Origin of the sequence: Aeromonas sp., from assembly GCF_051657805.1 — a bacterium.
Classification (GTDB): Bacteria; Pseudomonadota; Gammaproteobacteria; order Enterobacterales; family Aeromonadaceae; genus Aeromonas.
This window is the reverse complement of the sequence record NZ_JBOFLJ010000059.1, coordinates 1-112,871: the sequence shown is the minus strand read 5'-3', so window position 1 is coordinate 112,871 and position 112,871 is coordinate 1. Positions and strand designations below refer to the sequence as shown.

Here is a 112,871-nt window from a genome sequence, read left to right as displayed (position 1 = left end):
AGACGGCCAGCGCTGGCCCCTGGATGCCAACCAGCCCCCACACTGCCTGCACGGCGGTCGGGACGGCTTTCACCGCCGCCGCTGGCAGCAGGTCGAGCAGGGTGCGGACAGCGTCCGGCTGAGCCTGCTCTCCCCGGCGGGGGATCAGGGCTTCCCCGGCCAGCTGCGGGTGACCCTGGAGTACCGGCTGGAGGGGCAGGATCTGGTGATCGACTTTGACGCCACCAGCGACGCCCCCACCCCGGTCAGCCTCACCAGCCACGCCTACTTCAACCTGGACGGTGATGGCCCCGAGGGGGATGTGCGTCAGCACGCCATTACCCTGCGGGCGGATCACTTCCTGCCCACGGATGCCAGCGGCCTGCCCCTCGCCATCAGCCCGGTGGAGGGACCCTTCGATCTGCGCGCCGAGCGCCTCATCGGCCAGGCCTGGCTGAGCCACTCCCAGCAGATGCAGGCCAAGGGCTATGACCACGCCTATCTGCTGCACGGGGCCGATCGATTTAGCAAGTTCGGGCAGGCCTGGGCGGCCCGCGTGCTCTCCGCCGATCGGCAACTGGCGATGGAGGTCTATACCAATCAGCCCTCCTTGCAGTTCTACAGCGGCAACTGGCTCGCCAACACGCCGGATCGCACCGGCAGGAGCCATCGGGATCACGCCGGCTTCTGTCTGGAGGCCCAGCAGCTACCGGACAGCCCGAATCGCCCCGAGCTGGGGGATCCCTGGCTGCTGCCGGGCCAGCGCTATCATCACCAGACCCGTTACCGCTTTATCCCCGCCCGCTGACGCCGGTGCCCGGGCCGGCTCTCCTCGCGGGAAGCGGCCCCGACCAGGCCGATGCCGAATCATCACAGGAGTCTTGATGGACATGGAAGCTCACTACCAGGCCGCCGCCGATCGCTATCAGCGTCAGCCCTACCGGCCCGCCGGCCGCCACGGCCTGCACCTGCCCGGCATAGGTCTCGGTCTCTGGCACAACTTCGGCGGGGGGAGCGATCCCGCCAGGGTGAAGGCCATGGTGCACCAGGCCTTCGATCTGGGGATCACCCACTTCGATCTCGCCAACAACTATGGTCCCCCGCCGGGCAGCGCCGAGACCACCTTCGGCGCCCTGCTCAAGGGCAGCCTGGCTCCCTATAGAGACGAGCTCATCATCGCCAGCAAGGCGGGTTATGTGATGTGGGACGGCCCCTACGGCGATGGCGGCAGCGCCAAGTACCTGTTTGCCAGCCTGCACCAGAGCCTGCGTCGGCTCGGCCTCGACTATGTGGATATCTTCTATCACCACAGGCCGGATCCCCGCACCCCGCTGGAGGAGACCTGCCAGGCCCTGGCGCTGATGGTGCGTCAGGGCAAGGCGCTCTACATAGGCCTCTCCAACTACCCAGCCGAGCTGGCCGCCAAGGCGGCGGCCCGGCTGGCCGAGCTCGGCACCCCCTGCCTGGTCAATCAGCTCAAATACTCCTTGTTCCAGCGGGAGATCGAGGCGCAGACGCTGCCGGTCTGCCGTGAGCAGGGGATGGGGGTGGTCGCCTTCTCTCCCCTGGCGGGCGGCTTGCTGAGCGATCGCTATCTGGCCGGAATCCCGAGCGATTCTCGCGCCGCCAGCGCCAGCCCCTTCCTGCAACCGGACCAGATCACCGAGGAGAAGCTTGCGAAGATCCGCGCCCTGCACGCCCTGGCGCGTCAGCGGGGACAAGCCCTATCACAACTCGCCCTGCAGTGGGTGCTGCGCGACCCCGTGGTGAGCTGCGCCCTGATCGGTGCCAGCAGTCCCCAACAGATTGTCAGCGCGGTGGACGCCCTGAGCCTGCCCCCCCTGGAGGATGAACTGCAGCAAAAGATCCTGTCCGTCATGAGCTGAGCAGAATGTTCGCGAGGTTAATTCTTCCTTAACTATCCCCATGCCATCATGGGGCCATGAATGGCAGCGAAAGACACCCGGCCGCACCAGCGAATGACGCCAAAATATTCTCTGGTTGCCCGCGTGCTTTTCCGCCATCATTGGCTGCCCCGACTCCGCTCGGGGCTGATTTTATCCGGCACCATCAACCAAGAGACTGACCCATGACCGATTCCTACGCCCTGTTTGTCGCCTTTGTGCTGGGCATAGTGGAAGGCCTGACCGAATTTTTACCCGTATCCTCCACCGGCCACATGATCATCGTCGGCCACCTGCTCGGATTCGAGGGCCCCAAGGCCGCCACCTTCGAGGTCGTGATCCAGCTGGGCTCCATCCTGGCGGTGGTCGCCGTGTTCTGGCGCCGCCTGTTCGGGCTGATCGGTATCCATTTTGGTCAGAAACCGGCGCCTGGCCATGCCACCCTCTCCCTGGTGCACATCCTCCTCGGCATGATGCCCGCCGTGATCATCGGCCTGGCCATCCACAGCTGGATCAAGGCCCATCTGTTCGGACCGGAAACCGTCATGTATGCCCTGGTGGCCGGCGGCATCCTGCTCATCATCGCCGAGAAGTGCCGCCCCGCCGTGCGCTCCGAGACCCTGGATGACATCAGCTACAAGCAGGCGCTCGGCATAGGCCTGTTCCAGTGTCTGGCGCTCTGGCCCGGCTTCTCCCGCTCCGGCGCCACCATCAGCGGCGGCATGCTGATGGGGATCAGCCGTCAGGCGGCGGCCGAGTTCTCCTTCATCCTGGCGGTGCCCATGATGGTGGCCGCGAGCGGCCTGGATCTCTACAAGAGCCGCGACTTCCTCTCCTGGGCGGACTTCCCCATGTTCGCGGTAGGCTTCGTCACCGCCTTCGTGGTGGCCATGATCGCCATCAAGACCTTCCTCGCGCTGATCCGCCGCCTCGACTTCATCCCGTTCGCCATCTACCGCTTCGTGGTGGCCTTCGCCGTCTATCTGGTGTTCGTCGCCTGATAGACCCACAACACGAAAAAAGGGACCGCACTGGTCCCTTTTTCATTGGCCCTATGATTCAGTAGAGTCGATGGCTGATGCGGTTGAGCAGCCGTGGCAACCCCTTGGTGAAGCGGATGGGGGCATCCTGCACCGTGTAGCAGAGGCAGCCATCCGGGGTATGGGGGCTGTGGTGGTGGCTGGCGTCCCGCCAGATGAAGTCCCCCGCCTGATAGCGCACCTCCCCTTCTTGCAAGTTGCCCGCCAGCAGCAGGGTCAGCTCGTAGCCCTGGTGGGTGTGATCCGGGATCTGCCCCCCCGCCTCCACGTGCAGCAGGCCGGCCCGTACCCCCTGCTCCGTCAGCGGCAGCCGGCAGTGGCGGATGCCACCGAGGCGACGCCAGTTGGCTTGATGATAGCGGGCGAGGGCTCTGGGCAAGGGGTAGCCGCGCTCCCCGACCCTCAGCTCGGTGGCCGGCTGGATCTGGGCCTCCTGATGGGAGACCGGCTGCTGCAAGATGGCCGCCAGCATGGCATCCAGTTCGGGAGCCTCCGCAGCCGCCGGCGCCCCCAGATGGCTGGCCGCCAGTTCCGCCTCCCAGGCGCTCAGACCGGCGCCACACTCGGCGCAGAGCTCGCAATGGGCGGCGATCCCGACCGTCAGCGGCAGCGGCAGTTCGTCGGCCGCGAAGGCACGCAACAGGGCCTGGGTGGGATGGGCTTTAATCATGGTCTTGCTCCACTTGTTCCTTGAGCTTCTGCAGTGCCAGCCGCAGCCGCGATTTGATGGTCCCGAGCGGGACGCCGAGCAGCGCCGCCAGCTCCTGCTGGGAGAGCTCCTGCAGATAGATGCCGCGCACCACCTGCTGCTGTGTCGGCGGCAGGGTGGCGAGGTGATGGGCCATCTGGCTCGTCAGCACGACTCCCTCCCCATCGCTCAGCTGCTCCTCCTGCGCCTTGAACTCCAGCAGGGGCCACAGCTCCTCGGCACAGAGATCCTCCTTGCTGGCACGACGGCGACGCAGCATGTCGAAGCACTGGTTGCGCATGACGGTGTAAATCCAGGTGGTGGGAGCCCCCTTGTCGGGACGATAGAGGCGCGCCTTCTGCCACACCAGCAACATGGTCTCCTGCACCAGTTCGAGGGCATTGGCCTCGCTGCCGAGGTGGCGCAGGCCATAGCCCCGGATGCGCGGCGCGAAGTGGTGGAACAGGCTGGCGAAGGCGGCCTTGTCGGCCCGCTCCGCCACCCGCAGCAACTGGGCGGTCAGATCACCATCGGGATTATCCATGGGGGACTCGGTCCTGAATGGAACATTTGATGGTTGGCTAGTATATGTCATCTCGCCCTACCTCGATGGTCACCCTCCCCTAGATGCAGAGAGATACGGCGCCCACCCGAAAAGGATCACCCTGGCCCGTATTCAGTGGCTCGCCACCAGCAGGCCGCTCAGCAGGGAGAGCGCCGGCTGGTTGTTCTCCGCCGCCACCAGCCACTGTTTGTGTTCCACCGGGATCGGCAGCACCTCGAGCCAGCGCTGCACCACCCAGCTGGCATCGTCCCAGTCTGGCTGGGTATAGAGGGCGGCGTACTCGGGGTAGTCGTTGAACACATCCTGCAGCGCCTTGGCCAGGGAGTGTTGATCGGCGTTGAGCCGACTGGTCTGCCAGGGCGGCAGGGGCTCCACCTCCCCCACTCGCAGGCCATCGGACTCCTGCCAGAGATCGGTGATCCGCACCCGGCTCACCCCGAGCACGGTGATGCCGAGCAGGCCCTCCGGCAGCAGATCGAAGTCGACGATCCGCACCCGGGTGGCGATGGGGTACATGTTGCGTAGCGCCTCGGGCTGGCGGGGATCCAGCATGCAGAGCGCGAACTCCCGGCGCTGGGCCTCGGCGACCATGCGCTGATAGCGGGGCTCGAAGATGCGCAGCGGCATCATGCCGCCGGGCAGCAGGTGAGCGGAGAGGGGGAACAGCGCCAGTTTCATCGAAATCATCCTCGGTCGATGTCACCTAATGATACGACCACAGGGCGCGGGGAGATCATTCAAAGTCGCGGCGGTCGAAAGACCCTTTAACAAACAGGGGAAAATAGCCTGGACAACGCGCTTCGATATGCAGTAGAAATGGATAACCACCAGTTATTCCACGCAATATTCTGGAATATGGTGGAAAAAGCAGTTAAATATCCGCCACCCCAAGAGGGGCGGGCCATTCCTGTAGTTTTCTCGGCCCGATGCGGGTAAAATTCACGCCCTTATCCAGTCAGTCATTTTTCGACGCGCAACCTCGGTGGTCAGTTATGAAAGAGCATATTCATCATCTACTTGAACAAACGGTAGCCAATCTCAAGTCCGCAGGCGTCCTGCCCGCCGACCTGGAAGCCCGGGTGCAAGTGGACCGATGCAAGGAAAAAGCTCACGGTGACCTGGCCACCAACCTGGCCATGCTGCTGGCCAAACCGGCCCGCAAGAACCCCCGCGAGCTGGCTGCCGCCATCATCGAACATCTGCCTGCCTCCGACCTCGTCGCCAAGGTGGAGATCGCCGGTCCCGGTTTCATCAACTTCTTCTTCGACACCAACTGGCTGGCCGGTCAGGTCGAGACCATGGTGCAGAGCGCCAACGCCAACGTGAAGCTGCCCGCGCCGCAGACAGTGGTGGTGGACTACTCCGCCCCCAACGTGGCGAAAGAGATGGCGGTGCACCACATCCGCTCCACCGTCCTCGGTGACGTGGCGGCCCGCGCCCTGGAGTTCCTCGGCCACAAGGTGGTGCGCGCCAACCACATCGGCGACTGGGGCACCCAGTTCGGCATGCTGATCGCCTATCTGGAGAAGATGGAGAACGAGCACGCCAGCGACATGCAGCTCAAGGATCTGGAGGCCTTCTACACCCAGGCCAAGCGCCTGTATGACGAAGACGAAGCCTTCGCCGAGCGTGCCCGCAACTACGTGGTCAAGCTGCAGGGCGGCGATGAGTACTGCCGCACCATGTGGAAGAAGCTGGTCGACATGACCATGGAGCAGAACCAGCGCAACTACGACCGCCTGAATGTCTCCCTGACCAGCAAGGACATCATGGGCGAGTCCATGTACAACGACATGCTGCCGGAGATAGTCGCCGACCTGAAGGCCCGTGGCCTGGCGGTCGAGAGCGAAGGCGCCACCGTCGTCTACCTGGACGAGTACAAGAACAAGGATGGGGAGCCCATGGGGGTCATCATCCAGAAGAGCGATGGCGGTTTCCTCTACACCACCACCGACATCGCCTGTGCCAAGTACCGTTACGAGACCCTCAAGGCGGATCGGGTGATGTACTTCATCGACTCCCGTCAGCACCAGCACCTGATGCAGGCCTGGACCATCACCCGCAAGGCAGGCTATGTGCCGGCATCCGTGCCCCTCGAGCACCACGCCTTCGGCATGATGCTGGGCAAGGATGGCCGTCCCTACAAGACCCGCTCCGGCGGCACCGTCAAGCTGGTCGAGCTGCTGAACGAGGCCGAGGATCGTGCCAAGGCCCTGCTGGAGAGCCGCAACAGCGACCTTTCTGCCGAGGAGAAGGCCAAGGTGGTGCACGCCATCGCCATGGGCGCGGTCAAGTATGCGGATCTCTCCAAGAACCGCACCACCGACTACATCTTCGACTGGGATCTGATGCTCTCCTTCGAAGGCAACACCGCACCGTATCTGCAGTACGCCTACACCCGTATCCAGTCCATCTTCCGCAAGGCCGGCGTCGATGAAGGCAGCCTGACCGGCAAGATAGTGCTGAACGAGGAAGCGGAAGAGACCCTGGCCCAGAAGCTGATCCAGTTCTCCGACGTGGTCAACGGCGTGGCGGACAAGGGCATGCCGCACCTGCTCTGTACCTATCTGTACGAGCTGTCCGGCAACTTCATGACCTTCTACGAAGCCTGCCCGATCAACAAGGATGGCGTCGACGAAGCCACCCGCAACAGCCGTCTGCTGCTGTGCGCCGCCACCGCCAAGGTCCTGAAACTCGGCCTGGGCGTGCTGGGCATCCACACCCTGGAGCGCATGTAATAGATGGCAACCCGGGATTACGTCGGCAACAGCCCGAGACGTCGGGCCGGTGGTCGTAACACCAAGAAAGCGGCGCCTCGCCGCTTTCCTGTTATCCCGGCACTGCTGGCCGGGGCCCTGGTGGTCGGCTTTGGCGCCTTCCTCTACCTGATCAACGGCAAGGGAGCGGACGCCCCCACCATCGAAGAGCAGGTGAAGGCGAACAAACCGAAGGCCCAGGGCAATGGCCTGCCCCAGGAGAAGTGGAGCTACATAGAACGGCTGGAGAACAAGCAGGTGGATGTCATCGAGCCGCCGCCCCAGCCGGGTGTGCTGCCACCGCCTCCAGCGGAGACCCTGACCCTGCAGCCCGAGAAGCTGCCCAAGCCGGTGGAGACCGCCATCCCGCAGCCGGGCACCCCCATAGGTCAGGTGAAGCCTTATCAGCCGCAACCTGTGCAGCCGACCAAGCCCGCCACCGGCGCCCCTGTGGCCAGCGCCCAGGAGCAGGTGATCGATCGCAAGGCCGAGCGTGACCGCATGGAGCGCGAGCTGCGCGCCGAGATGGAGCGGGAGCAGGCCGCCAAGGCCAAGGCTGCCTCCCAGACCGCGGCAGCCGCCGACGGTGGTCGCTACATGATGCAGTGCGCCGCCCTGCGCTCGCAGGATTCTGCCGAGTCGCTCAAGGCCCGCATCGCCTTCACCGCCGGGCTCTCCTCCAGCCTGCAGGTGGTGAATGGTGGCGGTGGCACCGTCTACAAGGTGATGGTCGGCCCCTTCAACGGCAAGGCCGCCGCCGATGGCGCCAACCGCAAGCTGCAAGGAGCCGGCATCAGCGGCTGTATCCCCAAGAAGGGTTGATCCCCTTCACCGGAAATCAGAAGGCAGGGCCGGCGCCCTGCCTTCTTTTTTATCTGTAAATGACGCTCAGTCCAAACGAGCCCCTTTTCTGCCCCTTGCGGCTCAGGGTTGAAAAGCCCGGATCCGACCCCCATCTTTCTTGCCATGCACAGTCAGGCCGTCTTTCGGCTCAAGCGAGGTAAGTAAAGTGACTACCATAGTTTCTGTCCGCCGCAACGGCCAGGTGGTGATCGGTGGCGATGGCCAGGTCTCCCTCGGCAACACCGTCATGAAGGGCAACGCCCGCAAGGTTCACCGTCTCTACAACGGCAAGGTACTGGCAGGCTTCGCCGGCGGTACCGCCGATGCCTTCACCCTGCTCGAGCGCTTCGAAGCCAAGCTGCAGGCCCACCAGGGCAACCTGGAACGCGCCGCCGTGGCACTGGCGAAAGACTGGCGCACCGATCGCGCCCTGCGCCGTCTCGAGGCCCTGCTGGCGGTCGCCGACGAGCACAAGTCCTTCATCATCACGGGCAACGGTGACGTGGTGCAGCCGGAGCACGATCTCATCGCCATCGGCTCGGGCGGCAACTTCGCCCAGTCCGCCGCCACCGCCCTGCTGGAGAACACGGATCTCGACGCCAAGAGCATCGTCGAGAAGGCCCTCAAGATCGCCGGTGACATCTGCGTCTTCACCAACCAGCACCACACGGTCGAAGTGTTGAATTACGATCCGAAAGAGGCCGAGCCCAAGTAAGGCCCTATTTTTCAAGGGGTGGGTCCTGCCCGCCCCGGATACAGGAATGCCATCATGTCCGAGATGACCCCGAGAGAAATCGTCCACGAGCTGGACAGGCACATCATTGGTCAGGCCGACGCCAAGCGCGCAGTGGCCGTGGCCCTGCGCAACCGCTGGCGCCGCATGCAGCTCTCTGAGGAGATGCGCCACGAGGTGACCCCCAAGAACATCCTGATGATAGGCCCGACCGGCGTCGGCAAGACCGAGATCGCCCGTCGTCTGGCCAAGCTGGCCAACGCCCCCTTCATCAAGGTAGAAGCCACCAAGTTCACCGAGGTGGGCTATGTGGGCAAGGAAGTGGACAGCATCATCCGTGACCTGACCGATGTCGCCATCAAGCTGGTGCGCGAGACCGAGATGGAGAAGATGAAATTCCGCGCCGAGGAAGCCGCCGAGGAGCGCATCCTCGACGCCTTGCTGCCGAACCCGCGCAACAGCTGGGGTGAAGAAGAAAAGGCCGACAACTCCAACACCCGCCAGATCTTCCGCAAGAAGTTGCGGGAGGGTCAGCTGGATGACAAGGAGATCGAGCTGGAACTCTCCGCCAGCCCCATGGGCGTCGACATCATGACTCCGCCGGGCATGGAAGAGATGGCGAACCAGCTGCAGGGCCTGTTCCAGAACCTGGGCCAGCAGCAGAAGAAGAAGCGCAAGATCAAGGTCAAAGAGGCCATGAAGGCGCTGATCGAAGAGGAAGCCGCCCGTCTGGTCAACCCGGAAGAGCTGAAGCAAAAAGCCATCCACGCGGTGGAGAACAACGGCATCGTCTTCCTCGACGAGATCGACAAGATCTGCAAACGCGGCGAGAGCTCGGGCCCCGACGTCTCCCGCGAGGGTGTGCAGCGTGATCTGCTGCCTTTGGTGGAAGGTTGCACCGTTAACACCAAGCACGGCATGGTGAAGACGGATCATATCCTGTTTGTCGCCTCCGGTGCCTTCCAGGTCGCACGTCCGTCCGACCTCATCCCAGAGCTGCAGGGTCGTTTGCCGATCCGGGTCGAGCTGACCGCGCTCACCACCGAAGACTTCGAGCGCATCCTGACCGAGCCGAACGCCTCCCTGACCGATCAGTACCAGGCGCTGATGGCCACCGAAGGGGTCAAGATCGAGTTCACCCAGGACGGTATCCGCCGTCTGGCCGAGGCCGCCTGGCAGGTCAACGAGCGCACCGAGAATATCGGTGCCCGTCGTCTGCATACCGTGATGGAACGGCTGATGGAAGACATCTCCTACGATGCCTCCGAGAAGTCCGGCGAGACCTTCGTGATCAATGCGGACTACGTCAACGCCCACCTCGGCAAGCTGATCGAGGACGAGGATCTGAGCCGCTTTATCCTGTAACAGGTTGATCGAAGACGAGGATCTGAGCTGTTTTATATCCTCTAAGCGCAGACGCTCTCATATCAAAACGCCTCCCTTGTGGAGGCGTTTGTCTATCTGCCGTTAATCCAGCGCCAGCGCGCGCCTTGCCTGCCCGCCAGCGACCCGGAGGCTCAATCCAGTCAGCAGCCCCGCCAGCGCGAAGCTGATCTGCATACCCGATCGCAGCGCAGCCGCACTGGCGTCCCCCAGGTTCTCAACCCCCACCAGCATGGCGAACAGGCCACCCAGCCCGGCCGCCCCCGTGAGTTGACCCAGGTTGCGGGCCAGGGTCAGCAGACCCGCCACGGCGCCCCTGTGCTGCCCGCTCGCGGCCCCCACCACGGCGCCGTTGTTGGCGGTCTGAAACAGGGCATAACCCGTCGTCAGCAGCAAGATGGGCAACAGATAACCAAGCGGTCCCCAGGAGATGGGGAAAGTCGCCAGCCCCAGAGTGGCGATCAGCATGGTCCCCAGACCGAGTCGCACCACGGCCCTTGCCCCCAAACGGTCCACCAGCCAACCGGCCGGCAGGCCTGTGCATGCCGCCAGCAGGGGGCCACCCGAGATCCAGAGCCCCACCTCGGTCAGGCCCAGACCAAACACCCCGCGCAGATAGAAGGGACCGATCAGCAGGGTCAACACCATCACGCTCGCCACCAGGGCGCTGCCGAGCAGGCCAACCCGCAGCGCAGGTTCATGCAGCAGCGTCAGTGGCAGCAAAGGGGCGCTGGCATGGCGTTCACTTCGCACCAACAGCCAGACGGCGAGCCCTACGGCAGGAACCAAGCCATACCAGTACTCACGCCCCACACTCAGCAGCACGCCATAGCAGAGCAGCATGCTCGTCAATGCCAGCAGACTGCCTGGGTTGGTGCCTTCTCCCTCCCGCTCTTGCTCATCCGCCGGCAAGCCAATCATGCCTGCGACCAGCGCCAGCAGGCCGAGAGGCACCAGCAACAGGAAGGGAGCCTGCCAGCCGAGGTTTTCCACCAGCAGGCCACCCATCGAGGGGCCGAGGGCCGTGCCGCAGGCCGACAGGGTGCCGAGCAGCCCCATGCCCCAGCCGCGCCGACCCGCCGGCACCAGCAGCCCCACCATGGCGAGCGCCAGGGAGAGCATGCAGGCAGCTCCCGCCCCTTGCAGGGCTCGCGCCGCGATAAGCCAACCCATACTCGGCGCCAGGGCACAGAGCAGGGAAGCCATCATAAACAGGGTCGTGCCTGCGAGCAGCAGACGGCGGCGACCCAGCCTGTCACCGAGCCGCCCTGCCACCAGGGTCAGGCAGGTGATCCCCAGCAGGTAAGCCACCAGCACCCATTGCAGGCTGGCGAAGGGCACGGCAAAGGCCGCTCCCAGCGCCGGCAGCACCAGGTTGGCCATGCTCCCCGCCAGCATGGCCAGCAGAGTGCAGAGCCCGAGCGCCAGCAGGCCGGTGCAGCGGGTCGTAGCGGCAGAGAGTGAGATGGGATGGAACATGGCATGTACTCGGCGAGGAAAGATGTCGACAAGGCTAGCCAGCGTGCCGAGCGGGCGGAAGACGCATGGCTTGCAGCTTATCCGTGCGCCTCACGCCATATACGGTGACACCGCATCCTGTATGCTAAGCACTGAGGGCCCGGAGATTCACTCGCAGGCTCCAACTCGGCGAAGGCACGCTCATGACAACACCGGACTTCAACCTGCTGTTAACCCTCGATGCCCTGCTCGAGGAGGGCAGCGTGGCCGGCGCCGCCAGACGACTGCGGCTCAGCCCCTCCGCCATGAGCCGGGCCCTGGCCCGGCTGCGCGACACCACGGGGGATCCCCTGCTGGTGCGAGCGGGCCGAGGCCTGGTCCCCACCCCGCGCGCACTGATGCTACGCGACCAGGTCGCCCGCCTGGTGCAGGAGGCAGAAGCCGTGTTGCGGCCCCAGCAGGAGATAGATCCGGCCCATCTGGTGCGCACCTTTCGCCTGCGCGCCAGCGACGGCTTCGTGGAGACGCTCGGCCCCACCCTGCTGGCCCGGCTCGCGATCGAGGCGCCCGGGGTTCGACTGCACTTCATGGCCAAGCCCGACAAGGAGAATGGCCCATTGCGCCGCGGTGAGCTGGATTTCGAAACAGGGGTGATTGGCGCCAATACGGCACCCGAGCTGCATACCCAGGCCCTGTTCCGGGATCGCTTCGTCGCCGTGGTGCGCCCCGGCCACTCCCTGTGTGAAGGGCCCCTGACCGCCGCCCGCTACGCCGCCGCCCACCACATACTGATATCGCGCCGTGGCCAGGAGCATGGCCCCATAGACCAGGCGCTGGCAGCCCTCAAGCTGGAGCGCCATGTCACGACTCTGGTGCCCGGCTTTGCCACGGCGCTGGCCCTGGTTCAACACAGCGCTCTGGTGGCGACCGTGCCCGAGCTGCACTGCGCCAGCCTGTATGGGGATCTGGTGCGACTCCCCCTGCCCTTCCCCCTGCCCGGCATCACCCTGGCCCTGCTCTGGCACCCCAGACTGGACGCAGATCCGGCCCATCGCTGGCTGCGCCACCTCATTCGCGAGATCTGTGCACAACCCCCTTATGCTTAAGCCCAGTGACGAAAGTTAACGACCAGGCGCTCAGGAATGAGTAGCAGCCCCCTAACCCCCTTCTTTCTTCCGGCCACTGACCCGTGACCCTGGCCCAGACCCGGCATTAGACCCCGCATTTCGATCTGGTCCCATCAGGGGCCTAATTACACCATCAAAATACCCATTTATAGATAGAGTTTAATTTCATCAACTTACCCCTGAGGGGATATATAAATAGACACTTGATTTGCATCAATTGCCCACCCCCTCCGACTGGGTAGCCTAACCCCAGAATGATGTTTTATTACTCCAATCCAGAGGCAATCATGAGCAAAGTCAGACTGGCCGTCATAGGTAACGGCATGGTGGGGCACCGCTTCATCGAAGAGTTGATCGAGCGGTCCGATCCCGGCCAGTTCGAGATCACCGTCTTCGGTGCAGAACCCCGTCCCGCCTACGATCGTGTCCATCTCTCTTCCTATTTCTCCCACCACACCAGCGAAGATCTCTCCCTCGTCAAACCCGGTTTCTACGAGAAGCACGGCATCCGCCTGCTGCTCGGCGAGGCGGTCAAGCTGATCGACCGCGCCAAGGGCGAAGTGCATTCCAACAAGGGTACTGTGGTCGCGTACGACAAGCTGGTGCTGGCAACCGGCTCCTACCCCTGGGTGCCGCCGATCAAGGGTAGCGAGCACCACGAGTGCTTCGTCTACCGCACCATCGAAGATCTGAAAGCTATCCGCAGCGCCGCCAAGAGTGGCAAGAGCGGAGTGGTGATAGGCGGCGGTCTGCTCGGCCTCGAAGCCGCTGGCGCCCTCAAGGCCCTGGGCCTCGAGACCCATGTGGTGGAATTTGCCCCGGTATTGATGGCGGAACAGCTCGACGGTCAGGGTGGCCAGCTGCTGCGCCGCAAGATCGAATCCATGGGCGTGCAGGTGCACACCAGCAAGAGCACCAGCGAGATCCTGATGCACGGCGGCAAGGAGGCCAAGCATCGCCTCGTCTTCGCCGACGGCAGCATGCTTGAAGTAGACGTGGTGGTCTTCTCCACCGGCATACGCCCGCAAGATACCCTGGGCCGTTACTCTGAGCTGGCCATCGCCGACCGTGGCGGTGTGCTGATCGACGACAGCTGCCTCACCTCGGATCCCGACATCTATGCCATCGGCGAGTGCGCCGCCTGGCAGGGTCGCTTCTTCGGCCTGGTGGCCCCTGGCTACAAGATGGCCCAGGTCACCGTCGATCACCTGCTCGGCGGCGACAGCCGCTTCGAAGGGGCGGACATGAGCGCCAAGCTCAAGCTGCTCGGCGTCTCCGTCGGCTCCATCGGCGATGCCCACGGCCGCACTCCCGGCAGCCACAGCTATGTGTTCCAGGACGACCAGGCCGGCGTCTACAAGAAAATCGTGGTGAGCGAAGACAACAGCCGATTGCTCGGTGCCGTGCTGGTGGGTGACGTGGACGACTACGGCAACCTGTTGCAGCTGATGCTCAACGCCATGCCGTTGCCCGCCCACCCGGATACCCTGATCCTGCCCGCCTACGCCGGTGCCAAACCGACCCTGGGGGTCGACGCCCTGCCCGCCAGCGCCCAGATCTGCTCCTGCTTCGACGTCTCCAAGGGCGACATCGCCCAGGCGGTCGCGGAGGGTCACACCACCCTGGCCGCCATCAAGCAGCACACCAAGGCCGGTACCGGCTGCGGCGGCTGTGTGCCCCTCATCAGCCAGGTGCTCAATGCCGAGTTGGTGAAGCAGGGCATCGAGGTCAACAACCACCTCTGCGGCCACTTCTCCTACTCCCGTCAGGAGCTGTTCCACCTGGTCAAGGTGGAAGGGATCAAGAGCTTCGACGAGCTGCTGCGCAAGCACGGTCAGGGCCGTGGCTGCGAGGTGTGCAAACCCACGGTCGGCTCCATCCTCGCCTCCTGCTGGAATGACTATGTGCTGACCCCGCAGAACACCCAACTGCAGGACACCAACGACATCTTCCTCGGCAACATGCAAAAGGACGGCACCTACTCCGTCATCCCGCGTATGGCCGGTGGTGAGGTGACCCCGGAAGGCCTGCTGGCGGTGGCCGAAGTAGCCCGCGACTACCGGCTCTACACCAAGATCACCGGCGCCCAGCGCATCGGCCTGTTCGGCGCCCAGAAAGACGATCTGCCCGCCATCTGGCGCAAGTTGCTGGCCGCCGGCTTTGAGACCGGCCAGGCCTACGCCAAGGCGCTGCGCATGGCCAAGACCTGTGTCGGCAGCACATGGTGCCGCTTCGGCGTGCAGGACAGCGTCGGCCTCGGGGTCTTCCTCGAGAACCGCTACAAGGGCATCCGCACCCCGCACAAGATGAAGTTCGGTGTCTCCGGCTGCACCCGCGAATGCGCGGAAGCCCAGGGCAAGGACGTCGGCATCATCGCCACGGACGCGGGCTGGAACCTCTATGTGGGCGGCAACGGCGGCATGAAGCCGCGCCACGCCGACCTGCTCGCCTCGGATCTGGACCGCGAAGAATTAGTCCGGTTGATAGACCGCTTTATGATGTTCTACGTCACCAGCGCCGACAAACTGCAGCGCACCTCGGTCTGGCTCGGCAACCTGGAAGGGGGCGTCGACTACCTGCGTGAGGTCATCGTCGACGACAAGCTGGGACTGAATGCCACCCTGGAGCACGACATCCAGGTGTTGATCGACAGCTACGAATGCGAGTGGTCCCGCACCCTGAATGAAGAGGAGCAGCTCAAGCGCTTCAGCCACTTCATCAACAGCGACAAGCGCGATCCGGACGTGCAGTTCGTCACCGAACGTGAGCAGCACAGACCGGCTACCCCGGCCGAGCGCATCCCCGTCTACCAGATCGAGGTGGAGACAAAATGATGAAATTAGCCTGCCAACTCAATGACATATTCCCTGGCACCGGCGTCTGCGCCCTGATCGAAGGACGTCAGGTAGCCCTGTTCCGCCCGAGCGAAGCGGCCGAGGTGTTCGCCATCGACAACCGGGACCCCTTCTTCGCCGCCAACGTGCTGTCGCGGGGCATCATCTGCGAACACGAGGGCGAGCTCTGGGTCGCCAGCCCGCTCAAGAAGCAGCACTTCCGGCTGAGCGACGGCCACTGCCTCGAAAACGCGGCCATGTCGGTGCAGGGCTACCCCGTCGAAGTACGTGACCAACAGGTCTGGGTCACCGTCTAACACCATGAATATCAGGGCTGCCCGCGGGGGGCCCCTCTAAAGAGAATCCATATGTATACCGACAGCATCAACAAGTGCGCCGCCAACGCGGCCCGCATCAACCGCTTCGAGCGCAGCGACAAGCTCGGCTTCTGGCTCAGCTCCGCCATGGCGGGGGCCTATGTGGGCCTCGGCATCATACTCATCTTCACCCTGGGCAACCTGGTGGATCCCAGCGTGCGTCCGCTGGTGATGGGGGCCACCTTCGGCATCGCCCTGACCCTGGTGATCATCGCCGGCTCCGAGCTGTTCACCGGCCACACCATGTTCCTCACCTTCGGGGTGAAGACCGGCAAGATCTCCATGGGGGATCTGCTGCGCATCCTGCCCCAGACCTGGGCCGGCAACCTGCTCGGCTCCATCGCGGTGGCGCTGATCTACTCCTACGGCGGCAGCCTGCTGCCGGACGCGGGCAGCCTGGCCCACAAGGTGGCGCTGGCCAAGACCCAGGCGCCAGCCCTGACCCTGTTCATGAAAGGGATCCTCTGCAACTGGCTGGTCTGCCTCGCCATCTGGATGGCGCTGCGCACCGAAGGCGCCGCCAAATTCATCGCCATCTGGTGGTGTCTGCTGGCCTTCATCGCCTCCGGCTACGAGCACTCGGTCGCCAACATGACCCTGTTCGCCCTCTCCTGGTTCGGCGCTCACTCAGACGCCTACACCCTGGGCGGCATCGGCCACAACCTGCTGTGGGTGACCCTGGGCAACACCGTCTCCGGCGCCCTCTTCATGGGGCTGGGCTACTGGTATGCCACCCCCAAGGCGGAACGCCCGGTTGCTGTGACCGAGCAAACCGCCAGCCAGACTCAAGCCGCCTGATCCGGAGGTCCCATGGACTACTTGCCCATCTTCTGTCGACTCGATAACAAACCCGTGCTGCTGGTCGGCGGCGGCGACGTGGCGGAGCGCAAGGCGCGCCTGCTGCTGGACGCCGGTGCCCACCTGACTGTGGTGGCCCCACAGCTTGATCCCGAGCTGGCGGCCCTGGCCGACAACGGAACAATCGACTGGTTGGCTGCTGAATTCGAGCCAAAACAACTGGTAGGCAAGTGGTTGGTGGTGGCTGCTACCAACAGGCGCGAGGTCAATGCGCTGGTGTACCAGAGCGCCAACCAGGCGGGGATCTTCGCCAACGTGGTTGATGACCCCAAGCGCTCCAGCTTCATCATGCCGTCGATCATCGACCGCTCGCCCCTGATGGTGGCCATCTCCTCCGGCGGCAAGGCCCCTGTGCTCGCCCGCTTGCTGCGCGAGAAGCTTGAGGCTCTGCTGCCCCAACATCTCGGCGCCGTGGCGGCCTTCGCCGGCGGCCTGCGGGATAGGGTCAAGGCCCGCTTCGCCACCATGGGGGAGCGGCGCCAGTTCTGGGAGCGGCTGCTCGGCGCCGATCGCCTCGGCCAGGCCCTGGCCCGGGGCGACAAGGCGGCCGCCAATCAGCTGGCCGACAACCTGTTTGCCGATGATGCCGTTGCCAAGGGGGAAGTGATCCTGGTGGGCGCCGGCCCCGGCGATCCCGGTCTGCTGACCCTGCACGCCCTGCGCCAGATGCAACAGGCGGACGTGGTGGTCTATGACCGACTGGTATCGGACGAGGTGATGGCACTGGTGCGCCGGGATGCCAAACGCATCTTCGTCGGCAAGCAGGCGGGCAACCACTGCGTGCCCCAGGAGGGCATCAACCAGCTGCTGCTGGATGAAGCGAAAAAGGGGCAGCGAGTGGTGCGGCTGAAGGGGGGCGACCCCTTCATCTTCGGTCGTGGCGGCGAGGAGCTGGAGACCCTGGTCGGCAGCGGCGTGGGCTTCCATGTGGTACCGGGCATCACGGCGGCGAGCGGCTGCGCCGCCTACGCGGGTATTCCGCTGACCCACCGGGATCACGCCCAGAGCGTGCGCTTCGTCACCGCCCACGGCAAGGGTGGCACCCAGGATCTCGACTGGCCCCTGCTGGCCAGAGACAAGCAGACACTGGTGTTCTATATGGGACTATCAAGCTGCGCCACCATCAGCGAGCGCCTGATGACCCACGGCAAGGCGGGCAGCACACCGGTAGCGCTGATCGAGCGCGGTACCCAGCCCTGCCAGCGGGTCATTCGCGGCACCCTGGATCGGCTGGCCGAACTGGCAATCGGCGTCGAGAGTCCGGCCCTCATCATGGTGGGATCCGTCGTCACCCTGGCCGATCAGCTCGCCTGGTTCGGTCAGGCTGATATGCCTGTACTGGCCAGCGCATAATCTCTGCTCCGATACGGCTGGCGGTTAAAGAGCCAGCCTCATTTCTCTGATGCCACTCCTATTCAGAGTCAAAAGCCACCCGAGTTTGTACTCATCCGTAACGGCCAATAGTGTTAAAAACCGAGATTGACTGTGACAGCCCTTCGGTTGGCTCCCCGATATCATTCCCATCATTGATGCGATATGCATTCACTCCTAGATGGGTAGAAATGATGAATATTACACAAGCCAGCCAACACATACCGGCTTCAACCCCTGCCCCCCAGGCCCCAGCCAAGCAGGTGAGGATAGCCAACAATGAAGGCCCGCTGGCAAAACATACATTGCAAAATGCCAGCCCGCGTCCGGGCCTGCTGCAGCGACTCTCCGCGGCGGTGCAACGCAACATGCCGGGCAACTCCTTGCTTGATCGCCAACTGACCAGCGATGGCAAGCCGAATCAGACCAGCCGTTTCAGTTTCAGCATGATCAAGGATCGATTGATCCATCTGGGTGTGCGTATGTTCTTGGGCACAGTACGTGACTCCGTGCCTCAACACGGTGGTTCAGTCACCTTCAAGTTTGCCCAGACCAAGGGGGCCTTTCTTGGGGAAATAATGAAACACAGCGAGACCTCAGGGGGGGTCTGCGAATCCATCTCGGCTCATTGGATCAGCGCCCACGCCAAGGGAGCGAGCATCTTCGACCAACTCTATACCGGGGGACAGAAGGGGCAGTTCCAAATCGACACCCTGGTTTCCATCAAACAACTGCAGATGGACGGTATCCAGGGGGATGATCAAGCCAGGGTAACCAGCAACTGGCTCAAAGAGAACAATGTTAAACCACGGATGGCGACGAATGATTACCCGGCGATGAGAGCATCTGGTGACACGGGCGCACAGGGCCCGGCCAGATTGATAGCAGCCATTCTGGATACCAATGGCGAGACCTCCGAGTACAAGAAAATAAGCTTTATGGGCAAGATGGCCGGGCACACTGTGGCCGCCCATGTGGATGAGCATCAAGGGGTCACCTTCTTTGACCCCAATTTCGGCGAGTTCCATTTCCCCGACAAGCAGAGTTTCGGAACCTGGTTCTCCGATGCATTCTGGCCGGGATCCAAATACAACATGGAGATCGGGTTGGGCCAGGAGTATGAGGTCTACAGCTTTAAAGGCGGTGCGGCATGAACGACAAAGCCTACCACGAGCTGCTCTCAGGGCTTTTCGAGCACTTGGGATTAGCCGCCATCAGCAGCGAAGAAGGTGTGTATACGCTGGAGGTCAATGGCCAGTTTCAAGTGCTGATAGGCTGCTATCAGAAAGAGTGGTTGCAGCTCTATTGTGAGCTGGGGCCGCAAGCGTCTCAAAGCGATAACCTTTTCGGGGCCCATTGGCCTGCCCATGTCCAAGGGAACCTGGATGGGCAATCCATCCTCTGGTCTCAACAGCCTTTGCAAGGCATCGACAGAAGCGCCTTGGAGGCCTGGCTTGAGCGCTTCATCGATGATGTGGAACAGAGACTGAAGCCCATCCCCAAGAACACCTCATTTGACCCGGCACCTAATTTGCTGAGGATCTAGATAGAACAGTCGCCACGGAGGACTCTCGTCGACGATCCATCCCGTGGCTCTTGTCTCGCGACAGGAAGGTCTGCTCAAGCAGGCCTTCCTGTTCATGCTATGGTCCCCTCCCATTGTCCAAATACCTCACTTTCCTTGCCTTGCCGTCATAACCTCTTGTTTTGAGTCTGGTATCCTATGGTGCATGGCCATAGGGTCCACCGTATTCGAATTCAGGAATCTTGTTGCATGTCTCTCCCCGCCAAGAACAACGCCAAACAGCGTGAACAAGACAGATCCCGCATCCTCACCCTGCTGCTGGCCGACGATGCGCTCACCGACAGCCTGCTGGACCCGCAAGGGGGGCAGGATCCCGAGCTGCGAGACCAGACCCGCGAGCTGACCCAACTGGTCAACAACCTGCCCGCCGCCGACGTTGCCGATGCCCTGGAGTCCCTGCCGCCGGACGAGCGCCACGTGCTCTGGCAGCAGGTGGACCCCGAACGCCACGGCCAGATCCTGGTGGAGGCGTCGGAGACGGTGTGGGACAGCCTCATCAGCGGCATGAGCGACAAGGAGCTGCTGCACGCCCTGCGCAGCCTCGACATCGACGACCAGATCTATCTCGGCCAATACTTGCCCCGCAACCTGATGGGACGGCTGCTCACCTCCATGGCCCCGGAGCAGCGCGACCGGGTGCGGGAGGTGATCCGTTACGGCAAGCACACGGTCGGCGCCATGATGGACTTCGAACTCATCACGGTGCGGGCCGAGATAAGCCTGGCGACGGTGCAGCGCTACCTGCGCCTGCGCGGCCAGATCCCCGCCAACACCGACAAGCTGTTCGTCACCGACCGCCGCAACCGGCTGCAGGGGGAGCTGCCGCTGACCACAGTGCTGCTGCACAAGCCGGAAACCCTGGTCAAAGAGGTGATGGAGAAGGACCCCGTCACCTTCGATCCGGAAGACAACGACGAGGCGGCGGCCCGTACCTTCGAGCGGGACGACCTGGTCTCCGCCGCCGTGGTGGATGCCAAGGGCAAGCTGATGGGCCGGCTCACCGTCGCCGAGGTGGTGGACCTGGTCTATGAGGAGAGCGACACCGATCTGCGTCGCATGGGGGGGATCAGCGAGGATGAAGACGTGTTCGCCCCCGTCACCAAGGCGGTGAAGACGCGCTGGGCCTGGCTCGCCATCAACCTCTGCACCGCCTTCATGGCCTCCCGGGTCATCGGTCTGTTCGAGCACAGCATCTCGCAACTGGTGGCCCTCGCGGCCCTGATGCCCATCGTCGCGGGCATAGGCGGCAACACGGGCAACCAGACCATCACCATGATAGTGCGGGCGCTGGCGCTGCAGCAGATCCAGACCGGCAACGTCTCCTTCCTGCTGTGGCGCGAACTGGGGGTAGCGCTGGTCAACGGCCTGGTGTGGGGGGGAACCATGGGGGTCGTCACCTACTTCCTCTATCAGGATGCGGCGCTCGGCGCCGTGATGACCCTCGCCATGGTGCTGAACCTGCTGGTGGCGGCCCTGATGGGGGTCATCATCCCCATGACCATGACCCGGCTGGGGCGGGATCCCGCCCTCGGTGCCAGCGTGATGATCACCGCCATCACCGACACCGGCGGCTTCTTCATCTTCCTTGGCCTCGCGACTCTGTTCCTGCTCTAGACCTCCTCGTCGCCCATGAAAAAGGGAGCCATTATGGCTCCCTTTTCAATTCCAGCAGTTCGCCGCCTCACACCCGGTATTGCTCCACCGCCCGGTTCAGCAGCCTGGCCTGTTCGCTCAGCCCCTGGCTGGAGTGGGCGTTGTCTTGTGCCATCAGGCTCGACGCTTGGGCGATGTCGCGGATGCTGCTGACGTTGCGGTTCACCTCGTTGGCCACCAGGCTCTGCTGTTCGATGGCGGCAGCGATCTGGGTGCTCATGTCCATGATGCGGGTGACATCCTCCGTGATCTGGCCGAGCAGTTCCCCTGCCTGAGCCGCCTGTTGCGAGCTGCTCTCCCCCTGCTCCCGGCAGAGTGCCATCCTCCCCACTATGTTGTCGGTCTGCTGCTGCAGGGAACCTATGATGACGGCAATCTCCTGGGTCGACTGCTGGGTGCGGATGGCGAGGCTGCGCACCTCGTCCGCCACCACGGCAAAACCACGGCCCTGCTCCCCCGCCCGCGCCGCCTCGATGGCCGCATTGAGGGCCAGCAAATTGGTCTGATCCGCTATGCCCCGGATCACCCCCAGCACTGAACCTATGGTCTCGCTCTCCTTCTGCAACTGGGCCACCTCATCGGAAGCCTGCTCCAGCTGAGTCGCCAGGCTGTGGATCCGGTTCACAGTCTGCTGCACCGCGCCGCGCCCCTCGCTGGCCTTGTGATTGGTCGCGGCGGCATCGCTGGCGGCCTGCTCGGTGCTGCGGGCTATCTCCTCTATGGTGGAGCCCATCTCGGTGGAAGCCGTCGCCACCTGATCCGTCTCCAGCAGTTGGCGCTGGGCCCCCTCGCTGGTTCGGCGCACGTTGTCCGAGAGGTGATCCGCCGCCCCGGTCAGGGTATTGACGCTCTGCTTCACATCCCCGATCAGATGACGGAAGCCATCCAGCATCACGTCCAGATTGCCCGCCAGCTGCGCCATCTCGTCATCCCCCTTCAAAGCGATGCGCAGGCGCAGATCGTTGTCCTGGCGGATGCGATTGACTGTGTCATTGACCCGAGCGATGGGCCTGTCGATGCTGCGACCCAGCAGCACGCTCATAAAGCCGATGACGAGGATGATCAGGGCACCGCAGATCAACATCAGGCGGTTGAAACTCGTGGTCTGGCGGGCCAGCTCGTCGGCGATCTGCCGGCTCACGGCATTGAGTCCCTGCTCGGCCTGCTGCACCAGGGTGTGCATCTGACCGCGCAGCCCGGATGTCTCGTTCAGCCCCAACACCTGCATGCCCTGCACCAAGGCGACGAAGCCCTGCCTGTACTGCTCGCTGGCCTGCTCAAGCCCGCTGCGCTGCTCCTCGGGCAAGCCGCCGAGCCCCTGCTGGAAGGCGTCATGCAGGGTCTGGAAACGGCCGAGGTACTGGATGTCCGAGCGCAGCATGAAATCCTTCTCCGCCCGCCTCAGTTGCAGCATGGTGATGAGCAACCCTTGCTGATCCTGCGCCTTGAGGGCCTCCTCCACCTTGTGTACCGCCCCCCTCAGCTGGCCGTAGAGGCCATCCTCCGGTCCCAACCCTATCTTCTGCTGCTGGGCGACCAGTTCGTTGAAGGCCTTGCCGTAGGCGCTGACCTGAGTATCCAGCCCCGCCAGGCCGGCCCGGACTGAGCCCAGGCTCTCATCGGTCTCTAGGGCCTCCTCGAGTACATGGGTTTCCGTCAGCACGGCGTTGAATCTGTCGATGACAGCCAGATCCTTGTGCAGCAAGAAGTCTTGCTCGGCCCGCCTCAGTTGCAACATGGAGAGCTCGAGTCCATCGACCCTGCGCTGTGCCTCCATCAGGTGGCCGCTCTCCTGGCTGGCGTAGAGGAAGAGCCCGCTCAGGGTCAGCATGGCCGTGGCAACCAGGGCGGTATTCAGTATCAATTTTTGGCGGATCAGCACGATAAACCTCTGGGGATCTGGGGTGGACTGCATCGATCGCGGGCAGAATACGATATCCAGATGTCCGTTCAAGGAATATTCATTGAAATGCCCCCCCCACTCCTTATACTGGTTCCACCTGTTTCCAGCGGTGGATCTGACACAATGGAATACAACACTTCAGAACTGTGCGACATCTATCAGGACATGGTGGATGTGCTCGAGCCCATGCTCTGCTCCTTCGGCGGCCGCGCCTCTTTCGGCGGCGTCATCACCACGGTCAAATGCTTCGAATCCAACGGCCTGATCCGTGAACTCGTGAAAGAGAACGGCGCCGGTCGCGTGCTGCTGATCGACGGCGGTGGCTCCATGCGTCGCGCCCTGATCGACAGCGAGATCGCCACCACGGCGGCGGAGAACGAGTGGGAAGGGATCGTCTGCTACGGCTGCGTGCGCGAGGTCGACATCCTCGAGGATCTCGACATCGGCATCCAGGCCCTGGCCGCCATCCCGGTCGGCGCCGACAGCAAGGAGGTCGGTGAGACGGATCTGCCGGTGAACTTCGGCGGCGTCACCTTCCTGCCTGACGATCACCTCTATGCCGACACCACAGGGGTGATCCTCTCCCCCGATGCCCTCGACATCGAATGAGCAGACACAGACCGAAGATGGGAGCCCTGGCTCCCATTTTTTATGGCCGACATTCGGGTGCAGGGGGCTGCAAAAAGACAAAAAAAGAGGGCCAGTAAACTACTGGCCCCTTAACTGGAAGCAATGTGAGCAATGTCGTGCCTTCACAAGAAGTCCATCACGTTGGAACAAATGAAGTCTTTCCCGGAAAACAAGTTAACAATAATCATTCTCATTTAACTGTGCAAGTTTTATTTGCAAGAAATGCGAAAAAAATGACCACCCTGGGGTGGTCATCTTCAATCAGGCCTGACGGGCCGCGGTTTGCAGGCCGTCCAGTCCGGCCTCCCCCACCAGCTTGCGGCTGAGGTAGCGCAGCAAGACGCCGTAGAGCGGCACGAACAATCCCAGGCTTATCAGCAGCTTGAACACATAGTCCACGGTCGCTATCTCGACCCAGTGCTCGGCCATGAAGGGATCCGTGCTGCGCCAGAAGGCGATGCTGAAGAAGGCGATGGTGTCCACCAGGTTGCCGAACAGGGTCGAGGCCGCCGGTGCCACCCACCAGGCCCTGAGCAGCCGCAGACGGTTGAACACCACCACGTCCATGAACTGGCCCACCAGGTAAGCCATAAAGCTGGCCAGGGCGATACGCGCCACGAACAGGTTGAACTCGGCCAGGTGGCTCACCCCCTGATAGCTGCCCTCGAAGAACAGCACGGAGAGCACGTAGGAGACCGCCAGCGCCGGCAGCATCACGGTCTGGATGATCTTGCGGGCCAGACCGGCGCCAAAGATCCGTACCGTCAGATCGGTGGCCAGGAAGATGAACGGGAAGCTGAAGGCACCCCAGGTGGTGTGGAAGCCGAGAATGGTGATCGGCAGCTGCACCAGATAGTTGCTGCTGGCGATGATCAGGATGTGGAACAAAGAGAGACGCACCAGCGCCGTCTGGTGCTGAGCAGGGGTCAGATTCATATTGTGACCTTTTTGGTTAATGGGGTTAGGGAACCCATACCGCCACCATGGCGATAATTGAGGGGCGAGATTATACGCCCCAACACCGATAGTTCAATCCTTATGCGATTGTTCCGGCTGGGGCAACAACCATCAAACGGCGAGCTAGCAGGCATCAGACCGCTAGCTCATGTCGGCGAGACTAGGCCTGGTGCTGGCGACCGAGCCAGAGCACCACCTCTCCATCGGCCGGATGCACCGCCTCCAGCCAGCAGCCGCTGTGATGCTCATACTCCAACCGCAGCGGGCTGCCTTCGAATGCCAACTGCCAACTGTGACGATCGGCCCCCCAGTCCCGCTCGACGAGTTCGAGCTCCCACTCCCGCAACAGGGCCTCGGCCAGCACCGGGAAGCTGTCCCAGTCCAGACCCGGGCAATCCAGCATCAGCACGGCTGATTCAGTGTCTATCTGCGTGATACGCCAATTCATCTTTTTTATCCCTCAACTGCTGCAAGAGAGCTCGCCGCCGCAATACCAGGCGGGAGCCGGGGTGGCGAGGTCCTCGTATTCCGGTTGCTCGTCATAGGGGCGCTGCAGGGCCGCAAACAGCCGCTCGAACGGTGCCATGTCGCCCCGTTCCGCCGCATCTATCACCTGCTGGGCCAGGGCGTTGCGCAGCACGTACTTGGGATTGACCGCATCCATCCGCCCCTTGCGGGCCGTATCGTCGCTGCCTTCCCGGGCCAACCGCTCCCGATACTGAGTCAGCCAATCCTGCCAGAGGGCGGGATCCGGCAGCAGGGCCAGCAGGGGGGCAGGCCAGTCGCCTTGGGCGGTCAGCTCACCGAGCCGGCGCAGGAAGAGGTGATAGTCCACTCGCTGGTTTGCCAGCAGCCGGAACAGCTCGCGGAACAGGGCCGGATCCTGATCTTCCCAAGTGCCCAGGCCGAGCTTTTCCCGCATCAACTCGGAGTAGTGCAACATCAGCTGGTGCTCATACTGGGCCAGCGCTCCGGCCAGCGCCTCGCCGTCCACCTGATCCGCCAGCGCCTGGGCGAGCTTCTGCAGGTTCCAGTAACCGACCGCCGACTGCTGATCCAGGGCGTAGCGACCGCCCGGGTCCGAGTGGTTGCAGACGAAGTCCGGCACATAGGCGTCGATGAAGCCGTAGGGGCCGTAATCCAGGGTCAGCCCGAGCAGGGACATATTGTCGGTGTTCATCACCCCGTGGCAGAAACCGGCCGCCTGCCACGTGGCGATGAGCCGCGCGGTGCGGCGCACCACCTCGGTGAACAGCTCGGCCCCGTCGGCGAGCTCCGGGAAGTGGTGGCGCAGCGCATAGTCTATGAGGGCGGGAATCTTCTCCCCCTGGCCGCTCCAGGCGAAGTATTCGAAGTGGCCGAAGCGCAGGTGGCTCGGTGCGGTGCGCAGCACAGTCGCCCCGCTCTCGGTCTGTTCCCGGTAGACGGGCTCATCGCTGCCCACCAGCACCAGGGCGCGGGTGGTGGGGATACCGAGGGCGTGCAGCGCCTCTGAGGCCAGATACTCGCGGATGCTGGAGCGCAGCACGGCGCGGCCGTCGCCGAAGCGGGAGAAGGGGGTCTTGCCCGCCCCCTTCAGGTGCAGGTCCCAGCGGCCGCCATCCGGGGCCGTCTGCTCCCCCAGCAGCATGGCGCGGCCATCGCCGAGGCGCGGGCTGTAGCCGCCGAACTGATGACCCGCATAGACCTGGGCCACCGGCTGCATGCCCGCCAGGGGCTGACCCAGGCCGCAGCAGGCGAGCCAGTCCGCCTCGCTCACCCCCTCCAGCCCCAGCTCGCGCAGCAAGCCGTGGTTGAGATGCAAGATCCTGGCCCCTTGCAGGGGCTGGGGGGCCACGGGTTCACAGGCCCAGGGCAGTTCAGTGGCGAAAGTGTTGATCAACTTCATGGTGATGGGGGTAGTCCCTGCGTATGCTCGTGTCTCTCTTTATACCGCCACCAGCCCCTCTCGGGCCAACGGTCGATACCGCTATTTCAATTCGAGGAAGTGAAGATGCAAAGATGGGTCTATGCCCTGCCCCTGCTGGCACTGATGTCCGGCCAACCCGCCAGCGCGGCCGATGTGGCGGCGGGCAAGGCGAAGGCCGTGCTGTGCGCCGCCTGTCACGGCCCTGAGGGCAAGGCCAGCGTGCCCGTCTATCCCAACCTGGCGGGCCAGAACGCCCCCTACCTCGTCAAGCAGTTGAAGGCGTTCAAGGAGGGGCAGCGCAAGGATCTCATGATGGCGCCCTTTATGGCGGCGCTCACCGAGGCGGACATGGAGAACCTGGCCGCCTACTACGCCAGCCTGCAGCAGTGAGAAATATCGTCTTGGCCGTGAATTGATCCACTGGATATAGACAAGGCAGCTCGTCATCCTGAGCGGCTCTGCTATCGGCGGCAATACTCGATGATCAGGTCCATAAAGGCCTCACCGAAGCGCTCCAGCTTGCGGTGGCCGACGCCGTTGACCGCCAGCAGCTCGTCCTCCGTCATGGGCATCAGCTGCGCCATCTCCACCAGGGTGCTGTCGTTGAACACCACATAGGGGGGCACCTCCTCCTCCTCGGCGATCTGCTTGCGCAGGGCGCGCAGCTCCTTGAACAGCCGCTTGTCGTAGTTGGCGCTGTCGAGCAGGCTGCTGCGCTTCTCCTTGCGACTGGAGATGGGCTGCAGCCGCGGCACCGCCAGGGTCAGGGGCAGCTCGCCGCGCAGCACCGGGCGGGCCGCCTCGGTCAGCTGCAGCACCAGGTTGCGGGTGATGTTCTGTGTCAGCAGCCCCTTGTGGATCAGCTGGCGGATGACGCTCATCCAGTATTCGTGGCTCTGATCCTTGCCGATGCCATAGGTCGACAGCTTGTCGTGGCCGTGATCCTTGATGCGCTGGTTCAGCGACCCGCGCAGCACCTCCACCACGTAGCCCACCCCGAAATTCTGCCCCACCCGCCAGACGCAGGAGAGCGCCTTCTGGGCGTCCTCGGTACCGTCGTAGCTCTTTGGGGGATCCAGGCAGATGTCACAGTTGCCACAGGGCTTGTCGTTGTACTCGCCGAAGTAGTTCAGCAGCACCTGGCGGCGGCAGGTCTGCGCCTCCGCAAAGGCCGCCATCACGTTCAGCTTGTACTGCTCTACCTGCAACTGCTGGGGGTTTTCGATGTTGTCGAGCAGCCGGCGCACCCGGCCGATGTCGGCGGGATCGTACAGCAGCAGCGCCTCCGCCGGGGTGCCGTCACGGCCGGCCCGGCCCGTCTCCTGGTAGTAGGACTCGATGTTCTTGGGGATGTCGTAGTGCACCACGAAGCGCACGTTCGGCTTGTCTATGCCCATGCCGAACGCCACCGTCGCCACCACTATCTCGATGTCGTCCTTGAGGAAGGCCTCCTGGGTCTGCTGACGCAGTTCCAGCGGCAGACCCGCATGATAGGGGGCCGCCTTGCAGCCGTGGCGGGAGAGACGCTCCGCCACCTCCTCCACCCGATTGCGGCTGGAGCAGTAGACAATGCCACAGTTGCCCTTCTGGCTCTGCACATAGCGCAGCAGTTGCTCCGCCGCCTTGAACTTCTCCACCAGGCTGTAGCGGATGTTGGGCCGGTCGAAGCTGGCGGTGTGGATGAAGGGATCCTGCAACTCGAGGCGATGTAGCATATCGCTGCGGGTCGCCTCGTCGGCGGTGGCGGTGAGCGCCACCACGGGCACCTGGGGGAACCACTGCTTGAGCCGCCCCAGCGCCGCGTACTCCGGCCGGAAATCGTGGCCCCACTGGGAGACGCAGTGCGCCTCGTCGATGGCGAACAAGCCCAGCGGCAGCTCCGCCAGCCGATCCATGAATTCGTGTTGCAGCAGCCGCTCGGGGGAGACGTAAACCAGTTTGATCTCGCCGCGGCGCATGGCGGCGAAGTTCTGGATCATCTCCTCCCGGCTCAGGGCCGAGTTGATGTAGACCGCCGCCACCCCGTTGGCACGCAGGCTGTCCACCTGATCCTTCATCAGGGAGATGAGGGGCGAGACCACCACCCCCAGTCCGGGCCGCAGCAGGGCCGGGATCTGGTAGCAGAGGGACTTGCCGCCACCGGTGGGCTTGAGCACCAGAGCATCGCGCCCCGCCACTATCTGCTCGATGATCTCCAGCTGGCCCGGCCGGAATTGCTGGTAGCCGAACACCGCCTGCAACAGGGCGAGCGGCGTCTCTGGCACAGCATCGGATTGGGAGTCAGGCTGAATGTCGGCAATGGCGGTCATGGGCACTCCTTTGGGGTCGCCATTCTAAAGCAGCCGCCGCTCACAATAAACCTGCCATTGCGACTGTTACGGAAGTGTTGCAGACTGGCTGGAGTTTTTACTCGGCTTGCCGCCAGGGATTGGGATCAGGGAATGAAACACATGCTGAAGAAGATGGCGCTCAGTGGCATCGCCAACCTGTTTGCCGAGAGGATGCCGTTCAACAAGCTGATCGGCATGCAGGTGACCCACTACGACTTCGACAAGGTGGAGCTGCGCATCAAGATGGAGGAGAAGCTCATCGGCAACCCCTTCCACAACATCCTGCACGGGGGCGTCACCGCCAGCCTGCTGGACGTGGCGGGGGGCATGATAGTGGCGGCCTCCTGCATCGACGAGCTGGAGGATTTCTCCCCCAGCTACCTCAAGGAGCGCTTCTCCCGCCTCGGCACCATAGATCTGCGGGTCGACTACCTGCGCCCCGGCCGTGGCAACGAGTTCATCGCCACCGCCCACATCATCCGCGCCGGCAGCAAGGTGGCCGTCGCCCGTATGGAGCTGCACAACGAGGAGGGGACTCACATCGCCTTCGGAACCGGTACTTATCTCGTCGGCTAAGGGCTTTATTGCATAAAAACTGCACTTCTAAGCCGATTTTAATCATTAGAATCCCTACCCCCTGCACCGGTTCGAGGTCCATACTGAAAGTCGGGATTGTGTGCAGAGGGAGGATTGCAGACCATGAGCGCGATACTGGCGACCAAACCATCCAGAGCCTTGCTGACACAGATCGAGTGCATGCTCGACGAGGTGCATACTCCCGAGTGTCGTCACTGGTTGGAACAGGAGCTAGAGGGGTATTCTCTGTGTTCACCCCTGCCTTGGTATCGCATCATCGCCTGTCGGCAACGCGGTCACTTCTTGGATCTGAAGACGGGGAAATATTTGACTTGCCATATCGGTAGTCAAACGCTTAGCCAACGCGACCTGGCCCAAGTTCAGTTCATCTATGCCCGTAAACCCGCCGCCCACTATTTACTGCGACATGATTCCGGTATCGAACCCTGGCCAGAACATCTGCTGGAAGCGTATCGAGAGCAGTTGATCCCCGGCCATCTCTGCCTGCAAGCCTGGCATGAGCCCGTGTCTTCGTTGCGCTCACAACTGATGGAGGGTCTCGACCACTTCATCAGCGAGTACCCCAAGCATGCGACTCTGCAGACTCAACGTGGCTTCAAGGCATTGTGCCATCAACACTGGCACATCTGAGCAAGCGCCCAAGGCGCAAGGAGGGCACCATAAAGCAGAACCACAACGAGATTGCCACAACTTAGAGTGCCGGAGTCAGGATCAGACTCCACCCATGGGCCACCGAGCGGTGGCCCTTTTATTGGCCGCAGCCTGTCCGGTATTCGTGGCCTAATCCCCCCAAAAAGTCCTTGTGTTCCACTCCGTCGCGGAGTGGCCAAATACCCGTCTGTGAATAAGCCGCCTGTTGCGCGGTTCTTCCATGTGGGGCAAGAACGTTGAAGCCGCCCCGGTAGAGAAACCGGCCCCTTGCCCACCCGGCCCCGCCTCTCACCGACCTCGGCCACACAGGCAGCATCTGTGATAACTCACCGCATCCACCCAATCCCATTCCGTATTCCACACCGCCAATACCGCCATGGGCCCGCTGCGGGATGGACGTGACATTACACAGCCGGCTTCTGACCACCCAAGAACACAGACCGACACGGCAGCCGCATCGAGCCATGCTGTGTCCTCCAAGACCTGTGGTTCACCGCAGCCTATGACGTGGCCATTGCCGGATGTTGCACATTCCGATGCAAGGTATCGAGTGGTACCGATATCGCTGTCGCTGGTATAGCGGGCTCGCAGGCCCATCCCCCTGGAATACGTATTGGGATGCCGGGGATGGGTGGATGTCAACGCGAACCTGAGAGCAGGGACACCATTGCCCTTGTCGGCAAAGGCGCGAGTGTCCCCGCCGGCAGACATTGAACAGAAAAGGGCCCGGCTTATGCCGGGCCCTCTGCTTGCATTCAACTCCCTTGCGCCGTTACGGTCCCGTGCACAGGTAGTTGTTGTTGTACCGATCCAGCGTCGTGGCGAGGTTGTTCGCCTCGGTCACGAATTGGCCCTTCTTCGGATAGTCCCCCGTCCCGGTGAAGTTCACCGCATAGCTCGGCGGGGGCCCGTCAAGGATGGCCTGGCCTGCAACCATCGCCGTGACTGCACTCGGGCATTGGCCGGCGCCGGCCTGCACGTTCAACTTGGCCGCAAGCAATTGTGCCGCCATGTTGAACGCCGCATCACTCGACTTCTGCTTGCCGCTCGCGACATCCTGCTTGCTCAGGATGCGTACGGCTTCCTGGCAGGTATCCACAAACAGCTTGCCGATGTAGACGCCACCACCGGCAAAGGATGCCAGCGTCTGGTCGAGCACGGGTTTCTGCTTGCCGTTGGAGTTGGCGCAGGATGCCCAGTTCCGCCAGTAGCCGATGGTCAACGCGCGGCCACCCGGTGGCGGTCTGTTGTCGATGTTGAACGCGTAGGTCTGACCCGGATTGACCGAGAAGTCGACGCAGAGAATGCTGTTGTCGACATTCGGGTTGGGGGCCACACCATCAGGCGGCATGAAGGCCGTGGGCACGAAGCTCCCAAGCGTGCTGAGCCACCCCGGCCCGACGATCTCGCACATCTGGTAGGTCTGGCCCGGGACGAGCAGCGTCGTGAACACGACAGTACCACCATTGCCGGCAGTGGCCGCCTTGGTCTCCAGGATCTGGCCGTTGGCCACTGTGGTGGCCCCTTGCCGCAGCTGGAAGTTGAAGGTGTAACTGCCCAGATCGGCGCTACCGCTCAGGGTCTTGAGGACCTGTGCCTTGCCGCGTTCGCGGTTCAGGAAGGAGCAGGAGAAGGTTTTGCCAAGATCCTCCGGATAGTCGACCACGAAGTCACAGACCTTGTTCTTCGGATCCGAATCCGGATCCGCCGAGATGAGGTCCCAACCCGTCTTGGTCGTTTCCACGACTGTGTAGGTCCCTTCGGCCAGTAGCAGCAGATCGCCGCCCCCATCCTGGAACTTACCATAGCCGGCACCCGCACCCACAACTTGCGTGCTCAGCAAGCCGCCACCCGGGCCGTACAGCCCGAAGCTCCAGTTGTAATCGGCGTCAGAGCTCTCCAGTGCGGGCTCCGTCGTCTTCTGCACCTGTGCCTTGGCATAGCCGGCAGCAGGCTCGTTCTGGAAGTCGATGGTTGCCGCACAACGGGTGGCAATCCCGTCTACCAGCCTCAGGTCCACCGGCCTGGGGTTCGGATACAAGGCGGGATCACGCAGGTCGACCAGGTTGACTGGCTCCCCTGTGCTGCTGCCGGCGGCGAAGAAGGTGTTGCCCTGCTCCTCGACGTAATAAAGGTCGGGAACCAGGCCCCAGGCCGTGACGGACTGCGCTACCGCGCCGCCCCCGGTGAAGGTGATGACCTTGGTCTTGCTGAAGCTCGGGTCACTCGCGCGGGTGATGTGGAAGGTCACCTCGAGTTTCTCGCCCGTATCCAGGAAGTTCGGAATGCTCTTCTGGATCGTCAGCTTGGCCTTGACCGAGGAAGCGATCGGGATCTGCAGCTCGTTGGTGCTGGCCTTGAATCCATCGGACGCGGACAGCGTGGCCGTATCCCGCAACACGCCAGTGGTGACGCGTTTCGGATTATCCAGATACACCACCTTGTCGAAGGTAATGGAGCCACCGTCCGTCTGACCCAGCGTCTCCCAGCCTACCTCGCCGGCCGTCTGCGTATCCGCGACATAGCCAGCCAGGAAGCTGCCAAACGACGGCGCCTTGACGGCATACTTCAGACCCTCACCATCGATATCCTCCAGATCCTTGACCGCCGTCGAGGCATTGGTGATGGCCCCCTGCTGGATCTGTGCGTTGGCGGTAGCCGTGGTCGTACCGGGAACAGGAATGCCGGTGGCTTTATCCGTATAGGTCCCTGATACCTCGTTGTGCAGCCAGTCACCGACCTTGCCCGCCGTCGCCGCGTCGAATTCGGCCGTGAATTCGGCGACCATGCCGTTGAAGCCGGCGGCGAGATCGAATGGCCCTTCCATATAGGTGTCGAGCAGGGTGCCAGCGTTGGTTGACCCCTTGTAGAGCTTGTCTGTCAGCTCGACGGTGATGGTACGCGCCGCCGGGTTCTTCGCGTTCAGCACTATGTTGACCGCAACCTTGCCGCCGATGACCTCCGCCTTGGTCCAGGTGACGGTGATCTGCACGGGGAGGGACGCAGGCGCGTCACTGCGGCAGACGTTGCCGAAGTCCAGAGTATCTTCGGTCCCCTTGGAAATGTTCCAGGTCTGCTCGGCCCCTTGATGAGCCGTCATCGTCTTGGAGATCTCCTGTGGCTCGATCTCCTTCACCGGGATGGAGACGTCCCGCGCACCGGATCCGGCGGTGCTGAGATCTTCATTCAGCAGGTTGGCGTGCAGGGATGACCCCGGGTACAGATGCGACCCCAGAGCCAGCCGGCCGTAGTAGTCGTACACGCAGGTCGTGTTCTTCAACTGCGTGACCGTGATGCTGCGGTAGATAGACACATCTGTGCCGCCAACCCCTGGCGATAGGGTCATCTGTGCCGACGAGCTAGCGGAACAGGACGCGCTGGACTTCGCCACGTTCAACACGGGGGCTGAGATGAGGTCGTAGCCCGGCTTGCCGGCATCTTCGCGATCCAGCGTCAGGGCCTGGGTATAGGTCTGGGTAGCCGGGGCGGCCTGGCCCGCCTCGAAGGTGATCCTGTACGGCACCAGGTCCAACTCATTCCAGGTCTTGCCGAGGTTGCCCGTCGTGTAGTCCGTGTCGGGGCAGATATAGGGCCCGCCGTCCGGGAAGGTGAACCCCGCGACCTTGCGACAACCCTCCAGGGTCTTCTGTATGTTGTTGGGATCGGCGGCCTGCGCCGATGTCATGCCGAGCAACCCCAGCGTTAGCAGGGCCCCCAGCACTCTTATCCATCGCTGACTGACTAACATGTCGATGCCTCCTCTGACGTTCATCCTTGTGTGGCCAGGTGGCGCCGATCGACGCGGGCACCTGCGACCGCCGGTCATCATGACGAGACCGATAGAGCAAGCCCTGTGCCAGCAGACATGACTTGTAAAAACAAGGAGTTAGGAAGAGGCCACGCCAGGAGTGTCACAGGCGTGAGACAGGTGCCTGAGAAGATGAACCTCAAGTCATTGATAACGGGGCAGATCGAGCCAGACGCACACTGTTTCGCGTCTGATACAGATCGGGGTGTCTGAGGCGGGCCCTTCGAACAGGTCCGGGTGCATGTCACTCGCCGGATGATCGAGCCGCAGCACCAGGCAGACTCGTCATGGTCTGAAGTGGTCATCGATGGAGATATTCCGTCGATAAAATAAGGGGAGGATAGGAACTGACGAAGATTCCGGGACAGACAAGGCATGAAGAGAGAATGCAGGGAAGGCGTCCCCATGCTCTCGGCACGGAAGCCTTCCAGACGCGAAAAGGCCGCTCATTGAGCGGCCTTTTCTAATGTGGTCGGTGTGAGAGGATTCGAACCTCCGACCCCTTCGTCCCGAACGAAGTGCGCTACCAAGCTGCGCTACACACCGATGTCTGCGGGGCGAGAATTTACCGAAAGCCCCGACATGACACAAGCCTTTTTTGCTGTTCAGCGGAAAAAAATGGCTTTTCGCTCAACAATTCAGCGATTTGCGCAAAGCTTGGCAAGACGCAGCTCCCCTCCTCTGCACCCAGGCTATTGCGGCGGCAACTGGAACTCTGCCGGCCCCAGCAGACGTCGCCGCCAATCGGCCACCACCCCGTGCTCCAGCCAATGGGCCGCATGCTGGCGCCAGTTCGGCGAGAGGGCCGGGTTGTCCAGCATCAGTTGCAGATCCGCTTCGTTGCGCACCTGGTTGAACAGGATGTCGGCGGCCCGTTTCACCGTCAGCTCGGGGTAGGGTCTGTCCGCCAGCTGCAGCTCCGCATCCGGCGCCACCTCCCCCTCCTCCAGTACCCGCAGCAGCCAGCCGCAGCGGCCGCTCACCTGCATCACCTGAGAGAAGTGGGGATAACCGAAGCGCTGATTGAGCTTGAAGCAGGGGGATCTCGGCTGGCTTATCTGCACCAGGGCCTCCCCGAGGCGGAACACATCGCCGATGCAGGCATCGGCTTCCGTCAGCCCAAGGCCGGAGAGGTTCTCGCCGAAGGCGGCCGGTTGCCAGGGCGTGCGCGGGGCCGGCAGGCCCATGGCGGTTTGCCAGGTCTGCCACCAGGGATAGTGATCGGCGGGGTAGTAATGGAGCGCCCGCTCCGGGCCGCCGTGGTGGCGCCGATCGCTCTGCTCATCCCCGGCCAGGCCGAGAAAACCGCACCACAGGGGGCTGTCGACGACTTGCTTGTGGATGGCACTGATCAGGCCGGGAGCCTGCTCGGGATTCAATTCGGCGCCCAGGCCGATAAAGAGGGAGATCCGCATTCTATCCTCCTGATGGATGGGAGAATGCGGATCTTATCATGGGCTGGGTCAGGCGACTGCCTGCATCTGGGTGGTCATGGCGATCTCGGCGCGGCGGCGTTTCTCCGCCTTGGCCATCAGATACCAGCTGCCGAAGGTGAACAGGGATACCGATAACAGGATCAGGCTGGCCACCGCGTTGATCTCGGGTTTCACGCCGAGGCGCACCGCCGAGAACACCTCCATCGGCAGGGTGGTGGAGCCAGGACCGGAGACGAAGCTCGCCAGCACCAGATCATCCAGCGACAGGGCGAACGACATCATGCCCCCCGCCGCCAGCGAGGGCGCGATCATGGGGATGGTGATCAGGAAGAACACCTTCCAGGGCTTGGCCCCGAGATCCATGGCCGCCTCCTCGATGGAGAGATCCAGCTCCCGCAACCGCGCCGACACCACGATCGCCACATAGGCGGTACAGAAGGTGGTGTGGGCGATCCAGATGGTCACCATGCCCCGCTCCGCCGGCCAACCCACCAGCTGGGCCATGGCCACGAACAGCAGCAGTAGGGAGAGACCGGTGATCACCTCCGGCATGACCAGGGGCGCCGTCACCAGGCCGCCGAACAGGGTGCGGCCGCGGAAGTGCGGGATCCGGGTCAGCACAAAGGCCGCCACCGTCCCCAGCGCCACCGCCGCGATGGCGGTGTAGAAGGCGATCTCGAGGGATCGCAGCACGGATCCTATCAGCTGCTTGTTGTCGAGCAGACCGAAGTACCACTTCAGGGACCAGCCACCCCACACCGTCACCAGCTTGGAGGCGTTGAAGGAGTAGATCACCATGATGACCATGGGAAGGTAGATGAACAGCAGCCCCAGCCACAGCATCAGGGTGGAAAAACTGAAACGCTTCATACCTTGCCCTCCAGTTCCTTCGCCTGGTTGCGGTTGAACAGAATGATCGGGACTATCAAGACCGCCAGCATCACCACCGCCAGGGCGGACGCCACCGGCCAGTCGCGGTTGTTGAAGAACTCCTGCCACAGCACCTTGCCGATCATCAGAGTCTCGGGGCCACCGAGCAGTTCCGGGATCACAAACTCACCGACCACGGGGATGAACACCAGCATGCAGCCGGCGATGATGCCGTTCTTGGAGAGCGGCACGGTTATCTGCCAGAACCGGGTCAGGTTGCGGGCGCCGAGGTCGGAGGCCGCCTCCAGCAGGCTCTGGTCGTGCTTCACCAGGTTGGCGTAGAGCGGCAGCACCATAAACGGCAGGTAGGAGTAGACGATGCCGATATAGACCGCCAGGTTGGTGTTGAGGATGGTCAGCGGCTCGTTGATCAGGCCTATGCCCATCAGCAGGCTGTTGAGCAGCCCGTTATTGCTGAGGATCCCCATCCAGGCGTAAACCCGGATCAGGATGGCCGTCCAGGTCGGCATCATGATGAGCAGCAGCAGGACGGTCTGGGTCTCCTTCTTCGCCCGGGCGATGGAGTAGGCCATGGGATAGCCGATCAGCAGACAGAGGATGGTGCTGACGAAGGCCATCTTGAGGGAGCCCAGGTAGGCGGCCAGATAGAGCTCATCCTCCTGCAACAGCAGGTAGTTGCCCATGTGCAGCAGGATGGTGAGCTGATCGTCCGCCCAGCTCACCACGTCGGTGTAGGGCGGGATGGCCACGTCCGCTTCCGCGAAGCTGATCTTCACGACGATGATGAAGGGCAGCAGGAAGAAGAGGAACAGCCAGAAGAAGGGGATGCCGATCACCAGCTGGCGCCCGCCCAGTTTCTTCAGTCTTCGCAATGACTTCATGATTGCAGCACCACGCCGCTGTCATCTTCCCAATAGAGGAACACCTGGTCATCCCAGGTCGGCCGCTTGCCGTGGCGTTCGGCGTTGGCGATGAAGGCCTGCACGATTTTGCCCGAGGGCAGCTGGATGTGATAAACGGAGTGACCGCCCAGATAGGCGATGTCGTAGACCTGCCCCTTGGTCCAGTTGAAGTCCGGATGCTCGATCTCCACCGGCTTTTGCAGGCTCATCAGCAGCTTCTCGGGCCGCAGGGCATAGGTCACCTTCTTGTTCTCGGCGCGAGAGCTGATGCCGTGGCCCACGTAGATGGGCTGCTCCAGATCCGCACAGGCGATGGTGGCATGGTCCTGCTCATCCTCCACCAGCAGGCCATCAAACAGGTTGACGTTGCCGATGAACTCGCACACCAGCCGGCTGGCCGGGGTCTCGTAGATGTCCATGGGGCTGCCGATCTGCTCGATGCAACCCAGGTGCATGATGGCGATCCGCTCGGCCATGGTCATGGCCTCTTCCTGATCGTGGGTCACCATGACGCAGGTCACGCCGACCCGCTCGATGATCTCCACCAGCTCGAGCTGCATCTGGGAGCGCAGCTTCTTGTCCAGGGCCCCCATGGGTTCATCCAGCAGCAGCAGCTTGGGACGCTTGGCCAGGGAGCGCGCCAGTGCCACCCGCTGGCGCTGACCACCGGAGAGCTGGTGCGGCTTGCGGCGGGCATACTGGGTCATCTGCACCAGCTTGAGCATCTCCTCCACCCTGGCGTCGATCTCGGCCCTGGGCAGACCATCCTGCTTGAGGCCGAAGGCGATGTTCTGCGCCACCGTCATGTGGGGGAACAGGGCATAGGACTGGAACATCATGTTGATCGGACGCTCATAGGGCGGCATGTCGGTAATGTCGACCCCGTCCAGGAACAGACGCCCCTCGGTGGGGCGCTCGAACCCGGCCAGCATCCGCAGCAAGGTGGACTTGCCGGAACCGGACCCTCCCAGCAGGGCGAAGATCTCCCCCTTGTGGATGTTGAGGGACACGTTGTCGACCGCCAGCGTTTCGTCGAACTGCTTGCTTACCCTGTCTATTTTGACCAGCACTTCTTTACGCTGCTGGCTGCCCTCGAGGGCTTTCTTGTAGGCACTGGAGGCTATCGCCATCACCAAACTCCCAAACGTGATACCGGCCGGGGCCGATCCATCAATACAATCTGGCGCCCCGGGATGGGCGCCAAGGTTAGGTTCCGGACTTGATCTTGGTCCAACTCCGGGTGATCAGGCGCTGCACCGAACGGGGATGGGCTTCCTGCACATACAGCCGTTCCAGCACCGCCTGGGGGGGATAGACTGACTCATCATCACGCACCTGCTTGTCCATATACTCGCCCGCCTTGGTATTGGGGTTCGCATATCCCACGTAGTCGCTCACCTTGGCGATCACCTGGGGGTCGAGTATGTAGTTGATCAGGGCATGGGCCTCTTTGACATTGGTGGCGTCCGAGGGGATCGCCATCATGTCGAACCAGAGGTTGCCACCCTCCTTCGGAATGCTGTAGGCGATGTCGATCCCCTTGCCAGCCTCCTTGGCCCTGGCCGCCGCCTGCAAGATGTCACCGGAGAAGCCCGCGGCCACGCAGATGTCGCCGTTGGCGAGATCGCCGATGTACTTGGAGGAGTGGAAGTAGGCCACATAGGGACGCACCTTGAGCAGCTGCGCTTCGGCCCGCTTGATGTCCGCCGGCTCATGGCTGTTGGGGTTGAGTCCCAGATAGTTGAGCGCCGCCGGGATCATCTCGTCCGCAGAGTCGAGGAAGGCCACCCCGCAACTGGAGAGCTTCTTCATGTTTTCCGGCTCGAAGATGGTCGCCCAGGAGTCGATCTTGTCGACCCCCAGCACGGCTTTCACCTTCTCGACGTTGTAGCCGATACCGTTGGTGCCCCACAGGTAGGGCACGGCGTACTGGTGACCCGGATCCACCTTGTCGAGCTGCTTGAGCAGCAAGGGATCCAGATTGACCATGTTGGGCAGCAGGGCGGGATCCAGCTTCTGGAAGGCCCCCGCCTTGATCTGTTTGGCCAGGAAATTGTTGGAGGGCACGACCAGATCGTAACCGGTACGGCCGGTCAGCAGCTTGCCTTCCAGCGTCTCGTTGGAGTCAAACACGTCGTAGACGGTCTTGATCCCGGTTTTCTGCTGGAAGTCGCTGAGGGTGGTCTCGCCGATATAGTCGGACCAGTTGTAAAAATGAACCACAGGGGCTGCCTGGGCCAGATTTGCAAACCCCAGGGTCAGGGCCAGCGTCGCTATCTTGGTCGTGTGCACTTGTTCAGTCCTCTCGTTGTGTGATTTATCCGTCGCGCATCCTTACGCGCCGTCCATCCTAATCGGGTGGCTCACAGCCCTCCCGGCCGAACTGCGGACCGGGAGGGGTATTCGTCACTTACTTACCCGATTTGATCTTGGTCCAGCTGCGGGTCATCAGACGCTGTACCTTGGCCGGCAGCGCCGGGAAGGTGTAGATCTTCGCCAGGGTTTCACCGGACGGGTAGACCCCCGGGTCAGAGCTGATGGCCTTGTCGACCAGCTGGGTCGATGCGCTATTGCCATTGGGTGCATGAATCTGGTTGGTGATGTTGGCGATCACCTCAGGCTTCATGAGGTAGTTCAGGAACACATGGGCCTCTTCCACGTTCTTCGCATCCGCCGGAATGGCCAGCATGTCGAAGAAGCTGCCTGCCCCCTCTTTCGGGATCACATAGGTCAGATTGACGCCGTTCTTGGCCTCGATCGCCCGGGCCTTGGACTGTTGCAGGTCCATGGAGTACCCGACGGCCACGCAGATGTTGCCGTTGGCCAGATCCGAAATGTACTTGGAGGAGTGGAAATAGGCGGTATAGGGACGGATGGAGAGGAACAGCTCCTCAGCCTTCTTCAGCTCGTCCGGCTTCTGGCTGTTCGGATCGAAGCCCAGATATTTCAGGGCGGCCGGCAGCATTTCGGTCGGTGAGTCGAGGAAGGAGACACCGCACTCCTTCAACTTGGCCATGTTTTCCGGCTTGAACACCAGATCCCAGGAGTCCAGCGGCGCGTCCGCCCCCAACACCGCCTTTACCTTGTCGATGTTGTAGGCGTAGCCGATGGTGCCCCACAGATAAGGCGCCGAGTACTGGTTACCCGGATCGCTCGGCTCGAGCGCCTTCAGCAAGGCGGTATCCAGGTTTTTCCAGTTGGAGATTTTGGACTTGTCCAGCTTCTGGAAGACGCCCGCCTGGATCTGCTTGGCCAGGAAGGAGTTCGACGGCACCACGATGTCATAGCCCGAACTGCCTGCCAGCAACTTGGCTTCCAGCACCTCGTTGCTGTCGAACACGTCATAGACCACCTTGATGCCCGTCTCTTTCTGGAAATCTTCCAGGGTGTTCGGCGCGATGTAATCGCTCCAGTTATAGACGTGCAGCACCTTGTCCTCGGCCATCGCCCCGGAACTCATCATGACCAGCGCCACGGAAGCAGCCATCATTCCCTTTTTAAAAGACATAGTCCTTGTCTCCTAAGCAAATTGTATGCGTAAGCCAATCTGCCCGGTTGCAGCCTATTCCCGCAGCTTTGCCGCTGTCAGATCCAGACTGATCCTGGCCAGTTTGACCAATTCATCCACCTGTTCCTCGGTGATCACCAAGGGGGGCGATATGATCATGGTATCGCCGACCGCCCTCATCACCAAGCCATTGTTAAAGCAGAACTCCCGACAGGTCATCCCGGCTTGAAGCTCGGCCGGGAAACGGCGTTTCGTCTGTTTGTCCTGCACTATTTCCAGCGCGGCGACCAGACCCTTGCCCCGGGTTTCCCCCACCAGCGGGTGATCGGCCAGCTCGCTCCAGCGGCGCTGCAAATAGGGGCCGATGTTATCATGAACGCGCTTAACTATGCTCTCACTTTGCATAAGCTGGATGTTGGCGATGGCCACGGCGCAGGCCACGGGATGGCCGGAGTAGGTGAAGCCGTGATTGAACTCGCCCCCCTCTTCCACCAGCACCCTGGCGACCCTGTCCCCCACCATCACGGCCCCCATCGGCAGGTAGCCGGAGGTGATGCCCTTGGCCAGGCACATGAGATCCGGCTTGATGCCGAAACCTTCGCTCGCAAACCAGTGGCCGGTGCGCCCGAAGCCGCAGATGACCTCGTCGGCGATGAGCAGGATGCCGTACTTGTCGCAGATGCGCTGGATCTCGGGCCAGTAGCTGGCAGGAGGGATGATGACGCCGCCGGCCCCCTGGATGGGTTCGCCGATGAAGGCGGCCACCTTGTCCACCCCCAGCTCCAGAATTTTCTGTTCGAGTTGGCCGGCGCGCTCCAGTCCGAACTCGTGGGCGCTCATCCCCTGCCCCTCACCGAAGTGATAGGGCTGATCGATGTGGACTATGCCCGGAATGGGCAGGCCGCCCTGGGCGTGCATGCCCTTCATGCCGCCGAGGCTGGCGCCGGCCACGGTGGAACCGTGGTAGGCGTTGTGGCGGCTGATGATCACCTGCTTGTCCGGTTGCCCCTTGCTGGCCCAGTAGTGGCGCACCATGCGCAGCACGGTGTCGTTGCACTCGGAGCCCGAGCCGGTGAAAAAGACGTGGTTGAGGTGGGCCGGAGCCACCTCAGCCAGCAGGGTCGCGAGCTCGGCTGCGGGTGGGTGGCTGGTCTGGAAGAAGAGGTTGTAGTAGGGCAGTTGCTGCATCTGCCGGGTGGCGGCATCCACCAGCTCCTGACGGCCGTAGCCCATGTTGACGCACCACAGGCCCGCCATCCCGTCCAGGATGCGCTTGCCGTCGGAATCTTCCAGATAGACGCCCTCGGCCTTGGTGATGATGCGGCTGCCCTTCTTGTTCAGGGCCTTAAAATCGGTAAAGGGGTGCAGATGGTGGCTGGCATCCAGTTGTTGCCACTCACGGGTACTGTGCTGCATTGCTTGCTCCTCGGTTCCTTCGATTTAAGCGATGTTCTTTATGAAGTTCTTTATGAATCAATGAGGTGATCAGCAAGGCACGGGCGAACTGCTGCACTGGCTGCACCTCGGTTCCATCATTCTGAAGCGAAATATTGTTGTGCTGCCGTGACGGGGTGAGCCCTGTCACGACGACAGCCTCGGCGGCTGCTTGTTGACGAGGGAAGCCGGCGCCGGCTTCCCTCGAAGCAGGGTCACACGTTCAGCAGCAGGAATTCCCGTTCCCAGCGGCTGATCACCCCGAAGTAGGTCTCGTACTCCTTGCGCTTGACCGCGACGAAGGCGCGGATGAAACGCTCGCCCAGCATGTCCTTGATGGGCTCACACTGCTCCAGATGGCTCAGCGACTCCTCCAGTGAACGGGGCAGGCTGTAGGGCAGATCATAGGCGCTCGCCTTCATCTCCTGCATGGGCTCCAGCTTCTCCAGCATGCCGAGGTAGCCGCAGGCCAGGGTCGCCGCCAGGGCCAAATAGGGATTGGCGTCGGCGCCGGCGAAGCGGTTCTCCACCCGCCGAGCGCTCGGATCGGAGAAGGGCACCCGCAGGCCGCAGGTCCGGTTCTCTACCCCCCACTGGACGTTGCGCGGCGCGCTCTCGCCGAAGGTGAGGCGACGGTAGGAGTTGACGTTTGGCGCCAGCAGCGCGGTCACCGCCGGGGTGTACTTCTGCAGACCGGCGATGAAGTGCATGAAGAGGGCGGAGTTGCCCCCTTCGCTGGTGCCGAACAGGTTGTGACCGTCCATGTCCTCCAGGCTCTGGTGGATGTGCATGGCGGAGCCCGGCTCGTCGCTCATGGGCTTGGCCATAAAGGTGGCATAGATGCCGTGTCTGTGGGCCGCTTCCCGCATGGTGCGCTTGAACAGGAACACCTGGTCCGCCAGATCGATGGCGTCGCCGTGCAGGAAGTTGATCTCCATCTGGGCGGCACCGGACTCGTGGATCAGGGTGTCCACCTCCAGCTCCTGGGCCTCGCAGTAGTCGTACATGTCCTCGAAGATGGGATCGAACTCGTTGACCGCATCGATGCTGAAGGACTGGCGCGCCGTCTCGGGGCGGCCGTTGCGGCCCACCGGCGGCACCAGGGGGTAGTCGGGGTCTTCGTTGCGCTTGACCAGATAGAATTCGAGCTCTGGCGCCACCACCGGCTTCCAGCCCTGCTTCTCGTAAAATGACAGGACCCGGCGCAGCACGGAGCGCGGCGCTATATCGATGAGCTTGCCATTGATGTCGAAACAGTCGTGGATCACCTGAGCGGTCGGCTCGAGGGCCCAGGGCACGAAACGAATGGTGTTGGGATCGGGGTAGAGCTGCATGTCCCGCTCCAGCGGGTCTATCATGCTGTCGTCATCCGGATACTCGCCGGTCACCGTCTGGGTGAAGATGACCTCGGGTAGCCGCATGCCCCCTTCGCGCAGGAATTTGTTGGCTGGGATGATCTTGCCTCGGGCATTGCCGGTGAAATCCGGAAACAAACACTCCACCTCAGTGATGCGATTGCTCTCCATCCAGCCCTTGATACTGTCCATGTTAAACCCCGACTCTACGGTTGCCATTGGCAAGGGTGTCTAATATAAGGAACACCCTTGTTAAGAAAATGTAATCAGCACCACCATAAAAGCCCGCGACAACGCCCCTTGTCAAGCGGTGGTGTTTAAAAAACTATAAACAACGGCCTATATAATGACCACGCCGACACCAAATACTAAACACCTTGTATCACGATCAGCCCACTGCAAAGGGGATGCCAACGACCGCTATTCCGGCGCGGGTTCTCAGTCATACCTTGTCAGATGAGGACCATTTCTTTGCAAGGGCGCACAATCCTTATCCGATGTGCTTTGCATGCCTGCATTTTTTTGGTACAAGGCCCGCCCTGATTTGCACTCTCCTGCATGGATTTGGTGCAAATCGGGATACAAGGGCTTGGTCTGCAGGCAGACAGCCCCCATAAATGGGAAAAATTGGGAAACTGACTGGTAGAAAACCATATGTGTGATTTCATGACTGAAGACCAACTGACCTTCTACAAGGGTCAGATCGAGCGCCAAATCATCGAGCTCGAGGAGCGTCTCAACTCTCAAGCCAGCCAGGCCATCGCCACCGATACCAACGAGATGGCCGATGAGATCGACCGTGCCAGCATCGAGGAGGCCCGCCGTCTGGAGCTGAACCGCATCGAGCACGACAAGCTGCACCTGCGCAAACTGAAAGGGGCGTTGAAACGCATCAACGAAGGGGACTTTGGCTACTGCGAGTCCTGCGGTGACGAGATCTCTCTCAAGCGGTTGCAGGCCCGTCCTGAATCCCGCTTCTGCGTCGAGTGTCAGAGCACCAAGGAATTCAACGATACCCACGTGTTCCGCCGGGTCGCCTGACTCGGCCTGACGCCGCCCGGCGCATCGGGATGCGGGCGGCACCACCGGCTCACTCACGGCAGCACAGCCAGAGCATGGCAAGTTCTGTTAGACTCCGGGCAAGTCTTGGAATCTAACAGGAGCGCAGAGAGTGAAATGGCTCATCAGGCTGTGTTTGTGCCTGCCACTGCTGGCACAAGCACAGACTCTCACCGTCAAGGTCCCCAGCCGACCGATCAACCACCTCGATAACGAATATCAGCTCAAGTTGCTGGAGCTGGCGCTCACCCGTGCCGGTCAGCCGTTCAAGCTGGAACAGGTCGAGCTCAACCTCAACCAGTTCAGCCTGCAGCAGGAGCTCAGCAAGGGCAAGAACATCAATGTGTACTGGATGGGGACGTCCAGCGCCCTCGAATCCTCCCTCATCCCTGTGCCGATCCCGCTGTTCCGTGGCCTGGAAGGGCTGCGACTCTCCTTCATCCACGCCGATGCCCAGGAGAAGTTCAACCAGGTCAACGGCCTCACCGACCTCAAGAAGCTGAAGGCGGCGCAAGGTGTCGGCTGGGCCGACAACAAGATCCTGGAGCTGGCAGGCATCCCCACCTATGCCGGCCGCTACAGCAACCTGTTCCGCATCATCAACGACGGCGACAAGCTCGACTTCTTCCCCCGCAATGTGGTGGAGATCTTCGCCGAGCGCGCCGAGCTGAGCGCCCGGTATCCCAACCTCGCCATCGAGCAGCATCTGCTGCTGCGCTACCCCTTCGCGGAGTTCTTCTTCGTCAGTCCCGAATACCCCAAGCTGGCCAAGGCGATCCAGACCGGGCTAGAGCGCGCCTACGCCGACGGCAGCTTCATACGGTTCTTCCGCGAGAATCCCAAGATCCGCGAGGCCCTGGCCAGCGCCAATCTGGATGGCCGCCTCACCATCCCCCTGACCAACCCGGACATGACCCCCCTGCTCAGGAGCATCCCGGCCCAATATTGGGATTACCCGCCCCAGCAAGGGCAGTAACATTCCAGCCCCCCTGTTGGGAGCATCCCCCGGCAAGGGCAGTAGCATTCCGGCACCCTTGCTGGGACTATCCGCCGGTGCAGGAGGCGCAGCCCGCCCCCTGAGGGCGCAAGCCGCCCCCTCGATGACCCGGCCGAGAGGCACACCGTCAGGCAAGCGAGCCGTCCGGGATGGACGGCAAACCGGTTTCACCCACAGCACCAGGGAGGTGCCATGAAACGACTCGAACAATGGTTCAGCGACTACGGCCAGAGCCACCGCCACCCGGTCAACATCGCCATCCACAAGGTGGCGGTGCCCGGCATCTATCTGTGCGGGCTGGCCCTGCTCTGGTGCCTGCCCAATGGACCTCTGCCATCAAGCATCAACTGGGCCATGGTGGCGGCCGTGCCCGTGCTGCTGTTCTACCTGCGCCTCTCGCCCCCCCTGTGCCTCGGCATGACGGTGCTCACCGGCCTCGGCCTGCTGGCCTGCCAGTGGTGGCAGGGGCCTCTTCTGCTGCCGGCGCTCATCGGCTTCGTGCTACTCTGGGTCGCCCAGTTTGTCGGCCACCGGATCGAGGGCAAACGCCCCTCCTTCCTCGCCGACCTGCAATTTCTGCTGATCGGCCCCGCCTGGGTGCTGGCCAGCCTCTATCGTCGCTTGGGCCTCCCTTACTGAGGCCAGGAGAAACCCCATGTCCTACTCACGCCCCCTGCCCCTGTTGCTGACCGCCCTGCTCGCCGCGCCCGCCCTCGCGGACAAGGCCGATCCCATCGGCGAGGTGAGCACCGCCTTCAAGCTGGTCGGGCCGAATCACAAGATAGTGATAGAGGCGTTCGACGATCCCAAGATCGCCGGCATCGCCTGTTATCTGGCACGCCCCAAGACCGGCGGCGTCAAGGGCGGGCTCGGGCTGGCGGAGGATCCCTCCCACGCATCCCTCTCCTGCCACCAGACGGGCCCGATCACCCTGCCCGCCAAGCTGAAGGCCGGGGAGGAGGTGTTCGACGTCAACACGTCCCTGGTGTTCAAGGAGCAGAAAGTGGTGCGTTTTTACGACGAGAAGCGCAATGCCTTGGTTTATCTGACTTACAGCACCAAATTGGTGGATGGTTCTTATAAAAGCGCCGTCAGCGCGGTTCCCATCATGCCCTGGGGTTAATTCCCCACCATTTATCCCGTGATGAAGGCCGGCGGTTGTTGTAATTTAACCACATCGATATCTGCGGAGAGCGCACCATGAAAGTCGCCGTTTTCAGTACCAAGAGCTATGACAAGGAACACTTCACTCAAGCCAACAGCCAGTACGGGTTCGAACTGGAGTTCTTCGACGTGCGGCTGGAGGCCAAGACCGCCCGTCTCGCCCATCAGTTCCCCGTGGTCTGCCTGTTCGTCAACGACGATGCCGACCGGGAGGTGCTGACCGAGCTGGCCGCCAACGGCACCAAGGTGATCGCCCTGCGCTGTGCCGGTTACAACAACGTGGATCTGGTCGCCGCCAAGGAGCTGGGGCTCAAGGTGGTACGAGTCCCCGCCTACTCCCCGGAGGCGGTGGCCGAGCACGCGGTGGGGCTGATGATGACCCTCAACCGCCGCATCCATAAGGCCTATCAGCGCACCCGTGACGCCAACTTCTCCCTGGAAGGGCTGGTGGGCTTCAACATGCACGGCCGCACCGCCGGCATCATAGGCACCGGCAAGATCGGCATCGCCACCCTGCGTATCCTCAAGGGCTTCGGCATGCGCCTGCTGGTGAGCGACCCCTATCCGAACCAGGCGGCCATCGATCTCGGCGCCGAGTACGTGGATCTCGACACCCTGTTCCGCCAGTCCGACGTCATCAGCCTGCACTGCCCCCTGTTCAAGGAGAACTACCACCTGTTGAACAAGGAGGCGTTCGCCAAGATGAAGGACGGTGTGATGATCATCAACACCAGCCGTGGCGGCCTGCTCGACTCCAACGCCGCCATCGAGGCCCTCAAGACCGCCCGCATCGGCGCCCTGGGGCTGGACGTCTACGAGGAAGAAGAAGATCTCTTCTTCGAGGACAAGTCCAACGAGGTGATCACCGACGACGTGTTCCGCCGCCTCTCCGCCTGCCACAACGTGCTGTTCACCGGTCACCAGGCCTTCCTGACCCGGGAGGCGCTGCACGCCATCGCCGACACCACCCTCAGCAACATCCAGGCCATCGAGCGCCAGGGCCACAGCGACAACGAAGTGGAATAAAGCGCCCGCCATTCAGCCACGCCGGGTTGTGAGACCCGGCGCCTTCGGGTAGGCTACCAGCCCTTTTTTGAACAGGAGCCTGGCCGCCTATGTTTATCGGATTTGATTACGGTACCTCCAACTGCGCCGTCGCCGTGATGGAACAAGGCAGCCCCCGGCTGCTGACCCTGTCAGGCTCCCGCTACCTCCCCTCCACCCTGCACGCCCCCCACAGGGACGCCATCGCCGGCCTGCTGGCGGAGCGGCTGACACCTGCCCGGCAGAGCGAATACCTCAAGCTGCGCGGCCCCGTGGTGCCCCGTGCCCAGGCGGTGCGTCGCCAGATGCGCGAAGAAGGCTTGATCGACGAGCTCAGCTTCGGCAATGCTGCCCTCGAGCGCTATCTGGAGGAGCCGGACGACGGCTACTACATCAAGTCGCCGAAATCCTTCCTCGGTGCCTATGGCCTCAAGGCCCCCCAGATCGCCCTGTTCGAGGACATCGTCTGCGCCATGATGCTGCAGGTGCGCGAGGAGGCGGAGCAGCAGCTCGGCCAGCCGGTGCGCGGCGCCGTCATCGGTCGTCCGGTCAACTTCCAGGGGCTGGCGGGAGAGGAGAGCAACCGCCAGGCCATCGCCATCCTGACCGAAGCGGCTCGCCTCGCCGGCTTCGAGCAGGTGGAGTTCCTGTATGAACCCGTGGCGGCCGGCTTCGAATTCGAGGCACGCCTGACCGAGGATGCCGTGGTGCTGGTGGTGGACATCGGCGGCGGCACCACGGACTGCTCCATGCTGCGCATGGGCCCGAGCCACCGAGATCAGCTGGATCGCGGCGGCGACCTGCTCAGCCACAGCGGTCAGCGCATCGGCGGCAACGACTTCGACATCCGGCTGACGGTGGAGGGCATGATGCCGCTGCTCGGCATGCACGAGACCCTCAAGACCGGCAAGCCCCTGCCCCACCCTCTGTTCTGGGATGCGGCCGCCATCAACGACGTCAGCGCCCAGAGCCGCTTCTACAGCCTGGACACAGCGCGCCAGCTGCAGGATCTGCAGCTCGACAGCCAGCCCGGCAGCAAGCTCGCCCGCCTCGCGAGCCTGCGGGCCCACAAGCTGAGCCACCAGCTGGTGTGGCGCGCCGAACAGGGCAAGATCGCCCTCTCCGACCACGAACTCAACCAGCAATCCCTGAGCGAGCTGGAGAAGGGGCTGGCGGCCGAGCTCAACCGCGGCCAGTTGGCCTCCGCCTCGGCCCCCCTGCTGGAGAAGATAGGCGAATTGATGGATGAGGCCATCACCGCCGCCGGCGTGCAGCCGGATCGGGTCTTCATCACAGGCGGCAGCGCCAAGTCTCCCCTCATCAAAGACTTCATCCGCCAGAAGCTCCCCGCCATCCCGCTGGAAGGGGGAGATGACTTCGGCTCTGTGGCCTCGGGTCTCGCCCGTTACGCCGAGCGTTTGTTCGCCGGCGCATAAGCAGCAGTCTGAGGACAAAGGGGCCACATTGTGGCCCCTTTTTGCGGACGGTGAGCCTCGGCCGGGGCAGGTGTTGCCATTTACCGACACCCCTCCCAGCCAAAGGGCGACAGAAGCGGTCGGTGCCCCCCCTGTCCGCCCTGCCCCGGGGCCCCGGGTGAAGGTATGCTTGTCACTCCCACCACCGGAGCCCTGCAATGCCCAGAATGTTGTTACTCCTGCTCGCCCTGCTTCTGCTCAGCGCCTGCAGCAGTACGCCTCGATTCGCCCAGCAAGACTTGCAGCACCACCACTGGGTGCTCGACAAGCTGGATGGCCAACCCGTGGCCAACGGCCCGGACAACCGCCCCGATATCGAGATTGGCGAACACTTCACCGTCAACGGCATCGCCGGTTGCAACCGCTATTTCGGCCAGGGCAACCTCGAGGGGAACAGATTCTGGGTCAGCAGCCTGGGCAGCACCGCCATGGCCTGCCAGCCGCAGCTCGATCTGGTCGAGCAGGCTGTCCTCGCCACCCTGATGGAAGGGGCTACCCTGAGCGGCGACACGGAGACGCTGATCTTGAAGGGAAAACGGCACCGTTTGGAATACAAGCTGCGGGACTGGGTGTTCTAGGAGCGTCCCAGGCTCACGAAATCTGCACCCTCACAGGAACAACTGACCAGGCTGTGGCACAATATGAGGCACTGTTCGCAATGGAGGCTGCCTCAGCCATGTCGATGGATCGCCTGTTTGACAAGATCAAACAACTGCCCACAATCCCCAAGCTGCTGCACGAGCTAATGCAGAGCTTCAGCGACGAGAATGCCCGCATCGACGAGATCGCGGCCAAGATCGCCATGGACCAGGTGATCAGCGTCAAGGTGCTGCGCATGGCCAACTCGGCCGCCCTGCGCCGGGGCAATGAGGTCACCTCCATCGAACAGGCGGTGATCCGGCTCGGCTTCAACCGGTTGCGTTCCGTGGTGGTCGCCTCCGGCATCATCAGCAGCTTCAAGGCCCCCCCCAGCTTCGACAAACACCATTTCTGGACCCAGACCTTCCAGGTCGCCACCATAGCCCGCACCCTGGCCCAGCAGACCAAGGTCGTGGATGCGGAGACCGCCTTCACCTGCGCCCTCATCCACAACATCGGCGAGCTTTTGATCCAGAGCACCTTGCCGGAAGAGGCCGAGCTCATCAGCCTGGCCATCGAGAAGGGCAGCAGCCGGGTCGAGGCCCAGCGGGAGATGCTGGGCTACGACTACGCCCAGCTCGGCGCCGAACTGGCGCGGCGCTGGAACCTGTCGGAATCCTTCGTCGATGCCATCGCCCAGCAGTTGGATCCCCTCTCCTATCAGCCGGTCAGCAAGGAGGCCGTGCTGATCCGGCTCGCCGTCTTCGTCTCCTTCGCCTGGCATGCCGGGGTGCCGGCCCAGGCCATCATCAGCCGCTTCCCCAAGCCGCTGGCCAATGAGCTGGGACTGGATCCCGCCACCCTGGCGGATCAGCTCGAACAGCTCCATGAACAGGGCAACGCCCTGGCCGATCTGCTGACCCAGTAGACTCACGCCCGGTCGACCAGAGCGGACAGGGGCCTTGTCCCATTCCGGCCGACCGGCACACACAAGATCACAAACGGGGTAATATCCCCCTGGCCAACCTTTGACGCAGTAGAGACCATGACCCATCCCTTCCTGTTTCATCCCCAGGTGGCACCCTGGTTCAAAGAGAGTGCCGACACCCTGCAGCTCACCCTGTTCAGCGAGCTGGACGCCCCCATCCGGGAGGTTTGGCTGCGCCACGAGCCGGACAACGAAGAGTACCTGCTGGCCATGCGCCCGGTCTCGACCCGTGACAGGCTGCAGGTGTGGCAGGTCGAGCTGCCCCTCCTCAGGGGCCAGGAGACCCACCTCTACTGCTTCAAGTGCATCACCGACGAGGCGCAATGGTGGCTGCACGGGGCCGGCGTCAGTGCCGCCATGCCGCCACGGGAACAGCATTTCCGCTTCAACAGCCGCCATCAGCCGCCGACCTGGGTGCAGGATCAGGTGTTCTACCAGATCTTCCCCGACCGCTTCTGCAACGGCGACCCATCCCTGAGCGTGCGTCACCACGAATACGAATACAGGGGCAAGGCCGTCATCAGCAAGGCCTGGGGTGAGCCGGTCAGCCGCCACGACGAGGGGCACGGTGCCTGCGAGTTCTACGGCGGGGATCTGGCGGGGATCGACGCCAAGCTGCACTACCTGCAATCCCTCGGCATCACGGCGCTCTACCTCAACCCCATCTTCGACTCGCCGAGCAACCACAAGTACGACACCCAGGACTACTTCAAGGTGGACGCCCACCTTGGCACCAACGAGCAGTTCGCCGAGCTGACCCGCAACCTGCACCAGCGCGGCATGAAGATCATCCTGGACGCCGTGGTCAACCACACCTCCACCGAGCACCCCTGGTTCTGCCCGCCGCTCGGCGCCCAGCAGAATCCGGACTCCCCCTGGCGCAGCTTCTACACCTTCGATAAAGAAGGGGATTATGTCAGCTGGAAGGGCATCCGCAGTTTGCCCAAGCTGGATTTCTCCAGCGAGCAGGTGCAAGACGCCGTCTATCGCGCCGATAACGCCATCCTGCGCTACTGGATGCGGGCTCCCTACCAGATAGACGGCTGGCGCTTCGACGTCATCCACATGCTGGGGGAGCGCGGCTCGGCCATCGGCAACAGCGGCCATGTGCGCGCCATTCGCGGTGCCGTGAAGCAGGAGAACCCGGACGCCTACGTGCTCGGCGAACACTTCTTCGAGGCGAGCCAGTGGCTGCAGGGGGATCAGGAGGACGGCGCCATGAACTACTACGGCTTCGCCCACCCCATCCGCGCCTTCCTGGCGGGACAGGACATCGCCTACCACCCCATCAAGATCAGCGCCGAGGAGCTGGACCGCTGGCTCAAGCTGGCGCGGGCCCATATCCCGTTCAAGAACCAGCTGGCCCAGTTCAACCTGCTGGACAGCCACGACACCGCTCGCTTCCTGCACCTGCTGGGGGAGGACAAGCAGCGCATGCGCCTCGCCGCCACCCTGCTCATCACCTATATCGGCGTGCCCTCCATCTACTACGGCGACGAGGTGGGGCTCTCCGGCGGCAACGATCCGGACTGCCGCCGCTGCTTCCCCTGGGAAACCACGGACTGGGATCACGTGCTGCACGATCACTACCGCCGCCTGATCCAGTTGCGCCGCCAGCGCCCGGCCCTGCGCCGGGGGGACATCCAGACCCTCTACGCCGGCCCCCACAGCTATGTGTTCGCCCGCACCCTGCAAAGCGATCAGGTGGTGGTGGCCTGCAACCGCCACCCTACGGAGCCGCGCACCATCAGCCTGCCCCTGTGGCAGACCGCGAGCCCCGCCAGCCGCTTCACCGACGCCTTCAATGGCGACAAGTTCGAGGTGGTGCAGGGGGAGGTGCAGCTCACCATACCGGCCAATTCGGCCAGGGTGCTGTTGTCGAGCTGAGGGGCGCGACCATAAAAAACCGGAGCCTCAAGCTCCGGTTTTTCTTGTGCATCTTAGATCGACCCTATGGCAGACCCCTTGGCGTCAGTAGTTGATGCTGACATAGGGCACTTCCGGCACGTCCCAGTGCAGCTTGAGGAAGACGGTCAGCACGAAGAAGAAGTTCGCCAGCAGGTTCGCGAAGCGGTAGAGGATGGGATCGAAGCACACCCCGCTCTCCTCGAGACGCACCAGCAGCCGCACCACCTTCTTGCTGCCGCAGCGGCACAGGTGCAAGGTGGGGATGGGCTGGGGCCCCTGGGGCAGCACGAAGCCGGTCACCCGGCCGCGACTCGCCTCGTTGTAGTGGTCATAGCGCCCCTTCAGCCAGTCCAGGTCTTCCTCGAAGATGCCGAGCCGGCCACGCACCGAGCCGTTCAGGTTGTAGATGAGCCGCTGCAGGGTCGCCAGATCCGCCACCATCTCGCGGGTCTCGGCCTCGGCGGGCAGCGCGGCGAGCACGGCCCCCACCTGGCAGCAGAGCTCGTCGGTGGCGATCTCGTAGTCGCACTGGAACTGGGTCTCGAAGATGAAGGGGTAGCAGAGCTCGCGCTTGTCTCTTGGCTTCTTGGGGTTCATGGCCGCATCTGGTCAGGGAAAAGGGCAGTGTGCCAGCCCGGCCATTGTCTAGCAAACAGGGCTGGCAAACCGCTCAAGTCATGGTTTGGCGTCAGACCTGGCCGAGCAGGCGCGCGGCCTCCAGCATCCGCTGGTTGAAGCCCATAAAGCCGGCACCCTGTCCATCGGTCTGGCCCCGTGCCGCCAGCACCGCGGGGGTGAGAGCCTGCTGTTGGGATTCCGGCAGCAGGGCATCGGCCTGCAGCTGCCACTGGCCGAGCCTCGGCAGGTAGTCCGCCAGGGGCTTGAGGCTCTCCTGCAAAGAGTGGGCCCCCTGATAGGTCTGACTGAGGCGGGCCGACTGCTTGAGCTTGAGGGAGTAGGACGCCAGCTGGCTGTCATCCAGCGGCAAGCCGCTCAGCTTGTCCGCCAGGGTCTGGCCGTCTGCGCCGAAGAACTTGCCCGCCAGTTCGTCCAGCCCCTTCACCAGCCGGCCCATGGCCTCTATCTCGTCGCCGTCGAGCTCCCCTTCGAGGGAAAAATCGAAGCCCTGGCTCGACTTCAGGCTGAGCTGACTCCCCCCTTCCCCGCTCTGGGACTTGAACTGCCAGCTGTCGCTGAAGCGCAGTATCACCTTGTCACCGTCCCGCGTCTCGATCTCCAGGGCCCCCTGACGGCGGCTCGCCATCTCGGCATCCCCGAGTTCGGTGGGGGAGAGCTGGCCGAAGAACTCCTTCTCGAAGGACTCCAGCCCCTCCTGAATCAGCTTGTAGCTCTGATCCATGCCGGTCTTGATGTCCTCGTTGTCCGCCCAGCTGCCGAGCTGCTCCCTGGCGCCGCCGAAGCCCATGTCCACCCCCTTGCGGGCTTGGGCCATCATCTCGGCCAGATCCTCGTCGCTCTTGCCGTCCGCCCGCGCCGCCCCCAGCCGCCCGGTGACGAACTGCAGCACGTTGTCCGCCACCGACTGGTAGTCGAACAGGGTCTCCGGGGTGATCGCCTCCGGTGGCTCCAGTTTGAACTCCTGGCTCTTGGGGGCCTGATAGTGCTGGCCGTTGATCTTCAGGGCGAACTGCAACGCCTGCTCAATCAGCCGCTGAGCCCATTTCGGCGGCTGGTTGAGGGAGACTTGATCCCCCTCCTCCGCCGGTCTGCTCTGGGTTGTCTGAGCTGCCTTGGGGGAGGTGCCCACTCCCTTGGGTTGGGTCGCGCCCACGCCATCGATCTGCATCATTCTTCCTCCCGCCAATAGTGGTGGATCGGTTATCGGCCCGACTGGATACTTCTTGACCATAAAAACTTGGAGAATCTGCGGCCGCCTCTTACAATCTTGCCCCTTTGGTTGGCCAAGGCCTTCCCCCGGTTTTCACCCGGCTTTGCCCGGCGCATGCGAGGTATCCATGACTCAATCCCAGCGAACTCCTGCTGACTACCAGGCCCAGCTCGACGAGAAGAGCGTCCGTCTCACCGGATTGTTCGCAGGCTTCAACCCGCCGGCCCTGGAAGTGCATGCCTCCCCCGCCGAGCACTACCGGATGCGTGCCGAGTTTCGCATCTGGCACGAGGGGGATGACCTCTTCCACTGCATGTATGCCCCGGCCACCAAGGAGATCATCCGGGTCGACCAGTTCCCCACCGCCAGCCTGCTCATCAACCACCTGATGCCGGTACTCGTCGAGGGGCTGCGCCCGCACCCGGTGCTGCGCAAGAAGCTGTTCCAGATCGACTACCTCTCCACCCAGTCCGGCCAGATCTGCGTCAGCCTGCTCTACCACCGCAAGCTGGAAGCCGAGTGGCAGCAGGCCGCCGAGGCCCTGCAGGCCGACCTGCGGGCCCTGGGCTTCGATCTGCGACTGATCGGCCGCGCCCACAAGCAGAAGATCTGTCTGGGGGAGGAGTTCGTCATCGAGCGGTTGAATGTGCAGGGGCGCGAGCTGGTTTACAAGCAGGTGGAGAACAGCTTCACCCAGCCCAATGCCGCCATAAACGAACAGATGCTGGGTTGGGCGCTGGACGTGACTCGGGGCAGCGAGGGGGATCTGCTGGAGCTCTACTGCGGCAACGGCAACTTCTCCATCGCCCTGGCCCGGAACTTCCGCAAGGTGCTGGCCACCGAGATCGCCAAGCCGAGCGTGGACTCCGCCCAGTTCAACATCGCCGCGAACGGTGTGGATAACCTCATCATACTGCGCATGTCCGCCGAGGAGTTCACCCTGGCCATGCGCGGCGAGCGGGAGTTCAACCGCCTCAAGGGGGTGGAGCTCAAGAGCTACCAGTGCAACACCATCTTCGTGGATCCCCCCCGCGCCGGGCTGGACGATGCGACCGTCAAACTGGTGCAGGAGTACGACAACATCCTCTACATCTCCTGCAACCCTGAGACCCTGCAGGCCAACATGGCGGTGCTCGGCGAGACTCACGAGATCGCCCGCTTCGCCCTGTTCGACCAGTTCCCCTGGACCCACCATATGGAGGCCGGGGTCTATCTGAAACGCAAGGCGAGTTAACACCTTCCCCTCATCCCCAGCCCTTCTCCCGCTAGGGGAGAAGGGCGCCAAGGGCTTCGAGCCAGGGTGGGAATACCGCCGACAAGCTCGCCAGCATAACGACAGGGCCCTTGGGCCCTGTCCGATTATTTAACCCTGTGCATGTGGCAACGGGAGCCGTTATGCTGGCGGCACGCGCATTCGCGCCATTGCCGGGGTGCCACGCCACCATGCCACGCGTTCTCTTTGTTGAAGATGATCCCGAAATAGGCCAGCTCATCAGCGGCTGGCTCGGTCGCCATGATATGGAAGTCCTGCTGGAGACCCGGGGGGACAGGGCGCTGGCCCGCATCGAGGCGGAGCAGCCGGATCTGGTGCTGCTGGACATCATGCTGCCGGGTCAGGATGGCCTCTCCCTGTGCCGGGATCTGCGCCCACGCTTCGCCGGCCCCATCGTCATGCTCACCTCCCTCGATAGCGACATGAACCAGATCCTGAGCCTGGAGCTCGGTGCCAACGACTACATCCTCAAGACCACGCCGCCCCCCGTGCTGCTGGCCCGGCTGCGGGTCCAGTTCCGCCAGCAGGGCCAAGCACCACAATCGGCCCCTGCCAGCCCGCCCCCCCAGCGCCTACAATTTGGCCGCTTGCAGATCGATGGCCCGGCACGGGACGTGCGCCTCGAGGGCCACAGCATCCCCCTCTCCACCGCCGACTTCGATCTCTTGTGGGAGCTCGCCTGCCATGCCGGTCAGATCCTGGGGCGGGAGGCGCTGTTTCGCAGCCTGCGGGGCCGTGACTACGACGGCCAGGATCGCAGCATGGACGTGGCCATCTCCCGCCTGCGCCGCAAGCTGGGGGACGATCCCAACAACCCCAGCCGGATCAAGACGGTACGCCAGAAGGGTTATCTGCTGGTACCCCAGGCCTGGGAGTAAATGTGCATTCGCCCACCTGCATGTAGGCATCCCGGGCGACGACCCCGGCAACCTCAGCCGGACCGAGACGCTGCGTCAGAAGGGTTATCTGCCGGTGCCCCAGGCCAGGGAGTAGACAGGCAACGGGTCTTTAGATACCACGCAGGCCAGGAGGTCAGCATAGAAAGTAAGGATGCCGTCATCGATCCATCGCCAGAGGAAGAGACCCCATGCGTCGCCTGTTTATCCAGTTCTACCTCCTGCTGATCGGCTGCTTCGGCCTCGCCATCCTGCTGATCGGCCTGGTCTATCAGGTCAGCGCCGAGCGGGCGGGGGATCGCTATCTGGAGCACATGATGCAAGGCTCCCTCGGCCTGCTCACCGGCGAGCTGGCGCGGCTACCGCCTGAACGCTGGCCCGCCCGCATGGGAGAGCAGAGCCGTCAGCTCAACCTGCCGCTGCAGGCCGGGACCCTCACCAGCCAGCCCCTGGCCCGCGAAGATCAGGCCTTCCTCGAGGCGGGCAACATCGTCATCGTCGAGGAGGACGACACCTTCCTGCAGCGCATCTCGGGCACGGATCAGGTGCTGATCGTCGGCCCCGTCCCCTATCTCTCCTACCTGCACGAGCTGCACTGGGTGGACGTGGGGCTGCTGCTGCTCATCGGCCTCTCCCTCGGCCTGCCTATCCTGCTCTGGCTGAGACCCCACTGGCGCGGCCTGCAACAGCTGGAGCAGACCGCCCGCCGGGTCGGCGACGGGGATCTCTCCAGCCGCACCGGCCTGCCCGCCAGCAGCAGCCTCGCCAGGGTCGGTCGCACCTTCGATCAGATGGCGGAGCAACTTCAGGCCATGCTGGCGAGCCGCAAACAGCTGACGGACGCCATCGCCCACGAGCTGCGTACCCCCCTGGTGCGGCTGAGATACCGGCTCGCCATGCTGGAGCCCCAGCCGGGCGAGGCCGACAGGCAGGGGCTTGAACGGGATCTCGGCGTGCTGGATGCCCTCATCGAGGAGATGCTCACCTATGCGCGCCTCGATCGCCCCGAGCTGCCCCTGCAGTGCAGCGATCTGGAGCTGGGTGGCTGGGCGGCGGAGCACCTGGCCGACTGGCAGGCGCTGCGGCCGGAGAAGCAGCTCGAGTTCGTTCCCCCCGCCAGCCCCCTACCCTGGCGCGGGGATGCCCGCCTGCTGGCCCGGGCCCTGGAGAACCTCATCGGCAACGCCCTGCGTCACGCCGTCAGTCGGGTGACCCTGTGCATGGAACAACAGCAGGAACAGTATCTGCTGACGGTGAGCGACGACGGCCCCGGCATAGATCCGGCGCTGGCCCCCCAGATCTTCGAGCCCTTCGTGCGCCTCGACCAGAGCCGGGACAGACGCACCGGCGGGGCCGGGCTCGGGCTCGCCATAGTGCGCAGTATAGCCCGCCACCACGGCGGCGAGGTGCAGCTCCTGCCCAGCGAAACGGGGGCCCGCTTCTGCCTGGCCCTGCCCGTACATTTGGATACAAGCCGTCACCAGCCACTCACTGAAGCCGGGGCCGAGTCCCCCTAGGATGAAGCCATGGAGAAACGCTCCATGTCATCAACCCGAATGAGGAACTGGAATATGAACAAGCTGATCCCCCTGAGCCTGGCCGCTGTCTTCGCCCTGACCTCCGGCTTCACCATGGCTGCCACCCCGACCAAGGCCGCCGCCCCCAAGGCCACCCAGACCAAGGTCGTGAAGAAGCATCACAAGAGCACCAAGGCGCCTGCCGTCAAGGTGGCCCCCAAGACCAAATAACGGTCGCACAAGCTCCCAGGAAGGGGTCCGTCAGGACCCCTTCTTCTTTTGGTTTCTCCGCCCGCTGGTGTCGTACATCCGGATACAAACCGTCACCAGCCGCTCACGGAAGCGCTTCCTGCCTTGCCTTAGGATGAAGTCATGGAGAAACGCTCCATAACATCCAACGAGGTAGTGAATATGAACAAGCTGATCCCACTGAGCCTTGCCGCCGTCTTCGCCCTGACCTCCGGCTTCACCATGGCCGCCACCCCGACCCAGGCTGCCGCCCCCCACGCCACCCAGACCAAGGTGGTGAAGAAACACCACAAGGCGACCCACACCAAGGCCGCCCCCAGCGCCAAGAAGGCCACTCCCAAGAGCGCCTGATCTCATCAGCAACCGCCAATGAAAAGGGGCCCCATTGCGGGGCCCCTTCTGTTTTCACCGGCTCAGCGCCAAGCCTGGGCTCAGCCCTGCATATAGTCCGCCGGCAGGGCGATGCGCGCCACCCCGGACTCCACGGCAGCCAGCGCCACGGCGCGGGCCACCCGCGGCAGCAGGCGGGCATCCATCGGCTTGGGAATGACGTAATCCTTGCCAAAGTGCAGCTCGCTCACCCCGGCGGCGGTCAGCACCTCGGCCGGCACGGGTTCTTTCACCAGGGCACGGATGGCCTCCACCGCCGCCACCTTCATGGCGTCGTTGATGCGGCTGGCGCGGGCGTCCAGGGCGCCGCGGAAGATGAAGGGGAAGCAGATGACGTTGTTGATCTGGTTCGGATAGTCGGAACGGCCCGTGCCCATGATGAGGTCGTCGCGCACGGCGTGGGCCAGGGCGGGCTTGATCTCGGGATCCGGGTTGGAGCAGGCGAAGATCACCGGGCGCGGCGCCATCAGGGCCACCGCCTCGGGGGGCAGCACGTCCGGACCCGAGACGCCGACGAACACGTCCGCCCCCTCGATGACATCCATCAGGGTGCGCAACGGGGTGTCGTTGGCGAAGCGCTGCTTGTACTGGTTCAGGTCGGTACGGCCGGTGTGGATCACCCCCTGGCGGTCCAGCATGAAGATGTTCTGCAGCGCTGCCCCGCACTTGATCAGCAGATCCATACAGGCGGTGGCGGCGGCGCCAGCCCCCATGCAGACGATGCGGCTCTGTTCGATGCGCTTGCCCTGCACCTCCAGGGCGTTGAGCAGGCCGGCGGCGGTGACAATGGCGGTGCCGTGCTGGTCATCGTGGAATACCGGGATGTCGCAGCGTTCGATGAGCTCCCGCTCTATCTCGAAGCACTCAGGGGCCTTGATGTCTTCCAGGTTGATGCCACCGAAGGTGTCGGCGATGGCCGCGACCGTGTCGATGAACTGGGCGCTGGTCTCGTGCTTCACCTCGATGTCGATGGCGTCGATGCCGGCGAAGCGCTTGAACAGCAGGGCCTTGCCCTCCATCACCGGCTTGGAGGCCAGCGGCCCCAGGTTGCCCAGCCCCAGGATGGCGGTACCGTTGGAGATGACGGCCACCAGGTTGCCCTTGCCGGTATAGCGATAGGCGTCATCCGGATTGGCGGCGATCTCGCGCACCGGCTCGGCCACCCCCGGACTGTAGGCCAGCGCCAGATCGCGGGCGGTCTCGGCGGGCTTGGTGAGGGCGATGGCAATCTTGCCGGGAATGGGTTGAGCGTGGTAATCGAGCGCTTCTTGACGCAGATCGGACATGGGGAACCCCGATACGGAAGTGAATGTGGTGGTGCATGACTCGCCAGGGACGAGGGCCCGGGATCATAAAGAAAAGCGACGCCCTTTCACAGCATAAACTATCGCCCTTCTCTACTGACAAGCCAGTTGTCAGCATGTCACACCACCCACAGATACCTATTTAGTTATAGATATGGTTTCAATCCATCACGGGTATGCCGGCCCTCTGCTCCGCCTGGCGGGCGATCGCCTCCGTCATGCCCTGGAAGATGAAGAGGTGGAACGGCAGCATGGCGAGCCAGTAGGCCAGTCCCCAGGCCCCCTGTGGATGCCAGTGGGCCGTCACCCTCAGCTGGGTCAGACCGGACTCCAGCGGCTGGATGTTGAACTCCAGCCGCCCCACCCCGGGGGCCTTCATGTTGAACAACAGATCCAGCCTGCGCCCCTCGTCCACCCCCAGGATCTGCCAGGAGTCCAGCATGTCTCCCTTCACGAAGCGATCGGGATTGGTGCGCCCCCGGGTCAGGGCCGGGCCGCCGATCAGGTGATCCATCCATTCGCGCACTACCCAGAGCTCGTTCATGTAGAAGTAGCGCTGCTCGCCCCCGAGCTGCTGCAACACCTGCCACACCACCTCGGGGGAGGCGAGGCACACCGCCTCACCGCTCGCGGTGCGATCGTAGAAACCGTACTCCGGATGGCGCCAACGCAAGCCCAGCGGCGTCTCCTCCCCCTGTTGCTCGGCACCCAGCTTCTGCTCCAGCGCCAGGCTCTCGGTCAGCGCCTCGTCGAAGCTGAGCAGGGGCTGGGGCAGCAGGGCCCGCAGCGGGCCGTCGTCCGCCGGGATGTCGTGCTTGAGGCCCCCCACCAGCGCCTTGGCCACCGGCTGGGGCACAGAGGTGGCGAACTGCAGCCACCAGGCGGACAGACGCGGGCTCAGGAAGGGGAGCGGAATGATGGGGCAACGCTTGCCGATATGGGCGGCGAATTTCTGCAACTGCTGCTGGTAGCTGAGGAGCTCGGGGCCGGCGGCGTTAAACACCTGGCCGTCCACCCCCTCTGCCTCCACCAGCCCTACCAGGTAGTGCAGCAGGTTGGAGAGGGCGATGGGGGGGGTGCGGGAGCGCACCCACTTGGGGGTAACCATCATGGGCAGGTTGAACACCAGATCCCGCATCACCTCAAAGGCCGCCGAGCCGGGCCCTATGATGATGCCGGCCCTCAGCTCCACCGTGGGTACTCCGGCTTCTCGAAACAGCTCCCCGCAGTGGCGGCGGGAGTTGAGGTGGCGGCTGTTGCAGGGGTTAGGCTGGATGGCGCCGAGATAGATGATGCGCCTCACCCCGGCGGCACGGGCGGCGGCGGCGAAGTTCTTCACCCCCTGCTGCTCCAGCCGATGGAATCCGGCGCCGGCCCCCATGGCGTGCACCAGGTAGAAGACGGTATCGACCCCGGCCAGGGCGGGCAGCAGGGTGATGGGCTTGAGGCTGTCGGCGAGGCGAAACTCCACCCCCTCCGGCAGACGGCAGGGGCGCCTGGCCCCGGCGATCACCCGGTAACCCAGCCCCTGCAGGTGGGGCACCAGATAAGATCCTATGTAGCCCGCCGCCCCCATCACCAGACAATCACGCATTTGCACACTCCCCCGTATTTCCCATTGGCGCCCCTCATTCTCCCTTCTCCCGCAAGGGGAGGAGAGAGAGTCCCACCATAGGACAAAGCGGGACAATACAGAACGCCGAGCAACAAAAAAGGCGCCCATTGGGCGCCTTTTTCAGAATGCTTTAGAAGTATGATTACTTCTTGGTGGTCATCGCACCGAAACGCTTGTTGAACTTGTCTACGCGGCCGCCGCTAGAAACTTCTTTCTGCTTGCCGGTATAGAACGGGTGGCACTCGGAGCACACGTCCAGGTTCAGATCTTTACCAATGGTAGAGAAGGTGTTGATGACGTTACCGCAAGAGCACTTGGCGGTGATGGCTACGTAGTCAGGATGGATACCAGCTTTCATGGACAACCTCGATAATAGGCCGTGTCGCCATCCGATCTCTTGTCGGACACCACACGATTGTTGAACACAGTTTCAAAGGCTGCGAATAATATAGGAAATGCCTGAGTTCAGGCAAGTGGCTTCGCAGAAAAAATAGGCAACCTCTGGTGAATTCTTCCCAAATCCTGGATCTGGTTCGTGTCGCTGTACCGGTGCCCCTGCGCCGCCATTTCGACTATCTCTCCCCCCTGCCCTTGCCTGCCCCCGGTTGCCGGGTCGAGATCCCCTTCGGCCCCCAGACCCTGGTCGGTCTGGTGGTGGCACACCCCGCCGAGAGCCAGGTGCCGCGTAGCAAACTCAAGCCCTTGAAGAGGGTACTGGACGCAGAACCCGTGCTCGGGCCGGACATACTGGCGCTGATGGCCTGGAGCGCCAACTACTACCAGCATCCGCTGGGGGAAGTCTTGCCCCACGCCCTGCCGGTGCTGGTGCGCAAGGGGGAGCCCGCCGCCTATCGGGAGCTGGAGTTCTGGTTCGCCACCGAGGCGGGGATGGCGATCGATCTCAACGAGCTCAAGCGTGCCGCCAAGCAGCAGCAGGCCCTCGCCTTCCTGCGCAAGGGGCCCCAGACTCCCTCCGTCCTCAAGCAGGAGGAGATCCAGAGTACCGCCCTCACCGCCCTGGAGAAGAAGGGCTTGCTGGAGAAGCGCTCGCTGGAACCGAGCCACGAAGGGGACTGGGCCACCCGTTTCGATGCAGGGGAAGGGCTGCGCCTCAACGGCGAGCAGGCGCTGGCGGTGGCCGCCGTCACCAGCCAGAGCGACCGCTTCGGCGCCTTCCTGCTGGACGGCATCACGGGATCGGGCAAGACAGAGGTCTACCTCAGCATCCTCGAGCCCCTGCTCAAGGCGGGCAAGCAGGCCCTGGTGATGGTGCCGGAGATAGGCCTCACCCCCCAGACCATCAACCGCTTCCGCCGCCGTTTCAACGTGCCCGTGGTGGCCATGAACTCCGCCATGAACGACAGGGAGCGGCTCGATGCCTGGCTCGCCTGCCGGGATGGCGGTGCCGCCATCCTCATCGGCACTCGCTCCGCCGTGTTCACCCCGTTCAAGAACCTCGGCATCATCATCATCGACGAGGAGCACGACGGCTCCTTCAAGCAGCAGGACGGCTTCCGCTACCACGCCCGGGATCTCGCCGTGATGCGGGCCCACCGCGCCGACATTCCCATCTTGCTCGGCTCCGCCACCCCCTCCCTGGAGACACTGCACAACGCCCGCAGCGGCAAGTATCACCACCTGCACCTGACGAGGCGCGCCGGCAACGCCCAGACCGCCCGCCAGGTGATCCTGGACATCAAGAACGTACGGCTGCAGGCCGGCCTCTCCCCCCAGCTGGAGCAGCTGATGGCGGAGCACCTTGGGGCGGGCAATCAGGTGATGCTGTTCCTGAACCGCCGCGGCTATGCCCCGGCCCTCATCTGCCACCAGTGCGGTTGGAGCGCCGCCTGCGAGCGCTGCGACGCCTGGTACACCTGGCATCAGGCCGGGCGGCGACTGCACTGCCACCACTGCGACAGCGTCCGGCCCCTGCCCCACCACTGCCCGGAATGCGGCAGCAGCGAGCTGATCGGCTCCGGGGTGGGCACGGAGCAGCTGGAACAGCTGCTGACCACCGTCTTCCCGCACTACCCCGTGGTGCGCATCGATAGAGACAACACCCGCCGCAAGGGGGAACTGGAGACCCATCTCGGCGACATCAAGGCCGGCAAGTACAAGATCCTCATCGGCACCCAGATGCTGGCCAAGGGCCACCACTTCCCGGATGTGACCTTGGTGGGCCTGCTGGATGTGGATGGCGCCCTGTTCAGCGCCGATTTTCGCGCCGCCGAGAAGCTGGCCCAGCTCTACACCCAGGTTGCGGGCCGGGCCGGACGCGCCAGCAAACCGGGCCTGGTGGTGCTGCAGAGCCACCATCCGGAGCACGCCCTGCTGCAGGATCTGACCCAGAACGGCTATGGCCACTTCGCCGACACGGCGCTGAAGGAGCGCCGCCTGCTGGGGCTGCCGCCCTTCAGCTATCAGGGGCTGTTCCGGGCCGAGGCCAACGGCCGGGACGAGGTGCAGCTGTTCCTCGGCCGCCTCGCCGACACCCTGCGCAGCGCCCGCTACCCCCAGGTGCAGGTGCTGGGACCCATCAGCGGCTTCATGGAGCGCAAGGCGGGCAAGTTCCGCATGCAGTTGCTGGTGCAGGGGCCGAACCGGGCTCCCCTGTCCCAGCTGCTGGACTGGGCGGTCAAGGAGCTGGACGGCTGGCCCGAGACCAAGAAGGTGCGCTGGAGCCTGGATATAGACCCCACTGAGTTGAACTAGCCCGCTTCACCCAATATGGTCTGTGCCAGCTGCCTGGCCTGATCCAGGGCCAGAGGTTGTTGATAGCTGTGGGCCATCACCACGGCCCCCTCCAGCAACAGGCATAACCCTGTGGCCTGTGGCACCGAGCACCCCAGCTCATTCCTGATCCACTCCAGCAGGGCCTGCTTGTGTGCCACCACCAGCTTGCGTACCGGGTGACGTGGGTCGGCAAACTCGGCGCTGGCGTTGATGAAGTTGCAGCCGTAGAAGTCACTGCGGCCAAACCAGTCGGCAAAACCCGCAAACAGGGCCTGCAACCTGGCTTCTTGTCCCGAGGCGCCAGCCAGTCGGACTTCTAGCAGCGCAAAGAACTCTCTATCCCGTTCAGTGAGCACCGCCTCGATCAGGGCATCCTTGGTGGGGAAGTGGCGATACAGAGTTCGCTTGGTACTACCCGCCTCGGCCCAGATCCGATCAATGCCGGTGGCATGAAAGCCGTGGCGATTGAACAGGCGGTAGGCCGTCGCCATCAGTTGCTGACGCTTCTCGCTCATGGTGAAAACCTCTTGAAGTACACCGATCTGTCTACCTAATGTCGCAGGCTGGATCAAGTCATCCGGTGCAAACAAGGAGATAGAAGATGGAAACGAGACGATGGCGAGGGGCCTGGCTGGCGGGGTTCGGGGCCAGTCTGGCCATAGCCCTGCTCGGATGGCTGGATCTGAGCTGGCAACTGACCCTGGTGATGGCACCGTTCGGGGCAAGCTGTGTGCTGCTCTTCTCCCTGCCGGACAGTCCCCTGGCACGCCCGCAGAACGTGCTGGGAGGCCACCTGTTATCGGCCACCGTGGGTCTGGTGGTGCAACTGCTCCCTCTGCCGATGGAACTCAAGCTGGCCCTTGGTGTAGGTCTATCCATTGCGCTCATGCAGGGATTGGGGTTGATACACCCACCCGCCGGGGCCAATCCACTGCTGGTTCTACTCACCGCCCAATCCTGGCCCTTCCTCTGGCAAACCGTCCTGCCCGGCGCCTTGTTGCTGATCATGGTGAGTCATTGTGCCAGACGGTTGAAAACATGGCGGCCGAGTCCCGTATAAACAACGAGGGGGCCATGGCCCCCTCATTGTTTTTACCCCATGACTGCACCAGCTTATTCGGCGGCCTGGGAGACCCCAGTCAGCCGCACCTCGACCCGGCGATCCGGGGCCAGGCAGGCGATCATCTGTGCCTTGGCCGCATTCGGGCAGCTGCCGCCGGTCACCGGCTCAGACTCGCCGCGCCCCTCGGCGCGCACCTTGTCGGCAAACAGCCCCTTGGCGATGAGATAATCCGCTACCGTGCGGGCACGCTGCTCGGACAGGGACTGGTTGTAGGCATCGGAGCCCAGGCGATCGGTATGACCGATGACGGTGGCGATCCCGTCCTTCGGATTGGCGGCCAGGATCTGGGCGAACAGGTTGTCCAGCGCCTGGCTCGCCTCCGGCTTCAGGGTGGCCCTGTTAAACTCGAACAGCACGTCGGAGTCCAGGCTGAACTGCTTCTCCACCAGCACGGGGGCCGGCGCGGGTTCAGGGGCCGGAGTCGGCGCCACCGGCTCGTCCCCTACCTGGCCAAAGCGGTAGAGCATGCCGACCGACAGCAGGCCGTTGTCCATCTCTATGCCGGACTCCCCGGGGGAGGTCTTGCCGAGGGGGGTGGTGTACTGATACTCGAAGCGGGCGGCCCAATCCTTGTCGATGGCGTATTCCACCCCGAGCGCGCCCACGAAGGCGGCCCCGTGGTAGTTGCCGCTGTTCGACTCCGACAGGGAATTGACGCCGTCCCGGTACCAGGCGTTGATGGAGCTGTCGGTCCAGGCGTAGGCGCCCCCCAGGCGGCCATAGATGTCCAGGGCCGAGGTCGCGGGCAGGATGATCCTCATGGTGGCCTGCACCATCTGGGCCTTGGCCTCACCCTCCAGTCCGGAATCTATGCCATTGCCCGCGTAGTGTCTGTCCACCTCGTACTTGCCGAGCCAGTCATAGCCCAGCTCGACGGCCAGGTTGCGATTGATCTGATAGCCCGCGAAGGCCCCCAGCCCCAGATCGTCGCTGTTTTCGTTCACCCTGGCGGCATCCAGCATATTCTCGATCTGGGAGTCGTAATCCACCCCGTAGTAGTTGGACCAGCCAGCCTTGCCGCCGACATACCAGGTGTTGTCCTGGGCGGCGGCCGACGCCGCCCCCGATGCCATCAGACCGCCGATGAGGGCGGCGAGCATAGACTTGTTCATGATGAGCCCCTGCAATGAATTGTTATGACGCTGGATGCGCCTCTCTTCCCTGACGGGGCCCCGAACGCAAGCCCCGCGCCCAGATTATCCCATCTGTGACCAGCCTCAAATGACCAGGGACTCAGGAGTGTGATATTGGCGACATTATCGACCCACACAAGCCCCTTTCCCCGTACCGCCCATAAAAAACGAAGGGCAAAGCCCTTCGTTTTCAGACGGTTGCCAGCAACCAAGTCTAGCTCGCCAGGAACAACCGTGCAGATGGGATCCTCGTTCATCTCCTGCCAACCATCGCCGACCTCGTGCAACGCACCATAAAAAACCGGAGAGCGAGGCTCTCCGGTCGTGGATCAGGGCTAGGCGTTCAGTCCCTCCGACTCTCGCTTGCCAGGAATAACCTGTAGGCGGGATCCTCGCTCACCTCCTTCCAGCCATACCCCAGCTCGTGCAGGTAGTCGTGGAAGGCGGCCACGTCCTCGTCCGGCAGTTCGAAGGCGCAGAGCACCCGGCCATAGTCGGCGCCGTGGTTGCGGTAGTGGAACAGGCTGATGTTCCAGCGACAGCCGAGGGTCTCCAGGAAGCGCATCAGGGCCCCCGGTTGCTCCGGGAACTTGAAGCTGTAGAGCCTCTCGCCCAGCGGCCGCGCCGGGCGGCCGCCAATCATGTAGCGCACGTGATTCTTGGCCAGCTCGCTCTCGGTCATGTTGACCACGGGGTAGCCGTTGCCGCCGAGCTGATCGATGATCTGGCCCAGCTCCTCGTCACCGCCGGTGAGGCGCACCGAGACAAACAGGGAGGCCTGTTCGGCGTCCGCGTAACGGTAGTTGAACTCGGTCACCATGCGGGGCCCGAGCTGGCGGCAGAAGTCGAGGAAGGCCCCCTTGCGCTCCGGGATGGTCACCGCCAGCATGCCCTCACGCTTCTCGCCGATCTCGCAGCGCTCCGACACGTAGCGCAGGCTGTGGAAGTTGACGTTGGCGCCGGACAAGATAGCCGCCATTCTCCCCCCCTTGACCTGCTCCCGCTCGCTGTAAGCCTTGAGGCCTGCAAGGGACAAAGCCCCCGACGGCTCGGCGATGGCGCGGCAGTCATCGAAGATGTCCTTGAGGGCCGCGCAGATCTGGTCGTTGGAGACGGTCACCACCTCGTCCAGATACTGGTTGCACAGGCGGAAGGTCTCCTCGCCGATGCGCTTGACCGCCACCCCGTCCGCAAACAACGAGACCCGCTCCAGATTGACCGGCTCACCGGCCGCCAGCGCGGCCTTGAGGCAGGCGGAGCCCTCCGCCTCCACCCCGATCACCTTGACGTCCGGCAGCAGCTGCTTGATGTAGACCGCCACCCCGGCGGCCAGGCCGCCGCCCCCCACCGGCACGAACACATGGGTGAGGTGGGTATCCTGCTCCAGCAGCTCCTTGCCTATGGTGCCCTGGCCCGCGATCACCTCGACGTCGTCGAACGGCGGGATCAGGGAATAGCCCTCGCGCTCGGCGAGGCGGCGGCTCTCGCCGTAGGCCTCGTCGAAGCTGTTGCCAAACAGCAGCACGTTGCCACCCTGGCGGCGCACCGCGTCGATCTTGATGTCCGGGGTGGTGGTGGGCATCACTATGATGGCCTTGATGCCGAGCTTGGCCGCCGACAGGGCGACCCCCTGGGCGTGGTTGCCGGCGGAGGCGGCGATGACGCCGCGCTCCTTCTGCTCCTGGGTCAGGGTCGCGATCTTGTGATAGGCGCCCCTCAGCTTGAAGGAGTGCACCGGCTGCAGGTCCTCCCGCTTGAGGGCCACGTGGTTGCCGAGCCGTTCGGACAACTTCTTGAGGGTTTGCAGCGGTGTCACTCGCGCCGCCTCATAGACGGGGGAGAGCAACACCTTGCGTAGATAATCCGCCGCAGAGACCATGGCTCACTCCTCCAGCTTGCTGAGATCGCGCACCGCGCCCTTGTCGGCGCTGGTGGCGAGCATGGCGTAGGCACGCAGGGCGTAGGAGACCTGACGCTGGCGATTGAGCGGCTTCCAGCCACGGGCTTCGACGGCGGCGCGGCGGCTGGCCAGCACGCTGTCGGCCACTTCCAGCACCATGCTGCGAGCCGGGATGTCGATGTTGATGATGTCCCCGTCCTCCACCAGACCTATGGTGCCGCCGGAGGCCGCCTCCGGGGAGACGTGGCCGATGGAGAGGCCCGAGGTACCGCCGGAGAAGCGACCGTCCGTGATGAGGGCGCAGACCTTGCCGAGCCCCATCGACTTGAGATAGGTGGTGGGATAGAGCATCTCCTGCATGCCCGGGCCCCCTTTCGGCCCCTCGTAGCGGATCACCACGACCTCGCCGGCCTTGACTGTGCCGTCCAGAATGCCCGCCACTGCGGTGTCCTGGCTCTCGAACACCCTGGCCGGGCCACGGAAGCGGAGGTTCTCCTCATCCACCCCGGCGGTCTTGACGATGGCACCATTGATGGCGAGGTTGCCGGAGAGCACGGCCAGGCCCCCCTCCAGGCTGTAGGCGTTGTCCAGGGAACGGATGCAGCCCTCGGCGCGGTCCAGATCCAGCTCGGGCCAGCGGCAGTCCTGGCTGAACGCCTTGGTGGTGCGGATGCCCGCCGGGCCCGCGCGGTAGAAGTCGTGCACCGCCTGGTCGTCGCAGCGGCTCACGTCGTATTGCGCCAGCAGCTCGACGAGGGAGGTGCCGAGCACGTTGCGGGCATCCCCGTGCACCAGACCGGCCTTCTCCAGCTGACCCAGGATGGCGACCACGCCACCGGCGCGGTGCACGTCCTCCATGTGGTATTTCTGGGTGGAAGGGGCCACCTTGCACAGCTGGGGCACCTTGCGGGACATGCGATCGATGTCGGCCATGGTGAAGTCCACCCCGGCCTCCTGGGCCGCCGCCAGCAGGTGCAGCACGGTATTGGTGGAGCCGCCCATGGCGATGTCCAGCGCCATGGCGTTCTCGAACGCCGCCTTGGTGGCGATGTTGCGCGGCAGGGCGGTCGGGTCTTCCTGCTCATACCAGCGTTTGGCCAGGGAGACGATGCGCTGGCCCGCCAGCTTGAACAGCTGCTCCCGATCCGCGTGGGTCGCCAGCATGGAGCCGTTGCCCGGCTGGGAGAGGCCGAGGGCTTCGGTCAGGCAGTTCATGGAGTTGGCGGTGAACATGCCGGAGCAGGAGCCGCAGGTGGGGCAGGCGCTGCGCTCGACCTGTTCGCTCTGGGCGTCGGAGACCTTGGGATCGGCCCCCTGGATCATGGCATCCACCAGATCCAGCTTGATGATCTGATCCGACAGCTTGGTCTTGCCCGCCTCCATGGGGCCGCCGGAGACGAAGATCACCGGAATGTTGATGCGCAGGGCGGCCATCAGCATCCCGGGGGTGATCTTGTCGCAGTTGGAGATGCAGACCATGGCGTCGGCGCAGTGGGCGTTGACCATGTATTCCACGGAATCGGCGATGAGCTCCCGGGACGGCAGGGAATAGAGCATGCCGCCATGGCCCATGGCGATGCCGTCATCCACGGCTATGGTGTTGAATTCCTTGGCGACCCCGCCGGCGGCCTCGATCTCGCGGGCCACCAGCTGGCCGAGATCCTTGAGGTGCACGTGACCCGGCACGAACTGGGTGAAGGAGTTGACCACGGCGATGATGGGCTTGCCGAAATCCTGATCGGTCATGCCGGTGGCACGCCAGAGCGCGCGGGCCCCGGCCATGTTACGTCCGTGGGTGGTGGTGGCGGATCTCAACTTCGGCATTGTCTCTACTCCCTGAATGCCCATGGGGCTCATTATCTTTGAAACATGAATGTGACTCGCGAGTCGGCAATCGACTCTGCTCAATGCACGCCGGCGCCACTGAGCGGAGGCGACTCGGGGAGGCCTGGCCTCCCCGTTCTCGTCAATCCCTGACCGGGGTCAGCCAGCCCCACTTGTCCTCGGTCTGCCCGTTGAACAAGCCGAAGAAGGCGTTCTGCAGTTGCTCGGTCACCGGACCGCGACGACCGGCACCGACCTGCATCCGATCTACCGAGCGCACCGGGGTCACCTCGGCGGCGGTGCCGGTCATAAAGATCTCGTCGGCCACATAGAGGGCTTCGCGCGGCAGCGCCTGCTCCCGCACCTCGTAACCCAGGTCACGGGCGAGGGTCATGATGGTGTCGCGGGTGATGCCGGGCAGGATGGCGGCGGTGGCGGGCGGGGTAAACAGCACGCCGTTCTTCACCAGGAAGAGGTTCTCCCCCGCCCCCTCGCTCAGGTAGCCGTTCACGTCCAGCGCCAGCCCCTCAGCGAAGCCGTTGCGCTTGGCTTCCCGGCTGATGAGCTGGGACGACAGATAGTTGCCACCGGCCTTGGCACCGGTCGGTATGGTGTTCGGCGCGAGCCGGTTCCAGGAGGTGACGCACACATCCACCCCGTTCTTCAGCCCCTCTTCCCCCAGATAGGCGCCCCAGGGAACGGCGGCGACCATGAGATCGGCCTTGGCATCCAGCGGCGGGTGCAGCCCCAGCCCCACGTTGCCGATGAAGGCCAGGGGACGCAGATAGCCGCTCTTCAGACCGTTCTCACGCACCACGGCGCGGCAGGCCTCGTTCACCTCGGCCTCGTCGTAGGGCACGTCCATCCAGTAGATCTTGGCGGAGTCGAGCAGACGGCGGGTGTGCTCCTGCAGGCGGAAGATGCAGGTCCCCTTGGGGGTGTCGTAGGCACGCACTCCCTCGAACACGGAGGAACCATAGTGCAGGGCATGGCTCATGACGTGGACCTGGGCATCCTGCCAGGGCACCATCTTGCCGTTGAACCAGATGTATTGAGGGTGAGAAGGCTGTGACATTGGCTTGGCTCCTTAAGCGCTGATCCGGGATGGCTGTTCCAGTGCATCGACCCGGGATACGTCCACCAGCTTATTCAGCTGGCTCCACAACTGCTGGATGGGACGCTCCGACTCGACAGTAACCGTGATCCGCAGCTGTTGGCAATCCTGCTCCATATGCAGGGCATTGAGGGCGAAGCCGCGGTGGCGGACCACCCGCAGCACCCGTTCCATCACTTCGGGTCTAGGCTGGGCGTGGATATGCAAGGTGTGCTGGTGCTGACTGTGCTGGTTCATGGGCGTTGCTCCATCATCTTGTGGTTCGCGACTCCCGGGGGGACCAGGGGCCAGACGTTTTCTTCCTCTGAAATCGCCACATGCAGCAGGTAGGCGCTCTCGCTCGCCAGCAGACGATCCAGGGCACCGGCTATCTGCTCCTTGCATGTGATGGTCTCGCCCGGGATGCCGAAGGCGGCGGCCAGGGCGACGAAGTCGGGGTTGTCGGAGAGTATGGTCTCGCTGTAGCGGCCATCGAAGAACAGCTCCTGCCACTGGCGCACCATGCCGAGACGCTGATTGTCCAGCAGCACCATCTTCACCTTGAGTTGGGCGCGGCGAATGGTGCCGAGCTCCTGCACATTCATCATGAAGGAGCCGTCGCCGCTCACCAGCACCGCTTCATCCTCCGGGCGCGACATCTTGGCGCCGATGGCGGCGGGCAGGCCGAACCCCATGGTGCCGAGACCGGCGCTGGAGAGGTGGTTGCGCGGACTGGTGAAGCGCATGTGCTGGGCCACCCACATCTGGTGCTGGCCCACGTCGCAGGCCACCACGCTGCTCTCGGGCAGACGAGAAGAAAGCTCTTTGAGCAGGGCCGGGGCATAGATGGCCTGGCCCGGGTGGTCGTAGCGAAACGCGTATTCCCTGGCCATGGCGGCGCAGTGCTCCCGCCAGGGAGTTATGTCGAGAGCCATGGCGAGCGCGGGCAGCACCAGGGTCAGATCCGTGGTGATTCCTACCTCGGCGGTGCGGCGCTTGCCGAACTCGGCGGCGTCCACGTCCAGATGGATCACCTTGGCGTGGGGAGCGAACTCGTCCAGCTTGCCGGTCACCCGATCATCGAAACGGGCCCCCACCACCAGCAGCAGATCGCACTGCTGCACCGCGTAATTCGCGGCCTTGGTGCCGTGCATGCCGAGCATGCCCAGATAAACGGCGCTGTCGGGATCCAGCGCCCCTATACCCTTGAGGGTGGTGACCGCCGGCATGCCGGTGGTGGCGGCGAAGTCACGTAACTCAGCCTCCGCATTGGCCATGCCCACCCCGCCACCGACGTAGAGCACGGGGCGTTCGGCGGCATCCAGCAGGGTGCGGGCAACCGTCAATTCCGACGGGTTGAGCGCCTGCGGCTCCTCCACCGCGAACAGCGGGCTCAGCTTCGGTACGGCGGCCAACTGCACATCTTTGGGCAGATCGATGAGCACGGGGCCGGGACGGCCCGAGGTGGCGATGACGAAGGCTTCCGCCAGCACCTGCCCCAGATCCGCCGCATCCGTGACCATGAAGGAGTGCTTGGTACAGGAGAGGGACATGCCGAGCACGTCGACCTCCTGGAAGGCATCGGTGCCCACGGCGGCGCAGGGCACCTGACCGCTGATGGCCACCAGGGGGACGGAGTCCAGCAGCGCCTCCGCCAGCCCGGTCACCAGGTTGGTGGCGCCCGGACCCGAGGTGGCAATGCAGACCCCCACCTGGCCGGAGGCACGGGCATAACCCACGGCGGCCATGGCAGCCCCCTGCTCGTGGCGGCAGAGCTGATGGGCCAGGCCACCGTCATACAGGGCGTCGTAGACCGGCATGATGGCCCCGCCCGGGTAGCCAAACACCTGGGTCACACCCTGTTTCTTGAGAGCCTGTACCAAAAACTGCGCGCCGTTCATGTGGAAAATCCTGTCCTTTGGTCGAAAAAAAACCCCCGGGCCGTGAGGCTCGGGGGTCGCTTGTTTTCGTTCTGTCCGGTGGTGGGTCTATCCCTTGTTCCGTGCAGCTAAACGAGCCCCGAGCGGTGAGATAATAATCACCACTAGGACCACAATAATGCTGACGAAACGGGAGGCCATGTTCATAGTTACAACCGGAAATCCTGTGAAATTGGGCGGTTCTTACCGCGAATGGCTATTAGAACTAGCACGGTGATTTTCATTGGGCAAGCACTTTTTACCTGACAAGACTCTGTATAAACGCAAGCCCAGTGCCCATTACTGGAACAAAAAACTAATAAAAAACGGTTAACCAGCATATACATCAAACCAAGGACGGGATTTATGTCATTAGCTGTGGTTTATAGCCGTGCCAGCCTGGGCATCTCTGCCCCTCAGGTGACGGTGGAGGTCCACCTCTCCAACGGCCTGCCCGCCTTCAACATGGTGGGGCTGCCGGAAACCTCGGTGAAGGAGTCCCGGGACAGGGTGCGCAGCGCCCTGCTCAACGGCAACTTCGAGTTTCCGAGCAAACACATCACGGTCAACCTGGCCCCCGCCGATCTGCCCAAGGAGGGGGGCCGTTTCGATCTGGCCATCGCCATCGGTATTCTCGCCGCTTCCAAGCAGATACCTGCAAAATATCTGCTCGATCACGAATTTTTAGGGGAGCTCGCCCTGACCGGCGAGATCCGCCCCGTGCTCGGGGTACTGCCCGCAGTGCTCGCCTGCCGGGATGCGGGGCGCACCCTGCTGGTACCGCGGGAGAATGGCCAGGAGGCCTCTCTCATCCAGGATGCCGAGGTGCGCACCGCCCACCAGCTGCTGGCGGTCACCGCCTGGCTGGCGGGCCAGTATGAGCTGCCTCTGCCCGAGCTCCAGAGCACGGAGATCTTGCCCGATATCCCGGATCTGCAGGATGTGATCGGCCAGTCCCAGGCCAAGCGGGCGCTGGAGATCGCCGCCGCTGGCAGCCACAACCTGCTGTTCATCGGCCCGCCAGGCACAGGCAAGAGCATGCTGGCGAGCCGCTTGCCCGGCATCTTGCCGCCGCTGAGCGAGCAGGAGGCGCAGCAGACCGCCGCCATCCACTCCATCGGCGGCCTGACCCCGCGGGCCGGTCACTGGCACCACAGGCCCTATCGCACGCCCCATCACAGCGCCTCCGCCGTGGCCCTGGTGGGCGGTGGCAGCCACCCCAGGCCAGGGGAGATCTCCCTCGCCCACAATGGCGTGTTGTTCCTGGACGAGTTGCCGGAGTTCGAGCGCAAGGTGCTGGACGCCCTGCGCGAACCCCTGGAGACCGGCCATATCACCATCAGCCGGGCCGCCCGTAAGGTGGATTTTCCCGCCCGTTTCCAGCTCATCGGCGCCATGAATCCCAGCCCCTGCGGCCATTACGGGGACGGCCAGACCCGCTCCAGCCCGGATCAGATCCTGCGCTACCTCGGCAAGCTCTCCGGCCCCTTCCTCGACCGCTTCGATCTGACGGTGGAGGTGCCGCTGCTGCCCAAGGGCAGCCTCACCGGCAAGGCGGAGCGCGGCGAATCGAGCCGGCAGGTCCGCGAGCGGGTGCTGGGGGCGAGAGCGCGCATGCTGGCCCGCGGTGGAAAGTTCAACAACCTGCTGGATAGCCGTGAAATCGATGTCGTTTGCCGATTATCGCCACAGAACGCCGAATTTCTGGAGAACGCCATCCAGCGGCTCGGCCTCAGCATACGGGCCTGGCACCGCATACTGCGGGTGTCCCGCACCATAGCTGATCTGGCGGGGCGGCCCGATATCGGCAAGGAACACCTGATCGAGGCCCTCGGTTACCGGGCCATGGACAGGCTGCTCTCCCGGCTGCGCAGCGGCTGAGCGAGAGGATGTCATGACGGCAAGGGCCTCGTTCGAGATGGACCCTGCATGGTTTAACGGGCCAGCGGCTGATAATATGGGCACAGATCTGACCACTTGCTGGTCATCCACAGACAAGAAACGGACCCGACTCATGGCCAACAAGCTGATAGAGGGGCTGCGCGGCAGCCTCTCGACCCTGCTCTATTTCCTCAACACTCTGTTCTGGTTTGTCCCCATACTGCTGCTGGGCCTGCTCAAGCTGCTGCTGCCCCTCAAGGGGTGGCGCACCCTGTGCAACGCGCTGCTGGACGGCAGCGCTGGCTGCTGGATAGGTTTCAACAATCTGATCCAGAAAGTCATCATCAGAACCCCCTTTGAGGTGGTCGGAGTGGACAAAGGGAGCCGGAATGAGTGGTATATGGTCATCGCCAACCATCAATCCTGGGTCGACATACTGGTATTGCAGCGGATTTTTAATCAGAAAATCCCCTTCCTGAAGTTTTTCCTCAAGAAAGAACTGATTTGGGTACCTTTTCTCGGCCTGGCCTGGTGGGCGCTGGATTTCCCCTTCATGCGGCGTTATTCCCGTAAATTTCTGGAAAAACACCCCCATCTGAAGGGAAAAGACATAGAAACTACCCGCAAGGCCTGTGCCAAGTTCCGCCATATTCCGGTGAGTGTGATGAACTTCGTGGAGGGCACCCGCTTCACCGCCCGCAAGCATGACAAACAGGCCGCCCCCTACCGTCACCTGCTGCATCCGAGGGCCGGCGGGGTCGCCTTTACCCTGGCGGCCATGGGGGATCAACTGCACAAGCTGGTGGATGTCACCATCGCCTATCCGGGCGGCATCCCCAGTTACTGGGACTTCATGTGCGGTCGAGTCAGGGAGATCAAGGTTCGGGTCCGCTTCTTGCCGATCGAACGCAATCTGGTGGGGGATTACTTCAATGACCCCGAGTTCCAACAAGAGTTTCAGCAGTGGTTGAACGGGATCTGGCATGAGAAGGACCTGACCCTGAACCAGCTGCTGGCGAACGAGACGCCCTAAAGGACGCCATGCTAAGCCTGCTCCCCGGCCCCCTGGTGCTGCTCATCAGCGCCGGCCTGACCATTTTGTTCACCGCCCTGTGCGCCAGCCTGATCCTGCTGGTCTCCCTGGCGAAACTGCTGCTGCCCATTCCGGCCTTCGGCCGCGCCTGCAGCCGCCTCAACAACCGTTTCATGCGCCTGTGGCTGGCCTGCAATGCCCTGGTGATCCGCCTCACCACCCGCATCCAGTGGCAGGTGGAGGACGACACCCGGCTGCGCAAGGATGGCTGGTACCTCATCGTCAGCAACCACATGAGCTGGACCGACATAGTGGTGCTGGGTCACCTGTTCCGGGACAGGCTGCCGGTGCCCAAGTTCTTCATGAAGCACGAGCTCATCTACATCCCCCTGCTGGGGCTCGCCTGCTGGGGGCTGGACATGCCCTTCATGCGCCGCTATTCACGGTCGTTCCTGCTGAAAAACCCTCACCTGAGAGGTAAAGACATCGAAACGACTCGCAGCGCCTGTGAGAAATTCCGCCACATCCCGACCACAGTCATCAACTTCGTGGAGGGCACCCGATTTACCGAGCCCAAGCGGGATGCGGTGCACTCCCCCTATCGCCACCTGATGCCCCCCAAGGCGGCGGGGCTCGCCTTCACACTGGCGGCCATGGGGGATCAGTTCGACAGCCTGATCAACGTCACCATCAGCTATCCGGACAACATGGAGACGCCGTTCAAGGACTTCCTGATGGGGCGGATGAAGCGCATTCGGGTGCGCATCGAGGAGCTGCCGGTGGACGAGCAGCTGGTGGGGGATTACTTCAACGACAAGCAGTTCAAGCGCGGTTTCCAGCAGTGGCTGAACCAGCGCTGGCAGGAAAAAGATCGGGTGCTGAGCCAGTGGCAGGGAGCAGAGGCCACTCAGGCCGAGCCTGCCCCCGCGCCCAAGGCGGTGGCAGACGAGAGCGCCGAGGCCAACTCGGGCAGCTGATCCTCCGAGAAGACGCGGATACCGTGGCGGCGCAACAGGGCCGTGGTCTTGCCCGCCCCCGTCACCGAGATCCCCTCGAAGCGGCCGTTGTAGATGCGGCCGCTGCCACAGGAGGGGCTCCCTTCTTTGAGCAGGGCGAAGCGAATGCCCTGAGCCTGGCAGAGTTGCAACGCCAGTTCGGCGCCGCGATCGAACTCGGCCGTCACATCCAGCCCGCTCTCTGTCAGCACCCGCTCACCCTGGCGCTCGGCCGGGGGGCGCGGGGTCGGCAGGCCGCCCGCCACCTCGGGGCAGAACGAGAGCACCCGCCCCTCGGCCCCCAGGGCCGCCAGCCAGTCGCTGACGATGCCCTTGCTCTGGCCGTCGTAACGCACCGGCTGCCCCAGCAAACAGGCGCTCACCAATACCCTCTGCACACCCGCCTCACTCATGCTTTGACTCCCTGTTTGCCGATAGGATAGCCACTTACCCGATCACCATAACGCCATGCAGCCGGGTTTGGCGGATAGACATTCGACCACTGTAGTCGGCACACCTTCATGCCTCAGCCCCGTTCATCACCTGATCGAACATCACGCAGCTGGGATTCTCCAGCCGATAGAGGATGGCGGGGCGCTGCTTGCCGGTGCGCTTGCGGCCGGTATCCACCAGGACGTCGGCACGGTGGATGCGCTTGCGAAAGGCCGCCGTGTTCATGGGGGTCTGCAGAATGATTTCGAAGGCGCGCTGCACCTCGGAGAGGGTGAACTCGCTCCCCAGCAGTTGCAGCGGCAGCGTGCTGTAGCGGCTCTTGATCCTGAGTCGTTCCAGTCCCTTGGCGATGAGCTGGACATGGTCGAAGGCGAGGCCCAGCCCCGGCAGGGCCGAGAGCGGGTGCCAGCAACCGTGCACCGCCTCCACCTCGGGCTCCACCAGACAGAGATAGACCAGGGTGGTGGACCAGCCGCGGGGATCCCGCTCCAGATTGCCGAGGGTACACACCTGCTCGCTGTAGCAGTCCCCCAGGCCCCACTCCGTCAGCAGGCGATGGCGGGCAGCGTCCAGATCCCGGTCGCGGGTCTCGTCGATGCGCAGGGCAGGCAGTTGCCAGCATTGGGCAAAGGGGGGGCGATCGCGGGTCTCGAGGAGCAGCTCGAGCCGCTCCTCGTTCAGCCGCAGCACCACCATATCCAGACTCATTCTCGGCATCTCGGTCGACCTGCTCGCCTTCTAATAATGTTTGGTAGATAATATCACAAGAATATTATGTGCAGGAGCCACCCATGGGAATCGTCGCCAGCCTGGATATTGATGCGCAGAAGGGATTCAGCCCCCTCTGCCCGAACGAACTGCCCGTCGCGGGCGGGGATGAGATAGCGGCTGCGCTCAACGCCCAGGCGGCCCTCGCCAGCCTGCGAGCCGGCAGCAAGGATGCCCACCCCCGCAACGCCGCCTGGGTCGTGACCGATCCCGCCGGCATGTTGCTGCCCCTGGACTTACCGAACGCCGACCTCACCTGGCCGGCCCACTGCGTACCGGGCACCCCGGGCTTCGAGCTGCTGGACGGCCTGCCCGCCCCCATCGACTACGACTTCTTCATCTGGAAGGGGGTCGAGCCGGATCTGCATCCCTACGGCGCCTGCTTCCACGATCTGGCGGAGCGACGCAGCACCGGGCTCATCGAGTTCCTGCTGGCTCGCGACGTCGATACCGTGCTGGTCGGCGGCCTGGCCACCGACTACTGCGTCAAGACCAGCGTGCTGCAGCTGCGCCGCGCCGGCTTCAGGGTCATCGTCCACCTCGACGCCTGCCGTGGCATAGCCCCCGAGACGGTCGCCCAGGCCCGCACCCAGATGATCGAGGCCGGGGCCGAGCTGGCCCAGACCCTGACCCATGTACAACAGCTGCTGGATGCCTGATATGCCTTCCATTCGCCACTGCCCATCCGATACCGGCGCCCGCGAGCTACCCATGCAGCAGGGGAGCGATACCGTTCGCTCCCGCCTGCGAGGAGTCTGATATGCCTCCCATTCTCAACAGCCTGCTCGACACCGATGCCTACAAGCTGCACATGCAGCAGGCGGTGTTCCATCGCTACCCCGATGCCGAGGTGGTAGCCGAGTTCCACAGCCGCAACGAGGAAGATCTGCTGCCCATGATGGGGGAGATCGAGGAGCAGCTGCGCCTCGCCGGCTCATTGCGGCTCACCAGGCCCGAGCTCAACTTCCTGGCAGAGCGTCCCTTCTTTACCGCCGACTACCTGGACCACCTGCGCAGAAAGCCGCTGGATGCCTCATTGTTGCGGGTATTCGAGCAAGATGGCCGTATCAACGTGCGGGTCGAAGGCCCCTGGCAGGACGTTATCCTGTGGGAGATCCCGGTGCTCGCCATCATCAGCGAGATGCGCAACCGCTTCCGCTATCCCCAGTTCGGGGTGAGCCTGGCCCTGACCCGGCTGGATCAGAAGATAGACAAGCTGGAGCGGACCCTGAGCCCGGCGGAGATGAAGGAGTTCAACCTCATCGACTTCGGCACCCGTCGCCGTTTCTCCCACGCGGTGCAAGATGCCGTGGTGGGTCGCCTCAAGGAACGGCTGCCGGCGTTTCGCGGCACCAGCAACTACCAGCTGGCCCAGAAGTACGGGCTGCCGGCAGTAGGCACCCAGGCCCACGAGTGGTTCCAGGCCCACCAGCAGCTCGGCTTCCCGCTGGAGCACAGCCAGCGCGCCGCCCTCATCAGCTGGCTGGACGAATTCACCAACCACCTCGGCATCGCCCTGACCGATTGCATCACCATGGATGCCTTCCTGCGGGACTTCGACTTCGAGCTGGCCAGCCGCTATCAGGGGCTGCGCCACGACTCCGGCGATCCCGTGGTGTGGGGGGAGAAGGCCATCAGCCACTACCAGCGCCTCGGCATCGACCCCACCGAGAAGACGCTGGTGTTCTCCGATGGCCTCAACTTGGACAAGGCGGTGGAGCTGTTCCGTCACTTCCGCGGCCGCATCAACACCAGCTTCGGCATCGGCACCAAGCTCACCTGCGATCTGCCGGGAGTCAGCCCCATGAACATCGTGTTCAAGCTGATGGAGTGCAATGGCGGCCCGGTCGCCAAGATCTCCGACAGCCCGGGCAAGACCCTCTGCCGGGACGCGGACTTCATCCGCAACCTCAAGCAGGCCTTCCACGTCGGCGTCTGATCCCCGATAAACAAAAAGCCCGCCGGTTTGCACCGGCGGGCTTTTTTCATGGGCTCAGTCTGGATCAGTCTTTCTTGGCCAGCAGGAATTTCACCAGCTGGTTGAACTGCTCCTGGGAGGTGATGGATTCAATCTTCACCATGTACTTGCCGTTGACCAGGAAGGCCGGCACACCGCGCACGTTGTAGGTCTCGGTGTTGCGATCGAACTGGGAGACCATGCCGGAGACGGCGAAGCTGTCGACGGCGCCGTCGAACTCTTCGGCCGGCACACCGTTATCCACGAAGATCTGCTTCACGTCGGCACGGCTCTGCGGGATCTGGCGCTGGGTATGGATCTTGTCGAAGATGGCCGGGGTCAGCTTGCCTTCCACGTTCAGCAGGTTGGCGACCGCATAGGCGCGCTGCATCTCGGGACCCATTTCGCGGCCGAGGAAGGCCACAGGGTTCTTCTTCATGGGCACGCCTTCCGGCAGGTTCTTCTTCAGATCCTCGGCGATCGGTTCGAACTTGGCGCAGTGCGGGCAGAAGTAGGAGAAGAACTCCAGCACTTCCGGCTGGGCGCTGCCGGTCTGGGTGACCACGTCATAGTTGACGCCTTCCTTGAATTGCGGGGCGGCGTGAACCATGGGGATCATCAGCATGGCAGCGAGGAAAAATAGTACTTTTTTCATGACGTTTCCTGTTAAGGGATCACAGTGAGGCACGCCCGGCGAACCGAAGCAGTCCAAGCCTATTGCGTCCCCCCGCCAACGTCAATGGCAAAGGCACGCCGGCGGGCCGCCCCTCCCCATCCGTTGGCAGGGCAAAGAACCTCACCAATTCGGCATCAGGCTGAGCGGCGGCGCCTTGAGGGCCTCCAGCTGATCGTGCAGGGTCGCTATCTGCTGGCGCCAGTAGTGATCGCTGTTGAACCAGGGGAAGTGACGGGGGAAGGCCGGATCCTCCCAGCGCCGGGCCAGCCAGGCCATGTAGTGGACGATGCGCATGGCCCGCAGCGGCTCGATCAAGGCCAACTCCCTCGGGTCGAACTCCATGAACTCCTCATACCCCGCCAGCAGGGTGTCGAGCTGGATCTGCTGCTCGTTGCGATCCCCGGACAGCAGCATCCAGAGATCCTGGACGGCGGGGCCGGTGCGACAGTCGTCCAGATCCACGAACATGGGGCCGTCGCGCCACAGTATGTTTCCCGGGTGGCAATCCCCGTGCAGGGAGATCTGGGCCACGTCCAGGGTCATGGCGTCGCACACGTGGCGGATCAGCTCGTCCAGCACCCCGTAAAACTGCTTGGCCAGTCCGCTCGGCACCCACTCGCCGGATGCCAGCAGCTGGCGCGGCTCGTGCAGCATGGTCTCCACGTCCAGCCGGACGCGATGGTGGAAGGGGTGGCTGGCCCCGACCCTGTGGATGCGGCCGAGGTAGCGCCCCACCCACTCCAGCTGATCCAGGTTGTCCACCTCGAACTGGCGACCGCCGACGCTCTGCCAGATGGCGAAGGGGTAACCCTGATGCTCCAGCAGGGTCTCGCCGGCGAAGGCGAGCGGTGCCGCCACCGGTATCTCCTCATCGTTGAGGCGGGCGGCGAACGCGTGTTCCTCCAGGATCTGGGCCCGATCCCAGCGGCCGGGGCGATAGAACTTCACCACGTAGCGGCGACGATCCTCGTCCTGAAACTGGTAGACCCGGTTCTCGTAGCTGTTGAGCTCGATGAGGCCGGAGTCGATGCGCAGGCCGCTGAGATCGATGGCATCCATGATGAGATCGGGATTGAGGTCGGAATAGTTGAAACGCATGTCATCCACCATGAGAAAGGGGCGCTGTTGCGCCCCATACTATCACCACTCCCCCCATAGCGGGTTGTGCATCATAACCGGCTGATAAACTTGCTGGCCTGGCGCAAGGAGCCCTTGCTGTCGTCCTCTGCGGTCCCCTCTCGCTTCAGCACGAACTGGATGTCCAGGGTGGGCCGCTTCAGGTTGAAGGGATCCACCGCCAGGCTCACCGGCAGGGTGTAGATCTCGCCCGGTTTCAGGGTCACCTCCCGCGGGCCGAACCACTGATACTCAGGCAAGCCTTCCACATCCAGCCGATAGCGCTGGGACTGCAGGGTCTTGTTGAGGATCTTCAGGGTATAGGTGTTCTCGATGAGCCCCTCGCTGTTCTCCCGGAACAGCTGGTTGCGATCCCGCAGGATATCGAGCCCCATGGGCATGATGGACATGGCGTTGTAGACGAAGACCCCCAGCATGATCACCATCACCAGGCCATAACCGAGCAGCTTGGGCCGCGCCACCTTGGTGTTGTGGTGGGCCAGCTTGTGCTCGGTGGTGTAGCTGATGAGCCCCTTGGGGTAACCCATCCTGTCCATGGTCTGGTCACAGGCGTCGACGCAGGCACCGCAGTTGATGCACTCGTACTGCAGGCCATCGCGGATGTCGATGCCGGTCGGACAGACCTGGACGCAGAGATCACAGTCGATGCAGTCCCCCAGCCCCAGCGCCTTGGGATCCGCCTTGCGGGAGCGGGCTCCCCGGGTTTCGCCACGCAGGGTGTCATAGCCGACGATATAGGTGTCCTTGTCGAACATGGCGGACTGGAAGCGGGCATAGGGGCACATGTGGATACACATGATGGCGCGCATCCAGCCGGCGTTGCCGTAGGTGCAGGCGGCGAAGAAGAGCACCCAGAAGATGACCCAGCCGCCCGCGGCCAGGGTGAAGAACTCGGGCACCAGCCGGTACACATCCTGGAAGTAGGCGACGAAGGTGAGGCCGGTGCCGAGGGACAGCAGGATCCAGGCCAGGTGCTTGGTGCCCTTGCGGGCCAGCTTCTCCCCACTCCAGGGGGCGGCATCCAGCTTGCGGCGCTTGTTGGCCGACCCTTCCAGCTTCTCCTCGAACCAGATGAACATGAAGGTCCACACCGTCTGCGGGCAGAGATAGCCGCACCAGACCCGGCCGAGGAAGGTGGTCACGAAGAAGAGGGCGAAGGCGGCGATCATGAAGACCCAGGCCAGCAGGGTCAGGTCCTGCGGCCAGATGGTGGCGCCGAAGATGTGGAACTGCTGGTGTTCGAGATCGAACAGCACCGCCTGACGGCCGTCGTAGCGCAGCCAGGGCAGGGCGACGAAGAGGGCGACGAAGAACCAGCCCATGACCTTGCGCACGCGCTGCCAGTAGCCGGTCTGGGACCTCACATAGATGCGGTTGCCGGGGTTGAACCTGTCATCACCGGCCTTGAACGTGTGGGGATTGAAGGTCCCGGTGACATCGCCGGTGACATCCTTGATATCGATCTTGTCGGCCATTACAACACATCGCTCCACTCATATTGTTATGAAGCCGATTATATCTTAAACAACCTGCTAATTGTGTGGGTTAAATGTATCTATAGTTCGAGTCCCGTCGCAATTTCAGATAACAAAAAAGGCCCATCGTCAGTTGACTGATGGACCTTATTCAGGGCCTCTTTTGAAAACCATCAAGCTTCCAGCAGGAGCAGGCTTTACTTGATGCCGCGGGCCTTGAGCAGGGCTTCCTTGAAGTCGGGCACATGATCCTTGGCAAGCCCCGGGATCATCGCCTGCTTGTCGGACTCGCGCATCTTGAGGTGGTAGATCAGCATGTCGTCGGTCAGATCGGACAGGGCTCCGTCATAACCGGCCTCCGCCGCCAACTTGGCGATGAACTGCACCAGGCTCAGATCCTGCTCCTTGATCCAGGCGGGTTGCAGCAGCTCCAGCAGCTCTTCGATACGATGACATTGCATAGACGACCTCTTTAAATCTGTCTTGTGAAACTCAGGCAACCTTACCCATCAAGGCTACTTCGATACGATCCCGCCCATTATGCTTGGCCTGATACAGCGCCGCATCCGCTTTTTGGACAAGCTCGGCCATGGAGAGGCTCTGATCCGGCACCAGGGTCGCCACCCCGAAGCTGCAACTGACCCGACCGGAGACCAGCGACTTGTGGTGGGGGATGTTCAGGGCGCGCAGGGCGGCGCGCACCTGCTCGGCGATCTGGACCGCCCCCTGCTGGCTGGTACAGGGTAGCAGCAGGGCAAACTCCTCACCGCCGTAACGGGCCGCGAGATCGTCCTCCCGCCTCAGCACCTCCGCCAGCAGGCAGCCCACCTGCTGCAGGCACTCATCCCCCAACTGATGGCCGTAGTGATCGTTGAACTGCTTGAAGTAGTCCACGTCCACCAGCACCAGGGAGAGGGGCGCCCGCGCCCGATGGCAGCGGCGCCAGGCCCGGGCCAGGCTGTCGTCCAGGTGAGCCCGGTTGGCGATGCCGGTCAGCCCGTCGAGGCGGGAGGTGAGTCTGAGGTGTTCGGAGACCGCCTTGAGCTCGGCCACCAGATCCGCATTGGAGAAGCGGTGATAGAGGGTGGCGATCTGATCCCGCCGCAAGCGGCGCAACAGGGTCGGCAGGAAGACAAACAGGTAGCCCGCCAGCATGCAGGAGACGATGCGCTCCTGCTCGTTGCCACCGCTCAGCTCGAACAGCATGGCGAACCCCAGTGGCAGCACGGCCCCATAGAGGGTGCGGCGACTGCCAAACAACATGATGGCGCTGCCGGTGAGGATCAGGCTGGAGAGCATCAGCATGGCGGCACGGTAAGTGTCGGGGAGCTTGTCCATGTAGAGCAGCACCCCGAGCGCCCAGACGATGGAGGTGATGGTGGCCCCGATGAAGAGCTCCCGCTCCAGCATCGGCAAGGGCAGTTGCATCAGGCGGGTGCGTCGCCAGCGCAGGTGCCACCAGCGCACCAGCAACAGCAGGCTGACCAGCCCCAGCCAGCCCAGCGCCTCCGCGGCCGGCAGGTAGTCGTGAAACAGCAGGCTCCAGCCAACCGCCAGCAGCGCCAGACAAGGCTGGCTGAATGAGGCATTGGCATAGAGCTGGCCCATGATGGCCTGCTGCACCTGACGTGTGACGCTCTGGGTCAACGGCTTGCTCCCTGTACACTAGCCGACCAGTCTACCACTGCCCCTTCAATGCCAACAATCAATCGCCCGCTATTAAGCTGCGACTCAGCCCGGCAGTCATGCCGGGCTCATCGGATACAGATCGCCTGCCAGCTCCCCCCCCCTCAGCCCCGCTCCAATTCGTCCAGGATAGGGCACTCAGGGCTCGCATCCCCGTGGCAGCAACCCACCACCTCCTCGAGGGAGGCCAACATGGCCTGCAGGCCGGCGATGCGGGCTCGCAGATCGACGATCTTCTCCTGAGCCAGCTTTTTGACCTGGGCGCTGGTCCTGTGCTCATCCCGATAGAGCGCCAGCAACTCCTGGCACTCCTCCAGATTGAAGCCGGTCTCCCGTGCCCGCTTGACGAAGCGAAGCTCCCGCAGGGCCCCGTCGCTGTAGCTGCGGTAGCCGTTGTCGCTGCGCACCGGTGCCGAGATGAGGCCGATGCTCTCGTAGTAGCGGATGGTCTTGGCGGTCAGTCCCGTCGCCTTGGCAACCTTGCTGATGTTCATGCGTGCCTCCTTAAACGTGCGAATGAGTGCTGACATGGGAACCCGCCTTGGGCTGCCAGCGTTTCAATAACAAAGAGTTGCTGAGTACAGTGATGCTGCTCAGGGCCATGGCCGCCCCCGCCAGCTCGGGGCTGAGGTAGCCCAGCGCCGCCAGCGGTATGCCGATGATGTTGAACACGAAGGCCCAGAACAGGTTCTGCTGTATGGTACGCCAGGTCGCCGCCGAGATGTCGATGGCGTCCGCCACCAGCCGCGGGTCGGATCGCATAAGCGTGATGGAGGCCGTCTCCATCGCCACATCCGAGCCCGAGCCCATGGCGATCCCCACGTCCGCCGCCGCCAGGGCCGGCGCGTCGTTCACTCCGTCCCCCACCATGGCCACCAGGCCATCGACCTGGCTGCGCAGCGCCTCGACCTTCTCCACCTTGCCCGCAGGCAGCACGGAGTCGAAGGCCCCGTCCAGCCCCAGCTTGGCGGCGATGTGGGCCACGGGTGCCGGCGCATCGCCGCTCACCAGCCAACTGGCGATGCCACGCTGTCGCAGGGTAGCGATGGCGTCCGGGCTCTCGGGCCTAAGGGTGTCCGCCAGGGCGGCGATGCCGACAGCAACGCCGTCGATGGCGACCCAGACCCGGGTCGCCCCGTCCTTGTCCGCATCCGGTTCGGCTTGGGTCAGCACGGAAATGCCGAGCCCGGCCAGCAGGGAGGGGTTGCCGATGGCCACCTCGTGACCCGCCACCTTGCCGAGGATGCCAGCGCCGACGCGCACCTCCACGGCTTCCGGTTGGGGCAACTCTGCCCCAGTCACCGCCTCCCGCATGGCCAGCGCCAGCGGGTGTTCGCTCGCCTGTTGCAGGGCGGCGGCCAGACGCAGCTGCTCATCGTTGCCGCTCCAGCTCGCCAGCACAGGTTTGCCTTGGGTCAGGGTACCTGTCTTGTCGAAGATCAGCGCCTTGATGCCGTGAGCCTTCTGCAGGGTATCCACGTCCTTGATCAGGATGCCGTGACGGGCCGCCACCCCGGTACCGGTGACGATGGCGGCCGGCGTGGCCAGTCCGAGGGCACAGGGGCAGGCGATGACCAGCACGGCCACCGCCGCCAGCAGGGCCTGACCGAAGTCGTTGGTGATGGCGTACCACACCAGCAGGGTAAACAGGGCGATGACCATCACCACAGGCACGAACACGGCGGAGACCTTGTCCACCAGCTGCTGCAGCGGGGCCTTGCCCATCTGGGCGTTTTCCACCAGGGCGATGATCTTGCTGAGGCTGGAATCTTCCCCCACTGTCGTGGCTTCGATCTCCAGCACGCCGGAGCGGTTGATGGCCCCCCCCAGCACGTTGTCACCCGGGGTGCGCAGCACCGGCAGGCTCTCGCCGGTGAGGATGGACTCATCCAGTTCGCTCTCGCCGCTCACTATCTTGCCATCCACCGGCACCCGCTCACCGACCAGCACCCGCAGCCTGTCGCCGCGCAGCACCTCGTCGACGGAGAGGCTCTGCCACTCCCCCCCGCGCCAGACGGTGGCACTCTCGGGGCGCAGGGCCATCAGCTCGCGAATGGCGGACTGGGTGCTGCGTCTCGCGCGAGCCTCCAGCAATTTACCGAGCGAGATCAGGGTGATGATGATGGCGCTCGCCTCGAAGTAGAGCTTGCCGCTGGCGGCCATCCCCAGGGTCGCCAACAGATAGAGGCTGTAGAAGTAGGCGGCGCTGGTACCGGTGGCCACCAGCACGTCCATATTGGCGGAGCGGTTCTTGATGGCGAGCCAGGCGCCACGATAGAAGCGGGCCCCGATCCAGAACTGCACCGGGGTGGCCAGCACCAGCTCCAACCAGGCCGGCAGATGCCAGGGCAGCAGCCCCGCCATGGCCAGCATCCCCACCAGCAGCGGCAGGGTCAGCAAGGCCGAGATGCTGACCTGGATCAGCGCCTTGTGGGCGGCGGCGGATTCCTGCTCCTCCCGGGCGAGCAGTTGCTGACGGCGCGCGCTGGCGCTCCCCTGTGCCAGTTGTGCACCGAAGCCCAGAGCTTCAATCTGCTCGCGCAACGAGGCCGGGGTCTGGGCGCCGGGCACTAGGGTGATGCGGGCCTGCTCCAGAGAGAAGTTAACGTCTGCCGTGATGACCCCAGGCAGCGCGCTCAGCATCTTGCTGAGCCGAGCCGAGCAACCGGCGCAGGTCATGCCGGTAATTTGAAACAACAGGGTCTCTTCGCCGTACTCGTAACCCTGGGACTTGATGCTCTCCAGCACCGCCGGCAGCTGGGCAGCCTGGCTCAGCTCGATGGCCGCCTGCTCCAGCGCGAAGTTGACGGTGGCGTCGACTCCGTCGAGTTTATTGAGAGCGGTGGTGATCCGGCTGGCGCAGTTGGCACAGCTCATGCCGCTGATGGGAAGTTGAATGTGCATGGTCATAACGATGCTCCTCAAATCTGACCATCAAACATTAACCTTTACTGTAAGGGTAAGCTCAAGCACCTGTCCGAACTTTTTTGTGCAAATAAAATACGGCGCCTTTTGGCGCCGCATTTTCGTTCCTGTCGGCCCATGTCGATCTTCGCTTGAACCAGGCAAAGAACGGGACCCCAGGGCATCAGATACCGTACTGGGCGCGATAGGCCTTCATGGCCGCTAGCTGCTCCGCCAGTTCGGGGCGCTCTGCCTGCTGCTCCTCCAGATAGGCGATGAGATCCGCCATCTGGATGATGGCGATGATGTGGGCACCGTAGTCGCGCTCCACTTCCTGGATGGCGGAGAGTTCCCCCTTGCCCTTCTCCTGACGGTCCAGGGCGATCAGCACCCCGGCCAGGGAGGCGCCGTTGGCCTGGATCAGATCCATGGACTCGCGGATGGCGGTGCCAGCCGTGATGACGTCGTCCACCAGCATGATGCGTCCCTTGAGGGGGCTGCCCACCAGGTTGCCGCCCTCCCCGTGATCCTTGGCCTCCTTGCGGTTGAAGCACCAGGGCACATCCACGTCGTGCTGCTCCACCAGCTGCACCGCGGTGGCGGAGGCGATGGGGATCCCCTTGTAGGCCGGGCCAAACAGCACGTCGAATGCTATGCCCGCATCCATCAGGGCGGCGGCATAGAAGCGGCCGAGGCGGGCCAGGTCGCGACCGCTGTTGAACAGGCCGGCGTTGAAGAAGTAGGGGCTCTTGCGGCCGGATTTCAGGGTGAACTCACCGAATTTGAGGACCTGCTTCTCCAGGGCGAACTCGATAAATTGACGCTGGTAGGCTTTCATTCTGGCTCCTTGCTTGGCTTGTCTTTCACTTGTGTGGGGGTATAAAAAAACGCGGTCAATGCCGCGTTTTTCAAAACAGAAATCAGGAGAGCGACTGCTTCTGCAGCGCTATGATATCGGCGATACCGTCCTTGGCGAGCGCCAGCATGGCCAGCAGCTCCTCATGGGTGAAGGGCTCGGCCTCCGCGGTGCCCTGCACCTCTATGATGCGACCGTCGTCGGTCATCACCACGTTCATGTCGGTCTCGGCGGCGGAATCTTCGATGTACTCCAGATCGCAGATGGCTTCCCCTTCGAACATGCCGACGGAGACGGCGGCGATCATCTGCTTGAGCGGGCTCTGCTTGAGCATGCCCTTCTCCACCATCCAGTTCAGCGCATCCACCAGGGCCACACAGGCACCGGTGATGGCGGCGGTACGGGTGCCGCCGTCGGCCTGCAGCACGTCGCAATCCACTGTGATGGAATGCTCACCCAGGGCGGTCAGGTCCACGGCGGCGCGCAGGGAACGGGCGATCAGGCGGGAGATCTCCAGGGTGCGACCACTCTGCTTGCCGGCGGCCGCTTCGCGGTTCATGCGCGAATGGGTGGAGCGCGGCAGCATGCCGTACTCGGCGGTGACCCAGCCCTGACCCTTGCCCTTCAGGAAACGCGGCACGCTGGTGTCGACGCTGGCGGTGCACAGCACCCGGGTGTTGCCGAATTCCACCAGTACTGAGCCTTCGGCATGCTTGGTGAAGTGGCGGGTGATGGTAACCGGGCGCACTTGCGCGGCACTGCGATCGCTGGGACGTGGCATGGAATGGACCTCTGGGCTGGCTGAATTGGCGCAGGAGTATAAGTGATCCCAGCCCAAATATCAGCCGCTAAAACCGAGGCTGCGGCTGACGGGGGGAGCCCGGCTGGGTATACTGGCCCCACACTTCATCAAGCCCGGAACAATCAATGATTCACAGCATGACCGCCTACGCCCGCAAGGAACTCAAGGGCGATTGGGGCACAGCCGTTTGGGAAATTCGTTCGGTCAACCAGCGCTATCTGGAGACCTACATCCGGCTGCCGGAGCAGCTGCGCAGCCTGGAGCCGGTCCTGCGTGAGCGTTTCCGTGCCAAGCTGCAGCGCGGCAAGGTGGAGTGCAACCTGCGTTTCGAGGCCGCCCAGGCCGCCGCCAGCCAGCTGCACATCAATGAAGAGCTGGCCAAGCTCATCATCGACAGCGCTAGCTGGGTGATGAAAGAGGCCGGTCAGGGTCAACTCAACCCGGTGGACGTGCTGCGCTGGCCCGGCGTCATGGCCGCCGCCGAGCAGGACATGGACCTGGTCGCCACCGAGCTGATGAGCGGCTTCGACCTGACCCTCGACGACTTCCTCGCCTCCCGCGCCAGCGAAGGGGCCAACCTCAAGGCCCTGATCGAACAGCGCCTCGACGGCATCCAGGTGGAAGTGAAGAAGGTGCGCGTGCACCTCCCCCAGATCATCGAGTGGCAGCGCCAGAAGCTCACCGACCGCCTGGCCGAGGCCAAGGTGGAGCTGGATCCCGCCCGCATCGAGCAGGAGATCGTGCTGCTGGCCCAGAAGATCGACGTGGCCGAAGAGCTGGATCGCCTGGAGATGCACATCGGCGAGACCATCAAGATCATGAAGAAGGGGGGCGCCTGCGGCCGCCGTCTCGACTTCATGATGCAGGAGTTCAACCGCGAATCGAACACGCTCGGCTCCAAGTCCATCAACGCCGAGGTGACCCAGTCCGCCGTCGAGCTGAAGGTCCTCATCGAGCAGATGCGCGAGCAGATCCAGAATATCGAGTGATCGAAATCTGCTGCTGAGCCATTGAAAAAGCCCTTGTTAACAAGGGCTTTTTTGTCTGTTTTGAACGGGCGGCTTGTCGCCGCGATATGAGTTCAGCCGCCGAGCAGGAAGCCGGACTTCTCTTTCGCTGGTTGAGGTGCGGCCTTCAGCGCCGCGGCCAGATCCTGCGCCTCCTCGCACTGGCCGCACAGCTCCTGCAGGATCTGCAGCTGCTGCCGGGCCTTCTCGCGCTCGCCGTTTTGCAGATAAGCCTCTCCCAGGTATTCGTGGGCCCCACGGTGTTTCGGGTCTATTGCCAGCGCCTTGTCGTAATAGGGGAAGGCCTGCGCCAACCGACCCGACTTGCGGGCCACATAGCCGGACCAGTTCCAGACGTCGGCCGAGTTCGCCGCATCCTGGCGCAGATCCCGCAGCAGTGCCTCGGCCTGCTGCCACTGCTGCGCCTTCACCAGCTGTTCGACCCGCTGCAGCTTCTGCTGGGTCATGGACCCGCCACTGCTCCCTCCACCACCACTGCCTCCTCCGCTGCTACCGCCGCCCCCCGCCGCCAGTGCCAACCCGCTTATGAGACAGAGGGCAACCGCCAACACTCGTTTCCTGGCTTTCATGGCTCGCCTCCCCAAGTTTGGTATCAGGATCCCACCTACTAGGTTAGACCCCTCTTCGCTCTGAACAGCGGCACGCTTCTGCCGATGGATGGGCTGGGATAGAGAGCGGGGTGATGGATGGGAGGGGCGGGATAGCGGCGGGCGCCATATGACTGGCATGGCACCTGGAGAGGAGGGTGGCGGGAAGGCAGGCGGGGCCGGCAGTGGGCCGGCCCTCGGATTCAGTCATTTTCCAGGCTGGCGAGGCAGTGGGACAGGGTGCGGGCCAGGGCCCCCTGATTGCGCAGCACCACGGCGCGGGCCTGTTCCCCCATCTCGCGCCTGGCACCCTCGTCCGTCAGCAGGGCGCTGACCCTGTCACCGAGCTCGGCGCCATCCGCCACCAGGGCGGCTCCCCCCTGATCCAGCAGTTGGCGGGTGATGTCGCTGAAGTTGAAGTAGGCGGGGCCGGTCAGGCAGGGCTTGCCGAGCGCCGCCGGCTCCAGCAGGTTGTGGCCGCCGATGGGCACCAGGCTGCCACCGACAAACGCCAAGTCCGCCGCCGCCAGCATCAGCGGCAGCTCCCCCATGGTGTCGCCGAGGTAGACGCCATCGGTCGGCTTGAGCGGCTCTCCCTGCTGGCGGGTGCGCCGCACGCAGCCATAGGGGGCGCACAGCTCGGCTACCCGATCGAACCGCTCCGGGTGACGTGGTACCAGGATGAGCAAGGCCTGTGGATGATCCCGCTGCACCCGCGCGAAGGCGGCCAGCACCTGCTCATCCTCCCCCTGATGGGTGCTGGCGGCGATCCAGACCGGCCGCTCCTGCCCGAGCTGCTGGCGCAGGGCGCGGCCCCGGGTACTCACCTCGTCACCCAGCTGGATGTCGAACTTGATGGAGCCGGTCACCACCAGCCGCTCGCGGCCGATGCCTAGGCGATGGAAGCGATCCCCGTCGTCCTGATGCTGGCAGAGCAGGTGGCTCAGGGGTCGGCTCAGGGCATCGAAGGCCCCCTGGAAGCGGGCGTAGCGCTGGCAGGAGCGCTCCGACAGACGCGCGTTGAGTATGGTCACCGGTAGGTGGCGCGCCTCGCAGGCCGCCAGCCAGTTTGGCCACAGCTCGGTCTCCACCACCCAGAGGGCGCGGGGTTTGAAGGCGTTGAGAAAGCCCGCCACCGCCCAGGGGTAGTCGAGGGGAGCGTAGCGATGCACCACTAGCTCCCCGAGCTTCTCGGCCTGCTCGGCCCCGGTGCGGGTGGTGGTGGTGAGCAGTATGGGGAGATCCGGCCGCTCCGCCTTGAGGGCGCGGATGAAGGGGGTGATGGCGAGGGTCTCCCCCACACTCACCGCATGGATCCAGAGCGGCGCGTCCTGCTGCTCACTCAGGCGGGCACTGGCCGGGAAGCGGCCAAGGTGCTCGGCCCAGCGCGCACCGAAGCCCGGTTTGCCCTTCTTCGGCCGATAGAGGGCCAGCAGCGCCAGGGGCAGGCCCAGGTGGATCAGCAGGTTGTAGAGCAGCCGATAGATCATGTTAGGTGGCTCCGGGTTTGGTGGCAGGCCCATCCACCGGCTGCAGCGCTATGGTCAGATCCGCAGTCCCCCCCTGCTCCAGCCGCTTGCCCGCCGCGATGACCTGCTCCGGCATCAGCTCGATCAGGCACTTGAGGTGGCCGAACTTGCAGGTGCGCTTGAAGCAGGGGCGGCACTCGATGTCGGTGTGCACGATTTCCACCCTGTCCGCCAGGGGCGGGGTGTAGAGGGGCGAGGTGGAGCCGTAGACGCCGATCAGCGGCCGGTTGAGGGCGGCGGCGACGTGCATCAGGCCGGAGTCATTGGCGATGACCCGTCCGGCCAGCGCCATCAGATCGATCGCCTCGTGCAGGCTGGTCTTGCCCGCCAGCACGTGACAGTTGGGGCGCGACAGGGGATTGATGCGATCGCGGATGGTGTTGGCCACCTCCACGTCCTTGCCGGAGCCGAAGATCCACACCTGCCAGCCCTCGTCCAGGTGCTTCTGGGCCACCACGGCGTAGTGCCCCTCGGGCCAGCGCTTGGCCGGGCCGAACTCGGCCCCCGGGCAGAGCACCAGCACGGGGCGGGCGCGATCCAGTCCGAGCCTCTCCAGCGCCTTGTCCTGATTGATGAGGTCCACGTGCAGTGACGGATGGGGGATGGTCGGGATGTCGGCCCGGCTCTTCATCTGCGCCTTGGGGTAGGCCAGGGCCAGGTAGCCCTCCACCATCAGCGGGAAGGCCTTCTTGTTGCTGCGCAGGTCGTTGAGCAGGCCGAAGCGATGCTCCCCCTTCCAGCCGGTGCGCACCGGGATATTGGCGAACCAGGGGATCAGCGCCGACTTCATGGAGTTGGGCTGGATGATGGCCTGATCGTAGCCCTCGGCCGCCAGCTGCTTGCCGAGCCGACGGCGGGCCCCCAGCTTGAAGTCACCGTGGCCAAGGGGCATGGGGATGGCCTTGTCCACCTCGGGCATCCGCTCCAGCAGGGCCACGCACCAGGCCGGCGCCATCACATGCAGCTCGCAGTCCGGGTGGTTGCTCTTGAGGGCCTTGTAGAGGCTCTGGGACATCACCATGTCGCCGACCCAGGAGGGGCCGATCACCAATATCTTCATCTCACACATCTCTCGGGTCAGGCCCGGCGGTTAATCGTTACTGGTCGAGATTATGCCCCAAGAATGGCCGGAGAAATAACAGAAGATCCCTCTCCCCCTCGCAAACAAGGCCCCCCAGGAGCGAATTGCACAGCCCTCTCCCGCTGCCCCGGCCGCGGTTTTAGGCTAGAATGGGCCCCAATTTGACCGTGGCCCGCCAGCCGGGCGCCAACGAGAGCCCATACCCGTGAACAAACCGACCCTGGCGGCCGTCCTGATCGTCAAGAATGAAGCCGACAACCTGCGCGCCTGCCTCGCCTCCCTCGGGGAGTTGGTGGATGAGATCGTCATCCTCGACTCCGGCAGCCAGGATGAGACCCCCACCATCGCCGCCGAATACGGCGCCCGCTTCTTCGTCAACGCCAACTGGCCGGGTTTCGGTCGCCAGCGCCGCCTCGCCCAGTCCCACGTGCAATCCGACTGGGTGCTGTGGCTGGATGCGGACGAGCGCCTCAGCCCCGAGCTCAAGGCCGCCATCACCGCCGTCATGGCCAACCCGGCCGAGGAGACCATCTACTCCATCCCGCGCCTCTCCTGGGTGTTCGGTCGCTTCATCCGCCACAGCGGCTGGTATCCGGACCGGGTGCTGCGGCTCTATCCCAAGGCGCTCACCAGCTACAACGAGGCCCTGGTACACGAGAAGGTGGAGGTACGCGCCAACATGAAGATCGTCAACCTGCACGGCGACCTGCTGCACTTCACCTACCGGGATCTGGAGCACTACCTGGTGAAGTCTGCCGGCTATGCCAGGGCCTGGGCCGATCAGCGCACCGCCCGCGGCAAGAAGGGCTCCCTCGGCCAGGGGCTGGTCCATGCACTGGGCTGCTTCCTCAAGATGTACCTGCTCAAAGCGGGCTTCCTCGACGGCAAGCAGGGGCTGCTGCTGGCCATCCTCTCCGCCCACTCCACCTTCGTGAAGTACGCCGACCTCTGGATCCGCCAGCAACCCCAGGCGCCGAAACAGGCGGGTAAGTAAGCCGCCACACAGACGGCGGCGGCGCGGCGGGCAAGAGACCGCACACCATGCTGCCACACCTAAAAAAACAGGGCCCATGACGGGCCCTGTTTGCATTCATCCGTTTTTTGTCTGCCAGAAGGGGGGAGCCCAGCGAGCGATCGCCGCCGCCATGGTCTTGGGATCGAGCTGGCTCATGTCCTCCGGGTGATCGCTGTCCTCCGGCGGGCTGAACGCCAGGTGACGGCCCTCGCTGTTGAGGGGGCGCCAGCGCAGCGGAGTGGCGGAGCGGTGACCCGGGAAGAAGCCTATGGTCGGCACATCCAGGGCTGCGGCGATGTGCAGCGGCCCGGTACTGCCCGCCACGAACAGGGCCGCATTGGCCATCACCTGGCAGAACTTCGGCAGCCCCTCGTCGGAGCGGTAGATCCAGCCGTTGCCACCGTGTGCTAGCAGCTCCGCCGCCAGTTGCTCGGCCTTGCCCTCCTCCCCCGGCCCCGCCGTCAGCACGCACTGCAGCTCGGGGCAGGCCTGGTTGAGCTTGATGATGAGGCGGGCATATTGCGGGATGGAGAGGTTGTTGGCCGAGCCGCCGCTGCCCGCGTGCACCATCAGCCAGGGACGGCTGGCATCCAGTTTCAGGCGGGTGGCGACCTGCTCACGCACCTGCTGCAGGCAGGCGGCATCGAAGCTGAGGTAGGGGGCGCTGGGCTCCACCGCGCTCAGCTGCTGGTCGGCGAGGAAGCGGCGGATGAGATCCAGGTTGTATTCATACTCCGGCTTCTGGGAGCGGGAGCGGCGCTGGACCAGGCGCTGGTTGTAGAGCACCTGAGCCAGCTTGGTGGCGGGTGCCAGCCGGTAGGGGATGTGCGCCTTCCACACCAGTTTGGCGTTGCGGGTGTTGGAGAAGAGGCAGATGGCGGCGTCGAAGGCGGCCGCCTTGATGCGGGCCAGCAGGGCACGCTGCTGCTCCTTGTCGGCCCGGGCGCCCGGATCCAGGATCACCTCGTCAATCCAGGGGCAGAGGCGGGCAAGGGGCGCCGTGTAGGCGGGCACCAGGGCAGTCACATGACAATCCATGGAGTCCTTGAGCATGGCGAAACTCGGCCAGGCCAGCATGAAGTCACCAATCTTGTCATTGCGTACTACCAGAATGCGTTTCATAAAAAATCCCTTTGCCTCCTGTCACCAATGCAGGATGGCTTGCTGCGCGGTGCCGGTATTCTTGCCTGATGGCGGGCTATTCTCAAGCGATGCGGCTCTCTCAGGCCAATTTGGGCTGCCAAAGGGGCCATCACACGCCAGATCCCGCACAAAACTCCGGCCATCCCAGTCGCGGCGACCCCGCAACTGCCCCTATAATGCGACCAAATTTCCCGGCTGCAGGAATCAGCGCCATGACCAACAAGGTAATTTATCCAGGCACCTTCGATCCCATCACCAACGGCCACACCGATCTGATCGAGCGGGCCGCCAGGCTGTTTGACGAGGTCGTGGTCGGGGTCGCCAACAGCCCGAGCAAGCGCCCCCTGTTCGATCTGGCGGAGCGCGTCCTGCTTGCCCAGCAGGTGACGGCACACCTGCCCAACGTCAAGGTGGTGGGCTTCTCCGGCCTGTTGGTGGATTTCGCCAAGACTCACCAGGCCAACGTGCTGATCCGGGGGCTGCGCGCCGTCTCGGACTTCGAGTACGAATTCCAGCTCGCCAACATGAACCGCCACCTGATGCCGGAACTGGAGAGCGTCTTCCTCACCCCATCGGCGGAGAACTCCTTCATCTCCTCCACCCTGGTGAAGGAAGTTGCCCTGCACGGCGGCGACATCCACCAGTTTGTCGCCCCCCTGGTGGCCAAGGCCATAGGCGCCAAGCTCGGAAAATGAAACAGGGAGGCTCGCCTCCCTGGTTGATCTTCTCCGCTCAGTCGCGGGCAAGGGCCTGCTGGCAAGCCAGCGCCAGCTCATCCAGCCACTGGTAGCGACGCCGGTACATGGCTCGCTTCTTGGTGGCCACCTCCTCCAGCGGCGTGCGCCCCGCCGGTTGCAGCCGCACGAAGTTCTCGTCCTGATCGACGGCGCCAAACTCCTGCCACAACTCGTCATAGTCGGCCTGCAGGCAGGCCTTCTTGCGCTTGCTGTAGCGTCTGGCCTGATAGATGTGCGCCTTCATCCGCACCGCCGTGACCCGGCTCGCCCCCATGGCCTGCCCCAGCGCCAGTACCATGATCACCACCAGCGACTTGGGCCTCAGGCCATGGCCGGCCTTGGTCAGCGCCCGCACCTGTTCCTGGGGCTGATGGACACAGGGCTCGGGTCCCTGTACCGAACCGATCACCACCGCCAGCTCGGCATCGCTGCCGGCCAGGGAGAAGGCGCAGCTATAGAGCCGCTCACCCCGTTCGTTGACGATGGAGAGGGCCAGCTCGGCCTCCCGGCGAAAGGTGCCGTCATGGCGCAGCACTATGCGGTAGTCGTGCTGGGGGAAACGCCCCAGCTCGATCCCCTCCCCCAGATAGAGTTGCTCGATGAGCGCCGGGTAGCGAGCCAGCAGCAGACGATAATGATCCTCCACCATGGCAGCCCGCTGGCTGACGGTGGAGCAGGCGAAGCGATAGGGGCGCATCGGCTTGTCGAGCAGCTCGGGGTAGTGAGCGGGCAGCGCCCTCAGCGGCTCGGTCAGGAACAGCTCGTACACCCGGCTCAGCTGGGTGCGATAGAGCAGGCTGCGCAGCACAAACTTGGTGCGATTGAAGGTCTTGCGGGCGCTCTCCTCGGGGTAGAGGTAGCGGGCCATTTTTTGGGCACAAAAGTGCCCCTGCCGGGACAAATGATCCCAGTCTATTGATTTTGTTGTCATTTTTCATCTCGTCTTGCCTGAACGGACGAGATACTAGAAATGAGCGGTCAAATTCTCAACAGACTGGCAATACTCTCTTACAACATCGCCGTTTTAGCGAAAAATAGTGCCCATCACCGCTGGCAATGTGAACAAAATACGGTCGTTCGTTGTCCAAGGCGGATTTCGCTCAGCAGGGTGTGGCAGTGGAAGCAGGGCTGACCCCCACGGCCATAGACCTGCAACTGCTGCACGAAGTAACCCGGCTTGCCGTCGGCGCTGGTGAAATCCTTGAGGGTGGTGCCCCCCTGCACGATGGCCGCCGCCAGCACCCGCTTGATCTCGGCCACCAGGGTCCCCAGCCTCTCGGCACTGATGTTGCCCACCGCTCGCTTGGGGTGAATGCCGGCGGCATAGAGCGCCTCGTTGGCGTAGATGTTGCCGACTCCCACCACCACGTGATTGTCCATCAGGAAGGTCTTGATGGCGGTGCTGCGCCCCTTGGCCCGCTCCCGCAGATAGTCGGCGCTGAACGCATCGGTGAGGGGTTCGGGGCCGAGCTTGGCCAGCAGGGCGTGCGCCTCCGCCGGCTCGCGGGTCCACAGCAGGGCGCCGAAGCGGCGGGGATCGTTGAGCCGCAGCAGCTTGCCGTTGGCGAGCTCGATATCCACATGGTCGTGCTTCTCGGCCGGGGTGCCGATGTCCAGCACCCGCAGGCTGCCGGACATGCCCAGGTGCAGGATGGCGGTGCCAAAATCGGTCTCCAGCAGCAGGTACTTGGCACGGCGGCTGACCCTGTGGATGGTGAGATCCACCAGCTCCTGGATCTCCCCGGGCACCGGCCAGCGCAGCCGACCGTCCCGCACCACCACCCGGGTGACCTTGATGCCGGTGAGCCAGGGAGAGATGCCCTGGCGGCTGACTTCGACTTCCGGTAATTCAGGCATAAGTGACTCTCGCGCTAACAGTGGATCAGGGGGTGGGCCGCAGCAGGTTGCGGTACTGCTCCGGGCTCAGCTCGAGCCAGGTCGAGGGAGGGAGCAGGGCGGCAAACTTGCCGTTGTCCTGATAGAGCCCCACCTCGATGGGATCGCTCTGGCCGGCGACCCAGATCTTGAGACTGACGGGGTTGCCGCGCACCGGCTGGCCGGGGGGCAGCAGCCAGCCCTGCCAGGCCTCGATATGGGCGGCCAGCTGATCGCTGCCAAGCCCGAGATCCGGCCCGCTGCGCCAGCCCTGACCGATGCGTTCTATCTGCCAGCTCGGCCCCTGCCAGGTCAACACCACGGCGGCCTCCGGCAGCAGGGGGCGTGACCGCTTGGCGCTGTTCTCCTGCTGGGCCTGATCCAGCCGGTGCAGCAGGGTAATCACGATCAGCACCGCCACTATGATCACGTTATTCCAGCCTTTGCGGCTCAATTTGAACATGGCAACTCTCCCTTTGAAGCGGCAGTGTACTGAATTGCGGCCATAAAAAAACCCGGCACAAGGCCGGGTTTTTAAGCAAATTCAAGTAATTACTTGATTTTGCCTTCTTTGTAGATCACATGCTGACGAATAACGGGATCAAATTTCTTGATCTCCATTTTTTCGGGCATGGTGCGCTTGTTCTTGGTAGTGGTATAGAAGTGACCAGTACCGGCGCTGGAGTTCAGGCGAATCTTATCGCGAATACCTTTAGCCATGATCTAATTCCTTATACCTTAACGCCGCTGGCACGCAGTTCAGCCAGAACCACTTCAACGCCGCGCTTGTCGATGATACGCATGCCTTTTGCGGATACGCGCAGGCTCACGAAGCGTTTTTCACTCTCAACCCAGAAACGGTGAGTGTGCAGGTTCGGCAGGAAACGACGCTTGGTAGCGTTGTTAGCGTGCGAACGGTTGTTACCAACTGCCGGGCGCTTGCCGGTTACTTGGCATACTCTAGACATGTCAGTCTCTCCAAATCTTACTTCATTGCTCGAGCAAATATCTGCCCCGCTGGCCTTCGATTGCGGGGCAAACAGAAGGCGGCATTTTATACAGCATCCGTGATCAAAGATCAACTAATACAGTGCCAGAGCCCAGTTTATAGCCAACCACGCTCTGCAAAAGAAACCGTGATGCCGTCACCGATCACCAAGTGATCCAGCACTCTGATATCGACCAGGGCCAGTGCGGCCAGGATACGATCCGTGATCTGGCGGTCGGCCCGGCTGGGCTCGGCCACGCCGGACGGGTGATTATGCGCCAGAATCACGGCGGCTGCATTATGTTTGAGCGCGATCTGCACGATTTCTCTGGGCCAGACGCTCGCCGCGTCCAGGGTGCCGTAAAAAAGTTCGACGAATTGAATGACTCTGTGCTGGTTATCCAGCAGCAGCAGGGCAAAGACCTCCCGCGGCCGATCCCGCAGCTGAGCTTGCAGATAGTCCCGGGTCAGCCGGGGCGAGGTGAGGGCCTCCCCCCGTTGCAACTGCTCCGCGAGATGGCGTTTGCCCATCTCCAGCACCGCCTGCAGCTGGGCATACTTGGCAGGCCCCAACCCATATGCCTCGCAGAAGACCCGCTGCTCGGCGCCGAGCAGCGCCCTCAGCGATCCGAACTGCTGCAGCAACTGGCGGGAGAGATCCACCGCGCTCAGGCCGTTGACCCCGGTGCGCAGGAAGATCGCCAGCAACTCCGCATCGGACAACGTCCCGGCTCCCCGCCGCAGCAGCTTCTCTCTGGGGCGCTCGTCCTCGGGCCACTCCTTGATGCTCATTTGTCTCTCCCTGCAGGCTGTTGAGGAAAAACATAGCAAAAAATCGCGGGAGCCCGAGCACAACTCCCCCATGTCAGCCTCTGTCGTCATCCCCAGCCTGTGGTATCTTAGCCGACCAGTTGAACCGCAAGAGATGGTGCAGATGAGATTGGCCGATAAACGCATCCTGTTGGGTGTCAGTGGTGGCATCGCCGCCTACAAGAGTGCCGAGCTGGTACGCCGCCTGAAGGATCAGGGGGCCGAGGTGCGGGTGGTCATGACCCGCTCCGCCAAGGAGTTCATCACCCCGCTGACCCTGCAGGCCGTCTCCGGTCATCCGGTCGCCGACAGCCTGCTGGATCCGGCCGCCGAGGCGGGTATGGGCCACATCGAGCTGGCCAAATGGGCCGATCTGGTGCTGATCGCCCCCGCCAGCGCCAACCTGATGGCCCGCATGGCCGCCGGCATGGCGGACGAGCTGCTGACCACCCTCTGTCTGGCCACCCCGGCAACCGTGGCGCTGGCCCCCGCCATGAACCAGCAGATGTATCGCAACGCCGCCACCCAGGCCAATCTGGAGACCCTGGCCGGCCGTGGCATCCTGCTGTGGGGGCCGGATTCCGGCAGCCAGGCCTGCGGCGACGTGGGTCCGGGCAGGATGCTGGATCCCCTCGAGCTGGTGGAGCGCTGCTGCCAGCAGCTCGCCGCCGACCCCCTGCTGGCCGGCGTCCGTCTGCTGCTCACCGCCGGCCCGACCCGGGAGGCGCTGGATCCGGTGCGCTACATCAGCAACCACAGCTCCGGCAAGATGGGCTACGCCATCGCCCGCGCCGCCCGTGAGGCAGGCGCCGAGGTGACCCTGGTGAGTGGCCCAGTCGCTCTGGCCACGCCGCAAGGGGTGGAGCGAGTCGATGTGGAGAGCGCCGAGCAGATGCATCAGGCGGTGATGAGCCGGGTGGGCGAGTGCGATCTCTTCATCGGCTGCGCCGCCGTGGCGGACTACCGCCCCGAACGGGTGGCCGAGCAGAAGATCAAGAAGACGGGCGACAACGACCGGATGGCGCTGACCCTGGTCAAGAACCCGGACATCATCGCCGCCGTGGGGGCGCTGGCAGACAAGCCCTTCACCGTCGGATTTGCCGCCGAAACCGTGGATGTGGAACAATACGCCCTCGACAAACTTCGACGCAAACGGCTGGACATGATCGCCGCCAACGACGTGTCCCGCGCGGGCCAGGGCTTCAATGCCGATGACAACGCCCTGACGGTGTTCTGGCAAGGGGGTCAAGCCCCGCTGCCCCTTGCCGATAAGCTGACGCTGGCCCGTCATCTCATCGCCTTGATCGCGCGCCACTATCGCTCCTGAGCAGCGGCGCCAAGCGATCCGATCGCCCTTCGCGATCCCGACAAACCGATTCAGCGAGAGCTGGCGCAGCCTGCACCAGCTCTCGCAGCAAAATTCACTGTTCCATTCGATCGTCACAGTGCGATCTCATTGAAAAGCGATTCATGAACACACAAATTGAACTGAAAATCCTGGATGCCCGCATCGGCACCGACTTCCCGCTGCCTGCCTACGCCACCCCGGGATCCGCCGGCATGGATCTGCGCGCCCTGCTGGATGCCCCCCTGATCCTGGCACCGGGTGACACCACCTTGGTACCGACCGGCCTGGCCATCCACATCCAGGATCCCGGCCTGTGCGCCACCATACTGCCCCGCTCCGGTCTGGGCCATAAGCACGGCATAGTGCTTGGCAACCTGGTGGGTCTCATCGACTCCGACTACCAGGGTCAGCTGATGGTCTCGGTCTGGAACCGCGGCAACGACAGCTTCACCATGCAGCCCGGCGAGCGCATCGCCCAGCTGGTGATCCTGCCGGTGGTGCAGGCCAGCTTCCAGCTGGTCGACGAGTTCAACCAGAGTGAACGGGGTGAAGGCGGGTTTGGTTCTTCTGGTCGCCAATAACAAGACCACACGGGCCCCTTGGGCCTGTGCCTAATAACGGAATCAAGCCATTGTTTTTTTAGGGGAATCCATGGCAAGCAGTAACCAGAAACAGAGTCGGCGCGATCAGATCCTGCAGGCACTCGCCCATATGCTGGAAACCAGCCCGGGCCAGCGCATCACCACCGCCCGCCTCGCGGCCGAGGTGGGCGTATCCGAGGCGGCGCTCTATCGGCACTTTCCCAGCAAGGCTCGGATGTTTGAGGGGCTGATCGACTTTATCGAGGATTCCCTGCTGTCACGGGTCAACCTGATCATGGCCGAAGAGAAGGACACCATGGCCCGCTGCCATCACATCCTGCAGCTGCTGCTGGTGTTCGCCGAGCGCAATCCCGGCATCACCCGCATCCTCAATGGCGACGCCCTGCTGGGGGAGCATGACCGGCTGCGGGATCGCATCAGCGCTCTGTTCGACAAGCTGGAGACCCAGCTCAAGCAGGCGCTGCGGGAGAAGCGGTTGCGGGAGGGTCAAGGCTTCCAGCTCGACGAGACCATGCTGGCCAACCTGTTGCTGGCCTACGCCGAAGGCCGCATCAGCCAGTTCGTCCGCTCCGAGTTCAAGCTCAAGCCCACCGCCGGCTTCGAAGATCAGTGGCAGTTTATGCGCAGCCAGCTGCTGCAAAGCTGAGTCAGAGGGGCGAAGCGACCACGGCAACCGCCCAGTCCCATCACGGGGTTTGAGGATCGGTGGCCGTCGATGGGCAGCTCCTTGCTGCCAGGCTGAGCCATACTGGTGGGTGCGAAGCGGGAGGCCTTGGCCTCCCTTGTTTTTTGTGGCAAAAAAGAACGGGTGAGCACCAGATGCGACCCAAGCTGTCGCGTTCCAGTGTTAGATTCACGCGCCATAAACCTTTACACCAACAGGAAATCCTATGGAACCCGAGATCATCACAGAAGCGCAGACCTGGCTGGTCAACAACCAGGGACTGATCATCGAGTACGCGGTCAACATCGCCGCCGCCCTGCTCACCCTGCTGGTCGGTTACATCGCCGCCAATATCATCAGCGGTGGCGTCACCAAGGTGATGCACACCCGCAAGCTGGACACCACTGTCACCCACTTCGTCGGCAGCATCCTCAAGTACACCATCCTGGTGTTCGTGGTGATCGCGGCCCTGGGCCGGGTCGGGGTGCAGACCGCCTCCTTCGTCGCCATCATAGGTGCCGCCGGTCTGGCCATCGGTCTGGCGCTGCAGGGGTCCCTCTCCAACTTCGCCGCCGGTTTCCTGCTGATCATCTTCCGTCCCATCAAGGCCGGTGAATTCATCGAGGTGGCTGGTACCAACGGCGTGGTGCAGGCCGTGCAGCTGTTCACCACCACTCTCACCTCCGCCGACAACAAGATGGTGGTGGTACCGAACTCCGCCATCCTCAACGGCACCATAGTCAACTATTCCCGCATGGACACCCGTCGGGTCGACATGACCTTCGGCATCGGCTATGGCTCGGATCTGCGCAAGGCCAAGCAGATCCTGGAGCGTCTGGTGAATGAAGAGGCCCGCATCCTGAAGGATCCGGCCGTCACCATCGCCGTCGCCGCCCTGGCGGACTCCTCGGTCAATATCGTGGTGCGTCCCTGGGTCAAGACCGCCGACTATTGGGGCGTCTGGTTCGACTTCCACGAGAAGGTGAAGCTGGCGTTCGATGCCGAAGGCGTCGAGATCCCCTTCCCCCAGATGGTCATGCACATGCAAAAGCCCCAGGCTTGATAGCAGATCTGATGACGACAATGCCAGCCTTCGGGCTGGCATTGTCGTTTCTGGCGTTCGGCCACAAAACCGGCCACCCGGCCGGCATCGGATTCAGCTCGGATCAGCCGGCGGCCGGGCCGCACTCAGGCCAGCCGGCGCGCCACCCGGTTGAGCAGCGGCTGCACCAGCACATAACCCCCCAGCACGGCCCCCATCGCCGCCAGCACCCGCATCTCCAGGGTCGGGGCAGCCGTGGTCAATGCCAGGGTCAGCAGGCCGATGAGGCCGGTGGCGATCAGGCTCAGGGCAAACAGGGACAATACGCGTTTCATGTCGATCTCCTCGTTCCAACAACAGTGGCCATCCCTGGGAGAATCGTCCATCCGGGCAAATAGTAACCGGCTCCGGACGGAGCAAGTTTGCGTTTGCGCATAAAACAGGCGAAAAGATGTCTTGCCGGGAGTGCTTTACGGGAATGGGAGCCAATCCTCCCCAGCCCAGAACTGAAAGCCTTTTCGCCACCGCCAAGACGGGTGAAGCATGCGCAAACGCAAGATCCCGGCGGCTTTGCTGACTCATAATCACCGCGTTTTGGTTGTAAACTCCCTCGATGACAGACAATTGGTAATGCTCTGTTACACGAGCCGCACAATGGGCTCGGTATAATGGGCCCGGTATAGTGCTCGAATAATAAGGTTTGGCGGGAGCCTTGCCTGCAGGGTTCAAACACAACGTGGAAGACTGATAATCCTATGAAAAACATCAATCCAACCCAGACCCAGGCCTGGCAGGCGCTGGAAACCCACTTCGCGGCGCACAAAGAGACGCGTCTCAAGGATCTGTTCGCACAGGATCCCAAGCGCTTCGACAAGTTCTCCCTCACCTTCGGTGGCGACATCCTGGTCGACTACTCCAAGAACCTGATCACCGAGGAGACACTCGGTCTGCTGATCGATCTGGCCAAGGAGACCGATCTGCGCGGTGCCATCGACGCCATGTTCAACGGTGACAAGATCAACATGACCGAAGGCCGCGCCGTGCTGCACACCGCCCTGCGCAACCGCTCCGATCGTCCGGTTCTGGTGGATGGCAAGGATGTGATGCCGGACGTGAACGCCGTGCTGGCCAAGATGAAGGGCTTCTGCGAGAAGGTGATCGGTGGCGAGTGGAAGGGCTACACCGGCAAACCGATCCAGCACGTGGTCAACATCGGCATCGGCGGCTCGGACCTCGGCCCCGTCATGATCACCGAGGCGCTGCGTCCCTACAAGAATCACCTGGAGATGCACTTCGTCTCCAACGTCGACGGCACCCACATCGCCGAGACGCTCAAGAAGATCGATCCGGAAACCACCTTGTTCCTGGTGGCCTCCAAGACCTTCACCACCCAGGAGACCATGACCAACGCCCTGACCGCCCGCGACTGGTTCATCCAGATCGCCGGTGACAAGGCCCACGTCGCCAAGCACTTCGCGGCGCTCTCCACCAACGGCAAGGCCGTGGCCGAGTTCGGCATCGATACCGACAACATGTTCGAGTTCTGGGACTGGGTCGGCGGTCGCTACTCCTCCTGGTCCGCCATCGGCATGCCCATCGCGCTGTCCCTCGGTTTCGAGCACTTCGAAGCCCTGCTGCAAGGCGCCTTCGAGATGGACATGCACTTCGCCACCTCCGCCTTCGAGCAGAACGTGCCCGTGCTGCTGGCGCTCATTGGCCTCTGGTACAACAACTTCCACGGTGCCGAGTCCGAGGCGATCCTGCCGTACGATCAGTACATGCACCGCTTCCCTGCCTACTTCCAGCAGGGCAACATGGAGTCCAACGGCAAGTTCACCGATCGCAACGGCAACAAGGTCGACTACCAGACCGGCCCCATCATCTGGGGTGAGCCGGGCACCAACGGCCAGCACGCCTTCTACCAGCTGATCCACCAGGGCACCAAGCTGATCCCCTGCGATTTCCTGGCGCCTGCCATCAGCCACAACCCCATCGGCGACCACCATCCGAAACTGCTGGCCAACTTCTTCGCCCAGACCGAGGCCCTGGCCTTCGGCAAGAACAAGGAACAGGTCGAGGCCGAGTTCCTGGCCGCCGGCAAGACGCTGGAGCAGGTTAAAGACCTGGTGCCGTTCAAGGTGTTCGAAGGCAACCGCCCGACCAACAGCATCTTGTTCAAGAGCCTGACCCCGAAGACGCTGGGTGCCCTGATCGCCATGTACGAGCACAAGATCTTCGTGCAGGGCGCCATCCTGAACATCTTCAGCTTCGATCAGTGGGGCGTGGAGCTGGGCAAGCAGCTGGCCAACAAGATACTGCCGGAGCTGACCACAGACGCGGCCGTCACCAGCCACGACTGCTCCACCAATGGCCTCATCAACACCTGGAAAGCCTGGAAAGCCTGAGTTCTCTCGCCTTCCTGAATGCAAAAGCCCCGCTCATTGAGCGGGGCTTTTTTATTGCCGGTCACGATCGTCTGCGGCCAAGCTGACGGCTGCACGATTCGGACATCCGGCCAGGTGTCTAAGCCAGCCAGTAACGGGGATCGTCATCCCCGCCCCTCCTCATGCCTGTTCGTTAAGGCTTAACCGCCGACGGCGATACGTTTCATGTCCTTCATGTAGCCGCGCAGGGTATGGCCGATCGCTTCGATCGGGTGGCTACGGGTCGCCTCGTTGGCGGCCAGCAGGGCCAGGTTGTCCACCGCCTTCGGCTCGGCGCGGCCGCTGCCCAGGTCCCCTGCTTGCAGGGTCGGCATAAAGTGCTCGCGCAGCAACGGTACGGCGGCGTTGGCGAACAGGTAGTTACCGTATTCGGCGGTATCGGAGATCACCACGTTCATCTCGTACAGGCGCTTGCGGGCGACGGTATTGGCGATGAGCGGCAGCTCGTGCAGGGATTCGTAGTAGGCGGACTCCTCATAGATGCCGGAAGCCACCATGGTCTCGAACGCCAGCTCCACACCCGCCTTGACCATGGCCACCATGACCACGCCATTGTCGAAGTACTCCTGCTCGGCAATCTTGCCAGCAAAAGCCGGGGCATTCTCGAAGGCAGACTTGCCGGTCTCTTCGCGCCAGCCAAACAGCTTGGCGTCGTCTTCGGCCCAGTCGGCCATCATGCCACGGGAGAACTCGCCGGCGATGATGTCGTCCATGTGCTTCTCGAACAGCGGGCGCATCAGGGTACGCAGTTGCTCGGACAGCTCGAAGGCACGCAGCTTGGCCGGGTTGGACAGACGGTCCATCATCAGGCTGATGCCACCCTGCTTCAGGGCTTCGGTGATGGTTTCCCAGCCGAACTGGATCAGCTTGCCGGCGTAGGCCGGGTCTGTGCCCTCGGCGACCAGCTTGTCATAGCACAGCAGGGAACCGGCCTGCAGCATGCCGCACAGAATGGTCTGCTCGCCCATCAGGTCTGATTTCACTTCCGCCACGAAGGAGGACTCCAGCACCCCGGCACGGTCGCCGCCGGTGGCGGAGGCCCAGGCCTTGGCGATGGCCATGCCCTCGCCCTGGGGATCGTTCTCCGGGTGTACCGCGATCAGGGTCGGTACGCCGAAGCCACGCTTGTACTCCTCACGCACCTCGGTACCCGGGCACTTGGGCGCCACCATGACGACGGTGATGTCGGAGCGGATCTGCTGACCCTCTTCCACCACGTTGAAGCCGTGGGAGTAGCCCAGGGCCGCCCCCTGCTTCATCAGCGGCATCACGGTCTTGACCACGTCGGAGTGCTGCTTGTCAGGGGTCAGGTTCAGCACCAGATCGGCGGCGGGGATCAGCTCCTCATAGGTGCCGACCACGAAACCATTGTCGGTGGCCTTCTGCCAGGAGGCGCGCTTCTCGGTGATGGCGGCCTTGCGCAGGGCGTAGGAAATATCCAGCCCGGAGTCGCGCATGTTCAGCCCCTGGTTCAGACCCTGGGCGCCACAACCCACAATCACCACCTGCTTGCCCTTGAGCGCCGCACAACCGTCAGCGAACTCTTCGCGCTGCATGAAACGACACTTGCCCAGCTGGGCCAACTGCTGACGCAGGTTCAGGGTGTTGAAATAATTAGCCATGGTGATTGCTCCGTTCGATTGATTCCATGCCGGATGACGGCGTTGTCGAAACCACTATAGCGCGGGACACTTATTGCCTGAACTGATATATTCGAAACAGTACGTTGCAAGAATTGAAAGATGATTCTGCGCAACCTCACCGATTTCTCCCCCCACATCGGCGGCCGCCGCTGCAGGAATTGAAAGATGGATCTTCGCAATCTCGAGCTGTTTCTCCACCTCGCCGACTCTCTCCACTTCGGCAAGAGTGCCGACGCCATGGCGGTCAGCCCCTCCACCCTGAGCCGCGCCATCCAGCGGTTGGAGCAGGAGACCGGCTGCGTGCTGTTCGAGCGGGACAACCGCAGCGTGCGGCTCACCCCCGCCGGCGAGAAGCTGCGGGAGTTCGGCGGCAGCCTGCTGCAGGAGTGGCGGCGACTCAAGCAGGAGCTCAGACGCAGCGATGAGCCTCTGCAGGGGCGGCTGCGGGTGTTCTGCTCTGTCACCGCCAGCTACTTCCTGCTACCCGAGGTGCTTGAACGCTTTCGTCGCCGCTATCCCCAACTCGAAATAAAACTCGAGACCGGTGACCCTGCGCTGGCGGTGGACAAGATACTGGCGGACGAGGCGGATCTCGCCATCGCCGCGCGCCCCGATGCGCTCTCCGCCAAGCTGGAATTCGCCAGCCTGCAGCAGGTGCCCCTGGTGTTTATCGCCCCCAGGAGTACGCCTCCCGCCCACTGGTACCACAATGGCGCGCCGGACTGGGAGCGGATGCCCCTCATCCTCTCCGAGCAAGGGCTGGCTCGAAAGCGCTGCGATCAGTGGCTGCGCAACAAGGGCATAGCCCCCAACATCTACGCCGAGGTCGCCGGCAACGAGGGCATAGTCGCCATGGTGGCGCTCGGTTTCGGGGTAGGCCTGGTACCTGCGGCGGTGATCGATCACAGCCCCATGGGGGACAAGGTGCGCATCGTCGAGCCCAAACCGGCGCTCAAACCGTTCGATGTGGGCATCGCCGTGCTCAAGAAACGGCTGGAGGAGCCACTGATCCGCGCCTTCTGGGACACGGCCCGCGGCCAAGGGGGCCGCTGAAGCCATGGGCAGCTCATTTACGCCACAATACCAGTGTCAAATGTATCAGTATGAAAGCGGCAAAGAAGGTAAGAGACTGACGCGACGTGACCAGCCTGCGAAGAAGGAGCGCGCCATGCAACATCTTGTCGAGATCAAGGGTTCCCATCTGTTTGAAGAGTACCTCCACAGCCTGGGGGTCAGCCGCTGCAAGCTCGATAGGGAGCAGGAGATCTATGTGCAGGACAAGCACCTGGCCACGGTGCGGCGCATACAGGGGGAGCTGAGGTTTTATCTGCGCGCCAGTGCCCTAGTCCGGTCGTGATCCGCAATGGGTCACAGTAAGCACTCAAAAAGCGTATTAGACTGGCACCATCCGTCACCCTCGTCCCGGGGGTAGCCAAGAGGTGTGCCCATGAAACCAAGCGGCCTGGACCGGCTCTTCAAACCCCAATCCATCGCCGTCATCGGCGCCTCCAGCGATCCGCAGAAGGCCGGCCAGGTGGTGATAAGACACCTGCTGGCGGGCCAGTTCAAGGGCCCCATACTGCCGGTCAGCCCCCACAGCCAGGCCATCGCCGGCGTGCTCGCCTATCCCGATATCCCGAGCCTGCCGCTCGCGCCCGATCTCGCCATCGTCTGCACCAAACGCGAGCGGGTGTTGGGGATCATCGAGGAGCTCGGCATGAAGGGAGCTGGTGCCGCCATCATTTTGGCCGCCCAGTTTCCGGCCGAGGATCGCCTGCAGTTGAAACGGCTCTGCCGCCAGTACGGTATCCGCCTGCTCGGTCCCAACAGCATGGGGATGCTGCTGCCGGGTCAGGGCATCAACGCCAGCTTCTCCCCCATCGCCGCCACCCCGGGGCAAGTGGCCTTTTTGTCCCAATCCGCGGCGGTCAGCACCACCATTCTCGACTGGGCCAAGCAGCGTGAACTCGGCTTCTCGGCCTTCGTGTCTCTCGGGGATCACTGCGACATCGACTTCGGCCAGCTGCTGGATCAGCTCTCTCGCGACGGCACCACCCGCGCCATCCTGATCTACATGGACAAGCTGCACGATGCGCGCCACTTCCTCTCGGCGGCACGGGCAGCCTCGCGCAACAAGCCGATCCTGGTGCTCAAGAGCGGCCGCCACGATCCGACCAACGGCCTCGACAACGTCTATGACGCCGCCATCCGCCGGGCCGGCATGCTACGGGTGCGGGACACCCACGAGCTGTTCGCCACCGTCGAGACCCTGAGCCACTCCTTGACCCTCAAGGGGGAGCGGCTCGCCATCCTCTCCAATGGCCGTGGCCTCGCCAACATGGCCGCCGACGTGCTGCTGGAGCGCGGTGGCAAGCTGGCCATGGCACCGCTGGACATCGGCAGTGACGCCGACATAGAGGCGTATCGCGGCACCTTGGACGAGCTGCTGCAAGGGGACAAGGCCGACGCCATATTGCTGATCCACGCCCCTTCGCTGACCGCCCGCGGCGCCACCCTGGCCGATAACCTGATCACCTTCATCAAGCAGCACCCCAGGGCCAGGCGCTTCAACATCCTCACCAACTGGGCGGGAGAGTATTCTGCCCAGGAGGGCCGCCGCCTGTTTAACGAGGCGGGGATCCCGACTTATCGCACCCCGGAGAGCGCCGTCGCCGCCTTCATGCACATGGTGGAATATCGCCGCAACCAGAAGCAGCTGATGGAGACGCCCGCCTCCCTGCAGGGGGGAAGACTCGATGTCGAGCGTTGCCAGCAGCTGATCCGCCAGGCGCAGGAACGCAAACAGAGGGTACTCGATACCCATCTGGCCCAACCCATCATGCAGGCCGCCGGCCTCGCCACCCTGCCGACCTGGATCGTCTCGGACGCCATCGAGGCAGCCCTGACCGCAGAGCAGATAGGCTACCCGGTGGCGGTGAAACTGCGCTCCCCGGACATTGCCCATAAATCCGATGTTCACGGTGTCATGTTGAACTTGCGCACCTCGGCCGAGGTAGCCCAGGCGGCGGATGCCATCCTGGACCGGGTACGCCAACACGATCCGGGCGCGCGTATAGAAGGCCTGCTGGTGCAACGCATGGCACGCCGCAGCGGCGGCCTGGAACTGCGTATTCGCCTGCAACAGGACCCCGTGTTCGGCCCCGTCATCCTGCTCGGGGAATCCGGCGCCGAGCCACACCAGATGGTCGCGGCTCTGCCGCCGCTGAACCAGGCGCTGGCTCGCGACCAGATCATCGGCGCCCTCAAGAGCGGCAAGATCCGCGAGCAGGCCACCCCCGTGCGGCTCGATATGGATGCGCTCGGCCAGGTGCTGTGCCAGCTGTCGGAGCTGCTGCTAGCCTTCCCCGAGATCCAGGAACTGGACCTGCATCCGCTGCAGGCCTGCGGCGAGGAGATGGTGATCCTGGATGCCAGACTGGTGCTGATGGAAAAAGGCCAGCAAGCGCTGCCACTGGCCATCCGCCCCTATCCCACCGAGCTGGAAGAGGGCGCCTGGCTCAAGGATCAGAGCCATGTCCTGCTGCGCCCGATCCGGCCGGAAGACGAGCCCGCCCACAAGGCGTTCGTGCTCCAGGTCTCCGATGAAGATAGGTACAAGCGTTTCTTCGCCGATGTTGGGGAGCTGGGCCATGAAGAGCTGGCCCGCATGACCCAGATCGACTACGACCGGGAGATGGCCTTCGTCGCCGTTGGCCAGGATGGCGCCTTCGACCAGCAGATCCTGGGGGTGGTGCGGGCCATCTCCACACCGGATCTCGCCGATGCGGAATTTGCCATCCTGGTGCGCTCCGACTTGAAGGGAATGGGTCTCGGCAAGCTGATGATGGAGAAGATCGCCCGTTACGCCCGCGAACGCGGCATAGGTCAGCTCTCCGGCATGACCATGCCGAGCAATCGCGGCATGATCAACCTGGCCAAGCGGCTGGGTTTCCAGATCGATATCCAGCTAGAGGACGGGGTCGTGAATATGCTGCTACCCTGCGGAGAGCAGAGCTAACATGATCGGTAAAATGGTGGGAAGGCAGGGATTTATAGCGTAAAAATGATAAATTTCAGCCAATAAAAAAGCCCGCTCAGATGAGCGGGCTTCTTCAATTGGGTGCCTGGCAGTGTCCTACTCTCGCATGGCGAATGCCACACTACCATCGGCGCTACCGCGTTTCACTTCTGAGTTCGGCATGGGATCAGGTGGTT

Annotated in this window: 104 protein-coding genes, 1 tRNA gene and 1 rRNA gene (1 of these 106 running past the window's edge); 51 read left to right on the top strand and 55 right to left on the bottom strand. The window is 63.4% G+C overall.

The features are described 5' to 3' along the window. The 3 genes from galM to bacA all read left to right on the top strand — a co-directional run. On the top strand, positions 1-787 hold the 3' portion of the coding sequence (galM, locus tag ACRCYW_RS18485) for a galactose-1-epimerase (protein WP_438551475.1). 212 nt of this gene lie to the left of the window's left edge; 787 of the gene's 999 nt are visible here — the last part of the coding sequence; its start codon lies off the left edge, out of view; it ends in the stop codon at positions 785-787. An 82-nt stretch (positions 788-869) separates the two neighbouring features. Next, complete coding sequence (locus ACRCYW_RS18480) at positions 870-1,865, top strand: aldo/keto reductase (RefSeq protein ID WP_438551510.1); 996 nt, start codon at positions 870-872, stop codon at positions 1,863-1,865. A gap of 203 nt (positions 1,866-2,068) precedes the next feature. Continuing rightward, positions 2,069-2,884, top strand: coding sequence for an undecaprenyl-diphosphate phosphatase (gene bacA, locus ACRCYW_RS18475; RefSeq protein ID WP_438551474.1), 816 nt, complete (start codon positions 2,069-2,071; stop codon positions 2,882-2,884). A gap of 58 nt (positions 2,885-2,942) precedes the next feature. Here the strand turns inward: bacA and ACRCYW_RS18470 are convergent, their stop codons facing one another. The 3 genes from ACRCYW_RS18470 to ACRCYW_RS18460 form a co-directional block, all read right to left on the bottom strand. Continuing rightward, complete coding sequence (locus tag ACRCYW_RS18470; RefSeq protein ID WP_438551473.1) at positions 2,943-3,593, bottom strand: ChrR family anti-sigma-E factor; 651 nt, start codon at positions 3,591-3,593, stop codon at positions 2,943-2,945. After that, positions 3,586-4,155 carry a sigma-70 family RNA polymerase sigma factor gene (locus ACRCYW_RS18465; RefSeq protein ID WP_438551472.1) on the bottom strand — a complete coding sequence of 190 codons (570 nt, stop codon included), beginning with the start codon at positions 4,153-4,155 and terminating at the stop codon, positions 3,586-3,588. Before ACRCYW_RS18465 ends, ACRCYW_RS18470 begins: the two co-directional genes overlap by 8 nt. Positions 4,156-4,287: 132 nt before the next feature. Continuing rightward, positions 4,288-4,854, bottom strand: a complete 567-nt coding sequence (locus tag ACRCYW_RS18460; protein ID WP_438551471.1) for an LON peptidase substrate-binding domain-containing protein — start codon at positions 4,852-4,854, stop codon at positions 4,288-4,290. A gap of 314 nt (positions 4,855-5,168) precedes the next feature. Between ACRCYW_RS18460 and argS the strand changes: the two genes are divergently transcribed. From argS to hslU, 4 genes are all read left to right on the top strand, one after another. Beyond that, positions 5,169-6,914, top strand: a complete 1,746-nt coding sequence (gene argS / locus ACRCYW_RS18455; RefSeq protein WP_438551470.1) for an arginine--tRNA ligase — start codon at positions 5,169-5,171, stop codon at positions 6,912-6,914. 3 nt (positions 6,915-6,917) lie between these two features. Continuing rightward, positions 6,918-7,754, top strand: coding sequence for an SPOR domain-containing protein (locus ACRCYW_RS18450; protein ID WP_438551469.1), 837 nt, complete (start codon positions 6,918-6,920; stop codon positions 7,752-7,754). A 187-nt stretch (positions 7,755-7,941) separates the two neighbouring features. Further along, a complete protein-coding gene (gene hslV, locus ACRCYW_RS18445; protein WP_332502947.1) occupies positions 7,942-8,490 on the top strand; it encodes an ATP-dependent protease subunit HslV in 549 nt (182 codons plus the stop codon). Between the two features lie 54 nt (positions 8,491-8,544). After that, positions 8,545-9,873 (top strand): HslU--HslV peptidase ATPase subunit, encoded by a 1,329-nt coding sequence (gene hslU, locus ACRCYW_RS18440; RefSeq protein ID WP_100859969.1) that lies wholly within the window; start codon positions 8,545-8,547, stop codon positions 9,871-9,873. Between the two features lie 102 nt (positions 9,874-9,975). Here hslU and ACRCYW_RS18435 read toward each other — a convergent pair whose 3' ends face one another. Then, positions 9,976-11,370, bottom strand: a complete 1,395-nt coding sequence (locus ACRCYW_RS18435; protein ID WP_438551468.1) for an MFS transporter — start codon at positions 11,368-11,370, stop codon at positions 9,976-9,978. 182 nt (positions 11,371-11,552) lie between these two features. Between ACRCYW_RS18435 and ACRCYW_RS18430 the strand changes: the two genes are divergently transcribed. The 8 genes from ACRCYW_RS18430 to mgtE all read left to right on the top strand — a co-directional run bounded on the left by ACRCYW_RS18430 (position 11,553) and on the right by mgtE (position 21,115). Further along, complete coding sequence (locus ACRCYW_RS18430; RefSeq protein WP_438551467.1) at positions 11,553-12,455, top strand: LysR family transcriptional regulator; 903 nt, start codon at positions 11,553-11,555, stop codon at positions 12,453-12,455. A 308-nt stretch (positions 12,456-12,763) separates the two neighbouring features. Then, the gene (gene nirB / locus ACRCYW_RS18425; RefSeq protein WP_438551466.1) at positions 12,764-15,310 is read left to right on the top strand and encodes a nitrite reductase large subunit NirB; all 2,547 of its coding nucleotides are present in this window, start codon (positions 12,764-12,766) and stop codon (positions 15,308-15,310) included. Then, the gene (gene nirD, locus ACRCYW_RS18420) at positions 15,310-15,627 is read left to right on the top strand and encodes a nitrite reductase small subunit NirD (RefSeq protein ID WP_438551509.1); all 318 of its coding nucleotides are present in this window, start codon (positions 15,310-15,312) and stop codon (positions 15,625-15,627) included. Before nirB ends, nirD begins: the two co-directional genes overlap by 1 nt. A 51-nt stretch (positions 15,628-15,678) precedes the next feature. Continuing rightward, on the top strand, positions 15,679-16,485 hold the full coding sequence (gene nirC / locus ACRCYW_RS18415; RefSeq protein ID WP_438551465.1) for a nitrite transporter NirC: 807 nt from the start codon (positions 15,679-15,681) through the stop codon (positions 16,483-16,485). Positions 16,486-16,497: 12 nt separating this feature from the next. Beyond that, positions 16,498-17,898, top strand: coding sequence for a siroheme synthase CysG (gene cysG, locus ACRCYW_RS18410; RefSeq protein WP_438551464.1), 1,401 nt, complete (start codon positions 16,498-16,500; stop codon positions 17,896-17,898). A gap of 209 nt (positions 17,899-18,107) precedes the next feature. Then, positions 18,108-19,070 (top strand): YopT-type cysteine protease domain-containing protein, encoded by a 963-nt coding sequence (locus ACRCYW_RS18405; RefSeq protein ID WP_438551463.1) that lies wholly within the window; start codon positions 18,108-18,110, stop codon positions 19,068-19,070. Further along, positions 19,067-19,462 carry a CesT family type III secretion system chaperone gene (locus ACRCYW_RS18400; protein ID WP_438551462.1) on the top strand — a complete coding sequence of 132 codons (396 nt, stop codon included), beginning with the start codon at positions 19,067-19,069 and terminating at the stop codon, positions 19,460-19,462. Before ACRCYW_RS18405 ends, ACRCYW_RS18400 begins: the two co-directional genes overlap by 4 nt. 228 nt (positions 19,463-19,690) lie before the next feature. Next, a complete protein-coding gene (mgtE, locus tag ACRCYW_RS18395; RefSeq protein ID WP_438551461.1) occupies positions 19,691-21,115 on the top strand; it encodes a magnesium transporter in 1,425 nt (474 codons plus the stop codon). A 67-nt stretch (positions 21,116-21,182) separates the two neighbouring features. Here mgtE and ACRCYW_RS18390 read toward each other — a convergent pair whose 3' ends face one another. Continuing rightward, positions 21,183-23,036, bottom strand: coding sequence for a methyl-accepting chemotaxis protein (locus tag ACRCYW_RS18390; RefSeq protein ID WP_438551460.1), 1,854 nt, complete (start codon positions 23,034-23,036; stop codon positions 21,183-21,185). 144 nt (positions 23,037-23,180) lie between these two features. Between ACRCYW_RS18390 and rraA the strand changes: the two genes are divergently transcribed. Then, positions 23,181-23,666: a ribonuclease E activity regulator RraA gene (rraA, locus tag ACRCYW_RS18385; protein ID WP_438551459.1), complete on the top strand. Its 486-nt coding sequence runs from the start codon at positions 23,181-23,183 to the stop codon at positions 23,664-23,666. A 282-nt stretch (positions 23,667-23,948) separates the two neighbouring features. Here the strand turns inward: rraA and ACRCYW_RS18380 are convergent, their stop codons facing one another. From ACRCYW_RS18380 to ACRCYW_RS18370, 3 genes are all read right to left on the bottom strand, one after another. After that, positions 23,949-24,623, bottom strand: a complete 675-nt coding sequence (locus ACRCYW_RS18380; protein WP_438551458.1) for a 7-cyano-7-deazaguanine/7-aminomethyl-7-deazaguanine transporter — start codon at positions 24,621-24,623, stop codon at positions 23,949-23,951. A gap of 181 nt (positions 24,624-24,804) precedes the next feature. Continuing rightward, on the bottom strand, positions 24,805-25,092 hold the full coding sequence (locus ACRCYW_RS18375) for a DUF3630 family protein (protein WP_438551457.1): 288 nt from the start codon (positions 25,090-25,092) through the stop codon (positions 24,805-24,807). Between the two features lie 12 nt (positions 25,093-25,104). Further along, on the bottom strand, positions 25,105-26,532 hold the full coding sequence (locus tag ACRCYW_RS18370) for a protein adenylyltransferase SelO (RefSeq protein WP_438551456.1): 1,428 nt from the start codon (positions 26,530-26,532) through the stop codon (positions 25,105-25,107). A gap of 105 nt (positions 26,533-26,637) precedes the next feature. On the opposite strand from ACRCYW_RS18370, the gene ACRCYW_RS18365 reads away from it, so the two are divergent. Then, entirely contained in the window at positions 26,638-26,943 is a 306-nt protein-coding gene (locus ACRCYW_RS18365; protein WP_438551455.1) for a c-type cytochrome, read from the top strand. Positions 26,944-27,014: 71 nt separating this feature from the next. Here ACRCYW_RS18365 and recQ read toward each other — a convergent pair whose 3' ends face one another. Further along, the gene (gene recQ / locus ACRCYW_RS18360; protein WP_438551454.1) at positions 27,015-28,862 is read right to left on the bottom strand and encodes an ATP-dependent DNA helicase RecQ; all 1,848 of its coding nucleotides are present in this window, start codon (positions 28,860-28,862) and stop codon (positions 27,015-27,017) included. Between the two features lie 132 nt (positions 28,863-28,994). Here recQ and ACRCYW_RS18355 point away from each other — a divergent pair, with 132 nt between their 5' ends. Together ACRCYW_RS18355 and ACRCYW_RS18350 are read left to right on the top strand one after the other, a co-directional pair. Then, entirely contained in the window at positions 28,995-29,459 is a 465-nt protein-coding gene (locus ACRCYW_RS18355; RefSeq protein ID WP_438551453.1) for a thioesterase family protein, read from the top strand. A gap of 123 nt (positions 29,460-29,582) precedes the next feature. Further along, positions 29,583-30,110 carry an AbiTii domain-containing protein gene (locus ACRCYW_RS18350; RefSeq protein ID WP_438551452.1) on the top strand — a complete coding sequence of 176 codons (528 nt, stop codon included), beginning with the start codon at positions 29,583-29,585 and terminating at the stop codon, positions 30,108-30,110. A gap of 793 nt (positions 30,111-30,903) precedes the next feature. Here the strand turns inward: ACRCYW_RS18350 and ACRCYW_RS18345 are convergent. The 10 genes from ACRCYW_RS18345 to ACRCYW_RS18300 all read right to left on the bottom strand — a co-directional run bounded on the left by ACRCYW_RS18345 (position 30,904) and on the right by ACRCYW_RS18300 (position 43,657). Then, complete coding sequence (locus ACRCYW_RS18345; RefSeq protein ID WP_438551451.1) at positions 30,904-33,879, bottom strand: hypothetical protein; 2,976 nt, start codon at positions 33,877-33,879, stop codon at positions 30,904-30,906. Positions 33,880-34,408: 529 nt separating this feature from the next. Beyond that, positions 34,409-34,485: transfer RNA gene (locus ACRCYW_RS18340), tRNA-Pro, on the bottom strand. A gap of 146 nt (positions 34,486-34,631) precedes the next feature. Beyond that, the gene (locus ACRCYW_RS18335; RefSeq protein ID WP_438551450.1) at positions 34,632-35,354 is read right to left on the bottom strand and encodes an MOSC domain-containing protein; all 723 of its coding nucleotides are present in this window, start codon (positions 35,352-35,354) and stop codon (positions 34,632-34,634) included. 48 nt (positions 35,355-35,402) lie between these two features. Further along, positions 35,403-36,245 carry an ABC transporter permease subunit gene (locus tag ACRCYW_RS18330; RefSeq protein WP_438551449.1) on the bottom strand — a complete coding sequence of 281 codons (843 nt, stop codon included), beginning with the start codon at positions 36,243-36,245 and terminating at the stop codon, positions 35,403-35,405. Then, the gene (locus tag ACRCYW_RS18325) at positions 36,242-37,147 is read right to left on the bottom strand and encodes an ABC transporter permease subunit (RefSeq protein ID WP_438551448.1); all 906 of its coding nucleotides are present in this window, start codon (positions 37,145-37,147) and stop codon (positions 36,242-36,244) included. The genes ACRCYW_RS18330 and ACRCYW_RS18325 overlap by 4 nt, the downstream gene beginning before the upstream one ends. Continuing rightward, positions 37,144-38,298, bottom strand: a complete 1,155-nt coding sequence (gene potA / locus ACRCYW_RS18320; protein ID WP_438551447.1) for a polyamine ABC transporter ATP-binding protein — start codon at positions 38,296-38,298, stop codon at positions 37,144-37,146. The genes ACRCYW_RS18325 and potA overlap by 4 nt, the downstream gene beginning before the upstream one ends. Positions 38,299-38,374: 76 nt before the next feature. Beyond that, positions 38,375-39,460 (bottom strand): polyamine ABC transporter substrate-binding protein, encoded by a 1,086-nt coding sequence (locus tag ACRCYW_RS18315; RefSeq protein WP_438551446.1) that lies wholly within the window; start codon positions 39,458-39,460, stop codon positions 38,375-38,377. A 118-nt stretch (positions 39,461-39,578) separates the two neighbouring features. Beyond that, positions 39,579-40,676 (bottom strand): extracellular solute-binding protein, encoded by a 1,098-nt coding sequence (locus ACRCYW_RS18310; protein WP_438551445.1) that lies wholly within the window; start codon positions 40,674-40,676, stop codon positions 39,579-39,581. A 54-nt stretch (positions 40,677-40,730) separates the two neighbouring features. Beyond that, the gene (locus tag ACRCYW_RS18305; RefSeq protein ID WP_438551444.1) at positions 40,731-42,092 is read right to left on the bottom strand and encodes an aspartate aminotransferase family protein; all 1,362 of its coding nucleotides are present in this window, start codon (positions 42,090-42,092) and stop codon (positions 40,731-40,733) included. Positions 42,093-42,325: 233 nt separating this feature from the next. Next, positions 42,326-43,657, bottom strand: coding sequence for a glutamine synthetase family protein (locus ACRCYW_RS18300; protein ID WP_438551443.1), 1,332 nt, complete (start codon positions 43,655-43,657; stop codon positions 42,326-42,328). Positions 43,658-44,119: 462 nt separating this feature from the next. On the opposite strand from ACRCYW_RS18300, the gene ACRCYW_RS18295 reads away from it, so the two are divergent. From ACRCYW_RS18295 to malZ, 9 genes are all read left to right on the top strand, one after another. Then, complete coding sequence (locus tag ACRCYW_RS18295) at positions 44,120-44,506, top strand: TraR/DksA family transcriptional regulator (protein ID WP_438551442.1); 387 nt, start codon at positions 44,120-44,122, stop codon at positions 44,504-44,506. A gap of 130 nt (positions 44,507-44,636) precedes the next feature. Next, entirely contained in the window at positions 44,637-45,500 is an 864-nt protein-coding gene (locus tag ACRCYW_RS18290; RefSeq protein ID WP_438551441.1) for a hypothetical protein, read from the top strand. A gap of 213 nt (positions 45,501-45,713) precedes the next feature. After that, the gene (locus ACRCYW_RS18285; protein WP_438551440.1) at positions 45,714-46,160 is read left to right on the top strand and encodes a DUF962 domain-containing protein; all 447 of its coding nucleotides are present in this window, start codon (positions 45,714-45,716) and stop codon (positions 46,158-46,160) included. 16 nt (positions 46,161-46,176) lie between these two features. Then, positions 46,177-46,644, top strand: coding sequence for a CreA family protein (locus tag ACRCYW_RS18280; RefSeq protein ID WP_438551439.1), 468 nt, complete (start codon positions 46,177-46,179; stop codon positions 46,642-46,644). Between the two features lie 77 nt (positions 46,645-46,721). Then, entirely contained in the window at positions 46,722-47,711 is a 990-nt protein-coding gene (locus tag ACRCYW_RS18275) for a 2-hydroxyacid dehydrogenase (protein WP_438551438.1), read from the top strand. An 89-nt stretch (positions 47,712-47,800) separates the two neighbouring features. Next, positions 47,801-49,165, top strand: coding sequence for a molecular chaperone (gene yegD / locus ACRCYW_RS18270; RefSeq protein WP_438551437.1), 1,365 nt, complete (start codon positions 47,801-47,803; stop codon positions 49,163-49,165). 197 nt (positions 49,166-49,362) lie between these two features. Next, the gene (locus tag ACRCYW_RS18265) at positions 49,363-49,782 is read left to right on the top strand and encodes an META domain-containing protein (RefSeq protein ID WP_438551436.1); all 420 of its coding nucleotides are present in this window, start codon (positions 49,363-49,365) and stop codon (positions 49,780-49,782) included. Between the two features lie 80 nt (positions 49,783-49,862). Next, on the top strand, positions 49,863-50,711 hold the full coding sequence (locus ACRCYW_RS18260; protein WP_438551435.1) for an HDOD domain-containing protein: 849 nt from the start codon (positions 49,863-49,865) through the stop codon (positions 50,709-50,711). A 117-nt stretch (positions 50,712-50,828) separates the two neighbouring features. Next, positions 50,829-52,658, top strand: coding sequence for a maltodextrin glucosidase (gene malZ / locus ACRCYW_RS18255; protein WP_438551434.1), 1,830 nt, complete (start codon positions 50,829-50,831; stop codon positions 52,656-52,658). 84 nt (positions 52,659-52,742) lie between these two features. Here malZ and ACRCYW_RS18250 read toward each other — a convergent pair whose 3' ends face one another. Together ACRCYW_RS18250 and ACRCYW_RS18245 are read right to left on the bottom strand one after the other, a co-directional pair. Further along, positions 52,743-53,276: an ATP--cob(I)alamin adenosyltransferase gene (locus tag ACRCYW_RS18250; protein WP_438551433.1), complete on the bottom strand. Its 534-nt coding sequence runs from the start codon at positions 53,274-53,276 to the stop codon at positions 52,743-52,745. Positions 53,277-53,367: 91 nt separating this feature from the next. After that, positions 53,368-54,486 (bottom strand): DUF5610 domain-containing protein, encoded by a 1,119-nt coding sequence (locus tag ACRCYW_RS18245; protein ID WP_438551508.1) that lies wholly within the window; start codon positions 54,484-54,486, stop codon positions 53,368-53,370. Between the two features lie 169 nt (positions 54,487-54,655). Here ACRCYW_RS18245 and trmA point away from each other — a divergent pair, with 169 nt between their 5' ends. From trmA to ACRCYW_RS18220, 5 genes are all read left to right on the top strand, one after another. Beyond that, on the top strand, positions 54,656-55,762 hold the full coding sequence (gene trmA, locus ACRCYW_RS18240; protein ID WP_438551432.1) for a tRNA (uridine(54)-C5)-methyltransferase TrmA: 1,107 nt from the start codon (positions 54,656-54,658) through the stop codon (positions 55,760-55,762). Between the two features lie 209 nt (positions 55,763-55,971). Beyond that, positions 55,972-56,679 (top strand): two-component system response regulator RstA, encoded by a 708-nt coding sequence (rstA, locus tag ACRCYW_RS18235; RefSeq protein WP_438551431.1) that lies wholly within the window; start codon positions 55,972-55,974, stop codon positions 56,677-56,679. 209 nt (positions 56,680-56,888) lie between these two features. After that, complete coding sequence (rstB, locus tag ACRCYW_RS18230) at positions 56,889-58,214, top strand: two-component system sensor histidine kinase RstB (protein WP_438551430.1); 1,326 nt, start codon at positions 56,889-56,891, stop codon at positions 58,212-58,214. Positions 58,215-58,268: 54 nt separating this feature from the next. Then, positions 58,269-58,445, top strand: coding sequence for a hypothetical protein (locus ACRCYW_RS18225; protein ID WP_438551429.1), 177 nt, complete (start codon positions 58,269-58,271; stop codon positions 58,443-58,445). A 180-nt stretch (positions 58,446-58,625) separates the two neighbouring features. Then, complete coding sequence (locus ACRCYW_RS18220; protein WP_438551428.1) at positions 58,626-58,814, top strand: hypothetical protein; 189 nt, start codon at positions 58,626-58,628, stop codon at positions 58,812-58,814. A gap of 80 nt (positions 58,815-58,894) precedes the next feature. Here the strand turns inward: ACRCYW_RS18220 and ACRCYW_RS18215 are convergent, their stop codons facing one another. The 3 genes from ACRCYW_RS18215 to rpmE all read right to left on the bottom strand — a co-directional run bounded on the left by ACRCYW_RS18215 (position 58,895) and on the right by rpmE (position 62,130). Beyond that, the gene (locus ACRCYW_RS18215) at positions 58,895-60,139 is read right to left on the bottom strand and encodes a malic enzyme-like NAD(P)-binding protein (RefSeq protein WP_438551427.1); all 1,245 of its coding nucleotides are present in this window, start codon (positions 60,137-60,139) and stop codon (positions 58,895-58,897) included. A 178-nt stretch (positions 60,140-60,317) separates the two neighbouring features. After that, complete coding sequence (locus ACRCYW_RS18210; protein WP_438551426.1) at positions 60,318-61,751, bottom strand: DUF2867 domain-containing protein; 1,434 nt, start codon at positions 61,749-61,751, stop codon at positions 60,318-60,320. Between the two features lie 163 nt (positions 61,752-61,914). Next, positions 61,915-62,130, bottom strand: coding sequence for a 50S ribosomal protein L31 (gene rpmE / locus ACRCYW_RS18205; protein ID WP_005340673.1), 216 nt, complete (start codon positions 62,128-62,130; stop codon positions 61,915-61,917). 146 nt (positions 62,131-62,276) lie between these two features. Here rpmE and priA point away from each other — a divergent pair, with 146 nt between their 5' ends. Next, on the top strand, positions 62,277-64,484 hold the full coding sequence (priA, locus tag ACRCYW_RS18200; RefSeq protein WP_438551425.1) for a primosomal protein N': 2,208 nt from the start codon (positions 62,277-62,279) through the stop codon (positions 64,482-64,484). Here priA and ACRCYW_RS18195 read toward each other — a convergent pair. Next, entirely contained in the window at positions 64,481-65,020 is a 540-nt protein-coding gene (locus ACRCYW_RS18195) for a TetR/AcrR family transcriptional regulator (RefSeq protein ID WP_438551424.1), read from the bottom strand. The genes priA and ACRCYW_RS18195 overlap by 4 nt on opposite strands. 86 nt (positions 65,021-65,106) lie before the next feature. Here ACRCYW_RS18195 and ACRCYW_RS18190 point away from each other — a divergent pair, with 86 nt between their 5' ends. After that, the gene (locus ACRCYW_RS18190; RefSeq protein WP_438551423.1) at positions 65,107-65,565 is read left to right on the top strand and encodes an HPP family protein; all 459 of its coding nucleotides are present in this window, start codon (positions 65,107-65,109) and stop codon (positions 65,563-65,565) included. Between the two features lie 53 nt (positions 65,566-65,618). Here the strand turns inward: ACRCYW_RS18190 and ompA are convergent, their stop codons facing one another. The 6 genes from ompA to ilvG form a co-directional block, all read right to left on the bottom strand. Continuing rightward, positions 65,619-66,740: a porin OmpA gene (gene ompA, locus ACRCYW_RS18185; protein WP_438551422.1), complete on the bottom strand. Its 1,122-nt coding sequence runs from the start codon at positions 66,738-66,740 to the stop codon at positions 65,619-65,621. A 364-nt stretch (positions 66,741-67,104) separates the two neighbouring features. Continuing rightward, positions 67,105-68,640, bottom strand: a complete 1,536-nt coding sequence (gene ilvA / locus ACRCYW_RS18180; protein ID WP_438551421.1) for a threonine ammonia-lyase, biosynthetic — start codon at positions 68,638-68,640, stop codon at positions 67,105-67,107. Between the two features lie 3 nt (positions 68,641-68,643). Then, positions 68,644-70,485: a dihydroxy-acid dehydratase gene (gene ilvD / locus ACRCYW_RS18175; protein ID WP_438551420.1), complete on the bottom strand. Its 1,842-nt coding sequence runs from the start codon at positions 70,483-70,485 to the stop codon at positions 68,644-68,646. A 142-nt stretch (positions 70,486-70,627) separates the two neighbouring features. Continuing rightward, on the bottom strand, positions 70,628-71,560 hold the full coding sequence (locus ACRCYW_RS18170) for a branched-chain amino acid transaminase (protein WP_438551419.1): 933 nt from the start codon (positions 71,558-71,560) through the stop codon (positions 70,628-70,630). 12 nt (positions 71,561-71,572) lie between these two features. After that, the gene (gene ilvM / locus ACRCYW_RS18165) at positions 71,573-71,836 is read right to left on the bottom strand and encodes an acetolactate synthase 2 small subunit (RefSeq protein WP_438551418.1); all 264 of its coding nucleotides are present in this window, start codon (positions 71,834-71,836) and stop codon (positions 71,573-71,575) included. Further along, entirely contained in the window at positions 71,833-73,479 is a 1,647-nt protein-coding gene (gene ilvG, locus ACRCYW_RS18160; protein WP_438551417.1) for an acetolactate synthase 2 catalytic subunit, read from the bottom strand. The genes ilvM and ilvG overlap by 4 nt, the downstream gene beginning before the upstream one ends. A gap of 384 nt (positions 73,480-73,863) precedes the next feature. Between ilvG and ACRCYW_RS18155 the strand changes: the two genes are divergently transcribed. The 3 genes from ACRCYW_RS18155 to ACRCYW_RS18145 all read left to right on the top strand — a co-directional run bounded on the left by ACRCYW_RS18155 (position 73,864) and on the right by ACRCYW_RS18145 (position 77,388). After that, on the top strand, positions 73,864-75,378 hold the full coding sequence (locus ACRCYW_RS18155) for a YifB family Mg chelatase-like AAA ATPase (RefSeq protein WP_438551416.1): 1,515 nt from the start codon (positions 73,864-73,866) through the stop codon (positions 75,376-75,378). Positions 75,379-75,511: 133 nt separating this feature from the next. Then, complete coding sequence (locus ACRCYW_RS18150; RefSeq protein WP_438551415.1) at positions 75,512-76,411, top strand: acyltransferase; 900 nt, start codon at positions 75,512-75,514, stop codon at positions 76,409-76,411. Between the two features lie 8 nt (positions 76,412-76,419). Then, positions 76,420-77,388 carry an acyltransferase gene (locus ACRCYW_RS18145; RefSeq protein ID WP_438551414.1) on the top strand — a complete coding sequence of 323 codons (969 nt, stop codon included), beginning with the start codon at positions 76,420-76,422 and terminating at the stop codon, positions 77,386-77,388. Here ACRCYW_RS18145 and ACRCYW_RS18140 read toward each other — a convergent pair. Then, a complete protein-coding gene (locus tag ACRCYW_RS18140) occupies positions 77,319-77,819 on the bottom strand; it encodes a DUF523 domain-containing protein (RefSeq protein ID WP_438551413.1) in 501 nt (166 codons plus the stop codon). The two genes, ACRCYW_RS18145 and ACRCYW_RS18140, sit on opposite strands and share 70 nt — an antisense overlap. A 106-nt stretch (positions 77,820-77,925) precedes the next feature. Then, entirely contained in the window at positions 77,926-78,576 is a 651-nt protein-coding gene (locus tag ACRCYW_RS18135; RefSeq protein ID WP_438551412.1) for an NUDIX hydrolase, read from the bottom strand. Positions 78,577-78,650: 74 nt separating this feature from the next. Between ACRCYW_RS18135 and ACRCYW_RS18130 the strand changes: the two genes are divergently transcribed. Together ACRCYW_RS18130 and pncB are read left to right on the top strand one after the other, a co-directional pair. Continuing rightward, on the top strand, positions 78,651-79,286 hold the full coding sequence (locus ACRCYW_RS18130) for a nicotinamidase (RefSeq protein ID WP_438551411.1): 636 nt from the start codon (positions 78,651-78,653) through the stop codon (positions 79,284-79,286). Positions 79,287-79,387: 101 nt separating this feature from the next. After that, positions 79,388-80,566: a nicotinate phosphoribosyltransferase gene (pncB, locus tag ACRCYW_RS18125; RefSeq protein ID WP_438551410.1), complete on the top strand. Its 1,179-nt coding sequence runs from the start codon at positions 79,388-79,390 to the stop codon at positions 80,564-80,566. 64 nt (positions 80,567-80,630) lie between these two features. On the opposite strand, the gene ACRCYW_RS18120 is transcribed toward pncB, so the two are convergent. From ACRCYW_RS18120 to rph, 9 genes are all read right to left on the bottom strand, one after another. Further along, positions 80,631-81,239 (bottom strand): thiol:disulfide interchange protein DsbA/DsbL, encoded by a 609-nt coding sequence (locus ACRCYW_RS18120; RefSeq protein WP_438551409.1) that lies wholly within the window; start codon positions 81,237-81,239, stop codon positions 80,631-80,633. 141 nt (positions 81,240-81,380) lie between these two features. Continuing rightward, complete coding sequence (locus ACRCYW_RS18115) at positions 81,381-82,370, bottom strand: serine/threonine protein kinase (protein WP_438551408.1); 990 nt, start codon at positions 82,368-82,370, stop codon at positions 81,381-81,383. Between the two features lie 59 nt (positions 82,371-82,429). Then, complete coding sequence (ccoG, locus tag ACRCYW_RS18110) at positions 82,430-83,872, bottom strand: cytochrome c oxidase accessory protein CcoG (RefSeq protein WP_438551407.1); 1,443 nt, start codon at positions 83,870-83,872, stop codon at positions 82,430-82,432. 197 nt (positions 83,873-84,069) lie between these two features. Continuing rightward, positions 84,070-84,333, bottom strand: coding sequence for a YihD family protein (locus tag ACRCYW_RS18105; protein WP_024945520.1), 264 nt, complete (start codon positions 84,331-84,333; stop codon positions 84,070-84,072). 31 nt (positions 84,334-84,364) lie between these two features. Next, positions 84,365-85,519, bottom strand: a complete 1,155-nt coding sequence (locus tag ACRCYW_RS18100; RefSeq protein WP_438551406.1) for a GGDEF domain-containing protein — start codon at positions 85,517-85,519, stop codon at positions 84,365-84,367. A 143-nt stretch (positions 85,520-85,662) separates the two neighbouring features. After that, positions 85,663-86,052, bottom strand: coding sequence for a Cu(I)-responsive transcriptional regulator (gene cueR / locus ACRCYW_RS18095; RefSeq protein WP_438551405.1), 390 nt, complete (start codon positions 86,050-86,052; stop codon positions 85,663-85,665). A 10-nt stretch (positions 86,053-86,062) separates the two neighbouring features. After that, entirely contained in the window at positions 86,063-88,468 is a 2,406-nt protein-coding gene (locus ACRCYW_RS18090; RefSeq protein WP_438551404.1) for a heavy metal translocating P-type ATPase, read from the bottom strand. Positions 88,469-88,646: 178 nt separating this feature from the next. Next, entirely contained in the window at positions 88,647-89,300 is a 654-nt protein-coding gene (pyrE, locus tag ACRCYW_RS18085) for an orotate phosphoribosyltransferase (protein WP_438551403.1), read from the bottom strand. A gap of 82 nt (positions 89,301-89,382) precedes the next feature. Beyond that, positions 89,383-90,099: a ribonuclease PH gene (gene rph / locus ACRCYW_RS18080; protein ID WP_438551402.1), complete on the bottom strand. Its 717-nt coding sequence runs from the start codon at positions 90,097-90,099 to the stop codon at positions 89,383-89,385. Between the two features lie 146 nt (positions 90,100-90,245). Between rph and ACRCYW_RS18075 the strand changes: the two genes are divergently transcribed. Continuing rightward, positions 90,246-91,109: a YicC/YloC family endoribonuclease gene (locus ACRCYW_RS18075; RefSeq protein WP_438551401.1), complete on the top strand. Its 864-nt coding sequence runs from the start codon at positions 90,246-90,248 to the stop codon at positions 91,107-91,109. 92 nt (positions 91,110-91,201) lie between these two features. On the opposite strand, the gene ACRCYW_RS18070 is transcribed toward ACRCYW_RS18075, so the two are convergent. The 3 genes from ACRCYW_RS18070 to waaF all read right to left on the bottom strand — a co-directional run bounded on the left by ACRCYW_RS18070 (position 91,202) and on the right by waaF (position 94,324). Further along, the gene (locus tag ACRCYW_RS18070) at positions 91,202-91,594 is read right to left on the bottom strand and encodes a tetratricopeptide repeat protein (RefSeq protein WP_438551400.1); all 393 of its coding nucleotides are present in this window, start codon (positions 91,592-91,594) and stop codon (positions 91,202-91,204) included. A 344-nt stretch (positions 91,595-91,938) separates the two neighbouring features. Then, positions 91,939-93,225 carry a lipid IV(A) 3-deoxy-D-manno-octulosonic acid transferase gene (gene waaA / locus ACRCYW_RS18065; RefSeq protein WP_438551399.1) on the bottom strand — a complete coding sequence of 429 codons (1,287 nt, stop codon included), beginning with the start codon at positions 93,223-93,225 and terminating at the stop codon, positions 91,939-91,941. Position 93,226: 1 nt separating this feature from the next. Continuing rightward, positions 93,227-94,324 (bottom strand): lipopolysaccharide heptosyltransferase II, encoded by a 1,098-nt coding sequence (gene waaF / locus ACRCYW_RS18060; RefSeq protein WP_438551398.1) that lies wholly within the window; start codon positions 94,322-94,324, stop codon positions 93,227-93,229. A gap of 226 nt (positions 94,325-94,550) precedes the next feature. On the opposite strand from waaF, the gene ACRCYW_RS18055 reads away from it, so the two are divergent. Continuing rightward, on the top strand, positions 94,551-95,339 hold the full coding sequence (locus tag ACRCYW_RS18055) for a glycosyltransferase family 2 protein (RefSeq protein ID WP_438551397.1): 789 nt from the start codon (positions 94,551-94,553) through the stop codon (positions 95,337-95,339). A gap of 96 nt (positions 95,340-95,435) precedes the next feature. Here the strand turns inward: ACRCYW_RS18055 and ACRCYW_RS18050 are convergent, their stop codons facing one another. After that, positions 95,436-96,482, bottom strand: a complete 1,047-nt coding sequence (locus ACRCYW_RS18050; RefSeq protein ID WP_438551396.1) for a glycosyltransferase family 9 protein — start codon at positions 96,480-96,482, stop codon at positions 95,436-95,438. 233 nt (positions 96,483-96,715) lie between these two features. Here ACRCYW_RS18050 and coaD point away from each other — a divergent pair, with 233 nt between their 5' ends. Beyond that, positions 96,716-97,198, top strand: coding sequence for a pantetheine-phosphate adenylyltransferase (gene coaD, locus ACRCYW_RS18045; RefSeq protein WP_438551395.1), 483 nt, complete (start codon positions 96,716-96,718; stop codon positions 97,196-97,198). 37 nt (positions 97,199-97,235) lie between these two features. Here coaD and ACRCYW_RS18040 read toward each other — a convergent pair whose 3' ends face one another. From ACRCYW_RS18040 to radC, 6 genes are all read right to left on the bottom strand, one after another. Continuing rightward, positions 97,236-98,171: a VirK/YbjX family protein gene (locus ACRCYW_RS18040; protein ID WP_438551394.1), complete on the bottom strand. Its 936-nt coding sequence runs from the start codon at positions 98,169-98,171 to the stop codon at positions 97,236-97,238. A gap of 113 nt (positions 98,172-98,284) precedes the next feature. Beyond that, on the bottom strand, positions 98,285-99,097 hold the full coding sequence (mutM, locus tag ACRCYW_RS18035) for a bifunctional DNA-formamidopyrimidine glycosylase/DNA-(apurinic or apyrimidinic site) lyase (RefSeq protein WP_438551393.1): 813 nt from the start codon (positions 99,095-99,097) through the stop codon (positions 98,285-98,287). A 25-nt stretch (positions 99,098-99,122) separates the two neighbouring features. Then, on the bottom strand, positions 99,123-99,578 hold the full coding sequence (locus tag ACRCYW_RS18030; protein WP_438551392.1) for a hypothetical protein: 456 nt from the start codon (positions 99,576-99,578) through the stop codon (positions 99,123-99,125). Between the two features lie 89 nt (positions 99,579-99,667). Further along, positions 99,668-99,835 (bottom strand): 50S ribosomal protein L33, encoded by a 168-nt coding sequence (rpmG, locus tag ACRCYW_RS18025; protein ID WP_005323752.1) that lies wholly within the window; start codon positions 99,833-99,835, stop codon positions 99,668-99,670. 11 nt (positions 99,836-99,846) lie between these two features. Beyond that, positions 99,847-100,083 carry a 50S ribosomal protein L28 gene (gene rpmB, locus ACRCYW_RS18020; protein WP_005307492.1) on the bottom strand — a complete coding sequence of 79 codons (237 nt, stop codon included), beginning with the start codon at positions 100,081-100,083 and terminating at the stop codon, positions 99,847-99,849. A gap of 137 nt (positions 100,084-100,220) precedes the next feature. Then, a complete protein-coding gene (gene radC, locus ACRCYW_RS18015; RefSeq protein WP_349920329.1) occupies positions 100,221-100,895 on the bottom strand; it encodes a RadC family protein in 675 nt (224 codons plus the stop codon). A 142-nt stretch (positions 100,896-101,037) separates the two neighbouring features. On the opposite strand from radC, the gene coaBC reads away from it, so the two are divergent. From coaBC to ACRCYW_RS17995, 4 genes are all read left to right on the top strand, one after another. After that, complete coding sequence (gene coaBC, locus ACRCYW_RS18010; RefSeq protein WP_438551391.1) at positions 101,038-102,240, top strand: bifunctional phosphopantothenoylcysteine decarboxylase/phosphopantothenate--cysteine ligase CoaBC; 1,203 nt, start codon at positions 101,038-101,040, stop codon at positions 102,238-102,240. 143 nt (positions 102,241-102,383) lie between these two features. Further along, on the top strand, positions 102,384-102,842 hold the full coding sequence (gene dut, locus ACRCYW_RS18005) for a dUTP diphosphatase (RefSeq protein ID WP_438551390.1): 459 nt from the start codon (positions 102,384-102,386) through the stop codon (positions 102,840-102,842). A 70-nt stretch (positions 102,843-102,912) separates the two neighbouring features. Further along, complete coding sequence (gene slmA / locus ACRCYW_RS18000) at positions 102,913-103,509, top strand: nucleoid occlusion factor SlmA (protein WP_005323760.1); 597 nt, start codon at positions 102,913-102,915, stop codon at positions 103,507-103,509. A gap of 244 nt (positions 103,510-103,753) precedes the next feature. Continuing rightward, positions 103,754-104,590 carry a mechanosensitive ion channel domain-containing protein gene (locus tag ACRCYW_RS17995; RefSeq protein WP_438551389.1) on the top strand — a complete coding sequence of 279 codons (837 nt, stop codon included), beginning with the start codon at positions 103,754-103,756 and terminating at the stop codon, positions 104,588-104,590. Positions 104,591-104,715: 125 nt separating this feature from the next. Here the strand turns inward: ACRCYW_RS17995 and ACRCYW_RS17990 are convergent, their stop codons facing one another. Then, positions 104,716-104,904: a holin gene (locus ACRCYW_RS17990; protein WP_438551388.1), complete on the bottom strand. Its 189-nt coding sequence runs from the start codon at positions 104,902-104,904 to the stop codon at positions 104,716-104,718. 420 nt (positions 104,905-105,324) lie between these two features. On the opposite strand from ACRCYW_RS17990, the gene pgi reads away from it, so the two are divergent. Further along, the gene (gene pgi, locus ACRCYW_RS17985) at positions 105,325-106,974 is read left to right on the top strand and encodes a glucose-6-phosphate isomerase (RefSeq protein ID WP_438551387.1); all 1,650 of its coding nucleotides are present in this window, start codon (positions 105,325-105,327) and stop codon (positions 106,972-106,974) included. Positions 106,975-107,153: 179 nt separating this feature from the next. Here pgi and ilvC read toward each other — a convergent pair whose 3' ends face one another. Then, positions 107,154-108,635: a ketol-acid reductoisomerase gene (gene ilvC / locus ACRCYW_RS17980; RefSeq protein WP_438551386.1), complete on the bottom strand. Its 1,482-nt coding sequence runs from the start codon at positions 108,633-108,635 to the stop codon at positions 107,154-107,156. Positions 108,636-108,821: 186 nt separating this feature from the next. On the opposite strand from ilvC, the gene ilvY reads away from it, so the two are divergent. The 3 genes from ilvY to ACRCYW_RS17965 all read left to right on the top strand — a co-directional run bounded on the left by ilvY (position 108,822) and on the right by ACRCYW_RS17965 (position 112,674). Beyond that, positions 108,822-109,709, top strand: coding sequence for an HTH-type transcriptional activator IlvY (ilvY, locus tag ACRCYW_RS17975; RefSeq protein ID WP_438551385.1), 888 nt, complete (start codon positions 108,822-108,824; stop codon positions 109,707-109,709). A gap of 115 nt (positions 109,710-109,824) precedes the next feature. After that, positions 109,825-110,013, top strand: coding sequence for a hypothetical protein (locus ACRCYW_RS17970; RefSeq protein WP_438551384.1), 189 nt, complete (start codon positions 109,825-109,827; stop codon positions 110,011-110,013). 90 nt (positions 110,014-110,103) lie between these two features. Then, a complete protein-coding gene (locus ACRCYW_RS17965; protein ID WP_438551383.1) occupies positions 110,104-112,674 on the top strand; it encodes a bifunctional acetate--CoA ligase family protein/GNAT family N-acetyltransferase in 2,571 nt (856 codons plus the stop codon). Between the two features lie 104 nt (positions 112,675-112,778). On the opposite strand, the gene rrf is transcribed toward ACRCYW_RS17965, so the two are convergent. After that, a 5S ribosomal RNA gene (gene rrf / locus ACRCYW_RS17960) occupies positions 112,779-112,871 on the bottom strand; the annotation flags it as partial.

What these genes read in the sequence shown, in the direction of transcription:
- rph (WP_438551402.1), bottom strand. Translation starts at nt 90,099, where the DNA reads ATGCCACGTCCCAGCGATCGCAGTGCCGCGCAAGTGCGCCCGGTTACC.
- ACRCYW_RS18470 (WP_438551473.1), bottom strand. Translation starts at nt 3,593, where the DNA reads ATGATTAAAGCCCATCCCACCCAGGCCCTGTTGCGTGCCTTCGCGGCC.
- nirC (WP_438551465.1), top strand. Translation starts at nt 15,679, where the DNA reads ATGTATACCGACAGCATCAACAAGTGCGCCGCCAACGCGGCCCGCATC.
- ACRCYW_RS18190 (WP_438551423.1), top strand. Translation starts at nt 65,107, where the DNA reads ATGGAAACGAGACGATGGCGAGGGGCCTGGCTGGCGGGGTTCGGGGCC.
- ACRCYW_RS18070 (WP_438551400.1), bottom strand. Translation starts at nt 91,594, where the DNA reads ATGACCCAGCAGAAGCTGCAGCGGGTCGAACAGCTGGTGAAGGCGCAG.
- ACRCYW_RS18170 (WP_438551419.1), bottom strand. Translation starts at nt 71,560, where the DNA reads ATGTCACAGCCTTCTCACCCTCAATACATCTGGTTCAACGGCAAGATG.
- ACRCYW_RS18345 (WP_438551451.1), bottom strand. Translation starts at nt 33,879, where the DNA reads ATGTTAGTCAGTCAGCGATGGATAAGAGTGCTGGGGGCCCTGCTAACG.
- yegD (WP_438551437.1), top strand. Translation starts at nt 47,801, where the DNA reads ATGTTTATCGGATTTGATTACGGTACCTCCAACTGCGCCGTCGCCGTG.
- ACRCYW_RS18215 (WP_438551427.1), bottom strand. Translation starts at nt 60,139, where the DNA reads ATGTCCGATCTGCGTCAAGAAGCGCTCGATTACCACGCTCAACCCATT.
- radC (WP_349920329.1), bottom strand. Translation starts at nt 100,895, where the DNA reads ATGAGCATCAAGGAGTGGCCCGAGGACGAGCGCCCCAGAGAGAAGCTG.
- ilvA (WP_438551421.1), bottom strand. Translation starts at nt 68,640, where the DNA reads ATGGTCTCTGCGGCGGATTATCTACGCAAGGTGTTGCTCTCCCCCGTC.
- waaF (WP_438551398.1), bottom strand. Translation starts at nt 94,324, where the DNA reads ATGAAGATATTGGTGATCGGCCCCTCCTGGGTCGGCGACATGGTGATG.
- ACRCYW_RS18365 (WP_438551455.1), top strand. Translation starts at nt 26,638, where the DNA reads ATGCAAAGATGGGTCTATGCCCTGCCCCTGCTGGCACTGATGTCCGGC.
- rraA (WP_438551459.1), top strand. Translation starts at nt 23,181, where the DNA reads ATGGAATACAACACTTCAGAACTGTGCGACATCTATCAGGACATGGTG.
- ACRCYW_RS18140 (WP_438551413.1), bottom strand. Translation starts at nt 77,819, where the DNA reads ATGAGTGAGGCGGGTGTGCAGAGGGTATTGGTGAGCGCCTGTTTGCTG.
- recQ (WP_438551454.1), bottom strand. Translation starts at nt 28,862, where the DNA reads ATGACCGCCATTGCCGACATTCAGCCTGACTCCCAATCCGATGCTGTG.
- ilvG (WP_438551417.1), bottom strand. Translation starts at nt 73,479, where the DNA reads ATGAACGGCGCGCAGTTTTTGGTACAGGCTCTCAAGAAACAGGGTGTG.
- bacA (WP_438551474.1), top strand. Translation starts at nt 2,069, where the DNA reads ATGACCGATTCCTACGCCCTGTTTGTCGCCTTTGTGCTGGGCATAGTG.
- ACRCYW_RS18120 (WP_438551409.1), bottom strand. Translation starts at nt 81,239, where the DNA reads ATGAAAAAAGTACTATTTTTCCTCGCTGCCATGCTGATGATCCCCATG.
- ACRCYW_RS18145 (WP_438551414.1), top strand. Translation starts at nt 76,420, where the DNA reads ATGCTAAGCCTGCTCCCCGGCCCCCTGGTGCTGCTCATCAGCGCCGGC.
- ACRCYW_RS18090 (WP_438551404.1), bottom strand. Translation starts at nt 88,468, where the DNA reads ATGACCATGCACATTCAACTTCCCATCAGCGGCATGAGCTGTGCCAAC.
- ilvY (WP_438551385.1), top strand. Translation starts at nt 108,822, where the DNA reads ATGGATCTTCGCAATCTCGAGCTGTTTCTCCACCTCGCCGACTCTCTC.
- potA (WP_438551447.1), bottom strand. Translation starts at nt 38,298, where the DNA reads ATGGCGATAGCCTCCAGTGCCTACAAGAAAGCCCTCGAGGGCAGCCAG.
- ACRCYW_RS17990 (WP_438551388.1), bottom strand. Translation starts at nt 104,904, where the DNA reads ATGAAACGCGTATTGTCCCTGTTTGCCCTGAGCCTGATCGCCACCGGC.
- argS (WP_438551470.1), top strand. Translation starts at nt 5,169, where the DNA reads ATGAAAGAGCATATTCATCATCTACTTGAACAAACGGTAGCCAATCTC.
- ilvC (WP_438551386.1), bottom strand. Translation starts at nt 108,635, where the DNA reads ATGGCTAATTATTTCAACACCCTGAACCTGCGTCAGCAGTTGGCCCAG.
- ACRCYW_RS17995 (WP_438551389.1), top strand. Translation starts at nt 103,754, where the DNA reads ATGGAACCCGAGATCATCACAGAAGCGCAGACCTGGCTGGTCAACAAC.
- hslU (WP_100859969.1), top strand. Translation starts at nt 8,545, where the DNA reads ATGTCCGAGATGACCCCGAGAGAAATCGTCCACGAGCTGGACAGGCAC.
- ACRCYW_RS18220 (WP_438551428.1), top strand. Translation starts at nt 58,626, where the DNA reads ATGAACAAGCTGATCCCACTGAGCCTTGCCGCCGTCTTCGCCCTGACC.
- rstB (WP_438551430.1), top strand. Translation starts at nt 56,889, where the DNA reads ATGCGTCGCCTGTTTATCCAGTTCTACCTCCTGCTGATCGGCTGCTTC.
- pncB (WP_438551410.1), top strand. Translation starts at nt 79,388, where the DNA reads ATGCCTCCCATTCTCAACAGCCTGCTCGACACCGATGCCTACAAGCTG.
- ACRCYW_RS18450 (WP_438551469.1), top strand. Translation starts at nt 6,918, where the DNA reads ATGGCAACCCGGGATTACGTCGGCAACAGCCCGAGACGTCGGGCCGGT.
- coaD (WP_438551395.1), top strand. Translation starts at nt 96,716, where the DNA reads ATGACCAACAAGGTAATTTATCCAGGCACCTTCGATCCCATCACCAAC.
- ACRCYW_RS18465 (WP_438551472.1), bottom strand. Translation starts at nt 4,155, where the DNA reads ATGGATAATCCCGATGGTGATCTGACCGCCCAGTTGCTGCGGGTGGCG.
- waaA (WP_438551399.1), bottom strand. Translation starts at nt 93,225, where the DNA reads ATGATCTATCGGCTGCTCTACAACCTGCTGATCCACCTGGGCCTGCCC.
- malZ (WP_438551434.1), top strand. Translation starts at nt 50,829, where the DNA reads ATGACCCATCCCTTCCTGTTTCATCCCCAGGTGGCACCCTGGTTCAAA.
- ACRCYW_RS18075 (WP_438551401.1), top strand. Translation starts at nt 90,246, where the DNA reads ATGATTCACAGCATGACCGCCTACGCCCGCAAGGAACTCAAGGGCGAT.
- dut (WP_438551390.1), top strand. Translation starts at nt 102,384, where the DNA reads ATGAACACACAAATTGAACTGAAAATCCTGGATGCCCGCATCGGCACC.
- ACRCYW_RS18105 (WP_024945520.1), bottom strand. Translation starts at nt 84,333, where the DNA reads ATGCAATGTCATCGTATCGAAGAGCTGCTGGAGCTGCTGCAACCCGCC.
- ACRCYW_RS18435 (WP_438551468.1), bottom strand. Translation starts at nt 11,370, where the DNA reads ATGTTCCATCCCATCTCACTCTCTGCCGCTACGACCCGCTGCACCGGC.
- nirB (WP_438551466.1), top strand. Translation starts at nt 12,764, where the DNA reads ATGAGCAAAGTCAGACTGGCCGTCATAGGTAACGGCATGGTGGGGCAC.
- ccoG (WP_438551407.1), bottom strand. Translation starts at nt 83,872, where the DNA reads ATGGCCGACAAGATCGATATCAAGGATGTCACCGGCGATGTCACCGGG.
- pyrE (WP_438551403.1), bottom strand. Translation starts at nt 89,300, where the DNA reads ATGAAAGCCTACCAGCGTCAATTTATCGAGTTCGCCCTGGAGAAGCAG.
- ACRCYW_RS18210 (WP_438551426.1), bottom strand. Translation starts at nt 61,751, where the DNA reads ATGCGTGATTGTCTGGTGATGGGGGCGGCGGGCTACATAGGATCTTAT.
- ACRCYW_RS18335 (WP_438551450.1), bottom strand. Translation starts at nt 35,354, where the DNA reads ATGCGGATCTCCCTCTTTATCGGCCTGGGCGCCGAATTGAATCCCGAG.
- ACRCYW_RS17965 (WP_438551383.1), top strand. Translation starts at nt 110,104, where the DNA reads ATGAAACCAAGCGGCCTGGACCGGCTCTTCAAACCCCAATCCATCGCC.
- rpmE (WP_005340673.1), bottom strand. Translation starts at nt 62,130, where the DNA reads ATGAAAGCTGGTATCCATCCTGACTACGTAGCCATCACCGCCAAGTGC.
- rpmG (WP_005323752.1), bottom strand. Translation starts at nt 99,835, where the DNA reads ATGGCTAAAGGTATTCGCGATAAGATTCGCCTGAACTCCAGCGCCGGT.
- ACRCYW_RS17970 (WP_438551384.1), top strand. Translation starts at nt 109,825, where the DNA reads ATGCAACATCTTGTCGAGATCAAGGGTTCCCATCTGTTTGAAGAGTAC.
- ACRCYW_RS18225 (WP_438551429.1), top strand. Translation starts at nt 58,269, where the DNA reads ATGAACAAGCTGATCCCCCTGAGCCTGGCCGCTGTCTTCGCCCTGACC.
- pgi (WP_438551387.1), top strand. Translation starts at nt 105,325, where the DNA reads ATGAAAAACATCAATCCAACCCAGACCCAGGCCTGGCAGGCGCTGGAA.
- ACRCYW_RS18195 (WP_438551424.1), bottom strand. Translation starts at nt 65,020, where the DNA reads ATGAGCGAGAAGCGTCAGCAACTGATGGCGACGGCCTACCGCCTGTTC.
- trmA (WP_438551432.1), top strand. Translation starts at nt 54,656, where the DNA reads ATGACTCAATCCCAGCGAACTCCTGCTGACTACCAGGCCCAGCTCGAC.
- ACRCYW_RS18260 (WP_438551435.1), top strand. Translation starts at nt 49,863, where the DNA reads ATGGAGGCTGCCTCAGCCATGTCGATGGATCGCCTGTTTGACAAGATC.
- ACRCYW_RS18330 (WP_438551449.1), bottom strand. Translation starts at nt 36,245, where the DNA reads ATGAAGCGTTTCAGTTTTTCCACCCTGATGCTGTGGCTGGGGCTGCTG.
- ACRCYW_RS18405 (WP_438551463.1), top strand. Translation starts at nt 18,108, where the DNA reads ATGATGAATATTACACAAGCCAGCCAACACATACCGGCTTCAACCCCT.
- ACRCYW_RS18300 (WP_438551443.1), bottom strand. Translation starts at nt 43,657, where the DNA reads ATGGACAGTATCAAGGGCTGGATGGAGAGCAATCGCATCACTGAGGTG.
- ACRCYW_RS18250 (WP_438551433.1), bottom strand. Translation starts at nt 53,276, where the DNA reads ATGAACCCCAAGAAGCCAAGAGACAAGCGCGAGCTCTGCTACCCCTTC.
- ompA (WP_438551422.1), bottom strand. Translation starts at nt 66,740, where the DNA reads ATGAACAAGTCTATGCTCGCCGCCCTCATCGGCGGTCTGATGGCATCG.
- ACRCYW_RS18430 (WP_438551467.1), top strand. Translation starts at nt 11,553, where the DNA reads ATGACAACACCGGACTTCAACCTGCTGTTAACCCTCGATGCCCTGCTC.
- ACRCYW_RS18285 (WP_438551440.1), top strand. Translation starts at nt 45,714, where the DNA reads ATGAAACGACTCGAACAATGGTTCAGCGACTACGGCCAGAGCCACCGC.
- ACRCYW_RS18295 (WP_438551442.1), top strand. Translation starts at nt 44,120, where the DNA reads ATGTGTGATTTCATGACTGAAGACCAACTGACCTTCTACAAGGGTCAG.
- cysG (WP_438551464.1), top strand. Translation starts at nt 16,498, where the DNA reads ATGGACTACTTGCCCATCTTCTGTCGACTCGATAACAAACCCGTGCTG.
- ACRCYW_RS18265 (WP_438551436.1), top strand. Translation starts at nt 49,363, where the DNA reads ATGCCCAGAATGTTGTTACTCCTGCTCGCCCTGCTTCTGCTCAGCGCC.
- ACRCYW_RS18350 (WP_438551452.1), top strand. Translation starts at nt 29,583, where the DNA reads ATGAGCGCGATACTGGCGACCAAACCATCCAGAGCCTTGCTGACACAG.
- ACRCYW_RS18155 (WP_438551416.1), top strand. Translation starts at nt 73,864, where the DNA reads ATGTCATTAGCTGTGGTTTATAGCCGTGCCAGCCTGGGCATCTCTGCC.
- ACRCYW_RS18130 (WP_438551411.1), top strand. Translation starts at nt 78,651, where the DNA reads ATGGGAATCGTCGCCAGCCTGGATATTGATGCGCAGAAGGGATTCAGC.
- coaBC (WP_438551391.1), top strand. Translation starts at nt 101,038, where the DNA reads ATGAGATTGGCCGATAAACGCATCCTGTTGGGTGTCAGTGGTGGCATC.
- ACRCYW_RS18375 (WP_438551457.1), bottom strand. Translation starts at nt 25,092, where the DNA reads ATGAATTGGCGTATCACGCAGATAGACACTGAATCAGCCGTGCTGATG.
- ACRCYW_RS18135 (WP_438551412.1), bottom strand. Translation starts at nt 78,576, where the DNA reads ATGCCGAGAATGAGTCTGGATATGGTGGTGCTGCGGCTGAACGAGGAG.
- ACRCYW_RS18245 (WP_438551508.1), bottom strand. Translation starts at nt 54,486, where the DNA reads ATGCAGATCGATGGCGTGGGCGCGACCCAACCCAAGGGAGTGGGCACC.
- ACRCYW_RS18310 (WP_438551445.1), bottom strand. Translation starts at nt 40,676, where the DNA reads ATGTCTTTTAAAAAGGGAATGATGGCTGCTTCCGTGGCGCTGGTCATG.
- ACRCYW_RS18050 (WP_438551396.1), bottom strand. Translation starts at nt 96,482, where the DNA reads ATGAAACGCATTCTGGTAGTACGCAATGACAAGATTGGTGACTTCATG.
- ACRCYW_RS18040 (WP_438551394.1), bottom strand. Translation starts at nt 98,171, where the DNA reads ATGACAACAAAATCAATAGACTGGGATCATTTGTCCCGGCAGGGGCAC.
- cueR (WP_438551405.1), bottom strand. Translation starts at nt 86,052, where the DNA reads ATGAACATCAGCAAGGTTGCCAAGGCGACGGGACTGACCGCCAAGACC.
- ACRCYW_RS18280 (WP_438551439.1), top strand. Translation starts at nt 46,177, where the DNA reads ATGTCCTACTCACGCCCCCTGCCCCTGTTGCTGACCGCCCTGCTCGCC.
- ilvM (WP_438551418.1), bottom strand. Translation starts at nt 71,836, where the DNA reads ATGAACCAGCACAGTCAGCACCAGCACACCTTGCATATCCACGCCCAG.
- mgtE (WP_438551461.1), top strand. Translation starts at nt 19,691, where the DNA reads ATGTCTCTCCCCGCCAAGAACAACGCCAAACAGCGTGAACAAGACAGA.
- ACRCYW_RS18275 (WP_438551438.1), top strand. Translation starts at nt 46,722, where the DNA reads ATGAAAGTCGCCGTTTTCAGTACCAAGAGCTATGACAAGGAACACTTC.
- ACRCYW_RS18400 (WP_438551462.1), top strand. Translation starts at nt 19,067, where the DNA reads ATGAACGACAAAGCCTACCACGAGCTGCTCTCAGGGCTTTTCGAGCAC.
- ACRCYW_RS18380 (WP_438551458.1), bottom strand. Translation starts at nt 24,623, where the DNA reads ATGAATCTGACCCCTGCTCAGCACCAGACGGCGCTGGTGCGTCTCTCT.
- slmA (WP_005323760.1), top strand. Translation starts at nt 102,913, where the DNA reads ATGGCAAGCAGTAACCAGAAACAGAGTCGGCGCGATCAGATCCTGCAG.
- ACRCYW_RS18460 (WP_438551471.1), bottom strand. Translation starts at nt 4,854, where the DNA reads ATGAAACTGGCGCTGTTCCCCCTCTCCGCTCACCTGCTGCCCGGCGGC.
- ACRCYW_RS18480 (WP_438551510.1), top strand. Translation starts at nt 870, where the DNA reads ATGGAAGCTCACTACCAGGCCGCCGCCGATCGCTATCAGCGTCAGCCC.
- nirD (WP_438551509.1), top strand. Translation starts at nt 15,310, where the DNA reads ATGAAATTAGCCTGCCAACTCAATGACATATTCCCTGGCACCGGCGTC.
- ACRCYW_RS18150 (WP_438551415.1), top strand. Translation starts at nt 75,512, where the DNA reads ATGGCCAACAAGCTGATAGAGGGGCTGCGCGGCAGCCTCTCGACCCTG.
- rstA (WP_438551431.1), top strand. Translation starts at nt 55,972, where the DNA reads ATGCCACGCGTTCTCTTTGTTGAAGATGATCCCGAAATAGGCCAGCTC.
- ACRCYW_RS18305 (WP_438551444.1), bottom strand. Translation starts at nt 42,092, where the DNA reads ATGCAGCACAGTACCCGTGAGTGGCAACAACTGGATGCCAGCCACCAT.
- ACRCYW_RS18355 (WP_438551453.1), top strand. Translation starts at nt 28,995, where the DNA reads ATGAAACACATGCTGAAGAAGATGGCGCTCAGTGGCATCGCCAACCTG.
- ACRCYW_RS18030 (WP_438551392.1), bottom strand. Translation starts at nt 99,578, where the DNA reads ATGTTCAAATTGAGCCGCAAAGGCTGGAATAACGTGATCATAGTGGCG.
- mutM (WP_438551393.1), bottom strand. Translation starts at nt 99,097, where the DNA reads ATGCCTGAATTACCGGAAGTCGAAGTCAGCCGCCAGGGCATCTCTCCC.
- ACRCYW_RS18325 (WP_438551448.1), bottom strand. Translation starts at nt 37,147, where the DNA reads ATGAAGTCATTGCGAAGACTGAAGAAACTGGGCGGGCGCCAGCTGGTG.
- rpmB (WP_005307492.1), bottom strand. Translation starts at nt 100,083, where the DNA reads ATGTCTAGAGTATGCCAAGTAACCGGCAAGCGCCCGGCAGTTGGTAAC.
- ACRCYW_RS18115 (WP_438551408.1), bottom strand. Translation starts at nt 82,370, where the DNA reads ATGGTGGATGACATGCGTTTCAACTATTCCGACCTCAATCCCGATCTC.
- ACRCYW_RS18370 (WP_438551456.1), bottom strand. Translation starts at nt 26,532, where the DNA reads ATGAAGTTGATCAACACTTTCGCCACTGAACTGCCCTGGGCCTGTGAA.
- ilvD (WP_438551420.1), bottom strand. Translation starts at nt 70,485, where the DNA reads ATGCCGAAGTTGAGATCCGCCACCACCACCCACGGACGTAACATGGCC.